We start from the raw sequence: 114,684 nt of genomic DNA, 5'->3' as shown, positions 1-114,684 counted from the left end.
GCGCTTGGGATCGCGTGCGAGGGCAAGCGTCGTCTCGGCCGCCGCCTTCATCAGCAGGTTATAGACCACGCGCTTGTTCTGGTAGGCGATGGCACGCAGCTCGCTCGGCAGCGTGTAGACGACGTGGAAATACGGAACTGGCAACAGCTCCGCTTCGCGGTCGGCGAGCCATCGGCGCGCCGCCGCGCCCTGACACTTTGGGCAATGCCGGTTGCCGCAGGAGTTGTACGCGATCTTGGTATGCCCGCACGCCGTGTTCTCGCAGCGCGCGACATGCCCGCCGAGCGCCGCCGTGCGACAGCGCTCGATCGCACTCATCACCTTCAATTGCTCAAGGCTCACATGCCCCTGATTGGCTTCACGCCAGGCAGGGCCGTGATCGCGGAGGATGTCCGCGACCTCCAGAGCTGGTCGAACCATGGCCGGCGGCGCTATGGCGCCGGCGGCTTCTCACTGTCTCGCTTCGCACGCCTGCGGCGCGGCGTGCTCAGACCCTCCAGGGGGCTCTCGATTTTGGCAATCAGTCCGATCGCCACGCGACTGTAGCGGGCTGTCGTCTCGAGCTTGGAATGTCCGAGCAACGCTTGAATCACGCGAATGTCCCTGCCGCGCTCGAGCAGATGGGTCGCGAAGCTGTGGCGAAGCGAATGCAACGAGATCGTCTTGCGTAACCCCGCGGCGTTGGCGGCCTCCTTGAACAGCCGGCTGAACTGACGCGTGGTCATTGGCTTATGCTGACTGCGGCCTGGAAACAGCCAGCGGTGTTCGGGTGCGATGCCATTGTTGGACGCGGTCGGCCGCAGCTTCCACCATTGCCGCAACAGCTTCACGACCTCCGGCGGCAGCATCACGTGCCGGTCCTTGCGGCCCTTCGACTGCACGATGCGGATGATCATTTGCTCGCTGTCGATGTCACCCGCCCGCAGCCGCACCACCTCGCCGGCGCGCAATCCGCAACCATAGGCCAGCGTCAGCATCGCTCGTGCCTTCAGGCTCGTTGCCATGGTCAGGACACGCTTGACCTCCTCAGGGCTCAGCACCGGCGGCAGCCTCTCGGGTTCCTTGATGTGCCAGACCTCGGCTGCCAGATCGTGGCGACGCAGCGTGACGCGGAATAAGAACCGTACCCCGGTCATGATCCGATTGCGGTTGCAGATGCTCGTTCCGCTCTCGATCAGGTACAGCTGAAATCGGCGCACCTCGTCGGGCGTTGCCGTATCGGGCGAGCGTTTGAGCCAGGCGGCGAACCGCTTGCAACTGTAAATGTGGCCACGCTGAGTGTGCGGGTTGAGCTTGCGCGCAGCCATGTCTTCGATCATACGCTGACGCAGCGGACTGACGGTGTTAGTCTTGCTCATGGGGAGCTCCATTCTGAGTGAGGCTTGCGACACCTCGATTCTCAGGACGGGGCTCTCCAGTGCTACTACTATCCTCTCAACCGGCTACCGGCCTCTCGGCTCTTGCTCCCGCGCAGCGGGCTGGAGCGCAGCGACTTTGTGCTTTGGCCCTAAGCGGCCGACCCGGCATGTCCGCTAGACGTCCGCTCCTTGGGGGGTGAAGCGGACTCGATATGCTCCACCCGAGTTCTTCCGGGCGTGACCCTGGCTGTGAAAACAACGAGTCAGATAGAGATCGTCTCTGGGTTTTTCGGAGACGGTCGATGCGACGGTTCATTGAAGGCGCGGATCGCGATCAATCGACGTTGTTGCCGGAATGCCTCGATGATTGGGTCGGTGAGAGCAATCCTGTTCGCGTTGTCGATGCGTTTGTCGAAGCACTTGATCTCGACGAGATAGGTTTTGAGGACATCGAACCGTCGGCGACCGGGCGACCCGGCTATCATCCAGCGGTGCTGCTCAAGCTGTACATCTACGGCTATCTCAACCGCATCCAGTCGAGCCGCCGGCTGGAACGCGAGGCAAGACGCAATCTCGAGGTGATCTGGCTGTTACAACGGCTTTCGCCCGACGACAAGACGATCGCCGACTTTCGTCGCGACAACGGCCTCGGTATCAGGAAGGTGTGCGCGAAGTTCGTTGAGCTTTGCCGGCGGATGGGATTGCTGACGAAGGCGAGCGTCGCCATCGACGGATCGAAGTTCAAGGCGGTCAACACGCGTGACAAGAACTTCACAAAGGGCAAGGTCGAGCGCCGTCGCCAGCAACTGGAGGAGAGCGTGTCGCGCTATCTCGCACAGCTCGACACGGCAGATCTGCAGGAGCCATCTGAGACTCTCGCCGCGAAGACGGCGCATCTGAAGGAAAAGCTCACCAAGCTCAAGAGCGAGATGCACAAGCTCGAAGCCTACGAAGAGGCGATGCTGGCATCACCAGATCAACAGATCTCGCTGACCGATCCCGACAGTCGGTCCATGGCAACGAGTGGCCGTGGCTCGGGGGTCGTTGGCTACAATGTGCAGGTTGCCGTAGATACCGAGCATCACCTCATCATCGCGCACGAAGTAACGAATAGCGGCTCGGATCGCGCTCAACTGGCAAACATGGGCAAACAGGCCAGGCCGTGCTCGGCGTCGACAAGCTCGAGGCGGTGGCCGATCGCGGCTATTACACAGGCGAGGAGATCAAGGCTTGCGCCGACGCCGATATCCTTGTGACTCTACCGAAGCCAAACACGACCGGAATGGAGGCGAAGGGCAAGTTTGGAAAGCACGACTTCGCATATCTGGCCAAGCAGGATGTGTATCGCTGCCCGGCTGGCGAGTTGCTGGCATATTGGCTCACAACAGTGGATGGCGAACGCACCATTCGGCGATACGTCACGAAAGCTTGTGGGAGTTGCCTACTGAAGGCGCGCTGCACCACGGCCAAAAACCGCGTCATCTCTCGTTGGGAGCATGAGCACGTCATGGAGGATGCCCAGAGGCGGCTCGACGCTGATCCTCAGGCGATGCGTCGCCGTCGCGAGACGGTCGAGCATCCGTTCGGCACACTGAAGATGCGCATGGGCGCGGCGCACTTCCTGACGAAGCGCTTGCCGAAGGTCGCCACTGAGATGGCGCTGCACGTGCTCGCCTACAATCTCACGCGCGTGATGAACATCATGGGTGCTGGTGCGCTGATCGCGGCGATTCAGGCATGAGGCAGGAGCGCTGTCGCGCGCGTGCCGCCAACCTCATCATCGATCACAGCGGCTCGGGCAAGCCATCGGGCTGGCTTCCGGCGCCTCGCCGGAAATTATGCCATTTCGGCGTCAATCCGGAACCCCATGGGGCTGTTCAAAGCGGCGCCCCCCGCATTGAAACGTTTTCACGCGGCCAAGACCCCAAGCTGACCTCACTCCTCCGGCACCCCCGCCAAGCGCAAATCTGCATAGATGCGCTCGCGTCCGGCGAGGTAAGTCGGATTGTCGCTTGGTACGTTGGCGCGTACGCGGCGAATGGTAAAACTCGGATTAAGCGCGAGAGCCGCCCGGGCGGCGGCCTTCGCCTCGTCCAGCCTGCCAAGCCGCGCCAACGCGGCGGCGAGCCAGAGTTGTCCGAGCGGATGATTTCGATTGGCCTCAATGCTACGGCGTAGCCAAGCCACTGCTTCCCCCTCGGCGCTAAGGTGCAGCTTAGCTAAGCCAGCGATCAAGAGCCAAATATAGGAACGGGTATCGCGAGGCGATAGCCGGAGCGCTTCACGGACGTGGGTTTCGGTTTCCGCTGCACGGCCGACAAACATCTTGGCAAGACCGATCCAAGCGTGAGCATGAGCCAAATTACGATCCAGCGCCAACGCCCGCTCACATTCAGCGATGCCTTGAGCCGCGCGATTAGTCAGAATTTCGATGATGCCCAACACCAAGTGCGCCGAAGCATGCTGCGGGGCCAGCGACAGAGCCTTGTTCAAAGTTGCCTCAGCCGCCGCGAGGCGCGGTCCCGGGTCATCATCCGTTAAGAGGGCGCTGGCAATTGTCTCATCGACGGTTGCTGCACCGACCAGCGCCTCAACACAAAAGGGATCGAGCGTCAAAGCCCGCTCAAAGAAGCCGCGCACCCGCGTCATGTATTCTGGGGTAGTCCCCCTGTTTGCGAAAGCAATGCCTTGGAAATACAGATCCATCGCGTCGGGATTTACAGAGCGCTCTGCTCGCCGTGCTTCGGCTGCAATAAGCTCAGCATTTAGCGCGTTGGCCAACCGCGCTACGATCTCGTCCTGCATGTCGAACAGATCGGCGATGGGTTTGTCAAAACGGTCGGCCCACAGATGCGCGCCAGTTTCTGTGTCTACGAGTTGGACGTTTACCCGAAGCCGGTCATCACTACGCTGCACAGAACCTTCGAGCACGTAGCGGATGTTCAATTCACGTCCGATCTTCTTCAGGTCAACCGCCTTGCCCTTGTATGTGAACGCGGTGTGTCGACCGATCACAAACGAGCCTGAGATGCGCGACAGGTCCGTGGTGAGGCTTTCGGTCACACCATCGGGGAAGTAGTCTTGTTTGGGATCGCCGCCGAGGTTGGCGAAAGGCAGCACAACGAGGGAAAGACGAGGCGGTGAAGTTGGGCTTTCCTTCGCGCGCCCACCGAGTGTCGTCGGGCTGTGCTCGTCCCGGACCACGACATAGGCGCGGATTGGACGATCAATATTTTTGAGGACCTGCTCGCCCAGATCGACGAACTGAATGCTGATCTTTCCATGGATATGATCGTGGGCAGACGACGAAATGCAGATACCACCCGGTTCTGCAATGCTCTCAAGCCGCGCCGCAATGTTCACGTCATCCCCAAAGATGTCATGTGGCTCGACAATCACGTCGCCGACATTGATGCCGACACGGAATGCAATACGGGCGTCTCCGGCGTCGGTGGTTGTGAATTCTTTGACGCGGGTCTGAAACTGCAGAGCCGCTCGAACCGCTCCGACCGCACTTGGAAACTCTGCCAAGAACCCGTCGCCGGTATTCTTGACGATGCGGCCGCCGTGTTCGGAGATCGCAGGCGTTACAACATCGGCGAGAAGTATTGTCAGTTTAGCGTGTGTGGTCTCTTCATCGTGGTGCATCATCCGCGAATAGCCAGCCACGTCGGCGGCCACTATCGCTGACAACCTCCGCTCGACCCGGACTGGCCGCTCCTGCACCATAGTTCGCAATCCAACCGACGAGATATTATACGACCGATCGCGTGTCCGAACCACACGGCTAATGTCGGCTTGTGTGCCCTTCGCGTCATATAGCCCCGCCGCGTGATCTCGGTCGCTAACGGGGCATAGCGGAAATTGGAGGGCAGCCGTCTGTTGGCGAGGGCGACGCTGATGACCCGACTCCGACATTGAGTGGCCGATTTTGCTGCGATGCGTGCTAAGCCGCATATCAGAGGCGACAACCGTGCAAATGATCGATACTCGGAAGGCTGCACGTGGAGGGCTCGGGTCAGCTAGCTCCACTTTGCTCGATTGTTTAATCGGGAACCGCGCTCAATTCTCGCGGTAGCCGATTAGCGAAAGTGCCCCATCGGCGCCCGCGGAGTGGTTGGTTAAGTGCGCTCAAGTTTCGGATACGGCGAACCGTCCTTATGACGAAACGTCTTTACTCCATCGGGGCCTACCTTCAACTCCAAGTCGATGTCCGGATAGGTGACTTCGTCGCCTGGTGTGCGATCTCCCACGACCAGAAAGGCGGCATCGTTGTCGGTCGCATTCAGGAAGTGGTGACCATCGCCAGTGTCCGCCGGGAATGCGATGCAGGTGCCAGGCCCGACCGTCTCGCGTCCCGCATCGGTGACGAGGACGAATTCCCCCTCGACGATATAAACGAATTCATCCTGTTTCGTGTGGGAGTGCCGGGCCGAAGATTGGCCACCTGGCTCGACACGTACGAAGTTGACGTCGTAGTTTTTGAGCCCACCGTGATCGCCGAGACGCCTGATCCATCGTTTGCCCTCGCCTTCACGGAATGGTGCCGGATACCCGGATGAATTGCTCTCCGGCAAATCCGTCGGCCTGAATACCTTAGAACCCCTCGACATGTGCATTCTCCTGGCCAGTCCGCCAAATGGTGCTATTTCAGCTTCTTTACCACAAGACGCTACATTCCAGCGCGAGTCTCCGCTTGAAAAGCTTTCGACAAACAAGATTGCTGCAACGGCTCAGGTCTCAAATTGGCCCATCGCGAGATATTGCACCGCCGCGCGATCTCGATCGCTAACGAGGCATAGCGGAGGTTGACGGGTAGCCGCCTATGGCAAAGGACGACGCTCGTGACCGATCTCGGACATCAGCCGCACTGCTCTGCGTCATTGAAGTCGTCCAGCGTAGCCGGTATCCTCGACGAGAGGTTGTAGAGGCTAGCGCGACACATGCCTGTAGAGGAGAACAAGATGAACTCGATGTCCCGAAGGATTTTCGTCGCCGCGCTTCCGCTCATGGTTGTTGGACTTCCGTCCGCTACTCGCGCACAAAGCAAGCCGCCAGCAAATGCCAGTGCGACGTTGTTCCAGAATGTGCGCATCTTCGATGGCAAAAGTGCTTCTCTCTCCGCACCGTCCAATGTGCTGATCAAAGGCAATATCATCGAGCGCATCTCGACGGAGCCAATCGCCGCAGAGCCAGGCCTGACCGCAATCGCAGGGAACGGCCGAACGCTGATGCCCGGCCTGATCGACGCACACTGGCATGCAATGCTGATCCGGCCCAATCCTGCTCAGTCAATTACTGGTGATGTGGGCTACAACAACATAGCAGCGGGCGTCGAGGCCACTGATACGCTATTGCGCGGCTTTACCACAGTGCGCGACGTTGGCGGGCCTGTATTCGGATTGAAGCAAGCCATTGACGAAGGGCTGATTGCGGGACCGCGCATCTATCCCTCAGGAGCCTTTATAACGGTCACAAGCGGGCACGGTGATTTCCGACAATTGTCTGAACTGCCGCGAACGATCGGCGGTATGCTCAGCCGCATGGAGCAAATTGGCGGTAGTATGGTCGCCGACAGCCCTGACGAGGTTCGCGTACGTGTCCGCGAGCAACTCATGCAGGGAGCTTCTCAGATAAAGCTGACCGCCGGCGGCGGTGTGTCCTCGCCCTTCAGTCCGATTGATGTATCAACGTTTACGGAGCCCGAACTACGTGCAGCCGTCGAAGCAGCAGGGAATTGGGGTACATACGTCACGGTGCACGCGTTCACATCAGTGGCGATCCAACGGGCCATCGCCGCCGGAGTGAAATGTATCGAGCATGGATTCCTGATGGACGAGGCCACCGCCAAGCTGATTGCCGAGAAAGGCGTGTGGTTGAGTACGCAGCCTCTCCCAGAGGGGTTGAGACAAGGCTTTCCGGTAGGCTCAGTCCAACGGACCAAGGCCGACGAAGTCTGGCCTGGCATCGCCCGGACCTACGAGCTGGCGAAGAAGTACAATATAAAGACGGCATGGGGCACAGACGTTCTCTTCTCTCAGGCGCTAGCGCAACAACAGGGGGCAATTCTCGCCTCGCTTGTCCGCTGGTACAGTCCAGCCGAAGCGCTCAGCATGGCGACCGGAACCAACGCCGAATTGTTGGCATTGTCCGGCAAACGTAGTCCGTATCCTGGCAAGCTCGGCGTCGTGGAACAGGGCGCGCTTGCCGATCTGCTGCTGGTCGACGGCAATCCACTGGAGAATATCAACCTGATCGCCGACCCGGCCAAGAACTTCAAGGTAATTATGAAGGATGGACGGGTATACAAGAATACCCTGTGACCGTAGCCACTGCGGCCGGTTCATGTCTCTTGTTGGCCCATCGCGAGATATTGCACCGCCGCGCGATCTCGGTCGCTAACGAGGCATAGCGGGAAGTTGACGGTAGCCGCCTATGGCAAAGGACGACGCTCGTGACCCTGGCTGTGAAAACAACGAGTCAGATAGAGATCGTCTCTGGGTTTTTCGGAGACGGTCGATGCGACGGTTCGTTGAAGGCGCGGATCGCAATCAATCGACGTTGTTGCCGGAATGCCTCGATGATTGGGTCGGTGAGAGCAATCCTGTTCGCGTTGTCGATGCGTTTGTCGAAGCACTTGATCTTGACGAGATGGGTTTTGAGGACATCGAACCGTCGGCGACCGGGCGACCCGGCTATCATCCAGCGGTGCTGCTCAAGCTGTACATCTACAGCTATCTCAACCGCATCCAGTCGAGCCGCCGGCTGGAGCGGGAGGCACGACGCAATCTCGAGGTGATCTGGCTGTTACAACGGCTTTCGCCCGACGACAAGACGATCGCCGACTTTCGTCGCGACAACGGCCTCGGTATCAGGAAGGTGTGCGCGAAGTTCGTTGAGCTTTGCCGGCGGATGGGATTGCTGACGCAGGCGAGCGTCGCCATCGACGGATCGAAGTTCAAGGCGGTCAACACGCGTGACAAAGAACTTCACAAAGGGCAAGGTCGAGCGCCGTCGCCAGCAACTGGAGGAGAGCGTGTCGCGCTATCTCGCACAGCTCGACACGGCAGATCTGCAGGAGCCATCTGAGACTCTCGCCGCGAAGACGGCGCATCTGAAGGAAAAGCTCACCAAGCTCAAGAGCGAGATGCACAAGCTCGAAGCCTACGAAGAGGCGATGCTGGCATCACCAGATCAACAGATCTCGCTGACCAATCCCGACAGTCGGTCCATGGCAACGAGTGGCCGTGGCTCGGGGGTCGTTGGCTACAATGTGCAGGTTGCCGTAGATACCGAGCATCACCTCATCATCGCGCACGAAGTAACGAATAGCGGCTCGGATCGCGCTCAACTGGCAAACATGGGCAAACAGGCCAGGCCGTGCTCGGCGTCGACAAGCTCGAGGCGGTGGCCGATCGCGGCTATTACACAGGCGAGGAGATCAAGGCTTGCGCCGACGCTGATATCCTTGTGACTCTACCGAAGCCAAACACGACCGGAATGGAGGCGAAGGGCAAGTTTGGAAAGCACGACTTCGCATATCTGGCCAAGCAGGATGTGTATCGCTGCCCGGCTGGCGAGTTGCTGGCATATTGGCTCACAACAGTGGATGGCGAACGCACCATTCGGCGATACGTCACGAAAGCTTGTGGGAGTTGCCTACTGAAGGCGCGCTGCACCACGGCCAAAAACCGCGTCATCTCTCGTTGGGAGCATGAGCACGTCATGGAGGATGCCCAGAGGCGGCTCGATGCTGATCCTCAGGCGATGCGTCGCCGTCGCGAGACGGTCGAGCATCCGTTCGGCACACTGAAGATGCGCATGGGCGCGACGCACTTCCTGACGAAGCGCTTGCCGAAGGTCGCTACTGAGATGGCGCTGCACGTGCTCGCCTACAATCTCACGCGCGTGATGAACATCATGGGTGCTGGTGCGCTGATCGCGGCGATTCAGGCATGAGGCAGGAGCGCTGTCGCGCGCGTGCCGCCAACCTCATCATCGATCACAGCGGCTCGGGCAAGCCATCGGGCTGGCTTCCGGCGCCTCGCCGGAAATTATGCCATTTCGGCGTCAATCCGGGGGTCTGACTCACTTCCGATGATTTTCGCTGGCGACCTCGGGTTCTCCAATGGGGAATCAACGCCATGCGAACTGGCTTTCGAATTTCGTCACTTGTGCCTCGTGGGTTGGCGTTTGACAGCGTAAGTGATTCAACGGACTCGATAATTTTGACAGTCCGTTCGGAGATGGCGGCGGCGGATTGTCCGTTGTGCGGGATGCTGTCGCGTCGAATTCACAGTCGCTACCTTCGACAGGTTGCCGATCTGCCCTGCGTCGGCAGGGAGGTACGCATCCGAATGATCACACGGCGGTTTGTTTGCGAGGTGCCGCATTGCCGACGGCAGATCTTTGCCGAGCGGTTCGGAGACGATGTTGTCCCGATGCGGGCGCGTCGTACGGCGCGGCTGGAGCGCATTGTCCATCATCTGGGCTTGGCACTCGGCGGAAGACCGGCAGCAGGCTTTGCCCAGCGACTCATGCTGCCCGTCAGTAACGACACCCTGCTGCGGGTCGTGCGACGACGAACCGTGATGCCATCCGATCCGCTGATCGTTGTGGGTATCGATGACTGGGCCTTCCGCAGGAATCACCGTTACGGGACGATTGTATGTGATCTGGAGCGAAGGCGGATAGTGGCGCTGTTGCCCAACCGGGAAACCGCCAGCGTGCAGGCTTGGCTTTCGCAGCATCCGGGGATCAGGATTGTCTCGCGTGATCGCGGCGGCGGATACGGTGAGGCTGCGACCAGGGCGATCCCTGACGCCATCCAGGTGGCTGATCGTTGGCATCTGATGGAAAACGCGAGCGCGGCGTTCCTCGACGCCGTACGTCGGTCCATGCGTGGGATTCGTACTGCAATCGGCGCTACGACTATCAATCCAGCCCTCCTGACCTCTGCGGAAAGGTTGCGATATCAGGGCTATCTGAGGCGTCAGGACACCCATGGTGCCATTGCCGCGCTTGTCAGCAACAAAGTGCCGCTCAAAGAGATCGTCCGTCGGACGGGGCACAGCCGCAACTTTGTCCGCCAGATCAGTCGTGGCGGGGGAACGGACGTCTTCCGGACCCGTCTGAGCACCCTCGACAGCCATCTGCCGTTCCTGGAGACGCAATGGACAGACGGTTGTCATAACGGCGCCGAACTCTGGCGTCGGTTAAAGGGGCAAGGCTTTCAAGGCTCCCTACGGGTAGTCACCGAATGGGCCACACGGCGGCGGCGCGCTGAAAAAGCCAGCGATCAACAACTGCAGAAGATCCCCGCCGCCAGGTCGATAGCAAGGCTGATGACAACGAAGCGGGACCACTTGACCAAGGCCGAGACCGTCACGGTCGCCGCCATTGAACAAGGCGTTCCTATGCTGGCGGATGCCCGAGCTCTCGTTGACCGCTTCCACGCGATGATCCGAAAGAAGGCCGAGATTGAGCTCGAACCTTGGATCGATGAATCTAAGCGGAGCCTCATCGCCTCGTTCGCGACCGGCATCGCCAACGACAAGGCTGCGGTGCACGCGGCAATCACGCAGCCGTGGTCCAATGGCCAGGTGGAAGCCCAGATCACCAAGCTTAAGCTCGTCAAACGTCAAATGTACGGGCGCGCCAAGCTCGATCTCCTTCAGGCCCGACTTATCGGCGCACCATGAACCTGAACCAATCATCGAAATTGCGTCAGACCCAATCCGGAACCCCATGGGGCTGTTCAAAGCGGCGCCCCCCGCATTGAAACGTTTTCACGCGGCCAAGACCCTGAACAGACACGGGGCGGTTTGAAAGCCCGCAGCGCAGCACGGCCTGCCGCAGCGAGATGTGCTATTCTCATCATTCGCTGCAGGGCCTGGCATCTCCACTGCGCTCTGGCGAGGTGCCATATGGTAACGCTAACTTCGCTGTCAGAATCTGTCACCGTTGTCATTTGAAATCGCCGGAGAGGACGTGATCCAAGAAAATTTGGATCGTTCCGGATGATTTGCGCCCGTGTGGTGTTTGCTATCGGCAACTGCGTCCCACCAGCGGACGATCAATGAATATGCTGGAACTATCTGTCGGAAACTCTCTACGCGATTTTTTCAATGCGCAACCTAACCTTGAAGGGGAGTGTCCAGATGAAACACCCGACAACTTCGCTTATTATTGGCGCCTGCCTGCTGGTATCCTCGGCGGGGGCGGTCTTCGCCACGGACGCCCATAGGGTATTAGGGACCAAAGGCCAGAATGGTACAGGTGGCGCCGGTGTTGCATCGTGCGGTGGCGCGCAAGCTAGTCCTCCGGGGCAGGTCGACAGCCTCAACGCCAACTCCCCGTTCCCTACTCTAGGCAACCCTACGCCAAGCAAAGTGTACGCTGGATCCGGTGCAGGAAACTCAGGGGCCAATTCAAAAGCCAACTCCCAGTACGACAACGCCTGCTTCCAGCAACTGCCGTAAGCGCGGCACCGCCCGACACGGGAGGGGGCGGCTTTTGAAAGGCGTCTAGCCCGCGAGCGCTTCGGTCCAAGCCGCGGTGCCGCGCCATCGGCCTCTGAGTAGGACGTCGCTTACTCGTAGGTCACGACACACCGCAGAATGCATAGGGGCGGTGTTTCGGCCTTGAGTGCGGGGGCCCCCTCGGCCCCTCGGCCCCATTGGTCGTCGGGGTCTTCGAGAAATAAGTGTTGCTGTTTCCCGGGACCGACCGGCGTTGGGAGGCAGCAGCTTTCTACGCGCTGTCTAGCGGACATGTTCGGGTTGAATGAACCGATCCGCTTCTTGGGATTGCTTCAAGCGGTTAGTGATCAGGATGATAGCCACACATGCGTTTCGCCGTTGCCGCTCTGTTTTGCGGGTCCATAGTCGGGTTGGGTTACACCTATAGCCACAGCCACGAAACCTCGGTCCCGACCTTCCTCACTGCCCCAGTCGAACGCGGCAGCATCGCTACGTTGGTCACGGCGAGCGGCACCCTCGAGGCGGTCGTAAGCGTCGATGTCAGCTCGCAACTGTCGGGGCGAATCGCGCAAGTGTTCGTTAGTTTCAACGATGCTGTAACGGCTGGGCAGCCGATTGCGCAAATCGATCCAGAAATCTTTGCCGCCCGAGTCAACGAGGCGAAAGCGGTCCTTAAAGTGGCGAAAGCGACTGCCGAGGTGCAAAAGGCGGCACTTGAACGAGCGAAGGTCGCGGTCGCGAATGCGCAGACGGCTGAAAAACTGGCGGAGGAGCAATCGACCGCGAATAAGGCGCGGCAGGACGAGGTCGAGAGGGAGTTCCTGCGAAAGGTGGTATTGGCGCGTACCGGAGCCGGAACCGAGCGCGACTTAACCCAGGCGCGGGCCCTGCGTGATGTGGGAGCTGCCGACCTGCGCGCCTCCCTTGATCAGATCCAGATGAAGACCGAGGCCATTGCGATCGCGGAAGCAGAACGGCTAATGGCTGAGGCCAATCTCGAGAATGCACAGGCTGTTGTCGAGCAGAAGCAGGCGGCCCTCGATCAGGCGCAGCTCGACCTTGATCGTACCGTGCTTCGCGCGCCGATCGACGGAATCATCATCAATCGGGATGTCAATCCGGGACAAACGGTTGCCGTCAGCCTCGAAGCCAAGACGTTGTTCAAGATCGCGAACGATCTGCGTGAGATGGAGGTGCATGGCAAGATTGACGAGGCCGATACTGGTGAGGTGCTCAAAATTCCCGGCCAGGCGCTGCGTTTCCAGCCGGCGGACGCCGGTTCTCGATCCGCTCGCCGGAGTCAGACCGAAGCGGCTTCCCCAAAGGCACTCGCGACGGTCTGGGCGGTGGGCGATGACGGGCAACCCAGCCCGATCGCTGTCAAGTTGGGTGCGACGGACGACAATGGTGCCGAACTTCTAGAAGGCCAGCTCGCCGAGGGCCGGCAGCTGATCATCGGGGTTGCCAGTACGCAGACCCCGAAGCGCTACTTCGGGGTTCGCCTCGGATTCTGAGATCGGATTCTTAAGATGCCGCCGCTGGTCCGGACCGTTGGTCTCTCGAAGCAATACTCATCCGGAGGAGCTGTTATCGCTGCGGTATCCAATGTATCGCTCTCGATTGCGGTTGGCGAGTTCGTCGCGATCCGAGGCCGCTCGGGTTCGGGGAAGTCCACCCTCATGAACCTCCTCGGTCTGCTGGATCGGCCGGATTCGGGCGAGTACGCCTTGAAAGGACGCGACGTCGCGCAACTGAGCGTGGCGGGGCGGGCGACCATCAGGAGCCGAGACATCGGCTTCGTGTTCCAATTGCCGGCGCTTCTGCCGCGGGCGACCGCGCTGGAAAATGTCGAGTTACCTCTCGTCTACGCGTCCGTGCCGCGCCTGAGACGCCGCCGTGCGGCGATGGATGCACTCGCGCGTGTTGGTTTGGCCGACCGTAGTCATCATTGGCCGAACCAACTTTCAGGGGGAGAACAGCAGCGGGTTGTGATCGCCCGCGCCATGGTCAACGATCCGGCCGTCATCCTCGCTGACGAGCCGACGGGTTCACTGGACAGCACCACGAGCGAGGAGATCCTATCTCTGTTCGACGACCTGCATCGCGACGGTCGCACCCTCATCGTGGTAACGCACGCTACTGAGGTTGCCGGTCGTGCGCAGCGACGAATCACCATGCATGATGGACGAATTATCGACGACGATGGAGCAGCGTGCGAACGCGCGCCCTCAAGCGCCATCGGCTTGGGTTCTTCTTCATGAGCCCCGTGGAAGATCTTCGCATTGCGGGACGCGCGCTTCGCGCGAACAAGCTGCGCAGCGCCTTGACTGCGCTTGGAATCATCGTTGGCGTCGCGGCCGTGGTTTGCATGGTGTCGGTGGGAACGGGCGCACAAGCGGAGGTCTCGGAAAAGATCCGCACCTTGGGAGCCAACCTCCTGCTGGTCTTGCCCGGAGCGCGCAATGCTGGCGGAGCAAGGCTTGAGTCCGGAACACAGCCTACCCTCATCGAAGAGGACGCCGCGGCGATCCGCCGTGAACTGGCAGACGTGCAGGTTGCCGCCCCCCTGCTGTCGCGGTCGATGCCGCTCGTCGCCCTCAATAAGAACTGGGTGACGCTGGTGGCTGGAATAAATACCGATTATCTGATCGCCCGCGAGTGGCAAGTGACCGAGGGGCGATTATTTACGGGCGACGAGACCGCTTCCGGCGCCAAAGTCGCGATCGTGGGGTCGGTGATCGTCGATGAGCTATTTGATGGGCATGCAAGGGTCGGAGAGATGTTTCGAATTGGCAACGTGCCTTTCACGGTCATCGGCGTTCTCGACAAAAAAGGATTGGGCGCAGCCGGACGCAGTCAGGACGACGACGTATTCATTCCTCTTTCGACCGCAAAGAGCCGCGTCCTCGGTGCCGTGCACGGCACTACCCGCGAAGCCCTGGATTTCATCTCGATCAAGATGTCCGATGCGAGCGACAAGTCGGAAATCGAACGCGAAATCGCGGAGCTGCTCCGACAGCGCCATCATATTCGCGGCGATGCTCCCAGCGATTTTAGTATTGAGAATCCAGCGGACCTGTTGACCGCACGTGGGGCAGCGGTACGGACTCTCGGAATCTTGTTGATCGCAGTGGCAGCGGTTTCGCTGGTCGTCGGCGGCATCAGCATCATGAACATCATGCTGGTCTCGGTAACCGAACGGACCCGCGAAATCGGGCTGCGGATGGCGGTCGGCGCCAGTCGCCGCGATATCCGATGGCAGTTCCTGATCGAAGCCTTGATACTTTCATTGATCGGAGGGATCGCAGGAGCAGTGCTGGGAGCCGTCGCCGCCGTCGCGATCGCATGGAATGCCGGTTGGCCCGTTCTCATCAGCCCGTGGGCTATCATGCTGGCTTGTGTATTCGCAGGGTTTGTCGGCATTTCGTTCGGACTCTATCCGGCGCACAAGGCTGCGCGGCTCGATCCGATTGCAGCATTGCGCTTTGAATAGCCGGAATCGAACGTCTGTTGCGCTGCATGAGTCCGCAGTTGATGCTGTTGTCTAATCGCTGCCGGGACGTCAAGCATATAATCCCTGAGGAGACACTGCCGGGTGCATGGTTGTCTTCGCGGTCGGCATCAGCCGCCGCATGATGGAGCTTCGCGGGACGAGCCTTCAATGTGGACGACGCGCTTTGCTGAGTCAGCAATGCAACAGCATCAGCGGAATGGCTCGGCTCACGTCCCGGCAGGGACGCCTTAGGCGTTCGGGTTCCGAACGCGATCGGGACTTATGCGGCGGCTCCGGCATTCGGGTTAAACAGCTCGCCGGTCTTAAGCATCGTATGCATTATTACCGCCAGTTTGCGGGCCACAGCCACGGCAGCTCTTTTGAAGCCGATCCTCTCCCGGAGCTGCAGACCCCACGTGCGCAGCGTGCTGTGAGTTGAGCTGCGCGTCAGAATGACCGCCGCCGCTTCGTAGAGAAGCCCTCGCAAATTGTGGTCGCCACGTCGGGATATATGGCCGTCATAATCGACTTCTCCGGATTGGTAGCGGCGCGTTGTTAGCCCGATCCACGCACCGACAGATCGGGACTTCCTGAAGTTGTCAGGCTCCTCAATAGCGGTGGTAAAGGAGGTTGCGGTGATGGCACCGATGCCAGGAATCGACATGAGGATGCGGCAAGCCTGACTCTGGCGCGCGTCCCGCACCAATTGGCGTCCGAGTTCGGCGGCGCGGAGGCGAATGCCACGCCAGGCTTCCAGCATCGGCAGCACGATGGATGCAAGTCCGTCCTGGTCGGCTAGAAGGCTCCGCACATTCTTCTCGAAGGTGCTTCCCTTTCCGGCGGGAACGAGCAGACCGAAGGTTTTCATGACGCCGCGGATCTGGCTGGAAAGCTCGGTAGTGATTCGGACCAGGCGCGTCCGCGCTGCGACAAGCGTGCGGGTCAGCATGCTGTCGAAGCCCTTCACACGCACCTCACGAAAGAACCCGACTTCCGCGAGCTGCGCCAGACCATCGGCGTCGTTCGCGTCCGTCTTATTCGTTGCCATATCGAGCGCCGCTTTAGCATGGCGCGCATCGATGCAGATCGCCGGCAACCCTTCGGTGCGCAGAGAATGATAGAACCATACCGACAGCGGTCCGGTCTCGAATACCACGCGTTTCACGGATGGCGCCCGTTTGCGGATGAGCTCGGCGACGATGCTGGGATCAGATGCGCACTTGCCGCGCCAGATCCGTTCACCTGCTCGGCGGATCGAGACTGCCGTCTCTTTCATCGACACGTCGAGACCAATATACTCTTCCATGGCTGTTCTCCATTCGATGCTTGGGCCCGGCGTCCAGTCGTGAGCCCGTATTTCCATCCTATCGGGGAACAGCCACCAGCTTCCATTGTCGGTTGGGACTGACTCAGGGGCGACTCGCTCCCGCGATTACCCCATGTGGACGACGCCCGCTCCCGGCATCGAATGTGCCAAGGAGTGGGCGCCGTTTGAGGCTCCCACGATTCGGAGGAGCAAGCTATGCAGTCAATTGCGACAATCGGCCTGGATATCGCCAAGTCGGTCTTTCAAGTGCATGGCGTTGCAGCCGGCCAGGTGCCGCTGGCCGCCGAACATCTCCGTGTCGCCCGCGACAATCTCGCGAACTATCCGTTCATCGCCGCGCGCGGCAGCACCGCAATCATGCGCGATGCGATCGGTGTCTGCGGTCTCATCACCCCCTGGAACTGGCCTCTCTACCAGATCACAGCGGCCCCGCACTCGCGGCCGGTTGCACAGTGGTGTTGAAGCCGAGTGAATTGTCGCCCCTGAGCGCCTTGTTATTCGCCGAGGTGATGTCCGCCCGGCGTCTTCAACCTCGTCAATGGAACAGGTCCGATCGTGGGCGCTCGTCTGGCGTCGCATCCGCAGGTGGACATGATCTCGATTACTGGCTCGACGCGCGCTGGCGTTCTCGTCGCGCAGGCCGCGCCCACCGTCAAGCGCGTCGCCCAAGAGCTCGGCGGCAAGTCGCCGAACATTATTTTGCCGGACGCCGATCTCAGCCGTGCTGTTCCGCTCGGCGTCGGCGCCGCCTTCCGCAATCTCGGCCAATCCTGCAGCGCACCCACGCGCATGCTTGTGTCCCGCTCACAAATGGAGGAGGTCGAGATCCTGGCGGCGGCGGCCGCTTCTGAATTGGTGGTCGGCGATCCCCTTGCGGAAAGCACGACCCATGGCCCGATTGCCAACCGGCCGCAGTTCGAGCGCGTGCAGACGATGATCGATGTCGGGCTGAAGGAAGGCGCCAAGCTCGTCACCGGCGGGCGGGGCGGCCCGACGACCTTCAGATTGGCCTCTATGCGCGGCCGACGATCTTCTCCAATGTCCGTCGCGGCATGAGGATCGCGCAGGAGGAGATCTTCGGTCCAGTATTGTCGATCATTCCCTACGACACCGTGGAGGAGGCGATCGAGATTGCCAACGACACCGTCTACGGTCTCGGCGCCCATGTACAAGGCACTGATATGGAGACGGTGCGCGTAGTCGCCCGTCAGATCCAGTCGGGGCAAGTGCATCTCAACTATCCCGACTGGGACGCCAATGCTCCCTTTGGCGGCTACAAGCGCTCCGGCAACGGCCGCGAATACGGCATCGAGGGCATGGAGGAGTATCTCGAGACCAAGGCAGTTCTCGGATTCTACCGTTAGCTCAATATCGGCTCCGAAAAGCTGCAGCATCGTGCTTTAAATGAAGCTCTTGCACTGTTCTTGCAGCCATTGACCAAGATGGCGTGCTGCTCCCGACAGATCAGGTTCTCCTGTCCAGATAAGCCCGTAGTGGCTTTCATCGGGATCGAAACCGGCAGGTGCGGTGAGCCGCCCTCTATCGATGTCGTCGGTAGCAAGGACCCACGGGCTGAGGGCAACACCCAATCCGGCCGATGCGGCTTCGACGATGAGGAAATGGTGATCGTAGAAGCGAATCTCCGTGGGGCGCCGCACTGACGGATGGACGGAAAGCCAGCGCGACCAGGCGTCCGGCCGGGTCTTTGATCCCAAGGCGATGTACGCCCCGGAAGCGAACGCCGACGCGAGTTGAGGACTCATGACGGGTCCTACCTTTTCAGGAAAAAGGCGCCGGACATGCCAGGCATCTGGAAGTGCAAAGTCGAGCCGGCGTATGGCGAGATCGATCCTGTCGCGGCGAAACTCCACAGGGCCTCCGGCGACAGAGAGATGGAGAGCGATGTCAGGATGGATGGCCTGAAAGTTCGCAAGTCTCGGAATAAGCCAGCGCATTGCCACTGAAGGCTCGCATGAGAGAACGAGGGAATTTTGCCGAGCGTTGGCAGCACGCAAGCTCTCAACGGTTGTCGCCAACTCGGTGAAGAACCGGCTGAGCGTGATGTTGAGCGCCTCTCCCGCGGCGGTGAGGCGCAAGCCACGCCCGCTTTTTTCGAAGAGTTTGAAGCCAAGGTCTTCGGACAGCTTGATGATGCGGCGGCTCACGGCCCCGTGGGTCAAGGCGAGGCTGTCTGCGGCCAAGCGGACAGACCCGAGGCGAGCTGTGGCCTCGAACGCACGTAAGTCGTCCAGGGAAGGTACTTCTGACCGCTTCATTGGTGATATAATATCACCAATCATACGCAGAAACTAACGCTTTTTGCGCTGGACTTGGGTTTGCATAATTGACCCATGCGAACCAATGGCCAATCCACAATCGGCATTCTTGCCGACGACTTGACCAGCGCAGCGGATGGGGCCGCTCCGTTTGTGCAGCGGGGCCTGCGAGCCGTTGTCGGCCGACGCCGGCTGCCCCTACCGAACGCAACGATCCTTGCCGTCGATAGCGGATCACGATCGCTTCCAGCTTCGCAGGCGATGCAGCGAACATCCGAACTTTCCGGGCAACTCGCTTCACGGGATGTCCTCTACAAGACCGTGGACTCGACTCTTCGCGGCCATGTGAGGGCCGAAATGGAAGCGGCCTTCACCGCGAGCGGTCGCAAGATGCTGGTCTTCGCACCCGCGTTCCCTGGCGCTGGACGCACGACGGTTGGCGGCGTTCAGCTTGTGGACGGCATTGCGGTCGCGGAGACCGGCTATGGTCGCGATCCCGTCCATCCGGCGCGACACTCGCGGCTGGTTGAACTCGTCCCGCCCTCCATCGGCAATGTCGTCATCCTTGATGCTGCGACACAGGACGAACTCGACATAAAGATTGCGGCATTGCCGGATCCGGAATCGATTCTGTGGGTAGGCTCTCCGGGGATGGCTCTGGCTTTGGCGAAGCGGCTTGCGCCGGTTCAGGTTGCGTCTGACGTGACGCTGGCCGGTGGCAGCCAGATTCTTGTTGTTGTCGGCAGCGCTAACCCGCGCAGCCATCGTCAGGCCGATCGGATCGGGGTCGAGCCCGGTGTTGCTCTTTTGAGAGCTCCGGTGGAGCGTATCGATGACCCGAATTCCATCCTGCGCGACATTGCGCAGGCTGCGGCTCGAAGGCTGGTCGATGAGCGTTGCGACGTGGTGATAGCCACTGGCGGGGATACGATGGAAGCGATCCTCGATAGTCTTGACGTCTCTGCGTTCGAGATTCTGCAGGAGCTTGAGCCGGGGTTTCCGCTTGGCCGCGCGTCTGTCGGGAATGGACGAGAGCTGCTCCTCGCCATGAAGGCGGGCGGCTTTGGCGACGACGACACGCTACGCCGTGCGGTCGCACGGCTCCGCGCCTGCGCCTCGGTGTCAGAAAAGGTTCTGTGATGACCCAAATCGCTCCCCTCGCCATCACCATGGGCGATGCCTCCGGCATCGGCCCGGAGATCGTGGCGAAGACATTGGCCAAAGGCGGTGAAAGCGTGGTCGTCTTCGGCAGCGCGGTCGTGATGGAGAATATCGTCCGTCGTCTGGATCTCGGCCTCAAGGTCAAGCGCATCGCCGAACCTCAAGAGGCGCGCTCTGAGCCGCGGTCCATCGACGTCGTCGAAGCGACGCAAATCATCGCGCCGCCTCCGCTCGGGCGCGTCAGCGCCATGTCCGGCCAAGCTTCCTTCGACGCCGTCGTCGCCGCCATCGCGGCAGCCAAAACCGGCAAGGTCAGCGGCATCGTCACCGCACCGATCAACAAGGAAGCGATGGCAAGCGCGGGCATTGGTTATCCCGGGCACACCGAGATTCTCGCCGAATATGGTGGCGCGAAGCGCGTCGCGATGATGCTGGCCAACGACGATATCCGCACGGTTCTCGTCACGATCCACACGTCGCTGCGCAAAGCCATCAATGAAGCGGATTTCGACGCGCAGATGTCGGCGATCCGGCTTGCAAACGAGGGTGGGAAGGCTCTCGGAATCGCGGCACCGCGCGTTGCGGTCGCGGGGCTCAACCCCCATGCCGGCGAAGGCGGTCTCTTCGGCGACGAGGAAATCCGGATCATTGGTCCCGCAATCGCGGCGGCACGCGCCGAGGGCATCGACGCCAGCGGCCCCTGGCCCGGCGACACCGTCTACATGCAGGCCCGCAAGGGCCGCTTCGATGTGGTCGTGGCCCAATATCACGATCAGGGCCTGATCCCCGTGAAATATCTCGGCCTCGAAAAGGGTGTGAACATCACGCTCGGCCTGCCGTTCGTCCGTACAAGCCCTGATCACGGCACGGCGTTCGACATTGCAGGCCAAGGTATTGCCGACACGGGAAGTCTCGAGACCGCGCTGGCTTACGCGCGAAGGCTCGTCGCCGCGCAAATCAAGACCAAGGAAGGGGTAGTCTAATGGGCCTTCGCTTCATCTTCATGCTCACGCGCAACGATCGCACCGTCGAGGACGCCCCGGAACAGCTCAAGACCGCCCTGAGTCTGGGCGTTCGTCACATCGGCTTCAAGGACATCGGCCTGCCGATCGACCGGCTCAAAGTTCTCAACCAGGCCATCAAGGCAGACGGTGCGACCTCCTATCTCGAAGTCGTTTCACTCGACCAGCAGAGTGAGATCGTTTCGGCGAAGGCGGCGGTCGACATCGGCGTCGACGTCTTGCTCGGCGGCACACGTGTTGACGACGTCCTGCCGATCCTTGCGGGCACGGACATTCAATACTGTCCCTTCCCGGGTCGCATCACGGGTCACCCCAGCGTGCTCGAAGGGAGCATCGAGGAGATCGTTGAAAGCGCCAAGGCGCTCACTGCGCGGGAGGGCGTGCACGGCCTCGACCTGCTCGCCTATCGCTCCAAGGAAAACGTCCCGGCCCTTATCAAAGCGGTGTGTGCGGCGGTGTCCAAGCCAGTCTATGTGGCCGGCTCGATTGATACGCCTGAGCGGATCGCCGCCCTGAAGGACGCAGGCGCCGCCGGCTTCACCATCGGCACGGCCGCGTTGGACGGCAAGTATCCCGCCGACGACAAGGACGTCGCTCTCCAGCTCGGGGCCATCATTCGCGACGTGGCCACGCTCAATCGGCATCTCTCGCCACTCCACAAGAAGAACCTTGCCAACTCATTCGGGCAGTTCAAGGAGACATGGTCGCCGAAGATCGCCGGTCAGATCAACGGCATGCAAATCAAGCTCGCCAAGTTCGCGGGCGAGTTCGCCTGGCGCTTTCACAGGAGCAGTGACGAGCTCTTCCTGGTGCACAAGGGCCGCCTGCTGATGAAATTCCGCGATCGGGACGAGATCATCGAGCAAGGCGAGTTCATCGTGGTCCCGCACGGGGTTGAGCATTGCCCTGTCGCGCTGGACGACATCTGCGAGGTCGTGCTGCTCGAACCCGGCACATCCATGGATGCCGGCACCGCTCACGACGTCAAGGGCTAGACCGTCTTCCTGCGATCGGCACAAACGCTTGTCGCCGTCGGCCATGCGCTTGAGCAGCTCGTATCGCTCAAGCGCTCAAAAACCCGAACATCTTGCGAAGTTCTACGGAAGGCGTCGCCTTCGAGTACGAGGTGATCGAAGATTGACGAAAGAAAAAGCTCGGGTGCTATCCTAATTCGGACACTCGCAAATCAAGATTAGGACACTTCAAGTTCTGCCCATGGTCTGCGGGCGTTCAGCGTTTGTAACGACCACCTACCTCTAAAGGGGTAAGTATGTTCGTGTATGTTCTTGGCCGCACTGGACGCGCTGCATTTGGAACTAAAAGGTTCCACTGACTCCACCGGACACTTTACCGCCGATTACCGTCCGGTGCGGAAGGGCCGCCCCAGCCCCTAGCCCCTGGCCGACGGCCGACGAAAAGCCCGGCACGAAGGCCGGGCTTGATCGAGAATATGCCTAAATCGGGGCGTCTGATCTCGTCGACCGCATGCTTAATGCCGGCGCCGAACTCCGGTCCGCTGGCCTTGAGCGAGTAGAGGAACGGCGCGTTGATATGAATGCGACCGTCTTGCACCGGCTCGATACCGGAGGCGAGTTCGACCAGCTTGCGGGCTGCGGTTTCCGGGTTGGCGAAGGGACGCTCGATGGTGAGCTTCATGAACGAGCCCTAGCGCGATTCGGGCTTTGAAGGTGAGGAGAGGCCGCCAACAGCCCTTTCTCGATCATGGGGTTGGGTTTGCATATTCTTCCCGATGACAAGGAAGCAGGAACCAACTCTAAGTCTCTCCATTCGCCCGGTCGTAAGCCGAGCGGGGGACAGGTTGGATGGAGATGAGGTAGACTTCCTATCTAGCAATTCGGTCGCTTCTCTTCGATCCGCTTCAGGCGGCGCATCAATCTGTGACCTGCCCGAAACCCGCGCGCCGATTGCGCCGAGCACAACGAGCACGCCGCCCGCGATCATCAGCCAATGGGGAAGCTGCAGCTCTGGCATCCCTATTTTGCCTTCGCCTTCAGTGCGATCATCGCGCTGTCCGTTCCAGCGGAGCGACCAACTTGGCTCTCTGGGGTCATCCAGATGGACGCTCAACCTGCTTTTGTGCTGTTGGCCGCTTCAGCCTCCCGCGCCAGCCGTTCTGCCTTTAGGCGTTCTCGGTTATCGTGGAAGGCCTTTTGCGCTTTGGCGTAGTCGGACATAGCTTCCTTCGGCTTGACCTTTTTGAATGCCTTGTGGGCTTCGCGTTCTGCCGCTGTGCGAGCCCGCCGTTCTCGGTCGCTGATCATTGGTGACCTCGCACTTGGGCTCAATAGTCAACGCGCGGAGAGGGGCTTTCGATCCTTGAGATTCGGGCGACTCAAGCGAGTGTCGCCTTGTACTATTTGGCCTGGGCGTCGCGATGGGCCGCGTGCGCACCTATCGAGTCAACTGAGCCGATGGCGCAGCGAAGCCGATTCTTCGTTCCCCTTCGACTGGCGGATGGCGGCCCCAAATAGCACCCATCTTCACGCAGGCCGCATAGGCGATCAAGAACATCGGGTGCACTCGGGGGTGACGGGATTAGGACAGCGATGCGCACGGTAATTTCCCGGCATCGTCCCTCACCCGACGGTCAAAACTATCCAGGATACGGATGCGGCAAAGAGTGCTTGCGAGCTGATGCCGAGCGGCCAACTAAGCCTCCGCTTCGTGTGGGCCCATCTATGAAAACGTTGCAAGGTCGTCAGGGGCTGCTTCGGAAGCGTCCTGTGCGCGACCTGTAGGGGGTCGGGCATCATGCCCGCGAGGGCGCCGAGCACGATCACTCCAATCGTTGCCGGCGTCGCGAAAAGCCAAACTGCTATTAATAGACCCGCGCAAGCATCGCAGCCGATAAGAGCCAAATCGAGGAAAAGCTTCTGATCGGCTAGCAGGCGGCGATTGTTGGCGCCGGGCTTTGACCTGATCGCTCGAAGTGGATAATCCCAATGCGGGATCGCATCGATCGCAAAGTGACTCGCGAAGGCCGCAACCGCAACGAGGACTGGGTGCGACGTGAACAGGCTTGCGATGGCGCCGCCGACAACTGCGTGAGTGCTTAAGATCATATCGCCTCGGCTCGTCTGGCCGCACGATCGGTGCAGCGGTCTTTTTAGAGGACGTAGCGTACCAGGTCCCAAACCATTTGAACGTAGGAAAAGAAATACTGGTCAACAAAACGGTCAAATGGCGGTGAGGCGCTGATGGCGGCGCCAAATAAAATTATGCCAGCCAAGCCGATCAGCATCTCTTTGATATCGCGGGGCATGAGGCAATGTAGATGATGCAGCATCAGACTGCGAGCTACTATGGTAACGGCGGCTCATCGGTGCTCTGCGGAGTTTTCCAGCTGGCAAAGGTGGCGAGGCTCGCCGGTTCTCGCGTAGGGTCACTTGTGGCAGTCGGAGCTGCTTTCGCAGGTCGCGCTGAACGTGCTCCAGGGCCTGACCAGAATCGAAGCCGGGCGCGGCATGCGGCGTGCCGGGCTTTTCGAGAGCGGCCCGAAGTCAATTGAAAAATCTGACGCCGCACGTCGTTCCGCGCCGCCACACCACACGGCAGCGCGCCGTCGTCTTGAAGCCGTCAGGCGACAGATCAAAATCGGAAGAAAAAATGTAAAACGGGCTATGCAATTTAGCTCCCCGCTCGGTGACGTCCTTTACTATGCAGACGTGTACGCCGGAAATTCCATCAAAATGAAGCATCGCGGGCTGGTTGATTTCAATACGCTCTAGTGATCGACGCTCAATCATCGGGCCACCTCCAAGAAGTCATAGGACCAAAAAGCCCTTCGAGGCAGTAACCGGCACAGACTAGTCAATCGCGCTGAGCTTAATAGTTCGGGAAGTTGACTTTTTAAAATTGTACAAGTCACGGTCCGGTTCGTTGCCCTGTTTAACCAGAAAGGTTCAATGGGGCGCGACAACGCCGCCTTCATGCCACGCCCATGTGAAGCGGTTCACAGGATGTCGGTCACATCGGCGGTCTTCGTTCCCAAAAAGGCCGCAGGACAACCGTGCCGCTGCGCCCCCGCCGGGTCAAAAAAAATAGGTGAAGTATTCGCCAGCCCCCGGTGTTGCTAAGCCTACGCCGACGTTTCGTTTCGACCCCGCAAATTAAAAGCGCTGTTTGCCTTAACGGAACTCGGTTTACTGTTGCGCTCGGACGACAGATTGACGGGAAATAAACTAGCGGAATACCGCTGCACGCCCTAGCTAGGGCGATGCTTTATGGGGTTGCAGCAGTGCCCTAATATATTTGGATCGGGCCCACAGCAGCTGTCGGAACCGGAGGGCTCCCATCGTCTTGAATCCAAGCCGCCCCGAACCGGAGTTCTGCGTACATGGCCCCCCGAGCCAATTGGAAAGGCTTCCTGCGTCTGTCTCTTGTGACGTGCCCCGTGGCCCTCTATCCGGCCACCTCAGAGTCCGAGAAAATCTCGTTCAACCAGCTTAACCGGCAGACCGGCCATCGCATCAAGTACCTGAAGATCGACGCCGACACCGGCGACGAGGTCCCCAACGAGGACATCGTCAAGGGCTATCAGCTCGAGAAGGACCAGTTCATCGAGGTGACCAAAGAAGAGCTTGAGGAGATCGCGCTGGAGTCGACGCGCACCATCGAGATCGACGAGTTCGTGGACAAGGCTGATATCGATCCGCGCTATCTCATTCGCCCCTACTACCTGCGGCCGGATGGCAAGGTCGGGCACGATGCCTACGCCGTGATCCGCGAGACCATCCGCGAGATGGACAAGGTCGCGATAGGTCGGGTCGTACTCACCAATCGCGAGCACGTCATCGCGCTGGAGCCGATGGACAAGGGCCTCGTCGGCACGCTGCTCCGCTACCCCTACGAAGTCCGATCGGAGCAGGAGTATTTCGAGGATATCCAGCAGGTGAAGCTGACGAAGGACATGCTGGACCTCGCGAAGCATATCGTGAACCAGAAGATTGGGCGGTTCGATCCGGAGAAGTTCGAGGACCACTACGAGACCGCGCTGATCGATCTCATCAACCAGAAGCGCGCCGGCAAGCCCATCACTCCGAAGTCCAAGCCGGCCTCAACCAACGTCGTCGACCTGATGGAGGCGCTACGCCGGTCGGTCGGCAAGGAGGCCACGCCGGCGAAGGCGGCCAGGCCCGGCAAGAAGCCCCGCAAGACGTCGAGCGGCCAGAAGGAAATGCTGATGCCGATCGAGGGCAAGAAGCCGAAGGAAGCGGCAGCGAAGAAGCCGGCGGCGAGGCCGCAGCGGAAGTCGGCGTAGCGGGCGTTCGGCCCGGCGAGGTACGAAGGTACGGACATCCGAGCTCAAACGCCGGCGGGAACGGCCCTCGGTGACAGGCGGTTTCAAATCCATGAACAGGCTCTATCCGCTCGTTTTGGAGCACTCGCTTCCAGTGGTCGTCCGTTACGGCATCTCGGCTTGCATCATGCTCGTCTGCGCCGTCCTGCAGATGGCGCTTCAGATGCAGACGGGCGCGCCGGGGTACTTCCTGCTGCTCCCCGGCGTGTTCCTGTCAGGCCTGATCTTCGATCGAGGCTCGGGAATCTTCGCGGCCGTGATTGCCGTGGCGGTCGGCGGCTACGTCAGCTACGCGGGCGGCATCGGCCTCGATTTCCTGGCCACCAATTCGCTCTTCGCCATCACCGCGGCCGGGACCGCCACAGTCGCTGAATTCCAGCGGGCGGAGCTCCGGCGGGTGATGCTGGCCGACAAGACCAAGGCCGTGCTGCTGCAGGAGATGGCGCACCGGACCAAGAACAACCTTGCGATCCTCGGGGGCATGATCCGGTTGGAGGCGCGACACGGCAGTCCGGAGCTCGCAGCCGCGCTGGAGGCCACCGCCCGCAGGCTGCAGGTGATGGCGGAGGTCTATGACCACCTGTCGGTCAAGCAGGACTCCCGCTCGGTCAACATGCGCTACTTCCTGAACGACGTCGTCGAGAAGGTCTTTCAGTCTTTGGCACCGTCAGGGCCCGTCGCGTTCCAGGTGGTCTGCGGCGACTTCGTCCTGCAGCACAATCACGCCTTGGCGATCGGCATGATCGCGAACGAGCTCGTCACCAACTCCTTGAAGTACGCCTTTCCAGACGAGAGGGCAGGTCACGTCATAGTAACGCTTTCGAACGCGGACATGATCGAGCTGTCGGTTTCGGACAACGGCGTCGGTCTGGCGGATGGCTCCGCACCGGGCGGCCTGGGGTCGCGGATTGTCCAGCTTCTCACGCAGCAGCTCGAAGGCGAGCTCACCTACGAGCGGCAGGATCCCGGACTGTGCGTCAGAGTGCGCGCGCGACCACGTTAGGTACGGTCACGAGGCGCGCTCCGACAGCCGCAATCGTTCAAGCAGCAACTTCAGGGAGGGCGGAAGCTCCCTCTCCACGCGCATCATCCGGCCGAGCCGTTCGCCGATCTCAGCTGCTATTGCGCGGCCGGGCAGGTCGTCGGGGCGATCCGGATTCCTCATCGAAGCCAGCTATCCTCCTCGTCCTTGCCAACATTCGAGGCCGCAAATCGTTTCGGTGCCGCGTCCTGAATGTTCACTTTTGAACAGTTCCAAGGGAACCTGGCCGTCCGCGCTGCGTAGAATCGCCGTCTATAGCAGGGGCGCCTGTTGACCGAATCTCTCACCATCCTGGTGGCCGAGGACGACTACCAGATTCAGGAAATGCTGGAGGAGGCGCCGACCGACGCCGGCTTCCGGCCGCAGATCCTGTCGTCGGCGGAAGAAGCGGCCACCGTTCTGAAAAGCGGCCTCTACGAATTCCGGGCACTGGTCACGGATGTGAACTTGAAAGGCAAGACGAGCGGCTGGGACCTCGCGGTCTTGTTCGGGAGCGGGATCCGGAGTTTCCCGTCGTCTACATGACCGGCATGGCCGCCGACAATGGGCGAGGCTCGGAGTGCCCAAGAGCGTTCTGCTCACCAAGCCCTTTGCCCCCGCCCAGCTTGTCACCGCCGTCTCGCAGCTTCTCAACATGGGATTGGCTCCTCTGTAAGGGAGCAGTCGCCGCTTCAGAGCAGAGCAACGACGGCGACCATGGCGAGCAGACCGGCCGCGGTCACGCACCAGCACGACAGTTCAAGGAATCGCATACCGCGCCCCCCGCTCGAACTTCCTGCCCGCGGACGCTATACCCGGAACCGGCCTTCCGGAACCGAAACCTTTTCATGCCCTCATGAATTCAGGACAGGGGCTGCAACGCGAGGCGCAGCCAATGTCCAGCATGCCGGTAGGCGACATGATTCTCACGGTCGCAGTCATGACCATCGCCTTCGTCGGCGAAGTCGCGGTTTTTGCCCTCCTCGGAATCTTCTGAGGGAGGGCCACTGGAACGAGGCACGCCGGCGCAGCACCCTGAAGGAGCCTGCTGGAGGAAGTGCGATGTCGACGGTGGCGAACCTGCTTGCGCAAAAGCAGCGGCTGCTCGAACGACTGGAGAACGATCCGGGTCCGAACGAGCGCGATGAAATCGAGAGATTGCTCGCCAAGATCGAGGGAGTCCAACGACCCGGTCGAGGAAGGCGGACCACTGTAGCTCCGACAGACGGACTTCTTGGAACGGACTCAGTCGTTCAGTTTTTCCCACGGCATGACATGCAGCAAAGCGCTCGGGAAGATTGGGAGGAGATTTCGATGAGAGCGACGGCACGGGCGATCGCGTTTGCATTCGCTGTCTCAGCATCGGCCGTCTCGGCGCAACCGGTCAGGTGGACCACCTACAGCATCCCCCAGACCGGCACCTCGGTCGACTTCCCGTCCTCGATCTTCACCGAGGAGGCGGGTCGACCGGATGGATATGGGCAACGCTTCCGGACCGCCGACGGCCGCGCCGACCTCACGATACAGGCCGCCCCCAACGTCGCGAACGATTCGCCGGCTGCGTTCCTTGCGAAAAAGGATCCGCCCCCGCGCATTCAGTACAAGCGAGTAACGCCCCGCTTCTTCGCGGTTTCCAGCTACAAGGGCGACAAGGTCTGGTACGACCGCTGCAACTTCGCCGGCCGGCTGGTTCATTGCGTGCTGATCAATTACCCCGCCAGCGAGGAGCACGACTGGGACGACATCGTCACGCGCATCAGCCTGTCACTTCGCAGCAAGTAGTAGTCCGAAGCGGGGTGCCGCCCTTATGGACTCGAACATGAGACGTCAGGTTTGGCGCTTCCGGAGACTTGGGAAGTCATCACCTTCACGGCCCCCGGATCCCTACGGTCCGATCGCTGCGGAAGCCGATGGAGCCGAACGGCAGCGCTGGATCATATTGGCGCTGGCCTGGCAGCAAATTGCCCGAATCCCGGGTCCGTCGCTCGGAGCCAAGTCCGAACAGGCGGCTTAGCAACAACTTGGCGGGCACTCCGGGCAGGTGTCGCCGATCGAATCCAGGACATCGCGAACCTCGGCCACGGCTGCTTCCGGCGAAATGCCCGGCGGCGGATCCCGGCGGGCGATGTCGAAGGCGCGATCGCGCGCATACGGATCGGCCCGGTCCTGCATCCACCCGTGCTCTTCGCATTCGCGGATGGCGCCGGCCTCCTGCAGGATCGAGATCGCCCAGCCGCGCAGCGTCCGGATCGCTGGCCTTTTCTCTTTCGTCATCAGCATCGAGATCGCTCCTGCCCGGACGAATCCTTCCGCCCGGTCGCTAGTTCCGGGCGGTTAGCACACAGCAGGGATTCGAAATCGCTGGAGCTCGCGCTTGTCCACGTGTTCCGTCGTCTGTGCAAAACGACCCTGCGCCAATTTGGAGGCAGCGTGCCGCCGAATTCTTCGGGCTCACGTCGCAGCTGGACGTCTCAGGTTACGTCGCTGCGGGTCGCTGATCCTGAAGAAGGCGCGCAGCAGCCGCAGCGCTTGCAGATCCAAGAGACTTGTGAGCTTGATCTTGGCCTCGTCCACCGATCCCTCATGCGATGTCGACGTCGGCATTCGGTCGCGCGCGTTGCCGAAAGGCAAGCCATTCGAGGGTGGGATGGGTCGCCCCCGTATTCCTACGGACCGGAGCTGCAATCTATGTTGCGAGCGGTCCGTCCTCCTTCTCGCCCGTGGCGACGATCTTCAGCGCCCCGTCGGGAAGCGGCCGCTGCAGCGCCTTGGCTTCGTCCCAAGGGGCGCGCATCCAGACGTCGTATTCCTCCGTGGTGGTGAGGATCACCGGCATGGCCTTGCGGTGGACCCGCCTCACCTCGCTATTGGGCTCGCAGGTCAGGAAGCCGAACACGTCGGTCGTCACTTCGCCTTCTTTCGTCTTGCGCACGCTCGTCCAGTTGGTCCAGAGGCCGGCGAACGCGAGCAGGGGGCGGCTTTCGTCCGGAGCGAACCAGACCGGCACCTTCTTGCCGTGGATGGTGTCGTACTCCGAGAACGAGGTGAACGGCACCAGGCAGCGGTGCTCGGGCCCGAGCCAACGCTTCCAATGCGCGCTGCGCACGTTGCGGATGTTGGTGGTGCCGCCGTCCGGCTCCATCCGCAGCAGCTCCTTGAAAGCGACCAGCTTGCCTTTGGCCTCCAGCTTCCGGGCCCGCTTCTTGGTCGCGTGGCAGATTATGATACTAAAGAGGTAAGCCCGTTTCTCAATTGCGTGACCCTTGAATAGGTCGTCAATTTGTATGGCGAGGCAGTGCAACTGTGTTTTGCGTTCTCCCCAGCGCTGTTCTCGTGGCGGCCGGGGCTGGCATTTCACATCCCGAACAAGATTTCAACCGGCAAGGGGTCGCTGAAGGGCGACCCCTTTCGATTCCGACACTCGCCGAGGACCATGACGCTGGGAATAATCCAAAAGAGTGTCTCGCTTGGCGACACTTCCCCAATACAATGAATGTGCGCGCTTCGGCGCGCGCGACGGGGACGGCTTCGGCGGCCATCTAACCAGCCTCGGCGCCGAGGCCGTTCCTCACTTTTGCTTCCGGCGGACCCTTGAGCGAATGATCTGCGGGAGTTCATCAAGAGGTTACGTCGGCACCTGGATTGAAGTGGCGAGGCGGTCGTGGCGGCGCCGGGCACGAGGGCGTGCTACCTGCGTCGGCGACCAATCGCCTGATCCCCGCGCGGGGAATGCCGCGTGCGTTCAATGCATCGGCAATGGCCGGCAGTGATCGGCCTCGCTGAGCGCCGCGCCAGCAGCGCGACCGGCGCGCGCGAGCGCCTCACAGGCGTTCGAGCACGCGTGCTACCTGCGTCTCGGTCCATGCGCTCTTGCCGCGTGCGTCGCAATGCCTTTTTCGGTAAGGCCAGTCGCAATGGCCTTGAGACTCGTTGCGCCGCTCGCCTGTAGCTCGGCAATGACTGGCGCGATATCCGCTGCCCTTCTCGCCGCCCGCTCACGCAGCACCTCGATAGCGAGCTTACGGGCCCTTGCGGTCGGCCTCACGCCGCGATCTCCACCGAGTTTCACACCGCGCCGCTTCGCCGCCGCCAGCGTCCTTGGTGCGCTTGCTGATTATGCGCCGTTCCTCCTCCGCCAGCATCGCCATGATGCCGACCGTCAACCGGTTGGCGTTCGGCATATCGGCGGCGACAAAGTCAACGCCAGCCTTCTCAAGCCCCAGCAGAAACTGAGCGTCACGCGACAAGCTTTGCGCGTGTCTACGTCCGCATCGAGAGTGGCTTCGAGGTGGTGGCGCTGGAGCTTTGCTTTGGCGTCACCGAGCGCGGCCTCGGCAAGCCGCATCGCGGCCACGCAGCGTTTCGGCTCGCTCGCGCAACGCCGCGAGTTCTGCTTCGACTTGCTCGGTCATTGTCTTTCGCTTGAAGAATGCCATGTCGGCACATTAGGTGATCTGAGGCCGATCAGGTGCGGCGCTCGCCACACATTCCGTGCGGCCCGCTCCACGCATTAGAGATGTTTTTCGCTACGGAGGGTGAAGGCACAGCGGAAACGGCGGGCGACCTGCTGGTAAGCGCAGTAGGCTTCAAGATCAGCGCGTTCCTTAATTGAAACCTGCGGCGGACCGGGTTCGCTTGCGCGATGCAGCTGGGGGCGAGCCACCGCGTTCACTAGGAAAAGCCGGGCAGGTCAGCTGATGATAGCGTACTGCCGACGATTGGATCATCGTCAATGAGGCGACTTCCGACATCACGACGGTGAGCGCTTTTCTTCGCTGCAGATGAAACAGCTACGCTCGTTCGCCAGATAGAACGAGGCCGCCTCATTCGCCGATGAGCTAAATATCATCCGCCGCCATGAGCCGTTTATGGATAGTGCTCTGTGGCCGCTCGGCGCAATTGAGCCAATATTCCCCCTCGGCAAGCGGTCAGGATTTGCCGTAAGAGCCCTGATAGCGGCCTTCGCAGATCGCCTTGCGTCTCTTCTTCACGTGCGGCCTGGGCCTGCACCGCTTCGAGCAGGCTTGCGGCCGCCGTCGCTGGAAACGACACCACGCCGTCCTCATCGCCGACGACGATGTCGCCGGGCGAAATCAACACAGCCTCCGACCGACACCGGCACGTTGATTTCGCCATGGCCATCTTTGTATGGCCCTTAATGGATCACCGCGCGCGCGAAGCAGGGAAGGTCAGACGTAGCAAAAGCCGCGACATCGCGGATCGCGCCGTCGATCACGTAGCCTTCCGCCTTACGCCCCTGCGCGATGTTCTTCATGATCTCGCCGACCAGCGCGCGGGTCTCGTCGCCGCCGCCATCGACCACGATGACATCGCCTAGCCCGACCATCTCAAGCGCCAGCGTCCAACCGATCCTAACGTATCGAGTAACACGGTTGGTACATCGCCTGAAGTTGCTTGCCGCGCAGGAAGATCATCTGGGGCGTCAACCCGCCGCGCACGGCGATCCACCGCTGCACCGGCGTCGGATACATCGAATACAGCATCATGGTTGCTTCGCGATTAGTGAAGGTGCGGCCGTTGATGCCGAAATCATACGCGGCATGGAAACCAAGCGCCGCACGCGAGGTCACGCAGATTTTGTCATGAGGGACCGCGCCGAGGACGATGGTGCAGGCCGAGGCACAGAGACCGTCAATGATCACGGACTGTCCGGATGAATGCAGACGTTGAAATTTGGTGATGTAGCTTCCGATTCGACCGCCCCGATCATCAGCAATGCGGATTGCCGCTTGACTTGCCCCGACACCCGCAAGCAAGAGCGCTGCCGCAAGCAGACACGTTACGAACTTCATATCCCTACCCTGGTTCGAGCAAGCAGATTTGATCGTTTTGCGTGATGCGCGAAACAGCAAAAGCGTCCTTCCCGTTCGTGGCTTTATCTAGGCGCCAGTGATCCAAGAAGTGCCCGCCTCGCGCTCGGCAACGGCGCGGTCCGGTTCCATTGTTTTTCCGCTGCGCTCCACGTCGTAGGCACCGCTGAATTCCGCTTTACTCCTCGATAGGCGGGCTATTTCATAGTTCGCCAGCACTTCGCATTAGGGCCATGTGTGGACGGCTCCAGGTTGGCAAGAGCTTTCTTTACGCATGCGGCGGTAGTCGGAGCAGCCATGTGTTCGGCCTATTAGCGCGATTCGCGTGACCGCTGGCCATAATGCCCTCCGTCGATCAGGTCCCGGTCAAAAGCAGCGCTGCATCTGGCTGAGCTTCCACGACCAATCCAGCGGTGCTTTTTGTACGTTGAACCACAGTTGCCCACCGACAAACTGCATGGCATTGTGACCCTCAAGGTCCGAGCCGGAGCAACATGACGTATCCCTGCCGCGTTCTAATGATCTATCCGAAGTTCGTTCCGAACTCGTTCTGGAACTATACCGCAGCCTGCGAACTCGTCGGCGCGAAGTATCCGGCAGCGCCACTCGGCCTGATCACCGTCGCAGCCATGTTGCCGAAGCATTGGGACATCCGTCTCGTCAATCGCAACACCGAGTCTTTGACGGACGCGGACCTCGACTGGGCCGATCTCGTCATGATCGGCGGCATGCTCAACCAGCAGCCTGATGCCGTCTACCTGATCGATCTCGCCCATCTGCACGGCAAGCCAGTATGTGTCGGCGGGCCTGACGTGACCTCCAGCCCTCATCTTTACGCGGACGCGGACTTCCAGGTGCTCGGCGAGGCCGAGGCAATCATCGAGGATTTCATCGCCGCCTGGGAAAGCGGCGCCCGCACGGGCGTGTTTGTCGCCGAAAAATTTACGGCCGACGTCACACGAAGCCCGATGCCCCGATTCGATCTGCTCAAGTTCGAGCACTATCTCTTCATCGGCGTGCAATATTCACGCGGCTGCCCGTTCACCTGCGAGTTCTGCGATATCATCGAGCTGTACGGCCGCGTGCCGCGCACCAAGACCAACGATCAGATCCTCGCCGAGCTGCAGGCGCTCTACGACCACGGTTACCGTGGGCATGTCGATTTCGTCGACGACAATTTCATCGGCAACAAGAAGAACCTTCGCACCCTGCTGCCCCGGCTCAAGGACTGGCTTGAAGAGCGCGACTATCCGCTCGAGTTCTCCACCGAAGCCTCGATCAATATCGCGGACGACGACGAATTGCTGCAGGCGATGAAGGACGCGAACTTCTTCGCGATTTTCGTCGGCATCGAGAGCCCGGATCCGGAGACGCTCGTGCAGATGAAGAAAAAGCAGAACACCAGACGCAACATCGCCGAGTGCATTCACAAGATCTACAGCTACGGCATGTTCGTCACCGCGGGCTTCATCGTCGGATTCGACAATGAGAAAGCCTCGATGGGACAGGCAATGGCCGACTTCATCGACGAGGCGAGCATTCCGGTTTGCATGGTCGGACTGCTCTATGCGCTGCCTGGCACGCAGCTCACCCGGCGACTGGCCAAGGAAGGCCGCCTGCATGAAGGCCATGACCTCATGAACGTCGAGCAGGCCGGCGATCAGTGCACGCTCGGCTGTAATTTCGATACCATGCGTCCGCTCCGTGAGATCCTTGCCGACTACAAGGCGGTGCTCGGGCAGGTGTACAGTCCGGCAGCCTATGCGAGGCGGCTGTCACGGCTCGCCGCCATGCTCGACCGATCCGACCGTCGCCGCGACCTCCCGGACGGCGACTTGCGAAAGAAAATCGGCGGCATCGACAGCGTGCACAAGATCATGCGGGCCCTGCCGGAGGTCCGCGAGCCGTTCTGGAAGACCTTCGTGGAGGTCGCCAAGACCAACCCGGGCGCGCTGCGCTACATCGTGATGCTGATGGCGCTGTACATGCACCTCGGGCCGTTCTCCAAGCGCGTGATCGGCGAGATCGACCGCCGCATGGCTGAACTGGACGCTATGCCTCCGGCGATGGCCGCGGGCGCTGAACGGGCGCTACCGCCAGCGGCGGTGTAGCCAAAGCCACTGATCGGGATATTCGCGGACCCAGCCCTCGATCACCGACGTGACCGCCTGCATCGTTCCCTGAATGTCGATTTGGCCGGCGGCGTCCCGGACCGGCTTCACTTCTTCGGACAGCTCACCACGAAAGCGGTTTCCCGGCAGGCGAATAATGCGTACGCCATGGATCGGGCACTCGATCTGCCGCAGCAGCCGCGCCAGCATCGGGTTGGCCCTGGTCTTGCGGCCAAAGAAAGTCACCTCGACGCCGTTGGTCAGATACTGGTCGACCAGCATCCCGACGTGCTGACCATTTTTCAGGGCCTCCGCCAGTCTGAAGGGTGCGTCACGACCAGCCGGAATCAGCGTCCCCATTTTTACGGCGCGCATATCCTGGATGATGCGGTCGGCGGACGCGATGTTGGGCCGGCGATACAGGATCGCCGCGTCCATCCCGTGCGCGACGGCGGCCAGCGCGGGAAGCTCCCAGTTGGCGAGATGGCTTGCAAAGATCAGCGCCGGTTTGCCGTCGAGCCGGAGCTGCGTGAACAACTCGTATGAGCGCTTGTCGATCTCGATCCGGCTGTCCTCGGGCCGCGCGGGATCGTAGTCCCAGATATGATCAAGATGCGCAAATTCGGCTCCGACTCGACCGAGATTGTCCCATACGCCTGCGAGAATGGCCTCGATCTCTGCCGGCGATTTCTCCGGAAATGCGGCGGTTAGATTGGCGCGACCGATCTTGTGCTCCCGCATCAGGGGCCCGATCGAACGGGCAACCCGGCCAAACAGGTTGGCGGTCCTGATCGGATCGAAAAAGCGGGCGGTACGCAGTATCCCTATCGTCAGCGCACCCACCGCGGCCTGGCCCAGGGGCTTGGTCACGTCGCGAAATCGGCGCAAAGCGGACGTTGCATCAGAAACCAACGAAAATCCTGCCTAACACTTGTCGGTTTTCCATGTGTTTTAGCGCGCATCGGACGCACCGCATTGTGATTTCGTTAGTTTGATGCAGCTGCTCAACGCTCGGCGTATCAATGGAGCCCAGAGCCTCGTTACCAAAATTCGCTTCCATTTCCGAAGCTATGCAGTTGCAAATTTGCAAGCAAGCGTCGGTTGAAAAGCCACCTTGCTGCGTGCACACACTGAGCAGCGAATTTGCGGTCGCCACTCTGCAGCCGCGGCGATTGTTAGATATTGATTGCAATCGTCAGAGCTAGGAGACGCGGGCATTGCTTTGCTTCCCTTTTTCTATTTTGCTGAGGTGCCGCTCCAAATTCGACTCCATCTTTTGCGCCTTTAGCAATAGCTAGCTACTTGCGTGGTTTTACCCTGAAGCGGGACCACAAATGACCGATCAGTGATAGGGCGATAGCGGCCATAATGATCGGGAGCCAAATCGACGTGGTTATGATGAACAAGGAAATGATGACCACACGTCCGAAGACCGATTCGCTGACCGGATTCTTGATACGAGCGAAATAGACGTAGATAATAAAAATGCTGGCCGGCACCATCCACGCGGCGACAAGCACCAGTAACAGGTCAACAAGTTGGCCGGCATAATGGTGCATGAGCGCACCTCCTGACAGCGTCGGAGCGAATTGCTGTCACCGCTGCCAGAGCTGCGGTGATTGTCGAGGAGAATTGGTCTTTTCGCGTTGGCAGTCATCTGCACGCTCGGCGCCGCTGTCCGGGCCGGTGCCCAAACTCATGCGAAGCCGCAGCCTTCGATTCGCCTGAGCTCGGGCCTCTCAACGCGCACTCGTTGAGATGGCTCGGGCAAGGGCTCGTCCAATGCAATCATAACCATCTGCGGTGTTGTGCAATCCGTCCCACGTTACAAGCGCGCTTTGCGCAACTCCGGCATTGATCGAATTTCGCATCAGCGCAAAACGAGAGAATAGCCCGACCCGTTCCTGCTTCGCGACATCGGCGATGATTCCCTCCATAGTTGGGTAGCTAGCGGAAGCGAGCACCTGCGGCGCATATTGCAGATCCATCAGCACGACATCGGCAGACCCTGCCTTAAGGGCCCTTACCCCTTCAAGAACGCTCCTCTTGAGCCCTTGGTCCGGCCGGCCACCCCAGGCGACGTCATTGGTGCCCAATTGCCAGATAACGAGATCAGGTGCGTGGGCGAAAACGTCACGCTCGAAGCGTGCGATGTTGTTCGGAATTGTGTCGCCGATTCGACCGCTGTTGATGACGTTGATCTTGGCGTTCGATCTAAGCCTCGAGAGCTCCCGGCGCATCACCTCTGGATATGTGGCCGCGGACCTAAACACCCAGAGTCCCACTGTCGACGATGATCCGATCGCTACAATCTTTAACGGCTCGCCAGATCTCAAACGCGCCGCCGTATGGGGCAATTGTGTGCCCAACGAGACATCCAAGTTTGCCGCAAGGCATCTCTCTCCAGATGATATCTCGTCCTGTGCTCGAGAGGGCGCCGTGCTGGACAATCCGATCATCATGGCAGCACCGATCGACGCTACTGTTCGAGCGGTTCGGATTACGCGCATGGCAAAATACATCGACACTGTTCCCCAATAACTGGTCGATTCTCTCTTGACAACCCTTGGCGTCAAACGTTCTGTCATTTGATTTCAGGTCGATTGACGCGTGGGCAGTGAGTAGCACGATGAATCCGCGGATAGTCGCCGGTAAGACCCTGTCCGGAAAGCCTATAGCGAAGCGACTGGTATTCCATATCGGCGGCTATGATCCAATCACGTCGCATGTCAGCGCGCAACGACGCTTTGTGCGCGAGATTGCCAGGTTCCAACATACCTGGTCAGTGAAAGCGGCCGTTGACGGTTCGCATGATACTGCCGACCAGATGCAATGGAATGTGACGACAACCGGCCCCGATTGGCACGTCGAAACCGATTACCGTCTGGTCCGATGGCACGACGTAATTGAGGCCTTCGGGCGTCGAAGCATTGGCTCACGCATTTCCGTCGGCATTCTTGCGTTTCTCGATTTCGTTTTGTCCGGCACTCTTTGGCGCTACTTGCTGGCCAACTGGCGCTACGCACTTTTCTTTCTCTATCCATTGGTCATGTTCGGACTGCTCATCGCGGCCGCCTTCTTGATTGGCGTGCTTGCATTCAAAATCACCGGATCAATTCCCATTGCTACCGGTGGCGGTCTCGTCGGGTTCGCAGCCGTTTTGGCCGGCCCGTGGCGCTGGCTGCACCTAGGCGACTTGTTCGACGATTGGATTTTTTCTCGCGAGTATATTCGATGCGGTAATTCGGAAATCGAGCAAAGGCTGGACAGGTTGGCCGCGGAGCTCGTGGCTGCGGCGAGCAACTCTGCCGCAGACGAAATTTTGGTCATAGGCCACAGTCTCGGCGCCGTACTTGCGGTTGATCTACTTGATCGCGCATTGAAGCTGGACCCTGCGCTCGGTCAGAACAAAATTCCCGTCACATTCTTGAGCGTTGGATCATCCATACTCAAGATTGGCCTGCACCCGAAGGCAATACGCTTTCGCACGACGGTGGAACGCGTCGCCAAGTCGCACGCGATCTTCTGGGGCGACTATCAGGCCCTCATCGACCTGTTGAACTTTTACAAAAGCCGGCCAATGGCCGATATGGGCTTGTCGACAGAAAACGAGGCGACCGTCAGGGTCGTGAAGATTAGTCGAATGCTTGACCACGACATGTATCAACGCATCCGCTTCAATTTCTTCCGCGTGCACTGCCAGTTCGTCAGTGGAAATGACAGGCGAACATCGTACGATTACTTCATGCTCACATGCGGACCTATTTCAGCCAAGTCCCAGACGCTCGCCCCGGATGGCGCCGTGTCGATGATCGCTGACGACGGAGGACTTATTGCGAGCGTACCGCTGTCGGAAAACGAACTGCCGGGTCGTCCGGGCGCGGCAGCCTAATTCAAATGACGCCCACCATTTCGGAAGTGATTTTCGTTGCATTGGCGATCGGCTGGTACCTCATACGCTATAAGTACGCGCGGCGTTCCCGCCGTGCGAGGATTGTGTGGAGCGCTCGCGGCCCGCTGGAAACTACGCTCCTGCTCATATCTCTTTCGGGGCTTGGACTTGTGCCGCTCGTCTACGTAGCGACAGGAATACCTCGTTTCGCAGCTCACAGCTTTTATCCCTGGTTGGCTTGGCTCGGATCTCTCTTTGCGATTGCGGCTTTGGGCGTCTTTCACCTGACTCACCGTGCACTCGGCCGGAATTGGTCGATAAGTCTCGACGTGCGGGAGAACCATGAACTCGTAATGGAAGGGATTTACCGGAGAGTTAGACACCCGATGTATTCGGCATTTTGGCTGTGGGCTATCGCCCAGGCATTGCTGCTGCCTAATTGGATTGCCGGTTTCGCGGGTCTGGCCGGCTTCGGAATTTTGTTCTTTGGCCGCGTCGCAAGAGAAGAGCGAATGATGCTGCAGACGTTTGGCGACAGGTATCGCGAGTATATGGCGCGGACCGGTCGAGTCTTTCCGTGGATACTCTGAGGTAGGTCCCGACCTATGGGGGCCCACGAAATCGACTTGGAACCAAACAGCTCAATTTGCGTGCCATTTTCGCAACATACGGCAAAAAAAGTTTTCGAAACTGCCGACTCCTCGGCCTATTCATTGCTGTCGTGGCGAGCGTCAGGTTATTTCTATGCGTGTCATGTGAATTCCAACTACCGAATCATGGTGAACCCAATGTTGAAATTCGTGGTCCTTGGTATCGCTTCTTTGGCTTTCGTGGGAACAGCAGTTGCTGCCGACATGCCACGGCCTCAGCCGGTTGCCGCCGCTCCCACGCCGGTTGGCAAATATCCCGTCGGCAAATACCCCGTTGGTAAGAGCCCCGTGGGCAAATACCCGGTCGCGGCCCCGGCTCCGTTGGTGACCAAAGGTTGATCTGACTATCCATTCGTACGCCAGCGGCGTTCGTTTGGGGTGGGCGGACTGCCTGTGGCATCGGATCTTGGATCCAAGAGGCTTCGAAGATGGCGGGAGTGAATCGGAAATATCCGGGCTTGGAGCTTCTTGCGAGGGCCGCCATGTTGGCGGCTTTTGTAGGCTTGGGAGCCGGGATCAGTAGTGCACAACCACTCGCGGCGCGTCCCGACCATCAGCAACGGGACGCTCTCCCCAATTCGGCGACGAAGCATGCGGAGAGCATGGCCGCTGTTACGCCGGGTGCCCCGCTGGCCACCTCAGATGTAAAGCCAGTAAGAGCTGCTGCCAAGGGTCCCTACTATGTTGATTTTCGTGCCCGTACGGCAGCAACGTACGGTCATGCATTCATCTGGTACGGAAAGACGAACGAAAAGCAGGTCGAGGTCGCGGGTCTGGCTCCGGCCGGCGACGAGCTGCCGTACATCTTGGGACACCTCATATTTGTCCCCTCTGAGACAGGTGCGACCTATGGTGATCTTGACGAGCAATATCTGACGGCCAGCTATCGCGTCTATTTGAATGAGGCCGATGCCGAGAGGGTCTTTGCTTACATCAAACACCTGCAGGAGACTTCGCCGGTGTGGAATGCAGCAACGACCAACTGCACTGCTTTTATCGGACGCATAGCGACTTTCATGGGTCTCAACGCTCCGTTTCATCTGTTAAAGCCTGAGGAATATGTAAACCGACTCAGAGAGCTGAACGGCGGACGAAAAACGGTGCAGCTTGAACCTGAACGAGGTTAGGTCCCTCAGTGTTGAGCTCATGCAGCTTTCCTGATCAGCGGTCTCGATAGGCGCCGGATCTTCCACGAATTCAGTGAGCGGCGTCATCCGAGAGAGTGGGGGCGCAATATTGACCGTCGAAGGCTGCCAAACAACCGTCGATCGGTTGGAGGGCCCGCCGCGAAAAGCCCAAGCTTCGCATAGCCCGCGATCAAGGCGACCGCGAATGGCGTAACGATCCGAGGTACAGTCTCTAGCGCTCGTCCTAGAAAAAGAGGTCATCGACAGGCAGTCGTTGGACGTGCCTTAACGGTCGAGCATTGACACCAATCGATCAATGCGGCTCGCGTAGGCGGCAGGTTGATGGACGCTCTCCGGAATCTGTCTGTAGTCCATCAAAATTTCGCGCAAGGGACGCGCCGGATCGAAATTTGTGCCATCAGTGCACTGATCGCGGCTGTTATTGCGCCGGTATTCGGGGGACGCCAATGCGGGTCTACATCATTCTTGCCGGCCTAGCCCTTTTGCTCATTGGAAGGGTCAGCGGCACGGTCGTCGATAAAGGAACCGACGCGCAGAGATCTTGCGGGCTACTTGTTCAGAAATCGTTTCGTGATCAGGACGAAGCCCGGCTCGCCGGCTCATGTGAGGGAATGATCGAGACTGCGATGCTCTTTTCACCAAATCTGCCAGCTGAGGTGCGTGCATGCCCCCCAGCGCAAGGCAGTGCCTTGGAAAGTGCCAAGATCCTTCTTCAATACATTGACAATAATCCGGATCGACTGAATGAACCGGGGATTACCCTTGCTCTCGAGGCGTTCAGAGATGCTTGGCCTTGCCATGGGGACGATGCCGGGGCGCCAGGTGGTCCAAAACCAAAAAAGCGCGTGCCGAAAAAATTAAAACAATGAAGCCTACATCGCCTGCGAGCAATGGGAACAGTGCCTTTGCGACCTTAGTGCTCCCGTCAGCAGCATCAAGCGTATGCTGTTCGATAAAGGAGCGTAAAGAAAGCGCTTTGTAGCAACGGACCCGAACAGAAAAAGCAATATCATCAGCATGCCAAAGGGGCCCGGCAGCCTTATTGAGCAATTTCGCTCTGCCGATGCGAGATGACACACCAAGCTGTGGACGAGTTACCATTCGCCTGGCGACAGAAAGCATGAAGGGTTGCGGGAGGCGTAATCCGGGGGAACCAAGAAAACCTTCAGTCAATTCCGCTACGGGCCTTGGCGGTTCTCTAATTCCGGGCGCGAACCTCCTCCGAATCGATGGACACCTGTAGTAGGCTCGAAGAGCCAGGAGGTGTCGGATGGAAGGACGTCAACGTCGGTCGTTTACGGATGACTACAAGCGGCAAGCGGTTGATCTCGTAGTGTCGAGCGGGCGCTCGATCGGATCTGTTGCCAGGGAGCTTGGCCTGCGCGATTCCGTGCTGCGGCGGTGGGTGGAGCAGCGAGGGGCCCGGCTGGAGCCGACGGCGGCGACGCGGCGCCCGACAACGCAGGCGACGCTGCCGTCGGCGGATCACGCGGCGGAGATCGCGCGTTTGCAGCGGGAGAACGAGCGGCTGCGCATGGAGCGCGACATTTTAAAAAACCGTCTAGCGCAGCGGCGCGCCTGTGCGGCTTAGAAACAGCCTTGTGTATCCTTTGCGGCTGGGAGGGTAGCGGCCGTTTGATTATTGGAGGCTCAATCCCCGTTAAAAAACATGGTCCATGGGTGCATGCGGACTTGAGAGTGGTGACGCTGCTTTGACGGCGATCCCGATTAGGAAGATGACGATTGGCATAGCCCAGACCCTCCTACTCATCATTGATTGGAGACTTGCCATGCCCAAGAGGACGACAGGAGCCCGACCGGAACTAAAGCTGATCAACGTCGGGGCCGCCGCCATCGACATCGGATCAAGGATGCATATGGCTGCGGTTAACCCCGCCGCTTCTAACGACGCACCTGTGCGCTCTTTTGGCACATTCACCCAAAACCTGCATGATCTGGCAGATTGGTTCAAAGCCTGCGGCGTGACGCGTGTCGCGATGGAATCTACCGGGATCTATTGGATCCCCGTCTACGAGATTCTGGAGCAGCGCGGGTTTGATGTGATTTTGGTCAATGCGCGCTACGCCAAGAACGTTCCTGGACGCAAGACCGACGTCAGCGACGCTGCGTGGCTGCGCGAGCTTCATTCCTATGGCCTGTTACGCGGCAGCTTCCGACCTGATGCTGAGATCGCAACCCTGCGCGCGTATCTGCGTCAACGGGAGCGACTGGTCGAATATGCCGCCGCCCATATACAGCATATGCAGAAGGCTCTAATGGAGATGAATCTGCAGCTCCATCATGTGGTCACGGATATCACGGGCGTAACCGGCATGCGGATCATCCGAGCCATTGCCGCAGGTGAGCGGAATCCTGACGTCTTGGCAACCTATCGGGACGTGCGGTGCCATTCATCCATCGAGACGATCCGCGCGGCACTGGTAGGCAACAATCGACACGAACATGTCTTCGCGTTGACCCAATCGCTGGAACTTTACGACGTCTACCAAGCGAAGATACTCGACTGCGATCGCAAGCTCGAGGTCCTGATCGCGACACTGAACAGTAAGGGCGCAAAGCCGGCCGGGAAGCTTTCCAAGCCACGCATCAAGACTAAGCAAGTCAACACGCCCACCTTCGATGTCAGAACCGCACTCTACGGAGTGCTCGGCGTCAATCTGACCGAGATCCATGGGTTGGGTCCATCGCTGGCATTGAAACTTGTCGGCGAGTGTGGCACCGATCTGAGGGCCTGGCCGAGTGCTAAGCACTTCACCTCCTGGCTCTGCCTTGCACCCGGCAACAAAATTTCCGGCCGCAAGGTGCTATCGTCGCGGACACGGAGATCCTCCGGTCGGGCAGCCGCACTGTTGCGGTTGGCAGCAACGACCGTCGGACGTAGCGATACGGCGCTCGCGCATTCTATCGCCGACTATCCTCACGTGTGGGTAAGTCAAAAGCGGTAACAGCGACCGCTCGGAAGATCGCAGTTCTATTTTACAACACTCTTCGGCACGGCATGAGCTACAGGGATCCAGGCGCCGACCACTATGAGCAACAATACCGCAGCCGCGTCCTTGCTAACCTTCGACGCCGTGCCAAGTCGCTCGGCTTTGTATTGCAGGCCCGGGAGACGCCAATCCGGCTGTTTCTTAGGAAGTCCATTGCGATCTTTGCTGGAGTTCCGAAATGAGATTCCGCTTTATCGAAGATCGCCGCGCCGACTATCCGGTGACGCTCCTGTGCGACGTGCTCGGCGTCTCGCCGGCGCTATTATGCATGGCGCTCGCGCCTGGAGAGCCGACGATCTGCCGCCAATCGTGACCTCGTCGACGACATCACGCGGGCCCACCGCGACACCCGCGGGCGTTATGGCAGCCCGCGTATCCATGTCGAGTTGAAGGCTCAGGGCCGCGGAGCGAGCCGTGGTCGCATCGAGCGGTTGTGTGAGTGGCGTCACGGCATCAGGGCCATGCGGCCACGCCGGGTGCGAACCACGGTCGCGCCAACGCCTATGTCAACGCGGCAGGTTTCGACCTGATGGCCGGCGCCGATTTCGTCCCCGGGACCGTGGCCGTTGTCACAGCCGACGGCTCCGCCCGACAGGTGGCGGACGGGATTGCCTTTCCCAATGGCATGGCGGTGATGCCCGATAATTCGACCCTGATCGTGGCCGAGTCGTACGGCAAAATGCATATTTCACTGATGGTGAGCAGCGATTTCGCGCGATCATGAGCGCCGAATTCAGACGATCGTGAGCAGCCCGCTCCGGCCGAGGCGGTGACAGAGTCAGCGTTCTGGCTGCTCGTCAAGGGTAATGGTTTTGGCGTTGCGTTTTCGCATGCTTTCGCCGGCAAGCTGGAGCGTGATAGCTGGCCTGACCGTCTGGACGGCCGGATCGTGCTTCGAGGCCGCCCGATCTGCGCCTCGAGAAACGGCGGCTGCTTATTCCAAGCCCGAGAGAGGTCTTATGAGAGCGCCGTTAGGGGGAGGGCGCTGCTATGCCTGTTTGTCAACCCTGGCGCAGTGTGCGAGCGTTCCTTTTTCCGGCTTGGCTTCCTACTACTCCAACGAAAGCGGCAGTCGCACGGCACTCCGGCGTGCGCTTCGACGATCGACTGCTAACTGCGGCGCATCGCTGCCTGCCGTTCGGCACAAAGTTGCGGGTGTCGCGCGGCGGCCGATCGGTCGTGGTCTCTGTCAATGATCGCGGCCCTTTCGTCCGTGGGCGTGTCCTCGATTTGGCTCTGGCTCCGGCGCGCGAGCTCGGCCGGCATCGCGCACGTCGACGTGGAGGTCGTCGAATAGAGAAATCCGCGCGAGAGCGCTTCGCTGAGCGAAGCCGATCGCTCACCAAACAAAGCGAGCGGGACTCACTTGCGAGGCTCAACAACTGTTTTTGTTGATCCGTCCGGCGCTGCCTGCATCCCCGGCGGGCTTTGACCTTGCGGGCTTTCCGGCTGCGCACCACCCGATTTTGTTTCAAGCGGTCCGGTCCAACCTTGTGGCTGCAATTGTCCTTTTTCTTCCGGTGCCGAGCGCCCGCTTGGCGTGTTCATGTCTTTCTTCGAATCTGGCTGTGCCAGCGCAAATCCGCACGACAACGCCCAGCAAAGCGTCGTTATCAGAATGATCCGCACTGCGATCTCCGCCTGGATGATGTACCAAACAGAGTGGGCCACCATCAGTTCCGTGTTGCAATGCGGGCGATCAATACCGGTGGCAAAACGATGCGGCTAGTCGGCTTCGATACGCCGAAGCGCGGGCGCGCTGCGACGACGAGCACCCGGCGTGCGGAGGCCGCCACCAAGCGGCTGCGGGAGCTTATCGCAGGCGGCGAGCCCCGTCTGCAGCGCGTCGCTTGCGCGTGTCACCCGGGCGAGGAGGGCACCTCGCGCTGCAACTATGGCCGGCTTTGCGGCTTGCTCAGCGTCGACACCGTGACGTCGGCCAGCTCCTGATCGGCGAAGGCCTAGGGTCCGTACTCAATAAGGATTGAACCAATCAGCTCAGGACCGAGCTAGTCCGCATTAGAGCGTGATGACTTTTCTTCGTATCGTCATCACGCTCTATGTTTTTGTTGGAGCGTGATCCCTCGGGTCGGGCCCGAGGGCATGCTCTTCGGAAAACCGCCACACACTTTGCACCAACGCGGTCCGGATCATGCTCCGTCATCCGTGATCCGGCAGCGATTTAAGAAATTCCAAGAGCGCGGCGTTGACCTCTTCAGGCCGCTCCTGTTGGGTCCAATGGCCGCAGCCTGCCGGCATCTTGATGCCGCGCAAACCGGGAACGAGGTTTTGGAGGTTGGCGAGCACCTGTTCCGTGCCGGGAAAGGAAATCACCAGGTCGTGATCGCCGGCCATAAATAACGCTGGCACCGAAACCCGCAGGCCCGCCATCGCGCCGAGCAGCTCACAGTTTCGATCGATGTTGCGATAACCTGAATTCCTCTCCATAAAAGTCGATATCCTTTTCGGTGATCCAAGACGGCAATGCGGCCGGTGCGCTGGAACCTCGCAGGGATTCACCGCCGTTCGGGACCATAGCGAAATTTTCTGACGGCCCGCCGCTTGCTTGAGCGGCTCGTGCGAGCGCCACACCATTGCCCGACCCAGCAAACAGCAGGTTGCGTAAAGTGGTCCGCGGATCGCGCCCGAACTCCGCTTCGGCGAGTCCTGGCTCCTGGAAGTAAAGCATGTAGAACCGCGCGTTTTCCGTGCGCGGCATGAGCGCGGTTCGAAGCGACATGCCCCGTGGATAGAACGGGACACTCATGGCCGCCACAGCCCTTGCCGCAGCAGCGCCGCCTGCCAAGCGACGATCGCCCCCCAGTCGTGACCGACAATTACCGCCTTCTCTGCCCCGAGAGCGTCGAGAACGCCGACCATATCGCCGACGAGATGAAACAGCGTGTATTTGTCGATCGCCTCGGGCGCGTCGCTCTTGCCATAGCCGGGCATATCCGGGGCTACGGCGTGGAAGCCGGCTGCGGCAAGGGCGCCCAATTGATGTCGCCACGAGTACCAGGATTCGGGCCAGCCATTGGCCAGCAATGCGACCGGTCCTTCGCCCTGCTCAGCGATATTGAGGTGGATACCATTACTTTCGATAATTCGTTGCTTCGGCTCGCTCATCTTTCCCTCTTGCTCGATTGTGACTGCAGACGCTTCTGCCGACAGCCAGTCGAACAAGCGAAAGCCGGAACGACATCTTCAGGATAAATTAATTACCTTTTGGGCGCGCCGGAGCTGAGAATTCTCAGGCGGGCTCAATCGTGATTCAAGGTCTTCCGATTCGAGGAGGCCTTGATGCGCAAGCAACTTTACTGGTTGAGCGACGCGGAGTGGAAGCGCCTTGAGCCTCTGTTGCCGCGAGGACGGCGTGGTGCGCACCGGGTGGACGACCGACGGGTGATCAGCGGGATCGTGCACATGCTACGGTCAGGAGCGCGCTGGCGGGATTGCCCGCCGGAATACGGTCCCTACACGACGATTTACAATCGCTTCAACCGCTGGAGCCGACAGGGTCTCTGGTTCGAGATATTCGAGACCTTAACCGGCAAGACCGGCATCGTCGGATCGGTCGCCATCGACAGTTCCCACATCAAAGCGCACTGGTCGGCCGCCGGCGGAAAAGGGGGACTTCGGGCAAGCCATTGGCCGCTCGCGCGGCGGCCGGACGACGAAAATCCACGCTGTGACCGATGACCAAGGACGTCCCCGCGTCCTGCTGCTCTCACCAGGCAACATCAACGATATCGCGCTGGCACCAGCTCTTCTTGCGGCGGCCGGGCCAATCCAACGGCTGATTGCCGACAAGGCCTACGATGCCAACAGTCTGCGAACGCTTCTCGCCGAGCAGGGCGCCCAGGCGGTCATTCCGTCCACGACCAGCCGCAGCCAACCGATCCCCTACAGCAAAAGGCTCTATCGCCAGCGCAACTTAATCGAGCGCATGTTCGCCCGTCTCAAGGACTTTCGCCGCATCGCGACCCGCTACGACAAGCTCGCGAGGAACTTCCTCGCTGGCGCCTTCATCGCCGCGGCCGCAATCTGGTGGCTCAATTGAGTCCGAACCCTAGCTAGGCTAACGGGGGGACGAATCCCTCCCTCTCCGCCATAATAAGACGGCTTCAAGAAAGCCCCGCAAAACCAGGCTTTTGTGCACACCGGGACTTGCTGGTGTAGCCCCTGAGTGTAGCCCCAAAGGCGCTACCTGTTTGGGACATTGGGCTCGCGCGAGCAATATTGCCAAGTTCGAAAGCTGCCACTGCTAAGCTGATCCGCAACGGCGGGCGCGCTCCGACATCGGGAAGGCCAATCGAGCCCGTGTAGGTGCGGATCATAAAACCGGTCTCTCGCACGATCCGCCATACATGGCTGGGGCGGTGCGATCCCCGAGTATCTTGATCTGTTCAATACGCGAGCGCCGACGATGCAGGTCACCGATCGCAAGGTCGCCCGCGAGCTCGCGAACGTGAAGTGGCGCAAGCCTGTCGCCCAACGAAGGCACCCGCAGCAGACAGCTCCCTCGGTCCGGGTGCCGATGACCTCGCCAAGCCGATACTTCTTGAAGCGCGACGGTGCTGAGTTGATTGCCTTGCCCGAACGGCATCGCTTAACCCCATCGCCCGAAGTAAATGTAGCACAGGAACATTGGTTTGTGGCCTCAAATTACCTTCGGTTCTGCCGAGCCCGGCGGCGCTAGGAACACCTCCAAGTCGCATTGCGTTTCCACGTCAGAGGTGGAGATCCATGATGAGTAACGAATGGACTAGCCACCGCACCGCCATCTTGCTTTTCGCGATTGCGATCATCGCAACAGCCGCGGCATTTGTCGCGACGCTTGCGCGGATCGACACAAGGACGGCTAACAACGAGACCCCGCCCGGTACGACGGGCCTCGCTAAGCCACACGCGCCACTGGACCGCGCACCAGGCCAGCCGGTGGTGGGCAAGTGAGTAGCCACCTTCTACAGGAGGTGACCTGGGCCCCGCGGAACCTTGCATGGCCTATTCGATTGTCAAACAGGACCCTCATGGCCGAAGCCGATAAGCTTCGAGTGAACCTTCATGGTGAAGGAAATCAGACCGGTCACTGGCTCTATAGAGACGATCGATGCAGCCGCTGAGCCGACCGTGTTATCGGCCCGCGCCGAGGTATTTTATACTCAGGCCTTGAGCGAGCTCGCGAAGCTTGGTCTTCCGTTTCTGTTGGCCGGCACGTATGCGCTCAGCGCCTATACCGGCGTGGCGCGCGCAACCAAAGATCTCGATATCGTGTGCAAGCCGACTGATTATCCTCGTGTTCTCAACCACTTCCGAAACCTCGGATACACCGTCGCAATCGAGGACGAACGCTGGCTCGGCAAAGTCTTCCAGAACGAGGACTTCTTCGATGTTATCTTCGCCTTCTGGCATGGCATGGCTCCCGTGACCGACCAATGGTTCGAATCTGCACCGCGCATCGAGGTATTCGGCACGCCGATGCGCATCATTGCCCCGACGGAGTTGATCTGGTCCAAGGCCTTCGTCCAGCTGCGGCACCGTTACGACGGCGCAGACATCGCGCATCTCATTCTCAAGCAGCACGATCAGATCGACTGGCGGCGTCTGCTTGCCCACATGGAGTTGTACTGGGAGGTGCTTCTGGCTCATCTACTCAACTTCCGCTGGGCCTATCCGAGCGAGCGCGATTGCGTGCCGCGTTGGCTGATGGACGAACTGGTCGCCCGCCTGAAGACACAGTTAGAGCTTCCTCCTCCGCGCGTGAAGATATGTCGGGGACGTCTGTTTTCGCAGGTCGATTATGAGCAGGCCATTGAGGAATGGGGTTTTGTCGACGTAGGCGAGGATAGCGAGTAGCGCGATGTCCGAAGAACCAGACCACCTCACTTTCGCTGCTATTGGCGATCTCCACGTGAAGGAGGATCGCACGTTGTCCTTTCGGGAGCTCTTCGCCGAGCTTTCGACCAAGGCCCAGGTGCTCGTCCTTTGCGGCGACCTCACTGACCTCGGCAAGCCGTCCGAAGCCGAACTGCTGGCGGAGGATTTGCGCGCCTGCTCTATTCCCGTTGTCGGCGTGCTCGGAAATCACGATTACGAGTCAGGGCAGGCTGAAGACGTAAAGCGCATCTTGAAGGGGACTGGGATGCATCTGCTCAACGGGCAGTCGTACGAAATCGACGGCGTCGCTTTCGTCGGGGTGAAGGGCTTCATCGGTGGGTTTGGCCGCCGCATGCTTGCTTCGTTCGGCGAGGCCGTCATCAAAAGCCTGGTCGCCGAAGCCGTCAACGAAGCGACGCGCCTCGAAAATGCCATGCGCGCCGTGGCCAGCAAGCAGGCTGTCGTTGTTCTTCACTATGCGCCGATTCTCGATACGGTCGAGGGCGAGCCACCGGAGATTCTTCCGTTCCTCGGCTCGTCACGTCTTGGCGAAACGATCGATCGATTTAAGGTGAGTGCGGTAGTGCACGGCCATGCCCACCAGGGCCGCTATGAAGGCCGTACGCCCGGAGGCGCGCGGGTTTACAACGTGGCCCGATCGATCGAGAAGCCTACTGGTCGACCCTATGCCTTGATTGAGGTCTGAGCTAGGCCCGCGCGATCGTATCAAAGGGCGAGCCGCCGATCTTGGTGGCGCCTCTGTTCACATAGAGCGGTCGCCATGAAGCCATATAGTCTGTGCGTCCATGAAATCCGGAACCATAAGGGCTATCGTAAGTGATCACGAAAGAAAAGCCGTTGCTGCTTGCGCTCCATACTTCCTTATGCTCGACGGCACGGTGGAATTGAAGAGCCATCAGGTGATCACCCTTTCGGCAGGCCCATCGCTTCGACGGCCCGAATGCAGATTTGCGCAGGGTCCTTGAGCCCGGTCTGGCCGATCTCGATAATCTTCTTGGCGATCAGTTCGGTCAGGGGATCATTCCGATCTTCTACACCGATGGTGCGCAGAGCCTGTTCGTAGGCGGCGAGAGCCGGGCTATCTTCTTTCGGCCCGAGAGGTGAGTTTCGAAGCATGTTCGGCTTGCTCGGTTGGCTTTAAGCATCGACGATAGTGATCCGGAGACGTTAGCAATGGCTGCCGTAACCTCGGCGTTCATGGTCGGTGATTGTGAACGTGAGATGGAATTGGTTGACCGGGCGGTCGCTCTCAACCCGAATTCATTTTACGTATGGACCAGAAGAGGCTGGGTCTATTCTATTGCGGGTCTGCCAGAGGAAGCGCTCCGGAGCTTTGAACGTGCCATTCGCGCGAGCCCAGTAGTGAAATGGACCCCGTTTTTGGGACCATCAGTTAAGTTGGAAGGCGACCGCTCCGTTTGCTAGATGGAGCGGATGGTGACGAAGAAGACGAGACGGAAGATTGATGTAGCGCTGAAGGCGAAGATCGCCTTGGAGGCGGTGCGAGAGCAAGCGACGGTCGCCGATTTGGCCCAGCGTTACGAGGTTCACCCGAATCAGATCTACGCCTGGAAGAAGCAGCTTCTGGAGCATGCAGCGCGCGCCTTCGACGCCAATGTTGGCCTTGACGCGGAAAAGGTAGCGGAGAAAAAGGTCGAGGACCTCTACGCCAAGATCGGGCAATTGACGGTGGAGCGGGATTTTTTGGCAAAGAGGTCCGGAAGATGAGCGTTTCGGACCGTCGCGGGATGCTCGATCGCGCCGACAAGGGGCTGTCGATCCGCCGCCAATGCGAACTGCTCGGCGTGGCGCGCTCCGGCGTCTATCGCCTGCAAAAGCCGGCCAACGACAACGATCTGGCGGTGATGCGGCGGATCGACGAGTTATTCACCGCCTGGCCATTTCTCGGCTCGCGGCGGATCACGGCGATGCTGAAGGCCGAGGGCGAGACGATCAACCGCAAGCGCGTGCAGCGGTTGATGCGCCAGATGGGTATCGCGGCGCTGGGTCCGAAGCCGAACACCAGCAAGCCGGCGCCAAGTCACAAGATCCATCCCTATCTGTTGCGCAACATGACGATCGACCGCCCGAACCAGGTGTGGGCGGCCGACATCACCTATTTGCCCATTGGCCGCGGCTTCCTCTATCTCGTCGCGGTCATCGACTGGGCGAGCCGCGCCGTGCTGTCGTGGCGTCTGTCCAACACGATGGACACCTCGTTCTGCGTGGCGGCGCTCGAGGACGCCTTGGCGCGACACGGCCGACCGGAGATTTTCAACACCGATCAAGGCTCGCAATTCACCAGCGCCGCCTTCACCGGCGCGCTCGCGGCGGCCGGTATCAAGATCTCCATGGATGGCCGCGGCCGCTGGATGGACAACGTGTTCATCGAACGGCTGTGGCGCTCCCTCAAGCATGAGGATATCGTGTGCTGTGGAAGTCAGGCTTCGGCATGAAGCCTGACGAAGCTTTGTCAGAGATGGAGGATGGCCCTCCGAAGTCGACCTGCAGGGGCAGACGTCAAACCACTCCGAGCTGCGAGGGTAAAGAGCCCTGGTAGTGAGCGTTGGAGGAAAAGGCGGAGGAAACTCCGTCAGGTGAGATCCGAGGAGACGAACGTAAGTAAACCGCTGATGACGTGTCGTAACGTGTTCTATCGACGTCGAAACCGGGATCAGGATGTCTATCCCGCGAGCAAGGGTTGGGGGGAGCCTGCCGACTGCCCAACCGGCGTCCGGCATGAAGGCGGCGTGACCTCGGATCAGGCTTTGACAAGGAACACAGGAACCTGTCGCTCCGATGTGAAGGGAGGACTCCAAGCGGCTCGTCGCCGCAAGGAGCAGAGTACCGATGCGGAGCACAGGGGCGGAAACGCCCGTATTAGGGACGAAGGCGCTGTAATGGCACTGGACCGAAGGGGCGTTGTCATCCGGCTTTACGCGGTCGACAACCCGAAAGGGGATGATCGGCATGAGTAAGGCCAAGCCGTTTTGTATTGCCAAACGCGATGTGTGGGAGGCGTATAAGCAAGTGAAGGCTAACCAAGGGGCAGCTGGTGTTGACGGGCAGTCGATCGAAGACTTCGACCGAGATCTGAGTAAGAATCTCTATCGGATCTGGAATCGGATGAGTTCGGGCAGCTACTTTCCGCCTCCGGTGCGGCGCGTTGACATACCGAAAGGCGGAGCTGGCAGCACGCGACCGTTGGGAATACCAACGGTCTCGGACAGGATCGCCCAGATGGTGGTCAAGCGTTATCTTGAACCGATCCTGGAGCCCGTGTTCCACATGGATTCCTATGGGTATCGGCCAGGGAATCAGCACATGATGCACTGGCTGTGGCTCGGCGTCGATGCTGGAGCCACGATTGGGTGCTCGACCTCGACATCAAGAGCTTCTTCGACGAAATCAGTCGTTTGACTTCCTCGGCTATAGCTTTCGGCCGAGGATGGCGAACAATCGACACGGTGAGCGGTTCGTCTCATTCAGCCCGGCCGTCAGCAAGAAGGCCGGGAAACGGATGCGGCATACCGTGCGCAGGTGGCGGCTGCATCGGCGCAGCGATCTTGAGCTGGTGGAAATCGCCAAATGGGTCCGTCCAGTCCTGACGGGCTGGGTGCTTTAGAGCGGACATCGAGCGCGCCAGTTTGGATGGCGATCCCTTGCTCGGCCAAAGCCAGACGGCCGAACGCCGGGGCGAGGCACCCGGAGTGCCGTCAGCGCGGGACTTAAGCAGGAAGGCTTCGCCGAAAGCGCGCTCTCCGGGCTTCCAATGAATTTTGTATCTGAGCTTGCAAATTGTTCGGCGGATCGTGTGGTGCCAACTCAGGTTCTAATTGGTCTCGATCCTGATTGATCTTCCAGTTGCCGCTCGGCCTGTTCGGCAAGAAGATCGTTCAGGGCAACCCCAGCGTCCGCGCCGTCGGGGCAACCACAACAGCGCGATCATGCCCCGTCGGAGGAAACACGCTAGGGCTTCCGCAATCGCCTCGCGGTGCAGACGCCATCAGGTGTCCCAATGCTACTCGAGAGGCGCAGGCCGCCACTATCGCCCGTTGATCTAGATCATGACCGGCCGAGACGGCCGCAGCAGACCAGCGCGGCGTTCAAACTGACGGCGGGGGCGGAACGGCTGCCTGGACGCCAGCCAATGCCGCTTGAAGCGCCGCTTCCTTGGTATGGTCGAGCGATGTCTTTAACACCGTACCGCCTTCGCCCTTGAGACCTTCAAGCACTTTGTCGGCGGTCACCTTACGCACCAACACAAAGAGGGCAGCGGTTCCGGGTTGAATAGCGGCAGCGGTTTCCTTCATCCATTTGTCATCGATGCCGACATCGGTCAGATATCCGCCAAGGGTGCCGGAGGCCGCCCCGAGGGCAGCGCCCACCAGCGGCATCAGAAAGATCAAGCCGATAAGCGCTCCCCAAAACGTGCCTGAAACGGCACCCGCAGCCGTAGTGTTGATTAGCTGGTTAAGTTTGATGTGACCTTGAGCATCCTTCACCGCGACCACCGCGTCGCCAAGCTCAATCAGGTACTCTTTCTGCATCGCCAGCAGTTTCTGGCGAACTTCTTCCGCCTTTGCTTCCGTGGGAAATGCGATCACGACCAGATCACTCATGGCAGTTCTCCTTTTGGAAGCTCGATTGCAGGCCAAATGACGGTCGCTGCTCTTGATCTACGTCAAATCTCTCACGTGAGAGCGCAGACGCTGGCCGCCCGCGATCATCAGCCAATGGGAAACCTGCAGCTCTGGCATCCCTACTTTGCCTTCGCCTTCAGCGCGATCATCGCGCTGTCCGTTCTAGCAAGCTACCAAACTTGGCTCTCTGTGGTCATCCAGATGGACGCTCAACCTGCTTTTGTGCGGTTGGCCGCTTCAGCCTCCCGCGCCAGCCGTTCTGCCTTTAGGCGTTCTCGGTTATCGTGGAAGGCCTTTTGCGCTTTGGCGTAGTCGGACATAGCTTCCTTCGGCTTGACCATTTTGAATGCCTTGTGGGCTTCGCGTTCTGCCGCTGTGCTAGCCCGCCGTTCTCGGTCGCTGATCATTGGTGACCTCCGCACTTGGGCTCAATAGTCAACGCGCGGAGAGCGGCTTTCGATCCTTGAAATTCGGGGCGTTTCCAGCGGGTGTACTGTTTGGCCCGGGCATCGCAATGGGGCGCGTGCGCACCTATCGAGTCAACCGAGGCGATGGCGCGGCGAAGCCAGGAGTGACCTCTCGACGGCTCAGCCCGATCTCGACTAGTGGGCGGAACGGTGCCGATTACTGCTTCTCTGCGGGCGCGGTGACGCCGCTAGGGGGTGGAGGCGGCGGAGGTTCTGGCTGTGGAGTTTCCGCTGCGGGTGCCGCAGCAATGCAGTCACCCGCCCAGATCTTGGTGCCCCTGACCGTGCCGACCAGTTTGCAACCCATTGGCGCTTGCGGTTTGGCCTGAACAGGATGTCTAGCCGCCTTCGGTGGAGCGGCTTGAGCAAACGCGCAAGTAGTAGAGAGCAGCGCGATAAGTCCGATTACCGGCTTCATGGTCGTTCCCCTTCGCTTCGGCCCCGCGCCCTTTTGGTCGTGTCCTCCGACCCTGGAGTCAAATCAGGTGCCCGTGGCGAAATCTCTAGATGATCCGCACATTGGTCGCCTGCATCTTGCCGCTCTGGGCGTCCTGGGCGACGTCATAGGTCACACGCGCGCCCTCGTGAGGCTCTACGCCGCGTGGCAGGGCTTTTATGTGCATAAAGACGTCGCCTCCGCCAGCATCCGGCGTGATAAATCCAAAACCTCGATCGGCAACCCACTTTTTGACCATTCCTGACGGCATTTTTCTAGTTCCTTCCTCTCGAATCTCAAAATTCTACGCGAGCCAGAACAGGCGGCCAAGGAGCATGGTCGTCTGAATGCGACTGGTCCAGTAACAAACAAGGGCTCGCCGACCCACACTGGCGTGCCTTTCACTTTCAAAAAGATAATCGGGGGAGACTTGATGGCGGACCACCACTCGAGGTTGGTCACCGGGTGGACAAGCCATCTGCGTTTGGAATTGTTCGATTCGCCCGTCGGTTGACGTCAAGCGGCGGCTTCACCTTGCGCAAGGTGTTCTACACCGTGCCGTCACGCCTGACCGGCCACCAGCTGCGGGTGCGCCTTTACGATGATCGTCTCGACGTGTTCGTCGGCAGCACCCATCTCGTCACCCTGCCGCGTGGGCGGCCGCATCCCAACGGCAAGCACGACCAGGTCGTCGATTATCGGCACGTGATCCATTCCTTGCGGCGCAAGCCAATGGCGCTGCTCAATCTCATCTACCGTGATCGGCTGTTCCCGCGCGATGCCTATCGGAAGACCTTCGATCGTTTGCGCGAACGGCTGCCGGACAAGAAAGCCTCCCGGCTCATGGTCGATCTGCTTGCGCTGGCGCACGAGCGCGGCTGCGAGGCCGAACTCGCCGGCCAGCTCGCCGCTGACCTGGACGCCGGCCAACTGCCCGATCTCGGACAGCTGCGCACGCACTTCGCGCCCGATCCTGCCCGTGTGCCGCAGGTCGTGGTGCATCTCGCGCCACTGGCCGCCTAGAGTGCCTTATCGGCACCGCCGAGATCGGAGGTGCCGCATGAACACGGCCAACACCGTCGACACCGCGCGCCTCAACCTGTTGCTCAACGAGCTGCGGCTGCCCGCCATCAAGGTGCTGTGGCCGCAATTTGCTGAGCAGTCCGACAAGGAAGGCTGGCCGGCGGCCCGCTTCCTCGCCACTATTGCCGAGCACGAGATCGCTGAACGCGGCCGCCGTCGCATCGAGCGCCACCTCGTCGACGCACGGCTGCCAGCCGGAAAGACCTTCGACAACTTCGACTTCGAGGCCGTGCCGATGGTCTCCAAGGCGCAGGTCACCGCGCTCGCCGCCGGCGACGGCTGGCTGGGCAAGGGCGCCAATTTGCTGCTGTTTGGCCCGCCCGGTGGCGGAAAGAGCCATCTCGCAAGTGCTCTCGGCCTCGCTCTGATCGAGAACGGATGGCGCGTTCTCTTCACCAGAACCACCGATCTCGTGCAAAAGCTCCAGGTGGCGCAGCTCAACCTCGAGGCCGCCAGAACTTCTCCACGTGCACAAGGCCTCCGACTGTGCGAGGTTCTTCCCATGCAAGCCAGTACGTCATGGGACGATGTTGCCTTCTCTTCAAGCGAACGAGATCGGCACCTCGGAATCAGACCCGTTTCGCAGCTCGATACTTGGCCCGTGGTCTCCCCTGTGAACGCTTCACGTCGCCCCTCACGGGACGCCGTGCATCACTCGGGGTCGGGGCGGTTGGCTATTCCTTACCCCATGGGGGACTTTCACCTCCTATTCTTTGCCAGCGAACTGGCGCACTCGCGTTAGGGTCAAAAGCGCCGTTCGGGCGGTCGGCCGTTCGCTTCCGGTCTATCCCAATGAGCCGACAATCCCAGGGGTAAGCTGGACATGAATCGGCGCAACATCCGAAGTGTGTCTGCGACAATCGCATTCGGACTTGCCTTGCTTGGTATCACCGCCGGGGCCATCGCCAGAGCGGCTGAGATTAGATTTCTAAGCGCGGTGGGTTTGCATCCGGCAATTGACGCACTGATACCGGACTTTGAAAAAATTTCGGGATACCAAATAACGGTCGCCTAAGGAACCGCGGGCGCTGTGGCGGCCGTGGCATTCCAGTGAAGCAAACGGTCTTTCAGGGTCGTTATGGAACCGGGCCTGTTGCTGGCGGCCACAAGGGCGCCCACAAGGGTGAGCGCAAGGGCGGCCAGAAGCATGATAACGATAAAGGCAAAGGTAAGGGTAAGTGAGAGCATCCGCGCAGCCACAAAGCATCGCGCAGCACCTTCCTGCGGTGCTTGAACCGTCGCGTTGCGGGTACCTGTTTGTACAGGTAATCTGCCTTTGAGCACGTCTGGCGAGGTGGGCCTGCGCAGCCTCGCGGTTAAGCTCCCAACCGACCTGCCCGAATTCAAAGCTCGCGCGAGCGCCTGTTACGCTCCTGCGCTCGCCGCACCGACATTGGTACAGCCGGACAGTGTTGCCATTGCGGGTATCGAGAAAGGAATGCGTCAAGCGGGGGCAGGCCGCGCAGGTTGGGCAACGTGGGCCATAGTCCTGCGTCTGCTGTTTTGGGAGGTCCGCTTCCTTCTCTTCCGCCAGAGTTGCCGAAGCGCGGAATCTCCACGTTTAGCCCAAAGGACCGCTGGGGAAATATCGGGTTGCGATGCCTGATACCAACGGGTCCTAGGCTTCGGTGTTTTTCGGCAGACGCACCGTAGGTGCCGCTTTCGCGGACCTCGAGCCAGCCGCGTTCTTGCCGGTCACTTGCGTCATCTTGTGCGGAACGGTGCCGTCGGGCATCCGCAGCAAAACTCTTGTTCACCTTGATGCCGGTGAGCACGAAGCCCGCTGCGCGATAGATCGTGCCGTCGCCGCACTGGAATCCATCGGCGAACGAGATCACCCACGATATGCGGATAATGCTTTTTGATCATCCGCAGTGCGATCGAGAGCGCGCGGCTTTCGCTATTGCGCGGCAGCGCCTCGGAGAACGCCAGCCGGTTCAATTCGAGCAAGCCGTTCCACGGCGTCTCGCGCACCAGCACCTGAATGTTGCTCTTGTCCATCGACGGACCGAACGTCATCGCGCCTTCAAGGCGCGGCCGAGAAAGACGCCAAGCGCAAGGAAAGCATTGTTGACCGTAATGCAGCCGCTTGATCAGCGCGTCGGCATCCTTCTTCGTGATCGGCGCGACGCGAATCTGCTTAGCCTGTCCCATGGTCGGTCACTGAGTTCGTAGCGCGTGAGCCGATACTCCGGTTCGTCAGCGATGCGCCGCCAGCCAAGCGATGATGCTCGGCCAGATACGCTGGTAGGCCTCCCGTCCTACAAGGATTCCGAGGTGCTGCAATGCAACCCCAATCTCGCCGGAGTATTTGATGAGCGAGACATCCTTGGTAGGCAACGCCTCAAGGAGCGATTCAAACGAGGCCAGCGGCGCAACCTCGTCTGCCGTGTTGACGACCGCGAGCGTCGGAAGGTCAAGACAGGACGGGCCAATCGTGCGACCGAGCACGGTAAGGGTGCCTCGGCAGAACCGGTTTTCTCGATAAAGCCATTCGGCAATCTGATGGATCAGCTTCCCTGGGAGCGGGGCTTCGTCAAGTGCCCAGCGCTCAACCCGCGCATGGACATCCAACGCCCGTAAGTCAGCAATGCTCATTGCTGCATCTATCAACCGGGACCATACGAAAGTATCAGGGGAGACGAAGGCGCTTGCATGCGACAGCAGCGACCCCGGAATGATGTCGGTTTCACTCAGATCAGGCGGAATCATCGAGACGAGCGCATCGCGAAATCTGTTCGTCCCTGGTGGAAAGCAAAGGGGCGCGCCGAGAAGCAATAGACCGCGGATAGCTCGCGGTTCGTATGCGCTAAAGGCCGCCGCTAACGTCCCGCCAAGCGAGTGGCCGATCAGGAAGGGCTTTGCCGCTTTCGGCTCGGTGGTGATCGTCGCCACACATTCGGATATGGCGCTCACGCATTCATCAAGCCCGATATGTCCGCCTGGTAATGTCGGTGCAATCCATTCGAGGAGGTATACGCGCACGCCGTTGCTCAGGCAGTAGCGGATGGCGCTGACGTTTGGCCCGAGATCCCAGATGTAGGGCCGCTTGATTGGAGCGGCGATAATGAGCAGCGAGTCTCTGAGCCGGAGCTTCCGTAATCGCGAAGCCGCCAATGAGCTCTACTGGCAAGTCTCCGATGCGTCAGTTCGGCAGGATCAAATCCGATAGCGCCCAGTGCATGTCAGAGCTGGCTCCGGAATTCTGGACGGGGCGATAAGTGGAGTTTCTGCCTGACGGCGGGCAAGATTGTCCCGCGAATCAGGAGAGACGATGAGCAGACGAACCCGTCGGCACCACGCACCGGCATTCAAGGCGAAGGTGGCGTTAGCCGCGATCAAGGGTGAGATGACGCTGGCCCAGCTGGCTGAGCATTTCGACGTGCACCCGAACCAGATCACGCAGTGGAAGTCACAGCTTCAGGAAGCGGCGGCCGAGGTATTTGGTCCTGGCGGTGGCAACAGAACGAGCGAGCCCGCGGTGGACGTGAAAACGCTGCACGCCAAGATCGGGGAGCTCACGCTGGAGAACGATTCCTAAGAAACGGCATCGCCGACGTTCGGCTCCAAGGGCTGGAGAACGAAGCCGAATGCCTTGGCACGCCGATGCAAATTGTTGACCACTCGCGTCCGGTAGCGCGTCTCGTAGGACGAGGCCCCGGGATCGACATAGTCCATTCCGTATCGCACAGCATTGTAGAACAGAACTGCGATCTTGCGGGCCGTGGCGGTCACTGCCTTGGCCTTACCGATGCGCGATGAAAGTCTCCTGTAAAAGGCGCCGAGCGCAGTATCGGTGCGTCCGACGGTGACGGCAGCAAGGCGCAGAAGCGCCGCCGCCCGGCCGCCGGATCGGCGCGTTCGGGACGAGAGCCTTTTGCCGCCGGAGACCTTGTTGCTCGGCGCCAGTCCTAGCCAGGAGGTAAAATGCTTTGCACTTGGCCACGAGGAGAGGTCGTCACCGCATTCAGCGATCAGCTTCAGCGAGAGGTAAGAACCGAGGCCGTCGATCGTGGTGATGTCTTTTCCCAGCAACGCGAACAGCGCCTCGCGGACGTCGAAAGCTAGAGCGTTCGCCTGATCGGTTCGATTCCGACGCAGTGAGGCCGGCGGTGCTGGTCCATGGCCACGTCCGCGATGGTTGCTCAGTTCCTTCAACACGGCTTCGATCCGGGCGTCGCAGGCAGATGCCTTCTCGTGGTAGGTGTCGTAAAGCGCAAGTGCCTGCTCGAGCGCAAACAGATGCTCGGCTCGGTAGCTGCCGGTGAGCGCCTTCGCAATCGTCTCGGCACTGGCGTGGCAACTGTAGTGGCGCAAGCACGCCAGCGCCTCGGGATCGCGCTCGCCGGCAAGGATCGCGCGTATGATACGCAGGCCGGTCGCGTCGGTGATGTCGGCGACGACGTGGTGGAGCTGAAGATTCATCTCCGTCAAGGCCTTCTGCATATGCTGGATGTGTGAGGCCGCGTACTCCAGCAGACGCTCGCGCTGACGCACGTAGGCTCGCAGTTCGGCAATCTGCCCTTTGGGCTGAAAGCTGGCCCGCAGCAACCCGAATGAATGGAGCCGCTGCAGCCATTGCGCATCGCTGACATCGGTCTTACGCCCCGGCACGTGCTTGGCATCGCGCGCGTTGACAAGAAACACGGTAAATCCCCGGGCATCGAGAAGCTCGAAAATCGGAATCCAGTAGACGCTGGTCGATTCCATGACGACGGTCTCGACGCCGCATTCCGTAAACCAGTCGACCAGCCGATGCAGATCGGCCGTGAAGGTACCGAAACTGTGGACTGGCTCCGGTGCGCGATCTGCCCTAACGGCCGCCATATGCATGGTGGCGCCAACGTCGATGGCAGCCGCGTTCGGGTGCACCATCGGCATCTTACCGCCGTCCTTCGACTTCGATCTTTTGGGATTCATCTGTAGCTCCTCCTGACTCCGGCGGAAGGGCTGGGCTGCGCAATTCATTCAAATTCCTAAACGGGATCGCCGAGATGGCGTCACCACTCTCAAGTGCGCAACAGCCCATGGACCAGGTTTTTTGACGGGGTCACGTGCCACCAAAATCGTATCGGCCGCTCCCTTCCGGCCGCAGTCTAGCGGTTACCCGTTTCTATCCCACAGGGGGCGCGAGACCTGTTGGCTGCCGAGGGGTGCAAGATCGGCCGCCGGCATATTAAAACGCTGATGCGGCGGATGGGGATAGAGGCGCTCTACCGCCGGCCGCGTACCACCAAGCCCGAGCCTGGACACAAGATCTATCCGTATCTGCTGCGCGGGATGGAGATCACACGCCCGAACCAGGTCTGGGCGATGGACATCACCTACAGTGCGCCTCGCCCCACAGTTGGGGTAGCGTATGACTGGAATGCAAAAGAGAAAGGAGGATTGGGAGAAAACAAAATGACTTGTCCCCTGCTGTGAGGGGACATGAGCCCAAGCGGCGGTGACCTGTCGTCAACTGGCAGGGTGACGTAGCCCGCAGGTAAAGGGGATTGAGGCGAAGCCGTTAAGCCGAGATGGTCCCCGAGGCTGAAGTATTGGAAGGTTGAGGAACACGAACCGGTTTACCCGCATCTAAGGGCTGAAATGTCGCCTCCGTCTACACGGCTTAACAGGTGGAATGCTGATGATGTCGCCGGACAGATATGACGGCCGGCATCCGAACGCGAGCCCAGATGTAAGGACGCTCGCGAGTAGTCATGGGGAGAACGCAGCCAGACCATGGCATCGGCATCGACTTGCGGAAAGCAAGGGAAAAGACTGCGACCGGCAGCCTCACCAATACGATGACGTCCAGTATATGAACGAGGGAAGGCATGATGGAATGCCAACGATGCTTTGCGTCGCAAGGGAGTTGACCCTGATGTCCACCATGCTGGCGGAGTTCCCGTAGTAGTCCGCGGCAGGGAAAGCCTGCCACATGGCGAAGGGGAGCAGTTCAAACTGCTTGGATTGCAAACTATCTGACCGAACGAGGTGAAGACCTTTGATAATCAGTGAAATGCAGCACAAGCTCGCGACATGGGCCGAGAGCGACCCGAACCGAAGGTTCGATCGCCTCCTTCGGCTGATTGCCAACCGGGAATGGCTTGCCGAGGCCGCTCGGATTGTTCTGGCGTCAAGTGGCGCACGAACACCGGGCATCGACGGAATAGATAAGCAACGACTGCAGGTCAGACTGGATCAGCATCTGGATGACCTGCGGAAAAGCCTGCTGGACGAGAGTTATCGCCCCCAGCCGGTGAAGCGAATCTATATCCCGAAAACCAACGGCAAGCTACGCCCACTGGGTATTCCGACTCTGACGGATCGCATCGTCCAACGAGCCATGCTCATGGCCATGGAGCCAATCTGGGAAAGCGACTTCCATCGCCTATCCTATGGCTTCCGGCCTGAACGGAGCGTGCACCATGCCGTCCGCACCGTGAAGATACAGCTTCAGGATGGAGCCGATACGACGAGGGGCCGCTGGATCATCGAAGGTGATCTGGCAAGCTACTTCGACACGGTCCATCACCGGCTGCTTATCAGATGTGTGCGGCGACGAGTGCAGGATGGGCGATTTGTTGATCTTCTCTGGCGGTTCCTGAAGGCAGGTCACATTGACCGTGACCTGTTTAAAGCCTCCAGCGAGGGTGTTCCGCAAGGTGGCGTGCTGTCACCGCTCTTGTCCAACATCATGCTCCATGAGTTCGATGCGTGGCTGGAGGCGAAATACCTGAGCGACAAGGCCCGCAAGGACCGCTGGGCATGGAACTTCGGCATCAAGCTGGGCCGCCCTATTACGGTTCGAGAGAACCGGCAATGGAAGCCGGCGGTTGCTTACTGCCGATACGCTGACGACTTTGTCGTGATCGTAAAAGGGACCAAAGCTCAAGCAGAGGAAATCCGCGAGGAATGCCGCGCCTTTCTGGAAGGCAAGCTGAAATTGATGCTGAATATGGAGAAAACCCATATCACCCACGTCAATGACGGCTTCGTCTTTCTGGGGCACAGGATCATTCGCAAACGAGGGTCGCACGGGCGCATGTCCGTCGTCACAACGATACCCAAGGAAAAGGCGAAGGGGTTTGTTCGCAGGCTCACTGAAACCCTCTCCGGCAATCATAGTGTCAGCACGGTCGACATGATCGCCGGCCTGAACCGCCAACTGGCGGGATGGGCAGCGTTCTACAAGTTCACCGACTTCACCGCGTACGTATTCCGGCGCATCGACCATGTCGTGTTCTGGAAAATGGCGCATTGGCTGGGGCACAAATACCGATCTCGCATCAAACCTTTGATGCGGAAATGGTACCGAACCCCGGAACCGGGCAAGGCGAAAACCTGGCTCGTGTTTGGTCGGAATGAACGCGGCGGGACCGACGGAAAAGCACTTTACCGGCTTGTCTCAAGCCCGAAGGCGCAGTTCCGGCGGCGCAATCCGGAGGAAAATCCATACATCCTCCGAAAGGAAGCCCGCAGCACTGTCACCTCGCACTATCATGATGTTGCTATGGCCATGGGCCAAGCTTGAACAGAGAGCCGTATGCGCTGAAAGGTGCACGTACGGTTCGGGGAGGAGAAGCGCGCTCGCGCTTCTTACTCCACTCCCGATGGCGCGCGGCTTCGTGTACCTGACTGTTGTCCTCGACTGGGCGACCCGCCGGGTGCTGTCGTGGCGCGTCTCAATCACGATGGAAGCCGCATTCTGCGTCGAGACGCTGGAGGATGCTCTCGCTCGCCACGGCAAGCCGAAAATCTTCAACACCGACCAGGGCTCGCAGTTCACGGGCGCCGCGTTCACCGGCGTGCTCGCCAGTCACGGCATCGCCATCAGCATGGACGGCCGGGGCGCCTGGCGCGACAACGTGTTCGTCGAGCGGCTATGGCGCAGCGTCAAATATGAGGAGGTCTATCTGCGCGCCTACGACACCGTATCCGACGCCCGCGCCTCGATCGGCCGATACCTCGACTTTTACAATGGCCGGCGTCCTCACTCGAGCCTTGACGGCCGCACCCCGGATCAAGCTTACTTCAACCCGCTGCCGTTCCGCGCGGCAGCCTAACTTTGGCAGAAGCTCCACTTATCGACGCGGAATTGCTGTTCAGACGACCGGGACCACCTCAAAATCCCTCTCAAACGTCAGCGCTGTGGACAGATCCATTTAAAAGGATGCTTGGGTCACTCCTTGGTGAACCGACGCGCCACTACGAAATCAAAGGCGCGCCAATCGGGTGAAGTTTGAGCTCGCCGGGACATTGATCGCCGTCCGTGTAGCGGCGAATGCGAAACGGCTAGGCCGGCTCAGGGCTTGAAGCCGGCTGTGGTTTGGTGACGGCGAAGTCACGACGCCCTGCGCTGGCCAGTACGCGAGCCCTTCGCGGTTGCGACCCGTAAGCTTTGCTCGCCTGCCTTTTGCTGTCGTGCGGATCAAGATTACACGCCCGGAGTTCAGCCGTTCGTTCGTATCGAGATCTATTGCCTAACCTAAAACCGCTCGTTGATACTAAACGCATTTTACCCCAGCCGCTTGACCACTGACGAGATAGAAGACGTGTCCAGCATTTCCTCATAGTTGTCGAAGCGTTCAGCCCCATCAACGGCGAGCTGTTCACTCTCTATATTGAGAAGGTGCTGGCGCCCACCCTGACAAGGGGTGAGGTCGTCATCCTCGACAACCTCGGTAGTCACAAGGGCAAGTTGGCCCGCGATGCCATTCGCGCCAAGGGGGCGCATCTGCTCTTCCTGCCGCCCTACAGTCCAGACCTCAATCCGATCGAGCAGGTCTTCGCCAAACTCAAACACCTGATCCGGGCTGCCGCGCCTCGTGACGTCGAAGCAACCTGGCGAAAGGTCGGCGAACTCCTCGATCTCTTCTCTGCCCAAGAGTGCGCCAACTATCTCAAAAACTCAGGCTATGCTTCCGTATAAAAACATCACGCTCTAAGCAGCGGGCGCTATGAGGAGAGGCGGCAACCCCGGCAGAGTGCCTCCACAACTTCCGCGTTTCGGCATGAGTGTTGCGCAAGAGTACTTTTAATGTTCGCGACATTGTAATTTCAAATGGTTGCGCGTGGCAGAAATAGCACATCCGACAACCACTGCGCGATTAATCGGTCGATCGATGTCCCGCGACATGGCGTGTATCAATTTCTTGCGAAGCCAAAATATAGACTGCACATTCAAGCAAACTGGTTGGCGCTTTCGTCAAGGCAATTTTCTATCATTGCGTTGTCGGTGCGGCCGATGATGTGGCTAGCCGCATGAAAATGCTGACCCGCGCGCGATCATGTGTTGCACGCCAACACTACGCTGATTGATCGTGTTGACCTTCACCCCGCTATCGCTGTCCTCTCAGCCGGCTACCGGCCTCTCAGCTCCTGCTCCCGCGCAGCGGGCTGGAGCGCAGCGACTTCGTGCCTTGTGCCCGAATGCGAAGTCCGGGCGGGGCCCAGAAATGTCGGCTCGTTGGGGTAGACCAGAAGCAGCTCGCGGACCTTCCGAACGCCGCTTTTGACCCTGGCTGTTCTCTAATTCCGGGCCTGCGGTTCTCTAATTCCGGGCCTGCGGTCAAGACTCTCCAAACACATCCTTGCCGGGTTCATGGTTCTCTCCGCGGTAGGGGCATGCCCTCCGCATGATGGCGTAGGATGACGCTGGCGGATCAATGTGTGAAGCGCGCTTGCCTTTTGAGCATCGCAAAGCCTGGGGCGATCGCACCAACGCCAACGTCCCGGCAGGGACCTTGGATCCCGCCGGTGCTCGGCGGGAATTCGCTATCTGCTATGCTGTTTGCACGGCGGTCTCCTTTGACGACCATCTAAATTCGGTACCATCGATCCACATCCGATGCAGAATGACCGCGAGCTTTCGCGCGACCGCAACTTTGGCCTTGCGTAGCCCAGTTCGCTTTGCAAGCCGAATGCCCCAGGCTTTGAGCGCTGACCATTTTGCTACGCGTGTGAGCAGCACATTGGCTGCCTCATAGAGATAGCCGCGCAACATTTTGTCGCCGCACTTCGAGATTCGACCCGTCCAGTCGATCTCGCCGGATGCGTAGCGTCGGGTCGTTAGTCCGACATAGGCTCCGACGCTTCTTGACCTTTTGAAGCGCGTAGGGTCGTCGATCGTTGCAAGAAAGCAAAGAGCCGTAACAGGGCCGATGCCAGGTGTCGTCATGAACTGTCGCACTTGGGCATTGCTGCGTGCGAGCTTCATGACCTTACGGTCGAGATCAGCAATCTGCTGCTCGATGGCTGCTCGGGCGCTGAGTAGCGGCGTTACCGCAAGGGCGAGTTCCGGCCGCTCTTTGGTGAGCTCCGCAGCACGCAATGCGAATACCTTCATCTTTGCCGGACCAATAACCAGCCCGAGGTTCTTTAAGAGCCCGCGGATTTGGTTCTCGAGATCCCGCTTGATCTTGACGAGCAGAGCCCGGCTGACCAGCAGCGCCTTAACCGCATGACTGTCGAGGCCTTTGACGCACACCTCCTTATACCATCCACATTGCATGATGCGGGCGATGCCTACGGCATCGTTGCGGTCACTCTTGTTGATCTGCATTTTCAACACCGCCTTGGCGTGCCTGGCGTCGATGCAGATGACGGGCAGCCCCAGCTTATTCAACTCGGTCCACAGCCATGTCGACGTTGCCCCTGTTTCGAGTCCAATCCGCGCGACATGCGGCGCGTTTGACTTGATGAATGCTGCGATCGCTTCGGGGTCGGAACGAACAACGCCTTCGTGCTCAATCTTTCCCGTCCGATCAACGATGCAGATCGCTGTTAGCTTCAAAGAAACGTCAAGTCCGACATAGCGCTCCATTGCAGCTCTCCTATCATTGCAAGGCCCAAGAGGTGAGCCTCATCGATTCTTGGAGAGCTGATTCTCAGAGCTTCAGTATGGCTCCGGCCCGGAATTACCCCATGTGTGAAAAGTCGAAGATTCGCGGGCATCGAGAGAATCAAATTCCTTTTGATGAGTCGCCTTGCATGTTGTTGTTCTTCAGATGAGCCGACATAACCCTTCGGTTAGCAAGATATTCTAGCGAAACTCGCGGCGCCTGACTTTTCACACAGGCTGGGCCAGTTTCGGACTCATGCCGCAAAAGATAATCCCTATTCGACCACCTCGTCGGCGAGCAGGAGCAGCTCATTTGGAACGGTGAGGCCGAGCGCCTTTGCGCTCTTGAGGTTGATGACGAGATAAAATTTAGTCGGTTGCTCGACAGGAATGTCTCCGGGACTTGCGCCCCGCAAAATTTTGTCAACGACCTCGGCGGCGCGCCTGAACAAATCCGGGTAGTTTGGTCCATAGGCCATGAGCGCTCCGGCTCGGGCTGTTTCGCTTATTGAGGCTGTCGTCGGTAACTTGGTATCCAGCACGAGCGAAGCGACGCGGAGGCGATTGCCATCTATTAGGCCAGCATCCGCGAGATAAACGGCATCAGCCTCATTTTTGAAGGCATCAAAGGCAGGCTCTAGATCGGCAGCTACATGAACGCCCCGCCTGAGGAGCGCGATTCCAAATTGGCGAGTCGCAGCCTCAACATTATCGGCTTCGCGCACGCTTGGGGGATAGTTTGCATCAAACAGGATTGCTAACTTTCTGAGACCTGGAATGATTTGACGAAGAAGTTCAACCCGCTTGCTTCCGATTTCGGCTTGTTGAACCGATATTCCAGTCACGTTGCCGCCTGGGTGCGCGAAGTCAACAATGAGCCCAGCTGCTACTGGGTCAACCGCTGGCACGAAAACAATAGGAATTGAAGCGGTTGCCTGTCTCACTACGACCGCAGCGCCTCCGTAGGTTGAAATCAGGTCAACCTTCTTGCTGACTAGCTCTGCGGCAATTTCGACGACACGCTCTCGGCGCCCCTCGGACCACCGATACTCGACTTGCAGCGTGCGGCCCGCAATCCAGCCAAGTTGGCCAAGTCGCTCAACCAGAGCGGCTTGCCAGGGACCAAACGCCGCCGGCGTGTTTCCAATGAGCGCAATCGTCCGAAGCGGCTGTTGCGCTTCAGCTTCGGTCGCCCATATCGCGGAAGTCCCAAGAAGCCAAATGAAATCGCGGCGTTTCATTGCGTCCCCGCACGGCAAGAGCGAGGGATTCAAAAGCGGACCGGACCAAGCCGCTGGCAGCCAAGCACCGACAGCAGGCAGCAGCTCCAACATCCTTTACTAGTGGCATTGTCCTCCCGGTCGGGAAGGTCCGCAAGGGGTCACGAGCGTTGCACTCTACAATAGAAGGCTGCCCGTTCCGCTATGCCCCGCTGACGATCGACATCGTGCGGCGGCGCAAACGTCGCTCTGGGGCCAAGGACGGACTCATGCGCTGCAACAATTCGACGGATCTATTCGATCACCTCGTCGGCTTGCGCGAGCAGCGTCGGCGGCAGACTGAGGCCGAGCGCCTGTGCCGTCTTGAGGTTGATGACCAGCTCGAACTTGGTCGGCAGTTCGACCGGAAGATCGGCTGGCTTCGCGCCCTTCAAAATGTTGTTCGTGAGCTCCGCCGCTCGCCGGGACAAGTCGCCAAGGTTCGGTCCGTAAGAGATCATCCCACCGGCCTGAGCGAATTCTCGACCTTCGTACATTGCCGGCAATCGATGCTCAGCCGCGAGCGCGATAATGCGATAACGCGCGCTATTCAATTGAGCATCCGCGAGGACGATCAGAGCTTCAGCGCCTTCGCGCTTCAGGGTCGAGAAAGCCGCAGGAAGATCGTCGACGTGGCGCACCATGGCCAGACGCAAATCGATGCCGAGTTCGCGACCCGCCGATCCAGTGTCCTCCCATAAAAGCTGATTAAACGGATTGCCTCCGTTCCCGATGACGCCGACGCGCGCCACGCCTCGCACAGTCTCCTTCAGCACCGCCAGCCGTTTTCCACTGAGTTCGGGGCCATAAACAGTCACGCCGGTCACATTTCCCCCGGGTCGGGAGAGGCTTGCGACGATGCCCGCCCGCACTGGATCGCCGGTGCCTGCCATAACAACTGGAATTGTGTTTGTCGCCCGCTTCACCGCCAAGGTCGGCGGCGTGGAAAAGGTCACAATCACATCTGGTTTTGTTCGCACTAGATCGGCCGCCAGCTCATCGAGCTTGCCGGATTGACCTTCCGCGAAGCGGAACTCGAATTGCAAGTTCTTCCCTTCGATATAACCCAGATCGCGGAGCCTATCTTTGAACGCCTCTATGAGATGCGGAATCTTAGCCGGGGCAAAATAGCCAATCCGCGAAATCTTCGCCGGTTGCTGCGCGTGCGCCCCGAGCGGAAACGCAACAGTACCGCCGAACAGAATGATGAACGCTCGCCGCTGCATGGTGCCCCCGGAAAAACGCCTTGGGCAGTGGCCCGAACCTAGCACCTTGCAGTCAGATGGTTGATGAGGCCCGATGTCTCAGATATTCGCGTCGCTTTTACCGTCGGCCAGCTACTTCCGGTCTGCCATCAACTTCGAACATGTGGCTGCACTGCGCCAACCGACGCGGTGGGGGCCATGAGCCGACATCGCTCCAATCAAGCGGCGATACTTGTCAGGCTCCTTAGTGGCCGTAGGGGAAGCAGCGGTTGCGATCGAGTGTGAGACCGAAATGCGCTCCCAGTGCAGCGATGGCCGCGTCCTGCTGAGGATAAGGATCGGCATTGGATGCGGCAACGATGATGATCCGGAACCCGCCGCGATCCTTGCCACCGGGTGGTAGCATCGCTGTAGTCAGTGCATTGCCCTCCCTGTCGCGCAGCGTGAGGAAAAGCGGCATCTCTCGCTGTACATGGGCCTCGAGGCCGATGTCGCGCTCGATCGCGTTGGGCCGCTCGGGACGCCAGGACTGGACTGCCTTCTCCCGCTCGCGGCGGAAATATTTCTCAACTGTGTGGCCCATCAGGCGCGACTCATGCATCGCTTCACCTTCCGTCTCGATACGGAACCAGGTCTTGCCCTTCGGCGCGTCGCAAACATACTGCATTTCGCCCGTCCTGCGATCGCCGCAATTCTAGGGCGGCGGGCCTGCAAAGCCAATATGAGACTCGCTCCCGTGTATAGCGCTGCACGATCAGAGGGGCTAAGAGTTCTTGATTGGACGTTGAAGTTCTAGTGAGCCCAAACAATACTAGGGCGACCGGAATAAATCCTCTTCAAGGAGCGTCCCGATGCCTGACGTAAGGGAAAAGCAACGCGAAGCCCGCCGGAAGATCATTCGCCAATGGGCGAAGCTTCCGAAGGATAAACGGCAGTCTATGGAGGGGATTTCTGAATTCGCCAGGACCGCCGCTCAGCAGAACGAGAACGCATTCGTCCGCAGTCGTCGCGATCCGTATCAGAAGATCATGGGATGGCTATTGCCGCGTGCTCATCTCTGAACGACTGAGTCCTCTGCACATCCTTCGAAGGCGACACCGGGTTCTTCAGCTTGGCCCCATGTGGTGAACGGCCCGCGCGATTTAGGGGGCAAACCACACACCTTGTCGCAAACCACATTGAGCTGGATTTTGTGAATCCGATCAGGCGACGCCCGATTTCCGTTTAGGGGCACGAGCGTCCTGCAAAAGAGAGCTGCCTGCCAGCCTCCGCTATGCCCCGTTAGCGACCGGGATCGCGCGGCAGTGCAATGTCGCGAAGGGCCAACAGGGGAAACAGCGCGGCTTAACCGTTCACTGAACAAGCACGTCCTCGTGGCGTCCGGCGCGGCCAAGCCTGGAATGCCTCAGCGACAAGATTAGCGGAAAAGCCGCTGACGGTTTGGAAACGGCGACGGCTTCTTCTTTACGCGCTCAGCCTGCCGCGACTACCCGCCGCGTCGCATTAAGGAAACGGTTAGCGGGCGCTGCGATGCCATCAATTGGATGACGCTCTTGTTTGCGCAATTCATCGACTAGACGTTCGAGGTAGGGCGGCAGAGGCGAGGCTTCGAGAGATAGGTTCTGTTGCAATCTGTCACCCACCTCGTCACAGATCGACCGGGCAGTCTTATGGTCGATGTGGTCCGATATTCGATTGGTCGGTTCCATATCGCGACCTTTCGATTAGGCCCCACGATTAACTTAAGTTACAGGGATGCGGAAATGTTTCGCGCACCTTCGAACAATGTCGATGGTTCCATTTAATGGAACGAAGACACTGTGCGCAGACCGATTGCCATCGTCAGCGCTGATACCAGCAACCCGCCGAGTTAGTGAAACTCTTGGGGCGAACGCTTGGAGGAAGTCCGATGACGTTGAGAGAAGTGCCAGCCCTCACGATAGTCGTGCTGCTCGGGCTCGGAGTTCAGGCCAAAGCGCAGGCGCCGTGCGCCGAAGTGTTGCGATTGCGTAACGCTGCTAGTGAGGCTTGGAAGCATGCGATGAGTGCACCGGCATCGCAGCGCTGCGGAGCCGTGGCCCAAGCCTCTGTGGCCACGGAGGCGACGCTCAACTACGCGGACAATAACCGCCAGTCATGCAACATCTCTGATCGATTGCTGAACGAGGTGGATGGGGATCATCGGCAAGCGGTGCAGGCTCGCGACAACGTTTGTGCTGGACGTCCTCTTCGATCATATCCGCCGGACATCATCCGACGCTAACATCCTACAACGGGTACTAGGCCCGGTCTGGTCACCCTTGAGTGGCTGCGTGTCAAGGACCGCTAAGGGTCAACGAGCGTCGCCCTCTGCAATAAATGGCTGCCCGCCAACTTCCGCTATTCCCCGTTCACGACTGAGGTCGTGTGGCGGTGCAATACGTCGCGATGGGGCCAACAACAGAAGTCATCTGACTACCTCGTTGTGTTGACCAACTTCGTATACACGCGCCCGAACCGGGTGGCGCTTAAACCTTACCTATGAGCGCAGGTCGCGCAGCGATCCGCGAGGCAACGGATGTTGCGCCTGTATCATCGGGTAAAACACGCGGTCGGCCGCGCTACTTGAGAAAGATCTCCTCGACTTCGAGACGCATCGTACTGTGACATTCGCACGCCATCGCCGCGAGCCGCGATCGATCGATCTCGAGTTGGCCGCGTCGATCAGATCTGATCCCTCCGGCCGCACGCAGATTGCGCATCAGGAGCGTCACCGTCGTTCGTCGCACACCGAGCATTTGCGACAGTGCCTCCTGCGTGAGTGGAAGCATGTCGTGGTCGATGTGGTCGCGAAAATGGAGCAGCCAGCGCGCCATGCGGGCTTCGACCGGGTGAAGCGCATTGCAGGCCGCGCCGAGCTGAAACTGCATCAGCATCGCCCTGGTGTGAATCTGGACCGCGTGCCGGATCGCGGGGCTCCGGTTGAAGGCGGCGTGAAATCGCGATGCGGGGATCCGCGACGCGGTGCCCGCCGCACGGACGACGGCGGTGGCGGCCGATGGTGACGGCCCTAGCACGGAAAGAAGGCCTACCGCCCCCTCGCGCCCGACCGCGGCGGTGGCAACCGTCTGCCCGTTCGCCATCTCAAACATCAGCGAGATGGCGCCGCTATGAGGGAAGAAGACATGCTCGATCTGGTCACCCGCTCGCGCGAGGACCGCGTCGTGATCAAGCGCGACCGTCACCAGCTCAGACGCCAAAAGGTCGAACTCCGCCGCAGGCAGTGCTGCCAGAAGACGGTTGCTTATTCCGCCGGGGCGCGTCACTGCGGGTAACCCGCTGCGAGGCATCCGCCGCCCTCTCCATACGGAGTGGCGCGGAATGGCCTTAACATTTGCTCAATTGTGCGTTCGCTACGCGCAGCAGCATCCTGCAGACGCTCCAGGATCGCTTCCACGGTTGCTGTTCGAGCTCGCCGCGTGGCATCTAGCACCTAGAGCGCGCGTGTAACTAATGCCGCCACCCGCCTCTGGAAGCCGCTGATTTGTCTGAGTGCATCCCGCCGCTCTGATCCTTCAGGCAGCCGTTGTGCGGCTTCCCATAAGTTCACTAGCAACCGCGCCATATCCATCAGTCCATTAAATTCGGGCATTCCAACGGTGCGTTGGCTCAATGTTGAGTCCTCTTGGTACAACGGATCAATGTAAGGGAGGATCGCAGCTCTGATGGCGCGGTCAGTAAGGGAAGAGAGTAAAGTGCAACTCGCCGTATCAATGCAGTTGTTGCGCGCAACTACTGGCGCAGCAAAAGGTGCTCTTCTCCACGGACGTGGCATAGCATCGATCTTCTCCCCTTACCCATGTCTAATGCGAGCATCAGCCAGCACTTGCGGCATTCCGCGTGTCATGAAGTTGTCATACGCAGATTGTCGCATTCCACCGACGGCGGCGGTTGTAGGAATGGATAAGCGCGGTCGGGGCTGGTCGACGCCGTACACGGCGCCGAAGTCGGCTCAGGGTCTTGGTTGTGTGCAAACAGATAGGTCGGCACGCGGCCGTGGTCGGCAATCACTGCAGGCGGACGATGTTCTCGCGTCGGATCGTCCAATGACCGCCCAAAGTAGGTATCGCGACGCGGTATTGCGCTTTTGGACGCACTTTCCGGCCTTCAGGCGGCGCGGATGGCTGCAATCAGGCTCGGTTTGCCGACGATGTTCATCACCCGTGTGAGGTTATAGGCGAGAACATGCAGCGCCATCTCGGCGGCGACGTTCCGTAGGCGCTTCATCAGGAAGTGGGTCGCACCCATACGGGCTTTGATCGTGCCGAAGGGATGCTCGACCGTCTCGCGCCGCGTCCGCATGGCGTCGGGATTGGAATCGAGCCGTCTCTGGACCTCCTCGACCACATGCTCATGCTCCCAGCGCGTGATGCGGCGCTCCTTGGACGGCGTACATCGGCTCTTGATCGCGCAGCCTCGGCACGCCGCTGTCGACCAGTAACGGCGCAGCGTCATTCCATGCTCGATGTTGGTGTAGTGATAGGGCAGCAGCTGGCCGGATGGGCAGCGGTAGACGTCCTCATCAGGCAGGTAGGCAAAGTCCTGTTTGCCGAACCGGCCCTCCGCCTTGGCGTTCGACGTCATGGGCTTGGGCAAGGTGACTTTAACGCCAGCCTCTTCGCAGGCTAATATCTCCTCTCCGTCGAAGTAGCCACGGTCGGCGACCGCCTCGAGTTTGTCCACTTCGAGCAATTCTTTGGCTTGCTTCGACATCCGAGCAAGCTGCCGAGGTCGTTGCCGCCGTTTATGACCTCGTGCGTAACAATTAGATGGTGTTCGGTGTCCACCGCGACCTGGACATTGTAGCCGACCACACCCGATCCGCGTCCGCTGGTGGCCATCGAACGGGCATCCGGATCGGTGAGCGATATCTGTTGATCCGGCGTGTTGCGCATCTGCGCATCAAGCACTTCCAAGCGGCTCATCTCCTGCTTCAGCCGAGCGATCTTTTCCTTGATCCTCGTCGTCTTGATGCTGATCGCTTCAGATGGCTCCTGCCGATCGGCGCTATCGAGTTGACGCAGATATCGACCGACGCTTTCCTCGATCTGCGCCATCCGCCTCGCCATCTTGGCATGCGTGAAGTTGCGGTCGCGGTTGTTCACCGCCTTGAACTTGCTGCCGTCGATTGCGACGCTTGGGGACTGCAACAGGCCCATTTGCCGGCATAGTGCAATGAACTTCGCACAAACCTTCCGGATCGCCGCACCATTGTCCTTCCGGAAATCGGCGATCGTCTTATGGTCGGGAGCCAGGCGGCCGATCAGCCACATCACCTCGATGTTGCGGCACGCCTCACGTTCCAGTCGGCGACTGGACTGTACCCGATTGAGATAACCGTAAATGTAAAGCTTCAGAAGGACTGCCGGATGATAGGAGGGCCGGCCCGTCTCCTTGGCGATCACACGCTCAAACCCCAGTCCATGCAGGTCGAGCGCCTCGACGGACACATCGATCACGTGGACCGTGTTGTCCTCGCTTACCCAATCCTCCAGGCATTCCGGCAAGAGCGTCAGCTGGGATCTGTCCGCGCCTTCAACGAAGCGTCCCATCCGTATCCCCCATCAGGAAACGGAGGAATCGTACCTGACTCGTGACTTTTCACACATGGGGTAATTCCGGGCCGGAGCCATACTGAAGCTCTGAGAATCAGCTCTCCAAGAATCGATGAGGCTCACCTCTTGGGCCTTGCAATGATAGGAGAGCTGCAATGGAGCGCTATGTCGGACTTGACGTTTCTTTGAAGCTAACAGCGATCTGCATCGTTGATCGGACGGGAAAGATTGAGCACGAAGGCGTTGTTCGTTCCGACCCCGAAGCGATCGCAGCATTCATCAAGTCAAACGCGCCGCATGTCGCGCGGATTGGACTCGAAACAGGGGCAACGTCGACATGGCTGTGGACCGAGTTGAATAAGCTGGGGCTGCCCGTCATCTGCATCGACGCCAGGCACGCCAAGGCGGTGTTGAAAATGCAGATCAACAAGAGTGACCGCAACGATGCCGTAGGCATCGCCCGCATCATGCAATGTGGATGGTATAAGGAGGTGTGCGTCAAAGGCCTCGACAGTCATGCGGTAAAGGCTCTCCTCGTCAGCCGGGCTCTGCTCGTCAAGATCAAGCGGGATCTCGAGAACCAAATCCGCGGGCTCTTAAAGAACCTCGGGCTGGTTATTGGTCCGGCAAAGATGAAGGTATTCGCATTGCGTGCTGCGGAGCTCACCAAAGAGCGGCCGGAACTCGCCCTTGCGGTAACGCCGCTACTCAGCGCCCGAGCAGCCATCGAGCAGCAGATTGCTGATCTCGACCGTAAGGTCATGAAGCTCGCACGCAGCAATGCCCAAGTGCGACAGTTCATGACGACACCTGGCATCGGCCCTGTTACGGCTCTTTGCTTTCTTGCAACGATCGACGACCCTACGCGCTTCAAAAGGTCAAGAAGCGTCGGAGCCTATGTCGGACTAACGACCCGACGCTACGCATCCGGCGAGATCGACTGGACGGGTCGAATCTCGAAGTGCGGCGACAAAATGTTGCGCGGCTATCTCTATGAGGCAGCCAATGTGCTGCTCACACGCGTAGCAAAATGGTCAGCGCTCAAAGCCTGGGGCATTCGGCTTGCAAAGCGAACTGGGCTACGCAAGGCCAAAGTTGCGGTCGCGCGAAAGCTCGCGGTCATTCTGCATCGGATGTGGATCGATGGTACCGAATTTAGATGGTCGTCAAAGGAGACCGCCGTGCAAACAGCATAGCAGATAGCGAATTCCCGCCGAGCACCGGCGGGATCCAAGGTCCCTGCCGGGACGTTGGCGTTGGTGCGATCGCCCCAGGCTTTGCGATGCTCAAAAGGCAAGCGCGCTTCACACATTGATCCGCCAGCGTCATCCTACGCCATCATGCGGAGGGCATGCCCCTACCGCGGAGAGAACCATGAACCCGGCAAGGATGTGTTTGGAGAGTCTTGACCGCAGGCCCGGAATTAGAGAACAGCCTAGGCCCTTCGCTACGCGGCGATGCGCGAGGCCGGACTTGCGGTCGAGTTGCTGGAGACACGGCACGTGCACACCGCGCTCGAGACGATGCCGGTGAAGAGCGACCGCAACGACGCGCGCGGGATCGCGCAGCTGATGCGGTTGGGCTGGTTCCGTCCGGTGCACTGCAAGTCGATGGCCGCGCAGGAGACGCGCGCACTGCTCACCGCGCGCAAACTGCTGCAGACAAAGCTTCATGATCTCGAGCTGAGCTTGCGGGGCGTTCTGCGCGGATTTGGCCTCAAGGTCGGGCCAACCACGCCAGCGCGCTTCGCGGAGCGGATCAGGGAACTGGTCGCCGGACATCCAAGCCTGGAGGTGATTGCGGACGGGTTGCTGGCGGCGCGTGTCGCGCTGCGGCGCGAGTTCGACCGCTTCGAGAAGCAGATACGGGACGCGGCCCGCTGCGATACGGGGGCACGGTTGTTGATGTCGATCCCAGGCGTCGGAGCCATCGTATCGCTCACTTTCACCGCAGCGGTTGATGACCCGGCACGCTTCAAATCATCGAAGCAGGTTGGAGCCTATTTCGGCCTGACGCCGACCAAATATCAATCGGGCGAGACCGACATCGATGGCCGCATCTCGAAAATCGGTGATGCCTGGGTGCGCGCCGCTCTCTACGAGGGCGCCCACATCATTCTGACCAAGCCACTCAAGGGCTGCACGACATTGAAGAGCTGGGCGATGAAGATCGCCAGGCGGAGCGGGATGAAGAAAGCCAAGGTGGCGCTGGCACGCAAGCTCGCCGTCATCATGCATCGGATGCTGGCTGATGGCACAAGCTTCCGTCATGCGACGGCGGCGGTCTGAGGGAGGGCGGATGATGGCACACGTCATGATCGCTCGGTGCGCGCCGGCGCCGTCAAGCCCCGCGCAACTGCGCGCCGCAACGCGGCTTCGGGGCTGTGACGATCCGACGCGACCAAGCCAACACGGCCGCCGTTCCATCAATGCACGCCTACCGACCTCACTACAGGATAGGAGCGATTAAACCGTTTCGGGAGGCCTTTGACACCAGCCTTTCCGAGCGAGGTCCCGACGCCGGGACGATGGGTCAGGTCAGACCGCAACTTCCGTCGTGGCTCCGACCACGCGAAATCATAGATTGGTCGACCTATCCTCTCATACCCCATCAGGTGGCGGCCTGCGCGCCGACCCCGTACAGAAGCGCGACCCCGGCGAACGGATATCTCGCAAGTGAAATGAGGGATTGACATATGGCCCGTTACAGAAGCGGAAGTTAATGCGCGGCCATCTATTTGAGAGAGCGACGCTCGTGACCCAACTGCGACATCGGTCGGCCTGTTTGCTGTGGATGCGAAGCACAGTTCTCGATCCCGCGATGTGCCGCGCCTCATCACGGGTGAGCAAAAAACCCGCCCAGTCGAAACCGAGCGGGGTTATTGTCATGGCAGGGGCGACGGAGGTTGCCACCCTGCAAGATCGTCGGCCTCTGCAACGATCTACTTGTAATAGCCGACGCCGCAGGAGATATCGCCCACTCTCGTGACAAAGCTGTTTTTGGGAACGGGCTTTGGGTCGGTCGGCCTTGAAAACAAGTAGCCGGTGATTTCAGTGATCTGACCTTCTGGCTTCTGCCCCGCAGTAAAGATGGCCATACCATATTCCATGCCGTTAGCATCCTTCAGGCCCCTAGCGTCCGTGCCGAGCAGTTGTTTCGCATTAGGGTTGCCAATGGCAACGAGCTTCGCGTCGCTGGTATTGTTGCAAAACACATAAAGGTCGCGGTCCAGGAACCCGCCTTCTCCCTTGTTGAACATATCGAGCGCCTTGGTCTTGTCTGCTTTCACGGCGGCAACCGCCTTGGCGAGCATGGCTTTGGCCTCCTCGGCTGTGCCGCCTTGCTGCGCGAACCCGGCGGTCGCGAGGATGGCTGCGCCTGCGATCAATGCGATGGCGCATGCGATATGAGTTCGTGCAAGAATTGTCATATTTTCCTCCTTGGTCCCTTAGCTCGAATTGCATCGAGGCGAAGATTTCCCGGAAGCTCGGATGGGTTTCCGGTCTATGAGCTGAATTGATTGAAGGCCGGGCCGCATTGCGCTGACGTCCCGGTGGCAGGCACGCTGCGCCTTTTCCCAGGCCAAGTCCATGCTGCCGCGCAATCTGAGGGCCCGCCAAGACGCTTGGCCTCGACGTGTCTAAGCAACTCCAGGAACTTACCGACGAGGTGATCGAATGATCGGATTGTTTGCTGCGGTGCATTCCATTAATGGCCCCTCGCGACATAATGCACCACCGCATCGGTCGCGACCGGGGCATGGCGGAAGTTGACGAACAGTCGGGTGCTGCACAGGACCACCCTCGTGACGCAACGCGGAAATGGCCTCACAGAGCGGCGACAAAGTGGTAGGTTCCCAATTCCAGTCGTGGTCTTTAGAGGAGGGACACATGCGACGGCGGGACCTTTTAGCAGGATTGTTGGCCACTACAGCGGCGACCGCGTTGCAGGCCGCCGAACAAAATAGGGTCCACCATCTGGCGATTTGCAGCCAGCACGAAACGGATTTCTCGATCCCACCTTGGGTGTGGCTTTTTGAGCGGCTGCGTCAGATGGGGTTCGAGGAAGGCAAAAATCTGATCGTCGATCGATATGTCACCGAGGGTCGGCCCGACAATTATGCGGAGGTCGCGCGCAAGATCGTGCAAGCAAAGCCCGACGTGATAGCACTTGGGTTCGATCATCAGCTCATCTTGGAGGTCGCAAAAGAGACAAGCACAATTCCCATTATTGCGACCTTTGGCGATCCGGTCGCTGCTGGAATTGTAAAGAACATGGCAAGGCCGGAAGGCAACATCAGCGGCGTTTCGTTAGATGCAGGGATCGAAATGCAAGGGAAGCACCTCGAAATTCTCCGGCAGGCTTTGCCGTCGGCATCGCGCATTGCGTATCTCTCAAACCGCGCAGAATGGGAAGGGGCTTGGGGACAGGCTGTCAGAGACGCCGGTCAGCGGTTGGGAGTCTCAATCATCGGCATACCAATGGACCGTTCGGCAGGCGATGCGGAATATCGGCAAGCCTTCGAGACTATGGCCCGGCAATCGGTTCAAGCGCTGATGGCCAATGGGCTTCCTCCCAATTTCGAGCACCGAGATCTGATACTTGAATTGGCAGTGAAATATCGCCTGCCATCCATTACTTGGTGGACAGGCATAGCTGACCAACAGCTATGTTTCGCTTATACGCCAGACTATCCGTACTATTTCCATCTCTGGGGGGACGAAGTCGGCCAAGTTCTCAACGGCACTGCACCAGCCGACATTCCTATCCAGCAGGCGACGAAGTTAACGCTCACGATCAACCTGAAAATTGCCAAGGCGATTGGTCTCGATGTACCTGAGACATTGATCGCCAGAGCTGACAACGTGATCGAATAGCTGTCTTTGTTGGCAGTGTCTGAGTCCGAAGTTGTGAAGGGTTTCGGATGCCGGCCGCGTGAGGGATGGCGCCGCGGATTCGGGCGGCTGGCGTCCGAAAGCCTCCAAGGGAGATGCTATGGGGCGGGCGGCGGCGGTGAGGACGGTGAGGATATGGCATTCATCGGCCCTGATGCGAACCGATGGAGTACCCCATGCAGAAGTTGAATGACCTGAGCCGATCCCTCACGCCCCTCAAACCAGACGGCACGCTGATCGCTGTGATCGAGATGAGCCTGTCGAGCTGGCTCGTTGCGGGGATTGTGCCTGGTGTCGAGCGCCAGCCGTCGAAGAAGCTTGAGGTCGACGAGAACGCCTTGCTGAAGCTGCTCAATCGCTGGCGAGAAGAAGCGCGGAGGGCAGGACACGGAATCGAACGCATCGCGGTCGCTTTCGAGGCCGGCCGTGACGGTTTCTGGTTGGCCCGCTGGCTCAGGGCGCGCGACATCGAGGCGCATGTCATTCACGCATCGAGCATAGCGGTATCGCGCGAGCACCGGCGCGCCAAGACCGATCGTCTCGACACCGAACTGCTCAAACGCAGCTTTCTCGGCTGGTTGCGGGGCGAGCGTGATCACTGCAAGATGGTCGCGATCCCGACAATCAAGGACGAAGATGCCAAGCGCCCCACCCGTGAGCGCGAGAGCCTCATCGGAGAGCAAAGTCGGATCGTCAACCGAATGAAAGCAGCGTTGATACGGCTCGGCATCCGCGGCTTCAATCCCAAGCTGAAGAAAGCCGCCGAACGCCTTGACGGCTTACGCACCCCCGAGGGCGAGCCGATCCCGCCCAACACCCTGGCTGAGCTGCGTCGCGACATGGCGCGCCGGCGGCTCGTCAGCGATCAGATACGGCAGATCGAGGACGCTCGCCTGGAGCATCTCAAGCAAACGCCCAGCGATGGACCACGCGCAATGGTGCGCCTATTGGCGCGGGTGATCGGCGTTGGTGTCGAGACCGCCGACATGCTGGTGCAGGAGGTACTATCGCGAAGCATGCGCGACCGAAGGGCGATAGCGCGTTATGCTGGCCTCACCGGCTCGCCCGACGAGAGCGGCAGAAAACGCCGGGAGAAAGGGCTGACGCGTTCCGGCAACGCTCGAGTGAGACGAGGCATGATCGAATTGGCCTGGCGATTTCTCAGGTTCCAGAAGGACAGCGTCTTAGCGCAGTGGTTTCGAACCCGGACCGAGAATGCCCGCGGGACGCGCAAGACCATGATCGTGGCCGTGGCGCGCAAGCTGCTAATCGACCTGTGGCGGCTCGTGCGGGAGGGTGTAGTGCCGGACGGCGTCGTTCTGCGGCCGGCATCCATGAACGGAGATCACTGAAGGCCAACAGTTTCGGCCTTGTCCGTCCGCTCGTGACGGTGTGGCCGATGACGGTTCGAGGTGGCGGGGTCCCGACGTGTTTCCTTGGCTTCAATGCCGAAAGGGAGAATGGGTCCGCCGCTTCGGAGCTTCGCTGCCGATGCGCATGACTTATATGAGGCTTCGTGAGTCAAGAGTTTTTTCGCGATCAACATTTCTTCCTTCTGTCCGTTTCAAGAGGCTCACGCGAGCGCAAGTCTGCATTGATGGCACGGCGGCTCCTCTGCTTGGTCGCGCTGAGCGGTCAACCCCGGAGCCCGGAGGGTCGCGCCGGAAGGCGCGAGGGGTTGACGGCGAAAGCGCGCGCCGAGCTACAATCGTGTCCGGCCATCACGCTGCATACGTATTTTGCGCTCCTGATCCCCTCTTGCCCGATTGAAGTTCCGACTATGTTTGTTCAATTGATCCCAAGGCGGAGCTCTTTGGCTATGCGGCGCTCGCCGCATCAACTTATATCCGGTCGGGGCGAGCCCCGTACCAAGGTCCCTCATGCAACATGCGAGGGCACAGGGCTCCAAGGAGGATGGCACCCTTCTGCAACACGGCTTCTTTCAGCCAGTCATGCGCACGGTCACACATCCACCTTGGGATCGGTAATGTTGTTTTCGTCCACTTTCCGCGATTCAAATTACACCTTCAGAATGGCGCCCTCAGGCGCCAGACCTGTCTCGAGATAGCGCCAGAGAGCAATCAGCAACTTGCGTGCGACTGCGACGATCGTAATCCGCCGGATACGGCCCTTGAGTTTGCCGACACGATCGTGGAACCAGACGCTCAAAGGGCTGGCGGGCTGATGTCGCAACCACAGCCACGCGAGCTCAATCATGACCCTGCGAGCCTTGGCGTTACCGGCCTTACTGATACCTTGATCACGGCACGTCTCGCCGCTCTGGAAATGCGCCGGCGTCAGACCGACGTAGCTCGCTAGCTGTTTGCGATTGTCAAAAGAGCGGTAGAATACTTCGCCGACAAGTGTAGTTGCAAATTCGGGCCCGATACACTTGACTTTGGCCAGATCCTGAATCCGTTTTGCGCTGCTATGCTCCGTCTCAATCTTGGCCGATGCAATGGCATCGCGCTCCGCCTCGATCGTCTTGATCATTCCGATCACAAGCTCCAATCGCTGCAGTTCGCGCAGGATTTCTGCCTTGAGCCGCGGTGACAGTGTCCGGCCATCAGCGGTGCGCAATCGTTCCAGCCGCTTCATCCGATCGTGGCCCAGGGGTTGGTAGTCATAGATGCCATGGATCGCGAGCAGTCCCTTGATCCGGTTGACGTGTTGGATACGTTCGTTAATCAGCCGGCCACGCTCACGATGGAGCCGACGGTCGTCCTCCTCGGCGACACTAGGCACGCACACCACGCTCCAAACCTTCGGTTCCCCACGCAGATACGCCATCAGTGATCGCAGCAACCGCTCGACATCGACGCGGTCTGTCTTGGCTCGGCGCGCACGACGATCAACCTGCAGACTTGCCGGATCGATGACATAGTTGCGTATGCCGTGTGCTTCGAGCAGACGGTGAAGCCAGAAGCCGTCGTAGCCCGCTTCGTAGCAAGAAACCAATTCGACGTCTTTCTTCAGTTCTTGGGCGATCCGCGTCCCGATCCGCTCGCACAGCTTTAAAAGCTCCTTCCAATCACAGGCCTTCAACGTGTAGCGACTGATCTTCTCCGACGAGGGCGTGTTGACCGCGACAATCCAACTCTTCTTGCTCAATTCGATTGCAAGAACGCAGCGTACTGCGTCATCATGGGATGCGGCGGGCGGCGGGTTGTTTACTGTGCGGGCTTCCATCAGAGTCGTCTCCTATGCACTGGTGGGAAGGTAGAAACCGAGGCGGTAACACACCTCCCGTCCGTCGCGCCTGCATAGGATCTGCATCATGGTTCGGGTCCTTGGACCCACCGGATACAAGGTTGTGGCGCGATTGATCGCGCCCGCAAGCGGGCTCCCCTCCGATCGTCATCCCGATCGCACCAAAGCGTGCCGTCGTGCTCGAAGCTGTCACGGTGTGGCCTGGCAACGGCGGAGCCTGTCGTAAGGTTGGTGCGACGGCCAACCTTGACAGCTTCTGCGCGCGCCAGCGCAAACGAAGTACGGGTCGGGACGAAGAAACGGATCTCAGATCGAACAAAGAAACTGACGAAGGAAAAGATGCGCCGACCTGTCGCCTGTTGAAACGCCGCCGCCTTGACAAAGCCCATACAAGGAAACCGCGCGTAAGGGAACGTAAGGTGGGGCCGCATGCGCTATGGGGATTTGGGCGCCGCGGGCGAGCTGGCGGATTTGAATCGAGCCGATGCAACGAGCTGTTCGACAGTTGAGCGGCGGACGAATGACTGCGGATGGTGCCGAGCGCTGTAAATTGTCGAACGATTTGCGGTGACAGCCGGATATCAGAACGCGCTTTCCGGTGGCCGATCGAGAGATGGCGAGCACAATGAGGAGATTTGCGGGATTGTGACGCGGTCACGAGGTGTCGATCCTGAAGCGGTTCGTTGGAGCTGTCGGCCGATGACGTGGCGTACAACCGGCCTCGAAGACCTCGATGATGATCATGTGACCGCCGCAGCATGGACAGGTCGGCTTGCCGGGGTCGATAGCGGCAGTGCTGGGCTCGGCTTCAGGTGTTGCAGCGGCGAGCAGTTCCCTCGCGCGGGCGATGTTGGCGGCGCAAGCACCTTTGGCGAACAGGCCGTAGTGGCGGATGCGATGCAAGCCTTTTGGCAGCACATGGATGAGGAAGCGGCGGATGAACTCGTCTGTTGCGAGCGTCATGCGCTTGTATCGATTGCGGCCCTCGACGCGGTAGTCCTTCCACTTGAAGGTGACGCCTTGCTGGTCGCAGGCGATCAGGCGGCTGTTGGCGATGGCAACGCGGTGGGTGTAGCGCGACAGATAGGCCAGCACTGCCTGAGGTCCGCCGAACGGGCGCTTTGCGTAGACAACCCATTCCGCCTTGCGTAGCGGTGCGAGATAAGCCGCGAAGGATTGCGCCTCGGCGAGATAGGCGTGATCGCCGAAGAAGCTCAGGCGGCCGGCTTGGTGCGCGGCGACGAGCTTCTCCAGGAACAGTCGTCGGAACAGGCGGGAGAGCACGCGCACGGAGAGGAAGAATCCGGGCCGGCAGGACACCCAGCGCTGGCCGTCGGGTGCGATGCCGCCGCCCGGCACGATCATGTGCACATGCGGGTGATGGGTGAGCGCCGAGCCCCAGCTGTGCAGCACGGAGGTGATGCCGATCCTGGCACCAAGATGCTTCGGATCAGCGGCAATCGTCAGCATGGTCTCGGCCGACACCTTGAACAGGAGATCGTATAGGGCGGCCTTGTTCTGGTAGGCGATGTCGGCGATCGCCACAGGCAGCGTGAACACGACATGATAGTACGGTACCGGCAACAGGTCGGCTTCGCGGTCGGCAAGCCATTCCTTCGCGGCGGCGCCTTGGCACTTCGGACAGTGCCGGTTGCGGCAGGAGTTGTAGGCGATGGTCGTGTAGGCGCAGTCCGCGCAGCGCGCGACATGGCCGCCGAGGGCTGCCGTGCGGCAGCGCTCGATTGCCGACATCACCTTGAGCTGGTCGAGGCTGACGTGACCGGCATGGGCCTTGCGCCACGCCGGACCATGGCTGCGGAAGATATCCGCAACCTCCAACGCCGAGCGCGACATTGCCGCGCGTCAGTTGGGCGGCCGGATCTCCTTGAGCTTGAGCGCGACCTGCTCCAACGGGCTCATGACCTCGCTGATCGTCTTGGTGGCGACGCGGGTATAGAGCGCCGTGGTGTCGAGCTTGGCGTGGCCGAGGAGGACCTGGATCACACGGACATCGATGTTCTGCTCGAGCAGATGGGTGGCGAAGCTGTGCCGCAAGGTATGCAGCGAGACGCGCTTCTTGATCTCCGCCATCTGGACCGCGGCGTGACAGGCACGATTGAGCTGGCGCGTGGTCATCGGCTGGGCCGGGTCGCGGCCCGGGAACAGCCAGCCCTGCGGGCGCGCCGCCTTCCACCAGGCGCGCAGCAGGTCGAGCAGGCTGGGCGAGAGCATGACGTTACGGTCCTTGCCGCCCTTGCCCTGCTCGACGCGAATGATCATGCGTTTGCTGTCGATGTCGGAAACCTTGAGCGAGACCACCTCGGTGGCGCGCAGGCCGGCGCCATAGGCCACGCTCAGCGCCGCCTTATACTTCAGCCCCGGTGCGGCATCGAGCAGGCGCGCCACCTCCTCGACGCTGAGCACCACCGGCAGCTTGCGCGGCTCGTGGATGACATGGGTGTGCTCGACGATCTCGTGGCGCCTGAGCGTGACCTTAAAGAAGAACCGCAATGTCGAGACGGTCTGGTTGATGGTCGGCGCGCCAACACCGCTCGCCGCCAGATGCAGCTGGTAGCGGCGCACGTCCTCGAAGCTCGCCGTATCGGGCGAGCGCCCGAGGAACGCCGCGAAGTTCTTGACCCTTTGCACGTAGTCATGTTGGGTCTTCGGGGCCAACTTGCGGATCGTCATGTCTTCGATCATGCGCCGGCGCAATGGGCTCACTGCCTCGTCGGTCATGGGGATGCTCCTGTCTTGAGTGAGGTTGTTGCAACCCCTCAATCTCAAGACAGGACGCCCCTTGGCGCTATCGGCTTGGCCGCCCCGCTTGCCGCAGCGCCTTACCGCGCGAGCGGTTTAGTCGTGTGCCGGGCATGCTCAATAGCTCGGAAGTGAAAGTCTTCCACCCAACCTGATGGAGGTGAAGGGTTAGTGAAACGCAAGGGCTGCCGTCGCGAGGCGGGGTCTGAAGGAAGCGTGGATCAAAGGTGCGAGCCGATGAACAAAAACCGGATATGAGGCGCAAGCGTCGGACGAGCGGGCGACACATCGCGAAGTCCAGATCCACCAAGGATGCGAAGCGTAGATCCGGCGGTTGTGCACCGAAGGCGATTGAGCTTACCCCGGGAGATCTGCCCGGTGTCGCCCTCGGGCGACTGAGACGACCGCGAGGCCGTCTGACCGCCGGGCAGAAGTCAGCTGAGGGCGTATTAGGTCAGGCTGTCGGCAAAGCTAGTGAGGCACTCCAATGCCGAAAGGTGGAGAAACAGATAGGCGGAGCCGGAAACGATGGCTGAAGGCCCGAACGATTGAGAGAGGCAAGTAGGGACTGGTATCTCGTGAATAGAAAGCGGCAGAACAACCAGCAAGTGCTGGCCTTGGAACCGAACGACCGGGGTGAAGCTCCGTGCGCACGGTGACGAGGAGATCGAACCATTCATGGCGAAATCAGCCACCGAAAGCTCGGCTTTCACAGAACAACTGATGGAGGAGGTGTGCGACCGAGAGAACCTCGAAAGAGCGTGGAAGCGTGTTAAAAGGAACAAAGGAAGCCCTGGCGTTGATGGGATGACCATCGACGACGCGAAGGCATTCCTGCGTCAGCACTGGCCAAACATTCGGTCTCAACTGCTTGACGGAAACTACCGGCCGCAGCCGGTTAAGCGGGTTGAAATCCCGAAGCCGGATGGCGGAGTCAGGAAACTCGGCGTCCCCTGTGTCGTCGACCGCCTGATTCAACAAGCCGTGCTGCAAGTTCTCCAAGAGCGATGGGATCCGACGTTTTCGGAGCACAGTTTCGGATTTCGGCCGGGGCGGTCCGCCCACCAGGCTGTAGCCCAGGCACAGCGTTACGTCGCCGAAGGCTACAACGTAGTGGTTGATCTCGATTTGGAAAGATTTTTCGACCGAGTCAACCACGACATCCTGATGTCGCGCGTCGCCGCACGGATACCCGATAAACGCGTGCTCAAGCTTATCCGGGCATTCCTGAATGCCGGGGTATTGGAAGACGGTTTGGTCCGACCGGTGGACGAAGGGACCCCGCAAGGCGGTCCGCTCTCGCCCTTCCTCAGCAATATCGTGCTCGACGATCTCGACAAGGAATTGGCTCGACGTGGTCACCGGTTCTGCCGTTACGCGGATGACTGCAACATTTATGTTCGCAGCCACCACGCTGGCGAAAGGGTGAGGGCCTCGATCAGCCGATTCCTGACTGACAAGCTCCACTTGAAAGTCAACGAGGCCAAGAGCGCGGTGGCGCGACCCGAGGAACGTAAATTTCTCGGATTCAGCATTGCGAATGACGGGAGCGAGCGACGCATTGCGCCGAAAGCTCTCGACAAGTTCAAAGACCGAATCCGGGAAATCACATGCCGGACGCGAGGGATCAGTTTGCAGCAGATGATCGCAGATCTCACGCCATACCTCATCGGATGGCGCGGGTACTTCGGCTTCTGTCAGACCCCGCGCGTGCTAACGAACCTGGAAGCCTGGATCCGCCGGAGACTGCGTGTGTATCTCTGGCGGCAATGGCGGAACGGGCATAACCGATTCACGGAGCTTCGCCGCCTCGGTATCGCGAAGTTCGCCGCATCGGTCGCTGCCGGTTCACCGACGGGACTCTGGCGCATGTCCGGACACCCGGCGGTTCAACACGCCCTACGAAATCATGTGTTCGACTCTCTTGGTCTCCCCCGAATCTTCATGCCTGTGCCGGCTTAACTCGATCGAACCGCCGTGGTACGGACCCGTATGCCCGGTGGTGTGGGAGGGGTGACGTCGCGAGACGTCCCCCTATCCCGATCTCTGGCCCATCGCGACAATTCGTTGCTAAGCGCAATTTGGTCGCGACCGGGGAATAGCGGACGTCGCTGAACGCGCAACACATTACCTATTCTCATAGCGCGTCCACGAAGAGGGTGCGTCAGCAGCGCCGGCTCACCGCGACACTGTTACGCGCACAAATCGCTCGCAACACGATAACGTCGCAATCTACCACGTACGGTGCGCGCGCCCCGGTCGGGCTTCAGACCTTGTCGTCAGACCGACAGGGAGCGCCATTGCGCACAGCAATGTCGCAGCACGCGATTTGTTGCTGCCTTCGGCGATCTCCTGATGGTTCTGTCACACCGTGCTGCGCATCAAGCGCACATTGGACTGGGCAGAGATCGACAAAATCATCGTGGAGTTCGAGACGCACAAGGCGTTGGCGGCCGAACGCAAGCGGCGTGCGGAGTGGTGCGAGCGCGAGGTGGCCGCGAGCCGCTTTCGCGCGGAATGTGATCATTGTCATGGTCTGGGCCAGATCGGATGCGGTAATCGGCAACACCAATGATCAGAAGGCGCGGCGGAAGTACCCGGCCTGATGATCTTGGATGGCCCCGACGTGCAATATCGTCGGGGCCATTGGCGGCTCTGCCTCAGTTATCGTTCAGCCCGTGCGGCCGCCTAGTGTGCAGGCGTTCCTTCCAGCTGCTTTCGAGCCGGATCACTTCGTCGGCCTCCATGCTGGGGGCGACCAATTCCAGGATGGTAAACCTAAAATGCTGTGGATCGCGCTCCCTCAATAGGCGATTTCCACCGTGTCCCGATGCAGCATAGTTGCGCCAACGACCAAGCAGGTTTTCCGCTCCATACGCAGACCCGACGTAACCCTTTCCAGCTGAGGTATCGAAGATGTAGTAGATGCCGCGCCACTCGGCGAGCTTGGCCTGCCAGCGTTTCGGCAAGACAGCCAGTTGGCTCCAACTGAAGTCCAGCTCATCCCAGCGCTTCATTGCGGTGTCGAGAGCGCCATCCTCCAAGATTGCGTGAACCGGCATGATGTTCTGATGTGCTCGTCTCCACCACGACCGCTCAGGAGGAGGCCAATCCACGATCAGCCTGCCTTTCCATTCCGAATAGAAGTCCATCAACTTAAGATCAAACCAGAGACACGATGGCCGCTTTCCGCTCGGAACTTTCATGCCGAGCTTTATCAGTTCAATTTTCTCCGGCACCTTCAAGAATTGGGCGACAGTGAGTGGTTTCGTTTTCCCGATCTTGTAAAGGCCGACATACAACGCTTTACCCGGCTCATGACCGATGAACGACGCAACATAGCTGGCGCTCGACATGCTCTTTTCCAGCGCCGCGCCTTGCGTTTGCTGATACGCATTGAAAAGCTCTGGCTTGTCGGCTGCGAGCAGCGGCAAGACCTTGTTCAAGTCGGGCTCACTGGGCCGATGTCGCAGCACTAGGACTTCGCGAGTGCGCGCGGCCTCGACGATTCAAGGATAGCGGCTGGTCCAATTGTAGCCGCCGCGCGTGATCAGACGCACGCGGTCGCCGTCGCGCTCTAGCCGGTATCCATCGTATTTTATCTCGTGGAGCCAATCGGGGCCGTCAGGGACGCTGGTCGCTCTTAGATCAGCATTCGCGGCGGTTTTTGGAACACGGAACCTCACGCTACCGCTTGCCCCACCACGTTGTGGCGGATCGTCTCCGAGATTCTTGGTGCGCAGAAGGGCACGGGTTCGGCCGAAGGAACTTGTTTCGCAGCTATTTGGATATCGCAATGTAGTGACGCCCTTTTTGCATGGAACGTCGGCGAGTGACCATTTTGAATCTTTGTCGAGGGTTGGCTCGAGTTGCTCGCCTTGGACGCGGAACTAAAAGTAGGAGGAGATATCGTGATTAGGAAAGCCAGGCTTCTTGCAGTAACCGCGATACCGGCGTTGTTGATCGCAGCGTCCGGCCCGCTGCATGCGCAAGCAGGCGGGGTGGGCGGGGTCGGCGGAGTTGGCGGGGTCGGCGGAGTTGGTAACCGGTATGAGATTTCTCGGTGCCAACGTTCCGCTGCGGTGTTCTACATCGTGGCGTATGGTGCGACCATCGGGACAGAGGCACCGGGAGCACGAAGTGCGGGCAGGCCGATGCATTCGATGAGCCGAGAGCTCGAGTTAGTAGCTGGCCGCCTCTGCGACTCGCCCGGTTGCGCCGAGAGCGCGAATCCGTAGTTGTCGTGTCGCCCGCAGCTCCCGTCATCATGTGTCTGGCAGGAGGTGCGAATGCGACGGGTCATTGGCATTGATGTCCACCGAACCTTCGGGGAGGTCGTATTTTGGGAGGACGGCAGGCTTCGACATGCAGGCCGCATTGATATGACACGGACTGCGCTGGAGGGATTTGGCAAGACCCTGCTGGCCAGTGATGAGGTGGTGCTTGAAGCGACCGGCAACAGTATGGCGGTCTCGCGAGTGCTGACGCCATTCGTGGCGCGGGTGATTATCGCCAATCCCTTGCAGGTGAAAGCGATCGCCCAGGCTCACGTCAAGACCGACAAGATTGACGCTGGTACGCTCGCCAGTCTGCAGGCGGCGGGCTACCTGCCGGAGATCTGGACGCCTGACGCGGAGACCGAACGCAAGCGCAGACTGGTGGCGCGGCGCTACCAGGTCGTGCGGCATCGCACGCGGCTCAAGAACGAGGTGCATTCGATCCTGCATGCACACCTGATCCCGAAGTGCCCGCATGGCGATCTCTTCAACGCCCGCGGCCGGGCCTGGTTGGCCGCTCACCAGTTGCCGGACGATGAGCGCGCGGCCATCGATCGGCACGTCCGTGAGCTGGACCGGCTGGCGGACGACCTGGCTCTGCTCGATCGCGAGATCGCGCAGGACGCCATCGAGGATTCCGCGGTCAACAGACTGATGACGATCACCGGCGTCAATCTGGCGGTCGCCGCCGGCATCGTGGCGGCGATCGGCGACATCAGCCGGTTCAACAGCCCGCAGAAGCTGGTGAGCTATTTCGGGCTGAACCCGCGGGTGCGGCAGTCGGGACTGGGAGCCGCCCATCACGGTCGCATCAGCAAGATCGGCCGCAGTCACGCGCGCGCCATGCTGGTCGAGGCGGCCTGGGCCGCGGCCAAGGCGCCCGGTCCACTGCATGCTTTTTTCGTGCGGATCCGCGCCCGGCGTGGCCATCAGGTCGCCGCGGTGGCCGTGGCTCGCAAGCTCACGGTGCTCTGCTGGCATTTGCTGACGAAGGGCGAGAATTACCTGTTGGCGCGCCCGGCGCTGGTCGCCAACAAGACCCGCGCGATGCAACTTCAAGCTGGACATCCGCAACAGAAGGGCAGCCGGCGTGGACCAGCCTATGCCTACAACATCAAGGCGCTGCGCGACCGTGAGATGTTGATTGCCGCCCAGGCGGAGCGAAGCTACGAACGATTGGTGTCGCAATGGAAACCGCGGCGGCCGAAACCCGGCGCGCGGGCGCCTCAGCTCGGCAGGACAAAATAGGCAGTCCGGTGACGCTTGCAGCCGACGCGTCACGCTTCGCCACGAGGTCGCCCGCGCCCGACAACCATAACCGCCGCTGACGGCAAGTGCCAGCCAGGAATGCAGTCCCGTTCCACGCCAGCATGCCGCCGTGCTCGGGCCGGTCAAGGCCAAACCGTGCGGTGGCCGCAAACGCGGCCAGCCTTGACCGACCCTGCGCGCGGCGGCTGCGAGATCGGTGGCCGGGACGGAAGAATGGCCCGCGGCGCGGCCGAACAAAAGAATGGACGTACGCGATTTCCGCAATCGTCATCGCGGCGGTCATAAAAAATCGCTTGTCCATCTCATCCGTGGAATTGGCGGAGTTGGCGGGGTGGGCGGAGCTGCCGGGGTCGGCGGAGCTGCCGGGGTCGGCGGAGTTGGCGGGGTGGGCGAAGCTGCCGGGGTTAGCGGAGCTGCTGGGGTTAGCGGAGTTGGTACGGGTGTGGGTACTGTCGGCCCCGCGAGTTCGATATCGGGCGTGACTCCGGGGCATTCGCCAAGTTCGATATCGGGCGTGCCTTCCGTTCATTCGGCAAAACACGGGATGCATTCTCAAAAGGGCCGCGAGCATCATCGAGCGCAAGAAGGACAGCACGAGATGCAGCAGCAGAAGGGGCGCGAGTATCATGAAGCGCTAGGACAGCACGAGCAGAAAGGCGGCAAGCATCACCAAGCGCAAGAAGAGCAGCACGAGACTGAAGCGCTAGAACAGCATGGCCGCGAGCAGAAAGGCCACGAGCATCATCAAGCGCAAGAAGAGCAGCACGAGATGCGGCAATTGTGCGGCGATCCGGACAAGGGCGTCACCGCCTGGCCGCTCGCCGAGATCGCGCAGGCGGTCCGGCCGACGCCGGAGCAGCGCGCTTTGCTCGACGAATTGAAGGCCGCGGCGGCGAAGGCTGCCGATGTGCTCAAGGAGTCGTGCACCGATACCTATGCGCTGACGCCACCCGATGACGAACCGCGTCAGCGCCACGCTCGAGGCGGTGAAGATCGTGCGGCCGGCGCTCGAGAAGTTCTATGGTTCGCTCAGCGACGAGCAGCAGGCACGTTTCAACGCGCTCGGTCCCAATATCGGCGAGCCTTCGCAACAGCAGCCCGAATGCTCAGCCCGAGAGCTGCGGCGATCCGAAATCAAGCCTGACGCAGCTGCCGATCGAACGGATCGATGCAGTGGTAAACCCGGCTGGCAAACAAAAGGAAGCGCTCGAACGCCTGGGCGACGCGACCAAACAGGCGGTTCATGGACTGCAAGCTACCTGCCCGAATGAAGTGCCGTTGACACCAGTCGGACGGCTGGAAGCCATGCAGAGGCGACTCGAAGCCATGCTGGAGGCGGCCAGTTGGGTGCAGCCCGCATTGGACGAATTCTATGCGACGCTCAGCAGCGAGCAGAAGGCCCGCTTCAACACGACGCCCCGGACCGCAAGCCAGTGATCGCCACCAGCGTTGCCTAAGCAATGATCCTAGAAACCACGCTCCGGTGCCGGTCGATGCAGGTGTGCAGCACTTCGTCCATAGGCTTCTCCCACCAGTCGTTGGAGAAGATCTCGATCTCGGAATAGCCAGCATAGCCTTGGGCCTCGACCGCAGCGCGCACCGATTTGATGTCGATGACGCCGTCGCCCATCATGCCGCGGTCGTTGAGGATGTCCTTCGTCGGCACCAGCCAGTCGCAGACATGGAACGCCAGCAGGCGGTCTTGGCCCGCGCGCGCGATCTGGGCCATCAGCTCCGGATCCATCACTAGCCTGTCGCGACTGGAAAGCCCCTGCCATGAGCAGCGCTTTCTGCCTAAGATGGCCAACGTGACGCGACCTTGGGGGCACGCATCCAAACGTCGCGCTCCTCGTCAGTCGTGAGGATCACCGGCATCGCCTTGGGATGGATCGGCTCAACCACCGCATTCGGCGTAGTCGTCAGGAAACTGTAAACGAGATGCGGACCGGGGCCGGCTTGGACTTCGTGCCGCGCTCGCCTTTGAATTCAGTCCAAATGCCCGAGAACGCCGTAAGCGGCCGGTCCTCGTTGAGCGCGAACCAGACGACATACTTTTTCTTGATCTCAGGGTTCGGCTCGGGCGCGTACTCGGCGAAGCTGTGCGCTGGCGGCATTCCGATCGGCGGCTTAGCTTTGCTTGCCCTGCATGCACGCCCGCACGAAATCTCGCATCCCAATACCTGTATTTCTCCCACCTCCACTATTAGTAAACCCGCGCTCCCTAGCAAGCGTTCTGCATTTCTCAAGCTTTTGGGGGTTCGGTGTGCCTCCTCCGGTGCCTTGCTGCGCTTGCGCAACGGTTACGCCGACACCTAAAGCCAGAGCAGCGGTCAAAATCAACTTAATCACTTCAATACTCCTTTGGTTTAATTATGAGATGGATACAAACATCCCCGGATGAAAATGTCACGCGGAGGCGAGTCGAAAATTAGGCCGGCCAAGCATCGGTTCTCCGGCCTCAGCCACAATACTCCAAGCGGAGAGCTGCGTATATTGGTGACTGACGGCCCGCCCGTGCGCGGCGGCGGTGCCATCCCCCAGCGCATGAGCGTCATCTCCGTCCCGGCCTCCTTGTTGCGGATCACGGGAGCCGGATAGTCAGGGAAGACGCCGGGCATCGGCTGCAAGTTGCCGACGTAGCGGTTCACCACGCGGAAGAGCGCGAGGGTGGCGGCTTGGTAGGTGGTGATGCTGTAGATTGCACATAAGAAACCGCCGACACACTCGACCTAGTCAATCCCTTTGAAATGGACCCGCGGAGCGGGACCGCTTGAACCGGTTTGTTAGTTGGAAACTGACCGCTCCTGATCCTTTCTATCACGCTGCCAGAGATTCTGTCTGCTGCTGTTGCTGTGGGCATGTGGTCAACGCGTCAGCGTTGTCCACCATGTCCACAGCCTTCGCGGCCTGCATCCGTTCGCGCCAGACCGCCATTGGCGTGCGATAGCCGTGCGCCTGATGAAGGCGACGATCGTTGTAGAAGGCGATCCAGCTCGCGACCCCTGCCTTGGCCTCGCGGCCGTCGGCATAGCCCTTGAGATAAATGTCCTCATGCTTGAGCGACCGCCACAGCCGCTCGATGAAGACGTTGTCCATCCAACGACCGCGGCCATCCATGGAGATCTTGATCCCTGCGCCCGCCAACGCGCCGGTGAAGGCCGCACTGGTGAATTGGCTGCCCTGGTCGGTGTTGAAGATCTCCGGCGTGCCATACTTCGCCAGCGCCTCGTCCAGAGCCGCCACGCAGAACGAGACGTCCATCGTGTTCGACAACCGCCACGCCAGAACCGCACGGCTCGCCCAGTCGATGATGGCGACGAGATAAAGAAAGCCGCGGCCGATGGGCAGTGGAGTAAGAAGCGCGAGCGCGCTTCTCCTCCCCGAACCGTACGTGCACCTTTCAGCGCATACGGCTCTCTGTTCAAGCTTGGCCCATGGCCATAGCAACATCATGATAGTGCGAGGTGACAGTGCTGCGGGCTTCCTTTCGGAGGATGTATGGATTTTCCTCCGGATTGCGCCACCGGAACTGCGCCTTCGGGCTTGAGACAAGCCGGTAAAGTGCTTTTCCGTCGGTCCCGCCGCGTTCATTCCGACCAAACACGAGCCAGGTTTTCGCCTTGCCCGGTTCCGGGGTTCGGTACCATTTCCGCATCAAAGGTTTGATGCGAGATCGGTATTTGTGCCCCAGCCAATGCGCCATTTTCCAGAACACGACATGGTCGATGCGCCGGAATACGTACGCGGTGAAGTCGGTGAACTTGTAGAACGCTGCCCATCCCGCCAGTTGGCGGTTCAGGCCGGCGATCATGTCGACCGTGCTGACACTATGATTGCCGGAGAGGGTTTCAGTGAGCCTGCGAACAAACCCCTTCGCCTTTTCCTTGGGTATCGTTGTGACGACGGACATGCGCCCGTGCGACCCTCGTTTGCGAATGATCCTGTGCCCCAGAAAGACGAAGCCGTCATTGACGTGGGTGATATGGGTTTTCTCCATATTCAGCATCAATTTCAGCTTGCCTTCCAGAAAGGCGCGGCATTCCTCGCGGATTTCCTCTGCTTGAGCTTTGGTCCCTTTTACGATCACGACAAAGTCGTCAGCGTATCGGCAGTAAGCAACCGCCGGCTTCCATTGCCGGTTCTCTCGAACCGTAATAGGGCGGCCCAGCTTGATGCCGAAGTTCCATGCCCAGCGGTCCTTGCGGGCCTTGTCGCTCAGGTATTTCGCCTCCAGCCACGCATCGAACTCATGGAGCATGATGTTGGACAAGAGCGGTGACAGCACGCCACCTTGCGGAACACCCTCGCTGGAGGCTTTAAACAGGTCACGGTCAATGTGACCTGCCTTCAGGAACCGCCAGAGAAGATCAACAAATCGCCCATCCTGCACTCGTCGCCGCACACATCTGATAAGCAGCCGGTGATGGACCGTGTCGAAGTAGCTTGCCAGATCACCTTCGATGATCCAGCGGCCCCTCGTCGTATCGGCTCCATCCTGAAGCTGTATCTTCACGGTGCGGACGGCATGGTGCACGCTCCGTTCAGGCCGGAAGCCATAGGATAGGCGATGGAAGTCGCTTTCCCAGATTGGCTCCATGGCCATGAGCATGGCTCGTTGGACGATGCGATCCGTCAGAGTCGGAATACCCAGTGGGCGTAGCTTGCCGTTGGTTTTCGGGATATAGATTCGCTTCACCGGCTGGGGGCGATAACTCTCGTCCAGCAGGCTTTTCCGCAGGTCATCCAGATGCTGATCCAGTCTGACCTGCAGTCGTTGCTTATCTATTCCGTCGATGCCCGGTGTTCGTGCGCCACTTGACGCCAGAACAATCCGAGCGGCCTCGGCAAGCCATTCCCGGTTGGCAATCAGCCGAAGGAGGCGATCGAACCTTCGGTTCGGGTCGCTCTCGGCCCATGTCGCGAGCTTGTGCTGCATTTCACTGATTATCAAAGGTCTTCACCTCGTTCGGTCAGATAGTTTGCAATCCAAGCAGTTTGAACTGCTCCCCTTCGCCATGTGGCAGGCTTTCCCTGCCGCGGACTACTACGGGAACTCCGCCAGCATGGTGGACATCAGGGTCAACTCCCTTGCGACGCAAAGCATCGTTGGCATTCCATCATGCCTTCCCTCGTTCATATACTGGACGTCATCGTATTGGTGAGGCTGCCGGTCGCAGTCTTTTCCCTTGCTTTCCGCAAGTCGATGCCGATGCCATGGTCTGGCTGCGTTCTCCCCATGACTACTCGCGAGCGTCCTTACATCTGGGCTCGCGTTCGGATGCCGGCCGTCATATCTGTCCGGCGACATCATCAGCATTCCACCTGTTAAGCCGTGTAGACGGAGGCGACATTTCAGCCCTTAGATGCGGGTAAACCGGTTCGTGTTCCTCAACCTTCCAATACTTCAGCCTCGGGGACCATCTCGGCTTAACGGCTTCGCCTCAATCCCCTTTACCTGCGGGCTACGTCACCCTGCCAGTTGACGACAGGTCACCGCCGCTTGGGCTCATGTCCCCTCACAGCAGGGGACAAGTCATTTTGTTTTCTCCCAATCCTCCTTTCTCTTTTGCATTCCAGTCATACGCTACCCCAACTGTGGGGCGAGGCGCACTGTAGGTGATGTCCATCGCCCAGACCTGGTTCGGGCGTGTGATCTCCATCCCGCGCAGCAGATACGGATAGATCTTGTGTCCAGGCTCGGGCTTGGTGGTACGCGGCCGGCGGTAGAGCGCCTCTATCCCCATCCGCCGCATCAGCGTTTTAATATGCCGGCGGCCGATCTTGCACCCCTCGGCAGCCAACAGGTCTCGCAACATTCGCGAACCGGCGAAAGGAAACTCCAGATGCAGCCGGTCGAGCCGTCGCATGATCGCGAGGTCGGCGGAAGGCACTGGACGCGGCAGATAATAGACACTGCCACGGCTGATCTTCAAAACTTCCGCCTGTTTCGTGATCGGCAGGTCGTGCTCACGGTCGATCATCGCTTTGCGCTCAGCAGGCCGGCTTTGCTGAGCGCGCCTTCTAAAAAACTGAGCGGGGCGCTGCGCGCCCCCTGTGGGATAGAAACGGGTAACCGCTAGACTGCGGCCGGAAGGGAGCGGCCGATACGATTTTGGTGGCACGTGACCCCGTCAAAAAACCTGGTCCATGGGCTGTTGCGCACTTGAGAGTGGTGACGCCATCTCGGCGATCCCGTTTAGGAATTTGAATGAATTGCGCAGCCCAGCCCTTCCGCCGGAGTCAGGAGGAGCTACAGATGAATCCCAAAAGATCGAAGTCGAAGGACGGCGGTAAGATGCCGATGGTGCACCCGAACGCGGCTGCCATCGACGTTGGCGCCACCATGCATATGGCGGCCGTTAGGGCAGATCGCGCACCGGAGCCAGTCCACAGTTTCGGTACCTTCACGGCCGATCTGCATCGGCTGGTCGACTGGTTTACGGAATGCGGCGTCGAGACCGTCGTCATGGAATCGACCAGCGTCTACTGGATTCCGATTTTCGAGCTTCTCGATGCCCGGGGATTTACCGTGTTTCTTGTCAACGCGCGCGATGCCAAGCACGTGCCGGGGCGTAAGACCGATGTCAGCGATGCGCAATGGCTGCAGCGGCTCCATTCATTCGGGTTGCTGCGGGCCAGCTTTCAGCCCAAAGGGCAGATTGCCGAACTGCGAGCCTACGTGCGTCAGCGCGAGCGTCTGCTGGAGTACGCGGCCTCACACATCCAGCATATGCAGAAGGCCTTGACGGAGATGAATCTTCAGCTCCACCACGTCGTCGCCGACATCACCGGCGCGACCGGCCTGCGTATCATACGCGCGATCCTTGCCGGCGAGCGCGATCCCGAGGCGCTGGCGTGCTTGCGCCACTACAGTTGCCACGCCAGTGCCGAGACGATTGCGAAGGCGCTCACCGGGAGCTACCGAGCCGAGCATCTGTTTGCGCTCGAGCAGGCACTTGCGCTTTACGACACCTACCACGAGAAGGCATCTGCCTGCGACGCCCGGATCGAAGCCGTGTTGAAGGAACTGAGCAACCATCGCGGACGTGGCCATGGACCAGCACCGCCGGCCTCACTGCGTCGGAATCGAACCGATCAGGCGAACGCTCTAGCTTTCGACGTCCGCGAGGCGCTGTTCGCGTTGCTGGGAAAAGACATCACCACGATCGACGGCCTCGGTTCTTACCTCTCGCTGAAGCTGATCGCTGAATGCGGTGACGACCTCTCCTCGTGGCCAAGTGCAAAGCATTTTACCTCCTGGCTAGGACTGGCGCCGAGCAACAAGGTCTCCGGCGGCAAAAGGCTCTCGTCCCGAACGCGCCGATCCGGCGGCCGGGCGGCGGCGCTTCTGCGCCTTGCTGCCGTCACCGTCGGACGCACCGATACTGCGCTCGGCGCCTTTTACAGGCGACTTTCATCGCGCATCGGTAAGGCCAAGGCAGTGACCGCCACGGCCCGCAAGATCGCAGTTCTGTTCTACAATGCTGTGCGATACGGAATGGACTATGTCGATCCCGGGGCCTCGTCCTACGAGACGCGCTACCGGACGCGAGTGGTCAACAATTTGCATCGGCGTGCCAAGGCATTCGGCTTCGTTCTCCAGCCCTTGGAGCCGAACGTCGGCGATGCCGTTTCTTAGGAATCGTTCTCCAGCGTGAGCTCCCCGATCTTGGCGTGCAGCGTTTTCACGTCCACCGCGGGCTCGCTCGTTCTGTTGCCACCGCCAGGACCAAATACCTCGGCCGCCGCTTCCTGAAGCTGTGACTTCCACTGCGTGATCTGGTTCGGGTGCACGTCGAAATGCTCAGCCAGCTGGGCCAGCGTCATCTCACCCTTGATCGCGGCTAACGCCACCTTCGCCTTGAATGCCGGTGCGTGATGCCGACGGGTTCGTCTGCTCATCGTCTCTCCTGATTCGCGGGACAATCTTGCCCGCCGTCAGGCAGAAACTCCACTTATCGCCCCGTCCAGAATTCCGGAGCCAGCTCTACTGTCACTGATTTGGTCGAGAGACCCTTTCGCTGATGCATGGTCATCCTCCTCATCGCACGTTGCGAACGTGACTAGACCGCCTCAAGTGCGGCTGAACCGAACTTGAGTGCCAGAAGTCGTTTGACCTTGATGTAGATCAACGGCAACAGGACTCGGCGTCGAAGTCCTCTTGGGGCCGCACGTCCGCTTCCGCCGAGTGCAGACATTGGTCCGGGAGGGCAGTCCGTGTTGCGGTGTGCGCGATGCGGGCTTCTTTGCAACGTCAATTGCGCGTGCAGTCGGCGAGTCCGCGACTAATAAGCTCGCGTTCGATGGCTGCGACTAAGACTCCGTCGTCTTCGATGTCTTCTTCCGCCTCTTTAGTGGCTTGGTGCCACAGAAGGAGCAAGTCGTCGTCAATGAGATGCTCGAAACGTACTGTCATTGCATGGTGCCTCCCTTGCAACGATTGAACTCTAACATCCGCTGGATACTCTGGCGATGGATGCTGCAATTCGTCCGCGGCTTGCGGCTTTAAAGTCCGATACTTCGGCTCTCGCCAATTGGCACCATATCCCAAATTGTTGGCCGCCAATCACAAGACCGTCGCTGGGACCGCGTGCTACCGCCGCGCCGCGGTCCTTTGGGCTGGCCCCAGCGGGGGGATCGCCAACGGCCCTGGTAACACCCAAAAGGTGCGCCGGGGCCGTTCGCCCCCGCCTAGCCGCCGGGTTTAATCATTCTTGCGACCAGCTTGCTGGTTGCCGGCCCTGACGGCTTGCAGCGTCGCGCCGGAGCAGATCGTGGACTGGGGATTCGTGTGGCCGATGAGACCGCGAAGATGGGTCGCGGCTAGTCGTCCTTGGAGGGGTCGTCACGTCGCGGCCCATCGAGATTTGGAAGAAAATGATCGTGGTAGAGAACGGCCGGATGTTGTCCGACCGCGAGGCCGAGATGCTGATCAACAGCCTGCGCATGGACCGCTGCCCCGACTGTCAACATCATCTGCAATCGGGGGCGCGTGGCGGGGCGGCGCAGATCCTCACATGCACGCATTGCGGTGCAAGCTTCAGCGTCGCCCCGCCGCGCTACATCACGTTCGTCCGCAGACTGAAATGATGACGCGCGACCGGCGCGATGAGCCGCAAAATGACATGATCGAAGGAGCGGCAAGGGAAATAGGATGAGACTGTTGAAGCCGGCAAGCGGCACCGCCGGTGAAGCGTGGATGCAGCTACTCTACTACCGCTAACCCTCCGACATAGGGTGAATGCTATCGCCGACGAGACGCTAGCGCGCTGGTTCGTTGCAACAAACCGTTTACCGTAGCCGCTTTGGGGGATGTCCCGATCGCTGTTGAACTACGCCGGGCCGACGTTGCCGGAATGAATGTTACGCGGCCCTCGTGACGTGGGCAACGGGCTTGATCGTCATGCGATCGTGGTGAGCTTGAAGGGCCGCACGCAGAACCGACAATTGCTTATACGCCTTCAATCGTCGGAAGCCCTTGTTGGCCTCGATCATGCCGGCCGCGACCCAGCGCAAGGCCATACCAGCATCCCGCCAGCGTTTGACGTTGCGAGCGACGCGGCGAATGGTGCCCATCATGTTCTCGGCGATGTTGGTACAGGCGAGCGATCGACGAAGCTCCTTCGGCAGCTTCAGCCGGACGACAATCAGGATTTCATCGAGGCCTTCAAGGATGCTGGCCGCTACGCCGGGCCATTGCTGGTCGAGTCGACGCGCGAGATTGCGGATCAATTTTTCAGCCTTGTCGGCGTCATCGAGCTCCCAGGCCTGGCGCAGCACCCGACGGGTGGCCGCATGATGCTCTTTCGGCAGGCGTTCCATGATGTTGCGCGCCTTGTGGATCTGGCAGCGCTGGATCGCAGCGGCCGAACCGAAGGTGCGGCGGATCGCCTTCGACAACGCCTTCGCGCCGTCGGCGATGAACAGTCTTGGCACCGTCGGGTCGAGCCCGCGCGAGACCAGGTTGTCCAGCAGGGCCTGAACCGTTGCGGCGTTCTCGGTCGCCCCTTCCACCAGCGCCAGCGGATGCTTGTTGCCTTCGCCGTCAACCCCGATCGCGGCCACCAGCACGAGATCGTCGCCGAGATGCAGCCCGTCGATTTGGACCACCAGAAGGTCGAGCGCGGACAGATCGGCAGCCATGAAGTCGGCCAGCCGCGCCGCCGACAGCGCGACGAACCTCCGCGAGGCCGCCGACTTCGAAACCCCCGATCCGGGCGGTGCCGGCACGTCACCCTCGGGCAGCCGGACAGCGCGGCCGAACCGGCGCGTCGACACATTGATCAGCATCAGGTTCATCGCCCAGCGACCGAGCCAATCCTCCTGCGCCGCCGTTTCCCAGCTCGGGATCGTGACCTCGCGGCCGTCCACGCCCCGGACCCGCGGGCGCTCGACCTCGATCTTGCCGCCGTGGAAGCCGATCCGGCCCCGCGTTCGGCCCCAACGGTGCGCCTGCCGCCCCGCATCGCGACCGTGGCGCGGCCCGCAGGCCGCCGTGACATCCGCCTCCATCATCGTGCCGAGCGCCTCGATCCCTGCCGCAAGGCAGAACCGATCGAAGCTCGCCCGCACTTCTGCAAACGCTTCGTCCACAGCCCCGGTCGCCGGCGAACCAGCCGGTGTGATATCTCTCGTCATGGCGTTGCTCTCCTTTGTGGAATCAGCACCCCGAGCCTACCGGCTCAAGGTGGGCAACGCCGACATCTTCAGAAATTCAACAGAACCCGGGACATCCCCCCGCTTTGGCGCAACGCATGGGCCTTTTCCTTACACTTTGGTTAGCGCAGACTGTCGTATGGAATTGGCATTTCAATTTTTGATTCCCGGATTGGGCGCGTTCTTCGATTGCGCCCTTGCCCCAGCTGTGAGGTGACGGAATGAGAAAGCACTTTGAGGGAAGTGATCCACTCTTTGGCGGCGACCATAAGCTTGGATTGGGTGATCTGTTTTTTGATTCCAGCTCGTCGATCGATAGTTTTAATTTCTTCCCAGACCCGGACGTCCCATCTCAGGTAACGCTTCAGGTTCACGCCACGACGACGTCGACGTCGCCCACAAGCCACCTTGTCAACAGTACATCGTCGATCACCGATGTCGACTATCATTGGGACGGTATAACCTTCGCGCAGAGCGGCGGGTACTATCCACCGGACAACGCTCTCGCAGCAGGAGCGTACATCGTCATTACGGCCGAGAACGACGCGATCCAGTTCGCGACTTTGCAGGGCACCGCCGCGCAAACGGAATCTCTGAACACGTTCTTCAGCCCCGTGCTGAGTTCGGGATACTTCCTCACCGACCCCAGGGTGCTCTACGATGCCACCCATCACCAATTCGTGGTCGCTGTCGATGAGGTGAGCAACACTCTGAACAGCAGCTACGTCCTCCTGGCCGTCTCGAAATCTGATTTGACGACCACATCGCTCTCGTCGGCCAATTGGCTGTTCGAGGCGGTTTCAACCACGTACACCTTGAATGGTCTGACGACTTGGTCGGACCAACCACTGGTCGCCGTGGACGGACACAACATCTACATCTCGACCAACCAGTTCACGCCCTCCTCGTCGGGGACATTTCAGGGTACTGCCGTCACGATTTTGGACGACGGCTTGTACAGCGGCAGCTCATCCGCCGTTCTCAGCACGAAGAACTACGCGGCGCCATCCTACCAAACGGCGGAAATCGTCGGCGGGGGGACGTATTACGGGGAATATTTGGTCTCCAATACGCATAACAGCCTGAGCATATTCGAGTCGCTCAACGGAGCGAGCACTAGCCCGGTCACGGTCTCTCTCGACAACATCGATTTCGGCAACGGCAGTTATTCCGTCAGTCAATACGGCACGAAATACAAGCTGGATGCCGGCGACGGCAGAATCACCAGTGCTGCCTACGATTCGGTCAATCAAAAGCTGTACGTCGTGTTCGAAGGACAGCCGCACAATACACCTGCGACTCCGTCGGTCGAGTGGGTGCAACTCGATATGACGACCTTCAATGCCTCGGGAGGAACGACCGCTCCAACCGTCCTGCACAGTGGCAATCTGAATAGCCTTCTGCCAACAACAGGGGCAACGGCCGGAGCGGCGACGTTCAACGGATCGGTGGCGGTCGATGCCAACGGAGACGTCCTTTTCAATTTCAACGTGAGCGGTTCACATATGTACCCTGCCGATTATTTCACTTTTTGGAAGGGGGCCGGGGGCGCGACGTCGAGTACGATGCCAAGTCTCGCCACGCCAATCGACTATCATGACAGCGTGGCGGCCTATATCGATCCGGGGCGCGACCCTGTCGCTCGCTGGGGCGATTACTCGACTGCAACCTTCGATCCCGCGCATGCCAATGGATTCTATATTTCCAATGAGTTCGATAATGGGAAGTCTTTCATTTATTCGAGCTGGGGCACGTCGGTCGACCACGTACTGGTGTGACTCGCACTGGCTCGCCGGTGGCCGCTTAGTCAGCACTTAACGACGACAAAAAGGCGAGTCGTGTGTTGGCTGTCTGCGCAGCCCATTGGGCCATGCCCGCGAAAGACCTTCAGGGCTCGTTGTCAATCATCGGGGGTTCGGCCGAGTGCCTGTCTCCGAGCATACGATCATGATGATGTTGGCTTCGGCCAAACAACTCGTGTGGGGCGATCGAGGTGTGCGGGACGGCTCGGCTTGGAGCAATCGCTCCGGTCTTCAGATCAGCGAGCTAGAGGGAAAAACTGTAGGCATAGTTGGGCTCGGCTACATCATCGCTCGGAAGCTGAAATATGGGCTCAATTGCCGCGTCCTTGCATACGATCCATACGTCAACCCGAGAGTTGTTCGCCTAGTTGATGCGCAAATTGTGAAAGACCTTCATGCGATTGCTTCCGGAATGCCAATTCCTTGTGTTGGTACCCGAGCTAACTCCGGAAACGCGCGGCTTAATCGGAGCGAAGGAGCTGGCCGCCTTGCCGAAGGGCGCCATTGTTCGTCAATACAGGGCGTGGGCACGTGCTCGATTTCGATGCGCTTAATGATGCTCTGGAAAATGATCAACTCTTTGCGGCGGCTATCAAACTGGCCAGAAGGCGACCTTCTATCAATGTCAGCTTTTAGTGCTAAGTGGGCCGCAGTTTGGCTTTGGGGCCGTTATCTATCTGTATCTGGGGTCCTTATGGTTACTGCTGTCCGAAAAGGCTGTCGTTCCCCGCTCGTTACCCCAAATCTTGTTCCCCGCCCGCCTTGGATGCTCGCGAAAATACTCATTCCGCTGTGTGAAGTACCGGTCGATCGCCCCCTTCGCTTCTCCCACAGATGAGTAGTCGCTATTGTGAAGAATGGCACGCGCCATTCCGCTGAAAACTGCTTCGACGACGTTCAAGAATTGCGCGCCCGCGGGCAGCGGTGCGGTCTCGACCCGAGTAGAACCCGTCACCTCCGCCATCACATTGTTAGATGCGATCCGGTGCGCGAGTTGCTTGGACATATGCCAGGAAGCCGCATCCCACGATAGATACAGCCGCGACAAGTGACGATTTCGAGCGAGCAGCAAGTCCAGCAGCTTGATTATTTCTGCGGTGTTCTTCTTGCCTGAATAAAAATGGGTAACTTGATTAGTGGAAAGCTCGAGGGCAGCGGTGATGATCACAACTCCCTTCGATTTTTGCCACTGAGGCACGGTCGCGCTCTCGCCCGGAGCTACGAGCTTGCGTCCACCGCGCTTCAAGTCCGCGACTGGCCCAAATTCATCAATCGAGAAGAACCCCTCATCCTCCCTCAAGCCTTGAAGAATGGACTTCACGCTAGCAAGCTTAGTGCAATACTCGGGGTCTCTGCTTGTTAGGACCTGCTTGGCTTTCATCCATCGATATCCTGCCTCCTGAATGATGGATTGAATGTCCCGGTTGCTCAGCATGACGCCTATCGTTTTCAGGGCTTGCTGGAGGTCGGTACGCTTCCATGTTGCTCGAATGAAGCCAAAATCGGATGGCGGAGAATGCAGTATTCTGAACACCGCCTCTTTTGCTTGGGTGGCTTCGGCTTCTGACTTCACCCGGTGCTTCGGGCCACGTCGTTGCGGGAACAGATCACTTGTCAGCCCGCTCGTCCGATAGCGGTTATAGTACTTCCGGAAGGTCTGCGAGCAGGTCCCATGGCACTCGTAGAAGTCGCGCACGTTGCTGAATGCTGCGGACCTTCCTGTCTTCACAGCCTCATATTGCTCAATGAGCATGCGCCATTGGCGAAGGTAATTTCTTTCAACTGTTCGATCGGCTCTCATTGACACGCTCCCCATCTAAATCACAAGAGGAAGCCGAGCCCGCAAAACGATGACAAGGCGGTCCAGGCTGAGCGGGAGCATGGACGCTATTGATGCAAAAGCGGAAGATTTTCGATAGAGGTCGTCTAAGGGTCCATGTGTGGACGACGCCCACGTTGCAAGAAGAATCTGACGTTCGGCTGGCGGTCGGGTGCAAGTCATGTGTCCGGCCTGTTTGCGCGGCACCATGACCGCTGGCCCTGATGTAGTCCGCGGATCAGGTCCCAATCATTTTCACGGGCTTTAATGCCCATGACCCAGAAGCGGGTTGTCCCGATCGACGGCTCGACCGTTTCGCATCACACCATCATCACCCTCGCAATTCGATTGTCCTGCTCCGCCGTCGCCTCACGCTCCCATTGCCAAGCCCCTTCAGGTGGCTGCAGCAAGCTCCGGCGCGCGATGGTATCCTCCCTTGGCCATGATTGCCCAGGCGATGCGCGCCATCTTGTTGGCAACGGCAACGGCGACGAGCTTGGCCGGCTTCCTGGCCAGCAGCCTTATGATCCAGGGATGCTTTTGCGGATGCCGCCGAGCGTGTTGAACAACGGATGTTGCACCGATCACGAGCAACCGTCGAAGGTAGCGATCTCCCTGCTTGGAGATGCCTCCGAGCCGCTCCTTGCCCCCGGTCGAGTGCTGCCGCGGCACAAATCCGATCCATGCTGCAAAATCCCGACCGGATTTGAAGTTACTCGGGTCTGTGACAGTAGAAGCGATGGCCGTGGCCGCGATCACGCCTATGCCCGGCACGGTCTCGATGCGGCAGCTCATATCATTGGCACGATGATGGGCGTGAATGGCGCGATCCAGAGCCCCGATCTGCAATTCCAGCGCAGCGAGTTGATCGACAATGGCCTGCAGCGCCTGCTTCATCGCAGACGGAAGAGCTTCGCGATTACTCTCGTCCGTGATGATCTCGGCAAGCTGCGCGAGACCTTCGCGTCCCGTCTCCGCAACGAGGCCGAACTCGGCAAGGTGGGCTCGGAGCGCATTGATCAGCTGCGTGCGCTGACGGATTAAAAGATCCCGCGTTCGATGCAACATCAGCAAGGCTTGCTGATCGGCCGACTTGATCGGCACGAACCGCATTGATGGGCGTGTCACGGCCTCACAGATGGCGGCTGCGTCGGCCGCTTCGACCGTTTGACATAGCCCTTTACGTAGCTCGGCGGAGACGGACGGTGTGACCGAGCTTGGAGACTTCACGCGCCCAATGATGCGCGGTTCCGCAGGCTTCCAAGCCGACCAGGCAAGGGGAAATCTTGCTAAAGAAGTCAATGACCTGCTTGCGCCGCAACTGACGAATGATGACGACCTTGCCCGCACTATCCACGCCGTGCACTTGGAACACGTTCTTGGCGAGATCAACGCCGATGGTGCTAACCTGCATGTGGACGACCCCCCTCCGGTGATTCGTGGTTCAACGATCACCCTTTGGCACATTCGATGCCGGGAGCGGGCGTCGTCCACCACATCATTTTCGACGGTTTCATCAGGGATTGTCGGCAGGTTGTTGTCCGCTTCTGTGGTCCCGGGCACTAATTCTGCACTTGGAGCAAGCGGGCGACCTTGAGGTCTAGGGGTTCGTCCTCGTCACCTTCGTAATCTTCCTCCGGGTCCTATCCCCAGTGGAAGCCACCCTCCATGCAGCTCCCCCAACGCGGCCGCCCGCATTCGTCCGCGGCTGCCTGCGCCGCCCCGCAAGACGGGAACGTCGCAAGTCGGCCAAACTCAAGAAGGGGCGCACCATCGCGAAGCGCGATCCACTCTCCATCCGAGTCTTGCTGCACCCGAAACTCTCCGAATGGAGTTTGCTTCAGAGATAGGCACGGCAGCCCGTCCTGGCTCCTGGAGGTGTACACCAGCTCTCAAGGGGGCTCACACTTCATGCAGCAGCGCTCGAACTGCTCCAGGGCCTCCTCCAGCTCCCAGGCGGAAAAGAGAAAGCGGCGCTGAAGGGGGGATGTCCCGATCGCTGTTGAACTACGTCGGGCCGACGTTGCCGGAATGAATGTTACGCGGCCCTCGTGACGTGGGCAACGGGGTTGATCGTCATGCGATTGTGGCGAGCTTGAAGGGCCGCACGCAAAACCGACAATTGCTTATGCGCCTTCAATCGTCGGAAGCCCTTGTTGGCCTCGATCATGCCGGCCGCGACCCATCGCAAGGCCATGCCGGCATCCCGCCAGCGTTTGATGTTGCGCGTGACGCGGCGAATGGTGCCCATCATGTTCTCGGCGATGTTGGTACAAGCGAGCGATCGACGAAGCTCCTTCGGCAGCTTCAACCGGACGACAGTCAGGATTTCGTCGAGGCCTTCGAGGATGCTGGCCGCTACGCCGGGCCATTGCTGGTCGAGTCGACGCGCGAGATTGCGGATCAATTTTTCAGCCTTGTCGGCGTCATCGAGCTCCCAGGCCTGGCGCAGCACCCGACGGGTGGCCGCATGATGCTCTTTCGGCAGGCGTTCCATGATGTTGCGCGCCTTGTGGATCTGGCAGCGCTGGATCGCAGCGGCCGAACCGAAGGTGCGGCGGATCGCCTTCGACAACGCCTTCGCGCCGTCGGCGATGAACAGTCTTGGCACCGTCGGGTCGAGCCCGCGCGAGACCAGGTTGTCCAGCAGGGCCTGAACCGTTGCGGCGTTCTCGGTCGCCCCTTCCACCAGCGCCAGCGGATGCTTGTTGCCTTCGCCGTCAACCCCGATCGCGGCCACCAGCACGAGATCGTCGCCGAGATGCAGCCCGTCGATTTGGACCACCAGAAGGTCGAGCGCGGACAGATCGGCAGCCATGAAGTCGGCCAGCCGCGCCGCCGACAGCGCTACGAACCTCCGCGAGGCCGCCGACTTCGAAACCCCCGATCCGGGCGGTGCCGGCACGTCACCCTCGGGCAGCCGGACAGCGCGGCCGAACCGGCGCGTCGACACATTGATCAGCATCAGGTTCATCGCCCAGCGACCGAGCCAGTCCTCCTCCGCCGCCGTTTCCCAGCTCGGGATCGTGACCTCGCGGCCGTCCACGCCCCGGACCCGCGGGCGCTCGACCTCGATCTTGCCGCCGTGGAAGCCGATCCGTCCCCGCGTTCGGCCCCAACGGTGCGCCCGCCGCGCCGCGTCGCGACCGTGGCGCGGCCCGCAGGCCGCCGTGACATCCGCCTCCATCATCGTGCCGAGCGCCTCGATCCCTGCCGCAAGGCAGAACCGATCGAAGCTCGCCCGCACTTCTGCAAACGCTTCGTCCACAGCCCCGGTCGCCGGCCAACCAGCCGGTGTGATATCTCTCGTCATGGCGTTGCTCTCCTTTGTGGAATCAGCACCCCGAGCCTACCGGCTCAAGGTGGGCAACGCCGACCTCTTCAGAAATTCAACAGAACCCGGGACATCCCCGCTGAAGGTCGCATACCGGATAGGGTTGACGCTCGGTGATGTAGATGCGCGCGATAGTTTGGCCGCTCGCCCGTTATGTCGGCGTGATATCTGTGTCGTTCTAGGACGTGGGTCATGGTTACACCTTGACGCTGATGATCATGGGATCCGCCTGGCCGTCGCTTCTCGAATTGCCGAATGTCTTCTGTGAGACGAACGAGGCCGCCCGCGGCTCGGCCGCCCAACCGCGACCGGTCGCACCATGGTGAGGCGCCCGTCGCCAAACCGATGTCGTACTGGCGAAAAGCCCATCTGCCGCAGACAGGGCCCCAGCCTTTGGCGAATCAAGCAAAGGGCCACCGTCGGCGCGGCTCATGGCGTACGCGAGCCAGTTCGCCGAGAACTCGTTGCCAAGGACCGGGCCGATAGCAGCCAGCGGGATGCCGAAGCCCTCCCATGGTGACCGGATCGGCCGGCGGATGTTAGCCGGAGCGACAAGGTTGAGGCGCTCAAACAGCGGCCGGTCGGGCGCACCGAGCGTGTAGATTGTAACCGCGCTTCTGCGGTGACGCATGCCGTCACCGCAACAAACGGCGGGAAATGATTGGTTCTGTACTCGACCCTCAGCCATTCTGGGTGCGATCGGCGTATCCGCCACCAATCTGTATTCCCGGCGCGAGCAGCCCCTTTCCGGATATGTGATTGAGCTCCAACCTGGTGCCGTCGGGATCCTCGAAAAGCACCGAGTAGTAGCCAGGCGCAAAGCTGTCTTCGCGCGGTGGGTGCACAATGTGCGCACCCATCTTGATTAGGAAGTTATAGGCCTCATCCACGTCGGCACGCTCACGAGCGCGAAAGCAGTGATGATTCAATCCGACCGAGCCTTGACGAAATCGTTGTCCAACATATTCAGCAGCCGGGGCATGAATACCGAAGCCTGTGCGACCACCTACACAATAGAGACGCCTGCTCTTTGCAAGGCATCAAGATCACCCTTTACCCAACGCTTTCCAAAGTCGCTCTTTCAGCCAACTATCCGAGTCCTCACATCTTTTTACGGAAGCAGCGTTCCTGCCTGGCCTGGCGCACTTGCAAGCGCTGCGATCGTTGTCACTCGAACTACTAGACTTGTGATCCAACGTCTATTCGCGCACCATGCCGCTTTGCAGGTTCGCGTTTGATTGTCCACCCCGCGCAATCCACGAAGAGATTGTAAATGTGGGATCGACCTCAAGCAGACGAGCCGCCGCGTCACGCGCCTCAGCGTAACGTCCGAGGCGGAAGTCGCCAGGATCCGCCGCCATCCCCAAACGATCAGCGCCTCAGGCCCACCAGCCCGCACTCTTATGCCCGGCGCCCGCGGACTTCATCATAGCGGCCCCGACTGCAAGCGGCTCGATATCCATGAGGAAGGGCTGTGCCGGCGACATGCGCTTGTACAAAGCTTCTGTGAGGTATTGGCGCTGCACCAGCTGCTGGGGGAGATCGCGCCGCGTATAACTCAGATGCAGAACGCGCCTGTTCTTGCCGCTCGTGTTCACCGTGCCCGCGTGCCAAAGCGAGGAATTGATGATGATGATCGAGCCCTTAGGGGCGGTCACCTTGATCTCACGGGGGTGAGGGGCTGCGAGATCCTTTGGTACGCGAGCCCTTTCCTCGCTGGTCAGGGGCGCCGAGTCCCAATCCGCGCGGTTCACCGCAGGCACGTTGATCGGCTGCCACTTGTGAGAGCCCGGCACCACGCGCGTCGGGCCATTATCCAATGTCATGTCATCGAAGGTGATTATGCCGTTCGAGACCCACCAGTCGTCGCCGAACTTTTTGGGAACATCGGTATGGAGATCCTGGTGCCCCTTGCCCTTGGCCGGATTGCGGAGGTTGGCTCCGTGCAACTTGAATTCGCCAAGGAGGTGGGCCGATGCGGCAAGCATCGGCTTGATTGCAAGGCAAGGGTCGTAAGTGGATGTTTTGTTGAATATGTTCGAAACCCGCGGCGCTCCCGGCTCGATATGGACTTCGTGGCCGCCCTTATCTCCCTCCATCGCGTGCAGGCGGTCGAATTCCTCCGCCATCGCTGCACATTGTTGCGGCGTGAAGACTCCTTCCACAATGAAAAACCCGTCGTCATCGAGGGAGCGGCGCTGCGCATCGGTGAAGTCCGTGGCGGTGACCCCGAGATCATGAAGCGCTTGCTTGGTATACATATTGTTATCCTTCCAGAGCGTGACAGCGTTTCCCAATGTACTGGCGTCGCTCTTGCGTCCGTGCCAGGCTCGAAAAATGAAGGCTGGTCACGCTAACAACGATCGCGTATCGAGGCAAGCAAATGGCTGTTACAGGTGGTCGGCCGAGTAAGAATGTGCTCGCGGGATTGGCGGTCAATATGGTCAAGGTAATAGGACTCACCAGCGGATCGTCGTTCGACGGCATCGACGTGGTGGCTGTCGAAATCGAAAATGGACCAGATGTCTGCTTATGACCGGTAGCGAGCCTAAGACACTTAGTGAGAAAGATCATGAGTTTCTTCGAGCGGCTAAAGGAAGCTGCATCCGCCGAGTGGCGGGCCTACACCGAGCATCCCTTCACGAACGGGTTGGCAGACGGTTCACTCGCCGAAGCGGCGTTTCGTCACTACCTAGTTCAGGACTACCTGTTCCTCATCGAGTTCGCTCGCGCCTACGCGCTCGCCGTCTATAAGTCGCTAAAGCTGACTGACATGCGCGAAGCGGCTGCCGGCCTCTCGGCCATTCTCGACATCGAGATGAACCTGCATATGAAGCTCTGCGCCGGCTGGGGCCTGTCGCCCAGCGATCTTGAACAAACCCCTCCGGCGGTCGAGATGCTGGCCTATACACGCTACGTGCTCGACGCGGGAATGCGCGGTGATCTGCTGGCACTCAAGGTGGCGCTTGCCCCCTGCGTGATCGGCTACGCAGAGATCGCGACGCGGCTCGCCTCGCGACCCGATGCGCACGCTGCAACAAACCCCTATCGCGTTTGGATCGCCGAGTATGCCGGTGCACCATACCAGGAGGTCGCGGCGAAAGCGCTGGCGCATCTCGACGGTCTTGTCGATCTCTATGCCACGCCGGCCCGTGAGGCAGAGCTGATCGTGATCTTCAAGGAGGCCACCCGGCTCGAAGCCGATTTTTGGGAAATGGGCTGGCGCGCTGGTACGACGTCCGTTCACTAGGGCAAAGTGGGCGTCACTTTGATGTCCTTGTGCCGAGACCAAAAACCCCGACCATGCGTCTTCCAAACATGAAAGAGGTCGTCGACATATAACTCCCGCAGGGCATCACGCGGTGCACGACCAGGGCCACCTGCCCAGCCTTTGAGGTAACGGCCCCGCGCATCGCGACCGGCCGCTCAGATGACGAAGCTACTTGCGCGGTGTTGTCACTCGGTGTCGCAATACGCCGCCTGATCCTGGCCCTGCCCGCGATGGCCAACGCGTGATCGATCTTCACAGTGGCCTCCATCGCCTTGGCAGTAACTGCTAATGCATTACGCCGAGAACCCGCCAATCAAACCCATCTCAGCGTCGGGCTTTGTAACATTTTCAAAGCTTTAAGACCAATCAGGATCGATTCGTTAGGCGTGAAGAGAGCTGATGGAGTAAGGCCATCGTGGTCTCCCATGGACATGACTACCGAGGGCCGTTCGTGACCGGCCCCTTTGCGGAGCACTTCTGATACACGTTGAGAGTCATGAACTCAGAACCGATGGAAATACGATTCGAATCGTCTGAGCGAAGGATCAAATTCGAGGATGTGGGTTGGGTCTGCCCTCGCCAGACGCACCGCAAACGAGCAGAATAAGTTGGCCTGTTTGTGCCGGGCGTTTCGCTCACATTGATAACACTGCATGAAGTCTGCGAGCTTGTGTAGGATTTGCCTGACAGAGTGATGATCGAGTGATCTTCCGCGTTGGCACAGGCATCGGCGTTTGGCGCCCATGCGCCCCAGAAAGACTTCGGAATCTCCGCGAGCCGTTTCACATCGGCGAGAGCCGGGCGTGATCTGATCAGTATCGTGGCGGACACATCGACACTAAGCGCGATGATGATGCCGCTGGCGTATTTCATGCTCATGGCAACTCGCTCCTTGCTATCCGAGTTATTCATCGCGTCATCGTCCAAGGCGGCGAGGTCTGTTGTGGGTCTTGGCCGCGTGAAAACGTTTCAATGCGGGGGGCGCCGCTTTGAACAGCCCCATGGGGTTCCGGATTGACGCCGAAATGGCATAATTTCCGGCGAGGCGCCGGAAGCCAGCCCGATGGCTTGCCCGAGCCGCTGTGATCGATGATGAGGTTGGCGGCACGCGCGCGACAGCGCTCCTGCCTCATGCCTGAATCGCCGCGATCAGCGCACCAGCACCCATGATGTTCATCACGCGCGTGAGATTGTAGGCGAGCACGTGCAGCGCCATCTCAGTGGCGACTTTCGGCAAGCGCTTCGTCAAGAAGTGCGCCGCGCCCATGCGCATCTTCAGCGTGCCGAACGGATGCTCGACCGTCTCGCGACGGCGACGCATCGCCTGAGGATCAGCGTCGAGCCGCCTCTGGGCATCCTCCATGACGTGCTCATGCTCCCAACGAGAGATGACGCGGTTTTTGGCCGTGGTGCAGCGCGCCTTCAGTAGGCAACTCCCACAAGCTTTCGTGACGTAGCGCCGAATGGTGCGTTCGCCATCCACTGTTGTGAGCCAATATGCCAGCAACTCGCCAGCCGGGCAGCGATACACATCCTGTTTGGCCAGATAGGCGAAGTCGTGCTTTCCAAACTTGCCCTTCGCCTCCATGCCGGTCGTGTTTGGCTTCGGTAGAGTCACAAGGATATCAGCGTCGGCGCAAGCCTTGATCTCCTCGCCTGTGTAATAGCCGCGATCGGCCACCGCCTCGAGCTTGTCGACGCCGAGCACGGCCTTGGCCTGTTTGCCCATGTTTGCCAGTTGAGCGCGATCCGAGCCGCTATTCGTTACTTCGTGCGCGATGATGAGGTGATGCTCGGTATCTACGGCAACCTGCACATTGTAGCCAACGACGCCCGAGCCACGGCCACTCGTTGCCATGGACCGACTGTCGGGATT

Annotated in this window: 94 protein-coding genes and 27 pseudogenes (2 of these 121 cut by a window edge); 62 read left to right on the top strand and 59 right to left on the bottom strand. The window is 60.0% G+C overall.

Features of this window, described 5'->3' with window-relative positions; translation table 11 throughout:
* A pseudogene (locus QA640_RS46380) lies at positions 1-420 on the bottom strand (IS91 family transposase); its annotated part reaches 735 nt to the left of the window's first position; the annotation flags it as partial.
* Positions 421-431: 11 nt separating this feature from the next.
* A complete protein-coding gene (locus QA640_RS46375) occupies positions 432-1,358 on the bottom strand; it encodes a tyrosine-type recombinase/integrase (protein WP_283043201.1) in 927 nt (308 codons plus the stop codon).
* A gap of 302 nt (positions 1,359-1,660) precedes the next feature.
* Here QA640_RS46375 and QA640_RS46370 point away from each other — a divergent pair.
* Positions 1,661-3,099, top strand: a pseudogene (locus QA640_RS46370) (IS1182 family transposase).
* 194 nt (positions 3,100-3,293) lie between these two features.
* Here the strand turns inward: QA640_RS46370 and QA640_RS46365 are convergent.
* Positions 3,294-5,087, bottom strand: a complete 1,794-nt coding sequence (locus tag QA640_RS46365; protein WP_283043200.1) for an adenylate/guanylate cyclase domain-containing protein — start codon at positions 5,085-5,087, stop codon at positions 3,294-3,296.
* 392 nt (positions 5,088-5,479) lie between these two features.
* Positions 5,480-5,971: a cupin domain-containing protein gene (locus QA640_RS46360; RefSeq protein ID WP_283043199.1), complete on the bottom strand. Its 492-nt coding sequence runs from the start codon at positions 5,969-5,971 to the stop codon at positions 5,480-5,482.
* A 351-nt stretch (positions 5,972-6,322) separates the two neighbouring features.
* Between QA640_RS46360 and QA640_RS46355 the strand changes: the two genes are divergently transcribed.
* The 6 genes and pseudogenes from QA640_RS46355 to QA640_RS46330 all read left to right on the top strand — a co-directional run bounded on the left by QA640_RS46355 (position 6,323) and on the right by QA640_RS46330 (position 15,332).
* Positions 6,323-7,681 carry an amidohydrolase family protein gene (locus QA640_RS46355; protein WP_283043198.1) on the top strand — a complete coding sequence of 453 codons (1,359 nt, stop codon included), beginning with the start codon at positions 6,323-6,325 and terminating at the stop codon, positions 7,679-7,681.
* A 196-nt stretch (positions 7,682-7,877) separates the two neighbouring features.
* A pseudogene (locus QA640_RS46350) lies at positions 7,878-9,317 on the top strand (IS1182 family transposase).
* A gap of 185 nt (positions 9,318-9,502) precedes the next feature.
* Complete coding sequence (locus tag QA640_RS46345; protein ID WP_283043197.1) at positions 9,503-11,059, top strand: ISL3 family transposase; 1,557 nt, start codon at positions 9,503-9,505, stop codon at positions 11,057-11,059.
* A gap of 1,145 nt (positions 11,060-12,204) precedes the next feature.
* Complete coding sequence (locus QA640_RS46340; protein ID WP_283043196.1) at positions 12,205-13,353, top strand: biotin/lipoyl-binding protein; 1,149 nt, start codon at positions 12,205-12,207, stop codon at positions 13,351-13,353.
* A 15-nt stretch (positions 13,354-13,368) separates the two neighbouring features.
* Complete coding sequence (locus QA640_RS46335) at positions 13,369-14,100, top strand: ABC transporter ATP-binding protein (protein ID WP_283043195.1); 732 nt, start codon at positions 13,369-13,371, stop codon at positions 14,098-14,100.
* Positions 14,097-15,332, top strand: a complete 1,236-nt coding sequence (locus tag QA640_RS46330; RefSeq protein WP_283043194.1) for an ABC transporter permease — start codon at positions 14,097-14,099, stop codon at positions 15,330-15,332. Before QA640_RS46335 ends, QA640_RS46330 begins: the two co-directional genes overlap by 4 nt.
* Before the next feature lie 280 nt (positions 15,333-15,612).
* Here QA640_RS46330 and QA640_RS46325 read toward each other — a convergent pair whose 3' ends face one another.
* A complete protein-coding gene (locus QA640_RS46325) occupies positions 15,613-16,638 on the bottom strand; it encodes an IS110 family transposase (protein WP_283043883.1) in 1,026 nt (341 codons plus the stop codon).
* Between the two features lie 216 nt (positions 16,639-16,854).
* Between QA640_RS46325 and QA640_RS46320 the strand changes: the two are divergent.
* Together QA640_RS46320 and QA640_RS48570 are read left to right on the top strand one after the other, a co-directional pair.
* A pseudogene (locus QA640_RS46320) lies at positions 16,855-17,715 on the top strand (aldehyde dehydrogenase family protein).
* Positions 17,664-18,023 carry an aldehyde dehydrogenase family protein gene (locus QA640_RS48570; RefSeq protein WP_349253790.1) on the top strand — a complete coding sequence of 120 codons (360 nt, stop codon included), beginning with the start codon at positions 17,664-17,666 and terminating at the stop codon, positions 18,021-18,023. The pseudogene QA640_RS46320 and the gene QA640_RS48570 overlap by 52 nt, the downstream one beginning before the upstream one ends.
* Before the next feature lie 36 nt (positions 18,024-18,059).
* On the opposite strand, the gene QA640_RS46315 is transcribed toward QA640_RS48570, so the two are convergent.
* Positions 18,060-18,935 carry a LysR family transcriptional regulator gene (locus tag QA640_RS46315; RefSeq protein WP_283043193.1) on the bottom strand — a complete coding sequence of 292 codons (876 nt, stop codon included), beginning with the start codon at positions 18,933-18,935 and terminating at the stop codon, positions 18,060-18,062.
* Between the two features lie 75 nt (positions 18,936-19,010).
* Here QA640_RS46315 and QA640_RS46310 point away from each other — a divergent pair, with 75 nt between their 5' ends.
* From QA640_RS46310 to QA640_RS46300, 3 genes are read left to right on the top strand one after another with little or no spacing between them, the layout of a single operon-like run.
* On the top strand, positions 19,011-20,075 hold the full coding sequence (locus QA640_RS46310) for a four-carbon acid sugar kinase family protein (RefSeq protein WP_283043192.1): 1,065 nt from the start codon (positions 19,011-19,013) through the stop codon (positions 20,073-20,075).
* Positions 20,075-21,079 carry a 4-hydroxythreonine-4-phosphate dehydrogenase PdxA gene (pdxA, locus tag QA640_RS46305; RefSeq protein WP_283043191.1) on the top strand — a complete coding sequence of 335 codons (1,005 nt, stop codon included), beginning with the start codon at positions 20,075-20,077 and terminating at the stop codon, positions 21,077-21,079. Before QA640_RS46310 ends, pdxA begins: the two co-directional genes overlap by 1 nt.
* Positions 21,079-22,113: a cupin domain-containing protein gene (locus QA640_RS46300; protein ID WP_283043190.1), complete on the top strand. Its 1,035-nt coding sequence runs from the start codon at positions 21,079-21,081 to the stop codon at positions 22,111-22,113. The genes pdxA and QA640_RS46300 overlap by 1 nt, the downstream gene beginning before the upstream one ends.
* A gap of 352 nt (positions 22,114-22,465) precedes the next feature.
* Here the strand turns inward: QA640_RS46300 and QA640_RS46295 are convergent, their stop codons facing one another.
* From QA640_RS46295 to QA640_RS46285, 3 genes are all read right to left on the bottom strand, one after another.
* The gene (locus QA640_RS46295; protein WP_283043189.1) at positions 22,466-22,774 is read right to left on the bottom strand and encodes a hypothetical protein; all 309 of its coding nucleotides are present in this window, start codon (positions 22,772-22,774) and stop codon (positions 22,466-22,468) included.
* Positions 22,775-23,202: 428 nt separating this feature from the next.
* On the bottom strand, positions 23,203-23,400 hold the full coding sequence (locus tag QA640_RS46290) for a hypothetical protein (RefSeq protein ID WP_283043188.1): 198 nt from the start codon (positions 23,398-23,400) through the stop codon (positions 23,203-23,205).
* A gap of 845 nt (positions 23,401-24,245) precedes the next feature.
* Positions 24,246-24,401, bottom strand: coding sequence for a hypothetical protein (locus QA640_RS46285; RefSeq protein ID WP_283043187.1), 156 nt, complete (start codon positions 24,399-24,401; stop codon positions 24,246-24,248).
* Positions 24,402-24,525: 124 nt separating this feature from the next.
* Here QA640_RS46285 and QA640_RS46280 point away from each other — a divergent pair, with 124 nt between their 5' ends.
* From QA640_RS46280 to QA640_RS46270, 3 genes are all read left to right on the top strand, one after another.
* The gene (locus QA640_RS46280) at positions 24,526-24,867 is read left to right on the top strand and encodes a hypothetical protein (protein WP_283043186.1); all 342 of its coding nucleotides are present in this window, start codon (positions 24,526-24,528) and stop codon (positions 24,865-24,867) included.
* A gap of 608 nt (positions 24,868-25,475) precedes the next feature.
* On the top strand, positions 25,476-26,399 hold the full coding sequence (locus tag QA640_RS46275; protein ID WP_283043185.1) for a Ku protein: 924 nt from the start codon (positions 25,476-25,478) through the stop codon (positions 26,397-26,399).
* A gap of 91 nt (positions 26,400-26,490) precedes the next feature.
* Complete coding sequence (locus QA640_RS46270) at positions 26,491-27,441, top strand: histidine kinase dimerization/phosphoacceptor domain -containing protein (protein WP_283043184.1); 951 nt, start codon at positions 26,491-26,493, stop codon at positions 27,439-27,441.
* Between the two features lie 6 nt (positions 27,442-27,447).
* Here QA640_RS46270 and QA640_RS46265 read toward each other — a convergent pair whose 3' ends face one another.
* On the bottom strand, positions 27,448-27,603 hold the full coding sequence (locus QA640_RS46265) for a hypothetical protein (RefSeq protein ID WP_283043183.1): 156 nt from the start codon (positions 27,601-27,603) through the stop codon (positions 27,448-27,450).
* A 147-nt stretch (positions 27,604-27,750) separates the two neighbouring features.
* Between QA640_RS46265 and QA640_RS48565 the strand changes: the two genes are divergently transcribed.
* Positions 27,751-28,005 (top strand): hypothetical protein, encoded by a 255-nt coding sequence (locus QA640_RS48565; RefSeq protein ID WP_349253774.1) that lies wholly within the window; start codon positions 27,751-27,753, stop codon positions 28,003-28,005.
* A gap of 768 nt (positions 28,006-28,773) precedes the next feature.
* Positions 28,774-29,241: a hypothetical protein gene (locus QA640_RS46255; protein ID WP_283043882.1), complete on the top strand. Its 468-nt coding sequence runs from the start codon at positions 28,774-28,776 to the stop codon at positions 29,239-29,241.
* A 228-nt stretch (positions 29,242-29,469) separates the two neighbouring features.
* Here the strand turns inward: QA640_RS46255 and QA640_RS46250 are convergent, their stop codons facing one another.
* The 6 genes and pseudogenes from QA640_RS46250 to QA640_RS46225 all read right to left on the bottom strand — a co-directional run bounded on the left by QA640_RS46250 (position 29,470) and on the right by QA640_RS46225 (position 33,272).
* Positions 29,470-29,739 carry a hypothetical protein gene (locus QA640_RS46250; RefSeq protein ID WP_283043182.1) on the bottom strand — a complete coding sequence of 90 codons (270 nt, stop codon included), beginning with the start codon at positions 29,737-29,739 and terminating at the stop codon, positions 29,470-29,472.
* 171 nt (positions 29,740-29,910) lie between these two features.
* Complete coding sequence (locus QA640_RS46245; protein WP_283043181.1) at positions 29,911-30,033, bottom strand: hypothetical protein; 123 nt, start codon at positions 30,031-30,033, stop codon at positions 29,911-29,913.
* A 112-nt stretch (positions 30,034-30,145) separates the two neighbouring features.
* Positions 30,146-30,670: pseudogene (locus QA640_RS46240) on the bottom strand (SOS response-associated peptidase family protein); the annotation flags it as partial.
* A gap of 808 nt (positions 30,671-31,478) precedes the next feature.
* On the bottom strand, positions 31,479-31,706 hold the full coding sequence (locus QA640_RS48560; protein WP_349253773.1) for a recombinase family protein: 228 nt from the start codon (positions 31,704-31,706) through the stop codon (positions 31,479-31,481).
* A gap of 681 nt (positions 31,707-32,387) precedes the next feature.
* A pseudogene (locus QA640_RS46230) lies at positions 32,388-32,815 on the bottom strand (RraA family protein); the annotation flags it as partial.
* 16 nt (positions 32,816-32,831) lie between these two features.
* Positions 32,832-33,272, bottom strand: coding sequence for a hypothetical protein (locus QA640_RS46225; RefSeq protein ID WP_283043881.1), 441 nt, complete (start codon positions 33,270-33,272; stop codon positions 32,832-32,834).
* A gap of 512 nt (positions 33,273-33,784) precedes the next feature.
* Here QA640_RS46225 and QA640_RS46220 point away from each other — a divergent pair.
* Positions 33,785-35,401: a B12-binding domain-containing radical SAM protein gene (locus tag QA640_RS46220; protein ID WP_283043180.1), complete on the top strand. Its 1,617-nt coding sequence runs from the start codon at positions 33,785-33,787 to the stop codon at positions 35,399-35,401.
* Here the strand turns inward: QA640_RS46220 and QA640_RS46215 are convergent.
* From QA640_RS46215 to QA640_RS46205, 3 genes are all read right to left on the bottom strand, one after another.
* Positions 35,381-36,289: a lipid A biosynthesis lauroyl acyltransferase gene (locus QA640_RS46215; protein WP_283043880.1), complete on the bottom strand. Its 909-nt coding sequence runs from the start codon at positions 36,287-36,289 to the stop codon at positions 35,381-35,383. The genes QA640_RS46220 and QA640_RS46215 overlap by 21 nt on opposite strands.
* 410 nt (positions 36,290-36,699) lie before the next feature.
* Positions 36,700-36,960 (bottom strand): hypothetical protein, encoded by a 261-nt coding sequence (locus QA640_RS46210; protein ID WP_283043179.1) that lies wholly within the window; start codon positions 36,958-36,960, stop codon positions 36,700-36,702.
* A 180-nt stretch (positions 36,961-37,140) separates the two neighbouring features.
* A complete protein-coding gene (locus QA640_RS46205) occupies positions 37,141-37,923 on the bottom strand; it encodes an SGNH/GDSL hydrolase family protein (protein WP_283043178.1) in 783 nt (260 codons plus the stop codon).
* Between the two features lie 107 nt (positions 37,924-38,030).
* Here QA640_RS46205 and QA640_RS46200 point away from each other — a divergent pair, with 107 nt between their 5' ends.
* The 4 genes from QA640_RS46200 (at position 38,031) to QA640_RS46185 (ending at position 41,070) form a co-directional block, all read left to right on the top strand.
* Positions 38,031-39,293: a hypothetical protein gene (locus QA640_RS46200; protein WP_283043177.1), complete on the top strand. Its 1,263-nt coding sequence runs from the start codon at positions 38,031-38,033 to the stop codon at positions 39,291-39,293.
* Positions 39,294-39,298: 5 nt separating this feature from the next.
* Positions 39,299-39,883: a protein-S-isoprenylcysteine O-methyltransferase gene (locus QA640_RS46195; RefSeq protein WP_283043176.1), complete on the top strand. Its 585-nt coding sequence runs from the start codon at positions 39,299-39,301 to the stop codon at positions 39,881-39,883.
* A gap of 36 nt (positions 39,884-39,919) precedes the next feature.
* On the top strand, positions 39,920-40,282 hold the full coding sequence (locus QA640_RS48555) for a hypothetical protein (protein WP_349253772.1): 363 nt from the start codon (positions 39,920-39,922) through the stop codon (positions 40,280-40,282).
* Positions 40,283-40,371: 89 nt separating this feature from the next.
* Complete coding sequence (locus QA640_RS46185; RefSeq protein WP_283043175.1) at positions 40,372-41,070, top strand: hypothetical protein; 699 nt, start codon at positions 40,372-40,374, stop codon at positions 41,068-41,070.
* Positions 41,071-41,355: 285 nt separating this feature from the next.
* On the opposite strand, the gene QA640_RS46180 is transcribed toward QA640_RS46185, so the two are convergent.
* A complete protein-coding gene (locus tag QA640_RS46180; protein WP_349253789.1) occupies positions 41,356-41,460 on the bottom strand; it encodes a hypothetical protein in 105 nt (34 codons plus the stop codon).
* 77 nt (positions 41,461-41,537) lie between these two features.
* Here QA640_RS46180 and QA640_RS46175 point away from each other — a divergent pair, with 77 nt between their 5' ends.
* The 6 genes and pseudogenes from QA640_RS46175 to QA640_RS46150 all read left to right on the top strand — a co-directional run.
* Positions 41,538-41,960, top strand: coding sequence for a Rap1a/Tai family immunity protein (locus QA640_RS46175; RefSeq protein ID WP_283043174.1), 423 nt, complete (start codon positions 41,538-41,540; stop codon positions 41,958-41,960).
* A gap of 401 nt (positions 41,961-42,361) precedes the next feature.
* Positions 42,362-42,646 (top strand): annotated as a pseudogene (locus QA640_RS46170) (transposase); the annotation flags it as partial.
* 235 nt (positions 42,647-42,881) lie between these two features.
* Positions 42,882-44,284 (top strand): annotated as a pseudogene (locus tag QA640_RS46165) (IS110 family transposase).
* The gene (locus QA640_RS46160) at positions 44,281-44,415 is read left to right on the top strand and encodes a hypothetical protein (RefSeq protein ID WP_283043173.1); all 135 of its coding nucleotides are present in this window, start codon (positions 44,281-44,283) and stop codon (positions 44,413-44,415) included. Before QA640_RS46165 ends, QA640_RS46160 begins: the two are co-directional and overlap by 4 nt.
* 189 nt (positions 44,416-44,604) lie before the next feature.
* Positions 44,605-44,775: pseudogene (locus QA640_RS46155) on the top strand (SMP-30/gluconolactonase/LRE family protein); the annotation flags it as partial.
* A gap of 358 nt (positions 44,776-45,133) precedes the next feature.
* Positions 45,134-45,362 (top strand): annotated as a pseudogene (locus QA640_RS46150) (septal ring lytic transglycosylase RlpA family protein); the annotation flags it as partial.
* 102 nt (positions 45,363-45,464) lie between these two features.
* Here the strand turns inward: QA640_RS46150 and QA640_RS46145 are convergent.
* Entirely contained in the window at positions 45,465-45,731 is a 267-nt protein-coding gene (locus QA640_RS46145) for a hypothetical protein (RefSeq protein WP_283043172.1), read from the bottom strand.
* Positions 45,732-45,821: 90 nt separating this feature from the next.
* Between QA640_RS46145 and QA640_RS46140 the strand changes: the two genes are divergently transcribed.
* Positions 45,822-46,052 (top strand): hypothetical protein, encoded by a 231-nt coding sequence (locus QA640_RS46140; protein ID WP_283043171.1) that lies wholly within the window; start codon positions 45,822-45,824, stop codon positions 46,050-46,052.
* A 210-nt stretch (positions 46,053-46,262) separates the two neighbouring features.
* On the opposite strand, the gene QA640_RS48550 is transcribed toward QA640_RS46140, so the two are convergent.
* From QA640_RS48550 to QA640_RS48540, 3 genes are read right to left on the bottom strand one after another with little or no spacing between them, the layout of a single operon-like run.
* Positions 46,263-46,493 (bottom strand): alpha/beta hydrolase, encoded by a 231-nt coding sequence (locus QA640_RS48550; RefSeq protein WP_349253771.1) that lies wholly within the window; start codon positions 46,491-46,493, stop codon positions 46,263-46,265.
* A gap of 13 nt (positions 46,494-46,506) precedes the next feature.
* Positions 46,507-46,821 carry a hypothetical protein gene (locus QA640_RS48545; protein ID WP_349253770.1) on the bottom strand — a complete coding sequence of 105 codons (315 nt, stop codon included), beginning with the start codon at positions 46,819-46,821 and terminating at the stop codon, positions 46,507-46,509.
* A gap of 44 nt (positions 46,822-46,865) precedes the next feature.
* Complete coding sequence (locus QA640_RS48540) at positions 46,866-47,228, bottom strand: alpha/beta fold hydrolase (protein WP_349253769.1); 363 nt, start codon at positions 47,226-47,228, stop codon at positions 46,866-46,868.
* A 174-nt stretch (positions 47,229-47,402) separates the two neighbouring features.
* On the opposite strand from QA640_RS48540, the gene QA640_RS46130 reads away from it, so the two are divergent.
* The 3 genes from QA640_RS46130 to QA640_RS46120 all read left to right on the top strand — a co-directional run bounded on the left by QA640_RS46130 (position 47,403) and on the right by QA640_RS46120 (position 50,685).
* A protein-coding gene (locus QA640_RS46130; RefSeq protein WP_283043170.1) for an IS5 family transposase occupies positions 47,403-48,162 on the top strand; the annotation gives its coding sequence in 2 pieces (ribosomal slippage) (positions 47,403-47,726 and positions 47,728-48,162; 759 coding nt in all).
* A 1,004-nt stretch (positions 48,163-49,166) separates the two neighbouring features.
* Positions 49,167-49,958: a nucleotidyltransferase family protein gene (locus QA640_RS46125; RefSeq protein WP_283043169.1), complete on the top strand. Its 792-nt coding sequence runs from the start codon at positions 49,167-49,169 to the stop codon at positions 49,956-49,958.
* Positions 49,959-49,962: 4 nt separating this feature from the next.
* The gene (locus tag QA640_RS46120) at positions 49,963-50,685 is read left to right on the top strand and encodes a metallophosphoesterase (protein ID WP_283043168.1); all 723 of its coding nucleotides are present in this window, start codon (positions 49,963-49,965) and stop codon (positions 50,683-50,685) included.
* Position 50,686: 1 nt separating this feature from the next.
* On the opposite strand, the gene QA640_RS46115 is transcribed toward QA640_RS46120, so the two are convergent.
* Together QA640_RS46115 and QA640_RS46110 are read right to left on the bottom strand one after the other, a co-directional pair.
* Entirely contained in the window at positions 50,687-50,896 is a 210-nt protein-coding gene (locus QA640_RS46115; RefSeq protein ID WP_283043167.1) for a hypothetical protein, read from the bottom strand.
* 7 nt (positions 50,897-50,903) lie between these two features.
* The gene (locus QA640_RS46110) at positions 50,904-51,116 is read right to left on the bottom strand and encodes a hypothetical protein (protein WP_283043166.1); all 213 of its coding nucleotides are present in this window, start codon (positions 51,114-51,116) and stop codon (positions 50,904-50,906) included.
* 57 nt (positions 51,117-51,173) lie between these two features.
* Here QA640_RS46110 and QA640_RS48535 point away from each other — a divergent pair, with 57 nt between their 5' ends.
* The 4 genes and pseudogenes from QA640_RS48535 to QA640_RS46095 form a co-directional block, all read left to right on the top strand.
* A complete protein-coding gene (locus tag QA640_RS48535; RefSeq protein WP_349253768.1) occupies positions 51,174-51,425 on the top strand; it encodes a tetratricopeptide repeat protein in 252 nt (83 codons plus the stop codon).
* A 12-nt stretch (positions 51,426-51,437) separates the two neighbouring features.
* A complete protein-coding gene (locus QA640_RS46105; protein WP_283043165.1) occupies positions 51,438-51,728 on the top strand; it encodes a transposase in 291 nt (96 codons plus the stop codon).
* Positions 51,725-52,456, top strand: a complete 732-nt coding sequence (locus QA640_RS46100; RefSeq protein ID WP_283043164.1) for an IS3 family transposase — start codon at positions 51,725-51,727, stop codon at positions 52,454-52,456. Before QA640_RS46105 ends, QA640_RS46100 begins: the two co-directional genes overlap by 4 nt.
* Before the next feature lie 514 nt (positions 52,457-52,970).
* Positions 52,971-53,616, top strand: a pseudogene (locus QA640_RS46095) (reverse transcriptase domain-containing protein); the annotation flags it as partial.
* Positions 53,617-54,106: 490 nt separating this feature from the next.
* On the opposite strand, the gene QA640_RS46090 reads toward QA640_RS46095, so the two are convergent.
* From QA640_RS46090 to QA640_RS46080, 3 genes are all read right to left on the bottom strand, one after another.
* Positions 54,107-54,622, bottom strand: coding sequence for a DUF1269 domain-containing protein (locus QA640_RS46090; RefSeq protein ID WP_283043163.1), 516 nt, complete (start codon positions 54,620-54,622; stop codon positions 54,107-54,109).
* Between the two features lie 230 nt (positions 54,623-54,852).
* Positions 54,853-55,050, bottom strand: a complete 198-nt coding sequence (locus tag QA640_RS46085; RefSeq protein ID WP_283043162.1) for a hypothetical protein — start codon at positions 55,048-55,050, stop codon at positions 54,853-54,855.
* A 563-nt stretch (positions 55,051-55,613) separates the two neighbouring features.
* Complete coding sequence (locus tag QA640_RS46080; RefSeq protein WP_283043161.1) at positions 55,614-55,817, bottom strand: cold shock domain-containing protein; 204 nt, start codon at positions 55,815-55,817, stop codon at positions 55,614-55,616.
* A gap of 239 nt (positions 55,818-56,056) precedes the next feature.
* On the opposite strand from QA640_RS46080, the pseudogene QA640_RS46075 reads away from it, so the two are divergent.
* Together QA640_RS46075 and QA640_RS46070 are read left to right on the top strand one after the other, a co-directional pair.
* Positions 56,057-56,610, top strand: a pseudogene (locus QA640_RS46075) (IS21 family transposase); the annotation flags it as partial.
* Positions 56,607-57,077, top strand: a pseudogene (locus QA640_RS46070) (ATP-binding protein); the annotation flags it as partial. The pseudogenes QA640_RS46075 and QA640_RS46070, both read left to right, overlap by 4 nt.
* A gap of 1,256 nt (positions 57,078-58,333) precedes the next feature.
* On the opposite strand, the gene QA640_RS46065 reads toward QA640_RS46070, so the two are convergent.
* On the bottom strand, positions 58,334-58,630 hold the full coding sequence (locus QA640_RS46065; RefSeq protein WP_283043160.1) for a hypothetical protein: 297 nt from the start codon (positions 58,628-58,630) through the stop codon (positions 58,334-58,336).
* A gap of 198 nt (positions 58,631-58,828) precedes the next feature.
* Positions 58,829-59,746: an alpha/beta fold hydrolase gene (locus QA640_RS46060; RefSeq protein WP_283043159.1), complete on the bottom strand. Its 918-nt coding sequence runs from the start codon at positions 59,744-59,746 to the stop codon at positions 58,829-58,831.
* A 157-nt stretch (positions 59,747-59,903) separates the two neighbouring features.
* Between QA640_RS46060 and QA640_RS46055 the strand changes: the two are divergent.
* Positions 59,904-60,164: pseudogene (locus tag QA640_RS46055) on the top strand (transposase); the annotation flags it as partial.
* Positions 60,165-60,166: 2 nt separating this feature from the next.
* Here the strand turns inward: QA640_RS46055 and QA640_RS46050 are convergent.
* Positions 60,167-61,549, bottom strand: coding sequence for an IS110 family transposase (locus tag QA640_RS46050; RefSeq protein WP_283043158.1), 1,383 nt, complete (start codon positions 61,547-61,549; stop codon positions 60,167-60,169).
* Between the two features lie 210 nt (positions 61,550-61,759).
* On the opposite strand from QA640_RS46050, the pseudogene QA640_RS46045 reads away from it, so the two are divergent.
* From QA640_RS46045 to QA640_RS46030, 4 genes and pseudogenes are all read left to right on the top strand, one after another.
* Positions 61,760-61,957: pseudogene (locus QA640_RS46045) on the top strand (IS3 family transposase); the annotation flags it as partial.
* Between the two features lie 661 nt (positions 61,958-62,618).
* Entirely contained in the window at positions 62,619-64,148 is a 1,530-nt protein-coding gene (gene ltrA, locus QA640_RS46040) for a group II intron reverse transcriptase/maturase (RefSeq protein WP_283043157.1), read from the top strand.
* Between the two features lie 58 nt (positions 64,149-64,206).
* Positions 64,207-64,680 (top strand): annotated as a pseudogene (locus tag QA640_RS46035) (DDE-type integrase/transposase/recombinase); the annotation flags it as partial.
* Positions 64,681-65,207: 527 nt separating this feature from the next.
* Positions 65,208-65,546, top strand: a pseudogene (locus tag QA640_RS46030) (transposase); the annotation flags it as partial.
* Positions 65,547-66,398: 852 nt separating this feature from the next.
* On the opposite strand, the gene QA640_RS46025 reads toward QA640_RS46030, so the two are convergent.
* The 4 genes from QA640_RS46025 to QA640_RS46010 form a co-directional block, all read right to left on the bottom strand.
* Positions 66,399-67,439 carry an IS110 family transposase gene (locus tag QA640_RS46025; RefSeq protein WP_283043854.1) on the bottom strand — a complete coding sequence of 347 codons (1,041 nt, stop codon included), beginning with the start codon at positions 67,437-67,439 and terminating at the stop codon, positions 66,399-66,401.
* A gap of 293 nt (positions 67,440-67,732) precedes the next feature.
* Positions 67,733-68,698, bottom strand: a complete 966-nt coding sequence (locus tag QA640_RS46020; RefSeq protein ID WP_283043858.1) for an ABC transporter substrate-binding protein — start codon at positions 68,696-68,698, stop codon at positions 67,733-67,735.
* 272 nt (positions 68,699-68,970) lie between these two features.
* The gene (locus QA640_RS46015; protein WP_283043857.1) at positions 68,971-69,942 is read right to left on the bottom strand and encodes an ABC transporter substrate-binding protein; all 972 of its coding nucleotides are present in this window, start codon (positions 69,940-69,942) and stop codon (positions 68,971-68,973) included.
* Between the two features lie 223 nt (positions 69,943-70,165).
* Positions 70,166-70,588, bottom strand: coding sequence for a hypothetical protein (locus QA640_RS46010; RefSeq protein WP_283043856.1), 423 nt, complete (start codon positions 70,586-70,588; stop codon positions 70,166-70,168).
* Positions 70,589-70,772: 184 nt separating this feature from the next.
* Here QA640_RS46010 and QA640_RS46005 point away from each other — a divergent pair, with 184 nt between their 5' ends.
* A complete protein-coding gene (locus tag QA640_RS46005; protein ID WP_063707793.1) occupies positions 70,773-70,982 on the top strand; it encodes a hypothetical protein in 210 nt (69 codons plus the stop codon).
* A gap of 1,539 nt (positions 70,983-72,521) precedes the next feature.
* Here the strand turns inward: QA640_RS46005 and QA640_RS45995 are convergent.
* Positions 72,522-73,226: a Crp/Fnr family transcriptional regulator gene (locus QA640_RS45995; protein WP_283043877.1), complete on the bottom strand. Its 705-nt coding sequence runs from the start codon at positions 73,224-73,226 to the stop codon at positions 72,522-72,524.
* Between the two features lie 841 nt (positions 73,227-74,067).
* Positions 74,068-75,512: pseudogene (locus QA640_RS45990) on the bottom strand (IS1182 family transposase).
* A 158-nt stretch (positions 75,513-75,670) separates the two neighbouring features.
* Here QA640_RS45990 and QA640_RS45985 point away from each other — a divergent pair.
* Complete coding sequence (locus tag QA640_RS45985; RefSeq protein ID WP_283043854.1) at positions 75,671-76,711, top strand: IS110 family transposase; 1,041 nt, start codon at positions 75,671-75,673, stop codon at positions 76,709-76,711.
* 282 nt (positions 76,712-76,993) lie between these two features.
* Positions 76,994-77,803 (top strand): annotated as a pseudogene (locus QA640_RS45980) (IS110 family transposase); the annotation flags it as partial.
* A gap of 653 nt (positions 77,804-78,456) precedes the next feature.
* Here QA640_RS45980 and QA640_RS45975 read toward each other — a convergent pair.
* Positions 78,457-78,945 carry a cache domain-containing protein gene (locus QA640_RS45975; protein ID WP_283043853.1) on the bottom strand — a complete coding sequence of 163 codons (489 nt, stop codon included), beginning with the start codon at positions 78,943-78,945 and terminating at the stop codon, positions 78,457-78,459.
* A gap of 460 nt (positions 78,946-79,405) precedes the next feature.
* Between QA640_RS45975 and QA640_RS45970 the strand changes: the two genes are divergently transcribed.
* Positions 79,406-80,392, top strand: coding sequence for an ABC transporter substrate-binding protein (locus QA640_RS45970; protein WP_283043852.1), 987 nt, complete (start codon positions 79,406-79,408; stop codon positions 80,390-80,392).
* A gap of 194 nt (positions 80,393-80,586) precedes the next feature.
* On the top strand, positions 80,587-81,762 hold the full coding sequence (locus tag QA640_RS45965) for an IS110 family transposase (RefSeq protein ID WP_283041370.1): 1,176 nt from the start codon (positions 80,587-80,589) through the stop codon (positions 81,760-81,762).
* Positions 81,763-82,429: 667 nt separating this feature from the next.
* Here the strand turns inward: QA640_RS45965 and QA640_RS45960 are convergent.
* From QA640_RS45960 to QA640_RS45950, 3 genes are all read right to left on the bottom strand, one after another.
* On the bottom strand, positions 82,430-83,599 hold the full coding sequence (locus QA640_RS45960; protein WP_283041371.1) for an IS110 family transposase: 1,170 nt from the start codon (positions 83,597-83,599) through the stop codon (positions 82,430-82,432).
* Positions 83,600-84,274: 675 nt separating this feature from the next.
* Positions 84,275-85,474, bottom strand: a complete 1,200-nt coding sequence (locus QA640_RS45955; protein ID WP_283038853.1) for an IS91 family transposase — start codon at positions 85,472-85,474, stop codon at positions 84,275-84,277.
* Between the two features lie 9 nt (positions 85,475-85,483).
* A complete protein-coding gene (locus QA640_RS45950; RefSeq protein WP_283036857.1) occupies positions 85,484-86,359 on the bottom strand; it encodes a tyrosine-type recombinase/integrase in 876 nt (291 codons plus the stop codon).
* Between the two features lie 699 nt (positions 86,360-87,058).
* Here QA640_RS45950 and ltrA (QA640_RS45945) point away from each other — a divergent pair.
* Entirely contained in the window at positions 87,059-88,342 is a 1,284-nt protein-coding gene (gene ltrA, locus QA640_RS45945; RefSeq protein ID WP_283043851.1) for a group II intron reverse transcriptase/maturase, read from the top strand.
* 409 nt (positions 88,343-88,751) lie between these two features.
* Entirely contained in the window at positions 88,752-88,955 is a 204-nt protein-coding gene (locus tag QA640_RS45940; RefSeq protein ID WP_283043850.1) for a hypothetical protein, read from the top strand.
* An 85-nt stretch (positions 88,956-89,040) separates the two neighbouring features.
* On the opposite strand, the gene QA640_RS45935 is transcribed toward QA640_RS45940, so the two are convergent.
* The gene (locus QA640_RS45935) at positions 89,041-89,826 is read right to left on the bottom strand and encodes a GIY-YIG nuclease family protein (RefSeq protein ID WP_283043849.1); all 786 of its coding nucleotides are present in this window, start codon (positions 89,824-89,826) and stop codon (positions 89,041-89,043) included.
* 861 nt (positions 89,827-90,687) lie between these two features.
* On the opposite strand from QA640_RS45935, the gene QA640_RS45930 reads away from it, so the two are divergent.
* The 4 genes and pseudogenes from QA640_RS45930 (at position 90,688) to QA640_RS45920 (ending at position 93,363) form a co-directional block, all read left to right on the top strand.
* The gene (locus QA640_RS45930) at positions 90,688-91,905 is read left to right on the top strand and encodes an IS110 family transposase (protein WP_283043876.1); all 1,218 of its coding nucleotides are present in this window, start codon (positions 90,688-90,690) and stop codon (positions 91,903-91,905) included.
* Between the two features lie 262 nt (positions 91,906-92,167).
* Positions 92,168-92,848: pseudogene (locus tag QA640_RS45925) on the top strand (hypothetical protein); the annotation flags it as partial.
* A 31-nt stretch (positions 92,849-92,879) separates the two neighbouring features.
* Positions 92,880-93,197 (top strand): Spy/CpxP family protein refolding chaperone, encoded by a 318-nt coding sequence (locus QA640_RS48530; RefSeq protein ID WP_349253787.1) that lies wholly within the window; start codon positions 92,880-92,882, stop codon positions 93,195-93,197.
* Positions 93,100-93,363: a Spy/CpxP family protein refolding chaperone gene (locus QA640_RS45920; protein WP_283043847.1), complete on the top strand. Its 264-nt coding sequence runs from the start codon at positions 93,100-93,102 to the stop codon at positions 93,361-93,363. The genes QA640_RS48530 and QA640_RS45920 overlap by 98 nt, the downstream gene beginning before the upstream one ends.
* 16 nt (positions 93,364-93,379) lie before the next feature.
* On the opposite strand, the pseudogene QA640_RS45915 reads toward QA640_RS45920, so the two are convergent.
* The 6 genes and pseudogenes from QA640_RS45915 to QA640_RS45890 all read right to left on the bottom strand — a co-directional run.
* Positions 93,380-93,667: pseudogene (locus QA640_RS45915) on the bottom strand (TIM barrel protein); the annotation flags it as partial.
* Between the two features lie 53 nt (positions 93,668-93,720).
* Positions 93,721-94,028, bottom strand: a pseudogene (locus tag QA640_RS45910) (SOS response-associated peptidase family protein); the annotation flags it as partial.
* 336 nt (positions 94,029-94,364) lie between these two features.
* Positions 94,365-94,574, bottom strand: a pseudogene (locus QA640_RS45905) (SOS response-associated peptidase); the annotation flags it as partial.
* 169 nt (positions 94,575-94,743) lie between these two features.
* Positions 94,744-95,289 (bottom strand): annotated as a pseudogene (locus QA640_RS45900) (DDE-type integrase/transposase/recombinase); the annotation flags it as partial.
* Positions 95,290-95,347: 58 nt separating this feature from the next.
* On the bottom strand, positions 95,348-96,877 hold the full coding sequence (gene ltrA, locus QA640_RS45895) for a group II intron reverse transcriptase/maturase (RefSeq protein ID WP_283037730.1): 1,530 nt from the start codon (positions 96,875-96,877) through the stop codon (positions 95,348-95,350).
* A 661-nt stretch (positions 96,878-97,538) separates the two neighbouring features.
* A pseudogene (locus QA640_RS45890) lies at positions 97,539-97,955 on the bottom strand (IS3 family transposase); the annotation flags it as partial.
* 227 nt (positions 97,956-98,182) lie between these two features.
* On the opposite strand from QA640_RS45890, the gene QA640_RS45885 reads away from it, so the two are divergent.
* Complete coding sequence (locus QA640_RS45885; protein WP_283037969.1) at positions 98,183-99,565, top strand: IS110 family transposase; 1,383 nt, start codon at positions 98,183-98,185, stop codon at positions 99,563-99,565.
* 2 nt (positions 99,566-99,567) lie between these two features.
* On the opposite strand, the pseudogene QA640_RS45880 reads toward QA640_RS45885, so the two are convergent.
* Together QA640_RS45880 and QA640_RS45875 are read right to left on the bottom strand one after the other, a co-directional pair.
* Positions 99,568-99,828 (bottom strand): annotated as a pseudogene (locus QA640_RS45880) (transposase); the annotation flags it as partial.
* Between the two features lie 352 nt (positions 99,829-100,180).
* On the bottom strand, positions 100,181-100,342 hold the full coding sequence (locus QA640_RS45875; RefSeq protein WP_283043846.1) for a hypothetical protein: 162 nt from the start codon (positions 100,340-100,342) through the stop codon (positions 100,181-100,183).
* Between the two features lie 485 nt (positions 100,343-100,827).
* Between QA640_RS45875 and QA640_RS45870 the strand changes: the two genes are divergently transcribed.
* The gene (locus QA640_RS45870) at positions 100,828-101,016 is read left to right on the top strand and encodes a hypothetical protein (RefSeq protein WP_283043845.1); all 189 of its coding nucleotides are present in this window, start codon (positions 100,828-100,830) and stop codon (positions 101,014-101,016) included.
* A 273-nt stretch (positions 101,017-101,289) separates the two neighbouring features.
* Here QA640_RS45870 and QA640_RS45865 read toward each other — a convergent pair whose 3' ends face one another.
* Positions 101,290-102,564, bottom strand: coding sequence for an IS256 family transposase (locus QA640_RS45865; protein WP_283041378.1), 1,275 nt, complete (start codon positions 102,562-102,564; stop codon positions 101,290-101,292).
* A 239-nt stretch (positions 102,565-102,803) separates the two neighbouring features.
* Here QA640_RS45865 and QA640_RS45860 point away from each other — a divergent pair, with 239 nt between their 5' ends.
* The 3 genes from QA640_RS45860 (at position 102,804) to QA640_RS48525 (ending at position 105,020) form a co-directional block, all read left to right on the top strand.
* Positions 102,804-104,360: a hypothetical protein gene (locus tag QA640_RS45860; protein WP_283043844.1), complete on the top strand. Its 1,557-nt coding sequence runs from the start codon at positions 102,804-102,806 to the stop codon at positions 104,358-104,360.
* Positions 104,361-104,779: 419 nt separating this feature from the next.
* Positions 104,780-104,938 (top strand): NAD(P)-dependent oxidoreductase, encoded by a 159-nt coding sequence (locus QA640_RS45855; RefSeq protein WP_283043843.1) that lies wholly within the window; start codon positions 104,780-104,782, stop codon positions 104,936-104,938.
* Entirely contained in the window at positions 104,916-105,020 is a 105-nt protein-coding gene (locus tag QA640_RS48525) for a hypothetical protein (RefSeq protein WP_349253786.1), read from the top strand. The genes QA640_RS45855 and QA640_RS48525 overlap by 23 nt, the downstream gene beginning before the upstream one ends.
* A 37-nt stretch (positions 105,021-105,057) precedes the next feature.
* Here the strand turns inward: QA640_RS48525 and QA640_RS45850 are convergent, their stop codons facing one another.
* Together QA640_RS45850 and QA640_RS45845 are read right to left on the bottom strand one after the other, a co-directional pair.
* A complete protein-coding gene (locus QA640_RS45850; RefSeq protein ID WP_283043842.1) occupies positions 105,058-106,185 on the bottom strand; it encodes an IS630 family transposase in 1,128 nt (375 codons plus the stop codon).
* Between the two features lie 411 nt (positions 106,186-106,596).
* A pseudogene (locus tag QA640_RS45845) lies at positions 106,597-107,467 on the bottom strand (IS110 family transposase).
* Between QA640_RS45845 and QA640_RS45840 the strand changes: the two are divergent.
* Positions 107,411-107,800, top strand: coding sequence for a hypothetical protein (locus QA640_RS45840; RefSeq protein ID WP_283043906.1), 390 nt, complete (start codon positions 107,411-107,413; stop codon positions 107,798-107,800). The pseudogene QA640_RS45845 and the gene QA640_RS45840 overlap by 57 nt on opposite strands.
* 441 nt (positions 107,801-108,241) lie before the next feature.
* Here QA640_RS45840 and QA640_RS45835 read toward each other — a convergent pair whose 3' ends face one another.
* The 3 genes from QA640_RS45835 to QA640_RS45825 all read right to left on the bottom strand — a co-directional run bounded on the left by QA640_RS45835 (position 108,242) and on the right by QA640_RS45825 (position 111,798).
* Positions 108,242-109,516 carry an IS256 family transposase gene (locus QA640_RS45835; RefSeq protein ID WP_283041364.1) on the bottom strand — a complete coding sequence of 425 codons (1,275 nt, stop codon included), beginning with the start codon at positions 109,514-109,516 and terminating at the stop codon, positions 108,242-108,244.
* 701 nt (positions 109,517-110,217) lie between these two features.
* Positions 110,218-110,427 (bottom strand): VOC family protein, encoded by a 210-nt coding sequence (locus QA640_RS45830; RefSeq protein ID WP_283043841.1) that lies wholly within the window; start codon positions 110,425-110,427, stop codon positions 110,218-110,220.
* 489 nt (positions 110,428-110,916) lie between these two features.
* Complete coding sequence (locus tag QA640_RS45825) at positions 110,917-111,798, bottom strand: phytanoyl-CoA dioxygenase family protein (protein ID WP_283043840.1); 882 nt, start codon at positions 111,796-111,798, stop codon at positions 110,917-110,919.
* A 122-nt stretch (positions 111,799-111,920) separates the two neighbouring features.
* Between QA640_RS45825 and QA640_RS45820 the strand changes: the two genes are divergently transcribed.
* Together QA640_RS45820 and tenA are read left to right on the top strand one after the other, a co-directional pair.
* Positions 111,921-112,073, top strand: a complete 153-nt coding sequence (locus QA640_RS45820; RefSeq protein ID WP_283043839.1) for a hypothetical protein — start codon at positions 111,921-111,923, stop codon at positions 112,071-112,073.
* A 36-nt stretch (positions 112,074-112,109) separates the two neighbouring features.
* Positions 112,110-112,787 (top strand): thiaminase II, encoded by a 678-nt coding sequence (gene tenA, locus QA640_RS45815; protein ID WP_283043838.1) that lies wholly within the window; start codon positions 112,110-112,112, stop codon positions 112,785-112,787.
* Positions 112,788-113,243: 456 nt separating this feature from the next.
* Here tenA and QA640_RS45810 read toward each other — a convergent pair whose 3' ends face one another.
* Both QA640_RS45810 and QA640_RS45805 read right to left on the bottom strand, forming a co-directional pair.
* The gene (locus QA640_RS45810; RefSeq protein ID WP_283043837.1) at positions 113,244-113,687 is read right to left on the bottom strand and encodes a hypothetical protein; all 444 of its coding nucleotides are present in this window, start codon (positions 113,685-113,687) and stop codon (positions 113,244-113,246) included.
* A 250-nt stretch (positions 113,688-113,937) separates the two neighbouring features.
* Positions 113,938-114,684, bottom strand: the 3' portion of a protein-coding gene (locus QA640_RS45805; RefSeq protein ID WP_283043836.1) for an IS1182 family transposase. 693 nt of this gene lie beyond the right edge of the window; only the last 747 of its 1,440 coding nucleotides appear in the window; its start codon lies off the right edge, out of view — the gene reads right to left on this strand; it ends in the stop codon at positions 113,938-113,940.

This window comes from Bradyrhizobium sp. CB82, assembly GCF_029714405.1.
Lineage (GTDB): Bacteria > Pseudomonadota > Alphaproteobacteria > Rhizobiales > Xanthobacteraceae > Bradyrhizobium.
Note: the sequence above shows the minus strand (reverse complement) of the source record. Positions and strands in the feature narration are given on the sequence as shown.

Coding starts and splice junctions, on each gene's coding strand:
- QA640_RS46375 (WP_283043201.1), bottom strand. CDS start 1,358: ATGAGCAAGACTAACACCGTCAGTCCGCTGCGTCAGCGTATGATCGAA.
- QA640_RS46365 (WP_283043200.1), bottom strand. CDS start 5,087: ATGGTGCAGGAGCGGCCAGTCCGGGTCGAGCGGAGGTTGTCAGCGATA.
- QA640_RS46360 (WP_283043199.1), bottom strand. CDS start 5,971: ATGTCGAGGGGTTCTAAGGTATTCAGGCCGACGGATTTGCCGGAGAGC.
- QA640_RS46355 (WP_283043198.1), top strand. CDS start 6,323: ATGAACTCGATGTCCCGAAGGATTTTCGTCGCCGCGCTTCCGCTCATG.
- QA640_RS46345 (WP_283043197.1), top strand. CDS start 9,503: ATGCGAACTGGCTTTCGAATTTCGTCACTTGTGCCTCGTGGGTTGGCG.
- QA640_RS46340 (WP_283043196.1), top strand. CDS start 12,205: ATGCGTTTCGCCGTTGCCGCTCTGTTTTGCGGGTCCATAGTCGGGTTG.
- QA640_RS46335 (WP_283043195.1), top strand. CDS start 13,369: ATGCCGCCGCTGGTCCGGACCGTTGGTCTCTCGAAGCAATACTCATCC.
- QA640_RS46330 (WP_283043194.1), top strand. CDS start 14,097: ATGAGCCCCGTGGAAGATCTTCGCATTGCGGGACGCGCGCTTCGCGCG.
- QA640_RS46325 (WP_283043883.1), bottom strand. CDS start 16,638: ATGGAAGAGTATATTGGTCTCGACGTGTCGATGAAAGAGACGGCAGTC.
- QA640_RS46315 (WP_283043193.1), bottom strand. CDS start 18,935: ATGAAGCGGTCAGAAGTACCTTCCCTGGACGACTTACGTGCGTTCGAG.
- QA640_RS46310 (WP_283043192.1), top strand. CDS start 19,011: ATGCGAACCAATGGCCAATCCACAATCGGCATTCTTGCCGACGACTTG.
- pdxA (WP_283043191.1), top strand. CDS start 20,075: ATGACCCAAATCGCTCCCCTCGCCATCACCATGGGCGATGCCTCCGGC.
- QA640_RS46300 (WP_283043190.1), top strand. CDS start 21,079: ATGGGCCTTCGCTTCATCTTCATGCTCACGCGCAACGATCGCACCGTC.
- QA640_RS46295 (WP_283043189.1), bottom strand. CDS start 22,774: ATGAAGCTCACCATCGAGCGTCCCTTCGCCAACCCGGAAACCGCAGCC.
- QA640_RS46290 (WP_283043188.1), bottom strand. CDS start 23,400: ATGATCAGCGACCGAGAACGGCGGGCTCGCACAGCGGCAGAACGCGAA.
- QA640_RS46285 (WP_283043187.1), bottom strand. CDS start 24,401: ATGCCCCGCGATATCAAAGAGATGCTGATCGGCTTGGCTGGCATAATT.
- QA640_RS46275 (WP_283043185.1), top strand. CDS start 25,476: ATGGCCCCCCGAGCCAATTGGAAAGGCTTCCTGCGTCTGTCTCTTGTG.
- QA640_RS46270 (WP_283043184.1), top strand. CDS start 26,491: ATGAACAGGCTCTATCCGCTCGTTTTGGAGCACTCGCTTCCAGTGGTC.
- QA640_RS46265 (WP_283043183.1), bottom strand. CDS start 27,603: ATGAGGAATCCGGATCGCCCCGACGACCTGCCCGGCCGCGCAATAGCA.
- QA640_RS46255 (WP_283043882.1), top strand. CDS start 28,774: ATGAGAGCGACGGCACGGGCGATCGCGTTTGCATTCGCTGTCTCAGCA.
- QA640_RS46250 (WP_283043182.1), bottom strand. CDS start 29,739: ATGCTGATGACGAAAGAGAAAAGGCCAGCGATCCGGACGCTGCGCGGC.
- QA640_RS46225 (WP_283043881.1), bottom strand. CDS start 33,272: ATGAAGTTCGTAACGTGTCTGCTTGCGGCAGCGCTCTTGCTTGCGGGT.
- QA640_RS46220 (WP_283043180.1), top strand. CDS start 33,785: ATGACGTATCCCTGCCGCGTTCTAATGATCTATCCGAAGTTCGTTCCG.
- QA640_RS46210 (WP_283043179.1), bottom strand. CDS start 36,960: ATGCACCATTATGCCGGCCAACTTGTTGACCTGTTACTGGTGCTTGTC.
- QA640_RS46205 (WP_283043178.1), bottom strand. CDS start 37,923: ATGTATTTTGCCATGCGCGTAATCCGAACCGCTCGAACAGTAGCGTCG.
- QA640_RS46200 (WP_283043177.1), top strand. CDS start 38,031: ATGAATCCGCGGATAGTCGCCGGTAAGACCCTGTCCGGAAAGCCTATA.
- QA640_RS46195 (WP_283043176.1), top strand. CDS start 39,299: ATGACGCCCACCATTTCGGAAGTGATTTTCGTTGCATTGGCGATCGGC.
- QA640_RS46185 (WP_283043175.1), top strand. CDS start 40,372: ATGGCGGGAGTGAATCGGAAATATCCGGGCTTGGAGCTTCTTGCGAGG.
- QA640_RS46175 (WP_283043174.1), top strand. CDS start 41,538: ATGCGGGTCTACATCATTCTTGCCGGCCTAGCCCTTTTGCTCATTGGA.
- QA640_RS46160 (WP_283043173.1), top strand. CDS start 44,281: ATGAGATTCCGCTTTATCGAAGATCGCCGCGCCGACTATCCGGTGACG.
- QA640_RS46140 (WP_283043171.1), top strand. CDS start 45,822: ATGCGGCTAGTCGGCTTCGATACGCCGAAGCGCGGGCGCGCTGCGACG.
- QA640_RS48550 (WP_349253771.1), bottom strand. CDS start 46,493: ATGGCGGGCCTGCGGGTTTCGGTGCCAGCGTTATTTATGGCCGGCGAT.
- QA640_RS48545 (WP_349253770.1), bottom strand. CDS start 46,821: ATGCCGCGCACGGAAAACGCGCGGTTCTACATGCTTTACTTCCAGGAG.
- QA640_RS48540 (WP_349253769.1), bottom strand. CDS start 47,228: ATGAGCGAGCCGAAGCAACGAATTATCGAAAGTAATGGTATCCACCTC.
- QA640_RS46125 (WP_283043169.1), top strand. CDS start 49,167: ATGGTGAAGGAAATCAGACCGGTCACTGGCTCTATAGAGACGATCGAT.
- QA640_RS46120 (WP_283043168.1), top strand. CDS start 49,963: ATGTCCGAAGAACCAGACCACCTCACTTTCGCTGCTATTGGCGATCTC.
- QA640_RS46115 (WP_283043167.1), bottom strand. CDS start 50,896: ATGGCTCTTCAATTCCACCGTGCCGTCGAGCATAAGGAAGTATGGAGC.
- QA640_RS46110 (WP_283043166.1), bottom strand. CDS start 51,116: ATGCTTCGAAACTCACCTCTCGGGCCGAAAGAAGATAGCCCGGCTCTC.
- QA640_RS48535 (WP_349253768.1), top strand. CDS start 51,174: ATGGCTGCCGTAACCTCGGCGTTCATGGTCGGTGATTGTGAACGTGAG.
- QA640_RS46100 (WP_283043164.1), top strand. CDS start 51,725: ATGAGCGTTTCGGACCGTCGCGGGATGCTCGATCGCGCCGACAAGGGG.
- QA640_RS46090 (WP_283043163.1), bottom strand. CDS start 54,622: ATGAGTGATCTGGTCGTGATCGCATTTCCCACGGAAGCAAAGGCGGAA.
- QA640_RS46085 (WP_283043162.1), bottom strand. CDS start 55,050: ATGATCAGCGACCGAGAACGGCGGGCTAGCACAGCGGCAGAACGCGAA.
- QA640_RS46080 (WP_283043161.1), bottom strand. CDS start 55,817: ATGCCGTCAGGAATGGTCAAAAAGTGGGTTGCCGATCGAGGTTTTGGA.
- QA640_RS46065 (WP_283043160.1), bottom strand. CDS start 58,630: ATGGACAAGAGCAACATTCAGGTGCTGGTGCGCGAGACGCCGTGGAAC.
- QA640_RS46050 (WP_283043158.1), bottom strand. CDS start 61,549: ATGAATCCCAAAAGATCGAAGTCGAAGGACGGCGGTAAGATGCCGATG.
- QA640_RS46025 (WP_283043854.1), bottom strand. CDS start 67,439: ATGGAGCGCTATGTCGGACTTGACGTTTCTTTGAAGCTAACAGCGATC.
- QA640_RS46020 (WP_283043858.1), bottom strand. CDS start 68,698: ATGAAACGCCGCGATTTCATTTGGCTTCTTGGGACTTCCGCGATATGG.
- QA640_RS46015 (WP_283043857.1), bottom strand. CDS start 69,942: ATGCAGCGGCGAGCGTTCATCATTCTGTTCGGCGGTACTGTTGCGTTT.
- QA640_RS46010 (WP_283043856.1), bottom strand. CDS start 70,588: ATGCAGTATGTTTGCGACGCGCCGAAGGGCAAGACCTGGTTCCGTATC.
- QA640_RS46005 (WP_063707793.1), top strand. CDS start 70,773: ATGCCTGACGTAAGGGAAAAGCAACGCGAAGCCCGCCGGAAGATCATT.
- QA640_RS45985 (WP_283043854.1), top strand. CDS start 75,671: ATGGAGCGCTATGTCGGACTTGACGTTTCTTTGAAGCTAACAGCGATC.
- QA640_RS45975 (WP_283043853.1), bottom strand. CDS start 78,945: ATGACAATTCTTGCACGAACTCATATCGCATGCGCCATCGCATTGATC.
- QA640_RS45970 (WP_283043852.1), top strand. CDS start 79,406: ATGCGACGGCGGGACCTTTTAGCAGGATTGTTGGCCACTACAGCGGCG.
- QA640_RS45965 (WP_283041370.1), top strand. CDS start 80,587: ATGCAGAAGTTGAATGACCTGAGCCGATCCCTCACGCCCCTCAAACCA.
- QA640_RS45960 (WP_283041371.1), bottom strand. CDS start 83,599: ATGGAAGCCCGCACAGTAAACAACCCGCCGCCCGCCGCATCCCATGAT.
- QA640_RS45955 (WP_283038853.1), bottom strand. CDS start 85,474: ATGTCGCGCTCGGCGTTGGAGGTTGCGGATATCTTCCGCAGCCATGGT.
- QA640_RS45950 (WP_283036857.1), bottom strand. CDS start 86,359: ATGACCGACGAGGCAGTGAGCCCATTGCGCCGGCGCATGATCGAAGAC.
- ltrA (WP_283043851.1), top strand. CDS start 87,059: ATGGCGAAATCAGCCACCGAAAGCTCGGCTTTCACAGAACAACTGATG.
- QA640_RS48530 (WP_349253787.1), top strand. CDS start 92,880: ATGACGAACCGCGTCAGCGCCACGCTCGAGGCGGTGAAGATCGTGCGG.
- QA640_RS45885 (WP_283037969.1), top strand. CDS start 98,183: ATGAATCCCAAAAGATCGAAGTCGAAGGACGGCGGTAAGATGCCGATG.
- QA640_RS45875 (WP_283043846.1), bottom strand. CDS start 100,342: ATGACAGTACGTTTCGAGCATCTCATTGACGACGACTTGCTCCTTCTG.
- QA640_RS45870 (WP_283043845.1), top strand. CDS start 100,828: ATGTTGTCCGACCGCGAGGCCGAGATGCTGATCAACAGCCTGCGCATG.
- QA640_RS45865 (WP_283041378.1), bottom strand. CDS start 102,564: ATGACGAGAGATATCACACCGGCTGGTTCGCCGGCGACCGGGGCTGTG.
- QA640_RS45860 (WP_283043844.1), top strand. CDS start 102,804: ATGAGAAAGCACTTTGAGGGAAGTGATCCACTCTTTGGCGGCGACCAT.
- QA640_RS45855 (WP_283043843.1), top strand. CDS start 104,780: ATGCGATTGCTTCCGGAATGCCAATTCCTTGTGTTGGTACCCGAGCTA.
- QA640_RS45850 (WP_283043842.1), bottom strand. CDS start 106,185: ATGAGAGCCGATCGAACAGTTGAAAGAAATTACCTTCGCCAATGGCGC.
- QA640_RS45835 (WP_283041364.1), bottom strand. CDS start 109,516: ATGACGAGAGATATCACACCGGCTGGTTGGCCGGCGACCGGGGCTGTG.
- QA640_RS45825 (WP_283043840.1), bottom strand. CDS start 111,798: ATGTATACCAAGCAAGCGCTTCATGATCTCGGGGTCACCGCCACGGAC.
- QA640_RS45820 (WP_283043839.1), top strand. CDS start 111,921: ATGGCTGTTACAGGTGGTCGGCCGAGTAAGAATGTGCTCGCGGGATTG.
- tenA (WP_283043838.1), top strand. CDS start 112,110: ATGAGTTTCTTCGAGCGGCTAAAGGAAGCTGCATCCGCCGAGTGGCGG.
- QA640_RS45810 (WP_283043837.1), bottom strand. CDS start 113,687: ATGAGCATGAAATACGCCAGCGGCATCATCATCGCGCTTAGTGTCGAT.